Source organism: Psychrobacter sp. 16-MNA-CIBAN-0192, from assembly GCF_040309565.1.
Lineage (GTDB): Bacteria > Pseudomonadota > Gammaproteobacteria > Pseudomonadales > Moraxellaceae > Psychrobacter.
The window spans coordinates 1-115343 of sequence record NZ_JBEOOX010000006.1; the positions used below are offsets into that span (position 1 = coordinate 1).

The 115343-nt window shown below is 41.6% G+C and carries 107 protein-coding genes, 1 tRNA gene and 4 pseudogenes (1 of these 112 running past the window's edge); 67 read left to right on the top strand and 45 right to left on the bottom strand.

All coding sequences use genetic code 11. The features are described from left to right. Positions 1 to 596 precede the first annotated feature (596 nt). A complete protein-coding gene (locus AAEY78_RS06820; RefSeq protein WP_352338600.1) occupies positions 597 to 881 on the bottom strand; it encodes a helix-turn-helix domain-containing protein in 285 nt (94 codons plus the stop codon). A gap of 325 nt (positions 882 to 1206) precedes the next feature. Between AAEY78_RS06820 and rluF the strand changes: the two genes are divergently transcribed. From rluF to AAEY78_RS06860, 8 genes and pseudogenes are all read left to right on the top strand, one after another. Continuing rightward, positions 1207 to 2202, top strand: coding sequence for a 23S rRNA pseudouridine(2604) synthase RluF (rluF, locus tag AAEY78_RS06825; RefSeq protein WP_352338414.1), 996 nt, complete (start codon positions 1207 to 1209; stop codon positions 2200 to 2202). 97 nt (positions 2203 to 2299) lie between these two features. Further along, complete coding sequence (locus AAEY78_RS06830) at positions 2300 to 2638, top strand: IS630 transposase-related protein (RefSeq protein WP_352338416.1); 339 nt, start codon at positions 2300 to 2302, stop codon at positions 2636 to 2638. Between the two features lie 40 nt (positions 2639 to 2678). Beyond that, positions 2679 to 2957 carry a transposase gene (locus tag AAEY78_RS06835; RefSeq protein ID WP_352338418.1) on the top strand — a complete coding sequence of 93 codons (279 nt, stop codon included), beginning with the start codon at positions 2679 to 2681 and terminating at the stop codon, positions 2955 to 2957. 349 nt (positions 2958 to 3306) lie between these two features. Continuing rightward, positions 3307 to 4185 (top strand): beta-1,6-N-acetylglucosaminyltransferase, encoded by an 879-nt coding sequence (locus tag AAEY78_RS06840; RefSeq protein ID WP_352338420.1) that lies wholly within the window; start codon positions 3307 to 3309, stop codon positions 4183 to 4185. A gap of 131 nt (positions 4186 to 4316) precedes the next feature. Beyond that, positions 4317 to 4409 carry a helix-turn-helix domain-containing protein gene (locus AAEY78_RS15305; protein WP_502943704.1) on the top strand — a complete coding sequence of 31 codons (93 nt, stop codon included), beginning with the start codon at positions 4317 to 4319 and terminating at the stop codon, positions 4407 to 4409. A gap of 44 nt (positions 4410 to 4453) precedes the next feature. Further along, on the top strand, positions 4454 to 4792 hold the full coding sequence (locus tag AAEY78_RS06850; RefSeq protein WP_352338424.1) for an IS630 transposase-related protein: 339 nt from the start codon (positions 4454 to 4456) through the stop codon (positions 4790 to 4792). A 52-nt stretch (positions 4793 to 4844) separates the two neighbouring features. Beyond that, positions 4845 to 5291: pseudogene (locus AAEY78_RS06855) on the top strand (transposase). Between the two features lie 13 nt (positions 5292 to 5304). Continuing rightward, the gene (locus tag AAEY78_RS06860) at positions 5305 to 5454 is read left to right on the top strand and encodes an IS630 transposase-related protein (protein WP_352338601.1); all 150 of its coding nucleotides are present in this window, start codon (positions 5305 to 5307) and stop codon (positions 5452 to 5454) included. A gap of 43 nt (positions 5455 to 5497) precedes the next feature. Here AAEY78_RS06860 and AAEY78_RS06865 read toward each other — a convergent pair. Beyond that, positions 5498 to 5976 (bottom strand): annotated as a pseudogene (locus tag AAEY78_RS06865) (IS3 family transposase); the annotation flags it as partial. 58 nt (positions 5977 to 6034) lie between these two features. Here AAEY78_RS06865 and AAEY78_RS06870 point away from each other — a divergent pair. The 5 genes and pseudogenes from AAEY78_RS06870 to AAEY78_RS06890 all read left to right on the top strand — a co-directional run bounded on the left by AAEY78_RS06870 (position 6035) and on the right by AAEY78_RS06890 (position 8550). Continuing rightward, positions 6035 to 6298, top strand: coding sequence for a transposase (locus tag AAEY78_RS06870; protein ID WP_352338426.1), 264 nt, complete (start codon positions 6035 to 6037; stop codon positions 6296 to 6298). A gap of 79 nt (positions 6299 to 6377) precedes the next feature. Beyond that, a complete protein-coding gene (locus AAEY78_RS06875) occupies positions 6378 to 6536 on the top strand; it encodes a hypothetical protein (protein ID WP_352338428.1) in 159 nt (52 codons plus the stop codon). Positions 6537 to 6748: 212 nt separating this feature from the next. After that, a pseudogene (locus tag AAEY78_RS06880) lies at positions 6749 to 6955 on the top strand (IS3 family transposase); the annotation flags it as partial. An 82-nt stretch (positions 6956 to 7037) separates the two neighbouring features. Next, positions 7038 to 7325 carry a hypothetical protein gene (locus AAEY78_RS06885; RefSeq protein WP_352338430.1) on the top strand — a complete coding sequence of 96 codons (288 nt, stop codon included), beginning with the start codon at positions 7038 to 7040 and terminating at the stop codon, positions 7323 to 7325. A 62-nt stretch (positions 7326 to 7387) separates the two neighbouring features. Then, positions 7388 to 8550 (top strand): annotated as a pseudogene (locus AAEY78_RS06890) (IS3 family transposase). A gap of 182 nt (positions 8551 to 8732) precedes the next feature. Here the strand turns inward: AAEY78_RS06890 and AAEY78_RS06895 are convergent. Continuing rightward, positions 8733 to 9107 (bottom strand): DUF3817 domain-containing protein, encoded by a 375-nt coding sequence (locus AAEY78_RS06895; RefSeq protein ID WP_352338432.1) that lies wholly within the window; start codon positions 9105 to 9107, stop codon positions 8733 to 8735. Positions 9108 to 9433: 326 nt separating this feature from the next. On the opposite strand from AAEY78_RS06895, the gene AAEY78_RS06900 reads away from it, so the two are divergent. Both AAEY78_RS06900 and AAEY78_RS06905 read left to right on the top strand, forming a co-directional pair. Further along, on the top strand, positions 9434 to 10360 hold the full coding sequence (locus tag AAEY78_RS06900; protein ID WP_352338433.1) for a bestrophin family protein: 927 nt from the start codon (positions 9434 to 9436) through the stop codon (positions 10358 to 10360). Positions 10361 to 10755: 395 nt separating this feature from the next. After that, positions 10756 to 11040 (top strand): hypothetical protein, encoded by a 285-nt coding sequence (locus AAEY78_RS06905; protein WP_352338435.1) that lies wholly within the window; start codon positions 10756 to 10758, stop codon positions 11038 to 11040. 163 nt (positions 11041 to 11203) lie between these two features. Here the strand turns inward: AAEY78_RS06905 and AAEY78_RS06910 are convergent, their stop codons facing one another. Continuing rightward, a complete protein-coding gene (locus tag AAEY78_RS06910) occupies positions 11204 to 11683 on the bottom strand; it encodes a nucleoside deaminase (RefSeq protein WP_352338436.1) in 480 nt (159 codons plus the stop codon). Between the two features lie 556 nt (positions 11684 to 12239). Beyond that, positions 12240 to 12623, bottom strand: a complete 384-nt coding sequence (locus AAEY78_RS06915; RefSeq protein WP_352338438.1) for a TehB family protein — start codon at positions 12621 to 12623, stop codon at positions 12240 to 12242. 242 nt (positions 12624 to 12865) lie between these two features. Here AAEY78_RS06915 and AAEY78_RS06920 point away from each other — a divergent pair, with 242 nt between their 5' ends. The 10 genes from AAEY78_RS06920 to AAEY78_RS06965 all read left to right on the top strand — a co-directional run bounded on the left by AAEY78_RS06920 (position 12866) and on the right by AAEY78_RS06965 (position 20643). Next, the gene (locus tag AAEY78_RS06920) at positions 12866 to 14155 is read left to right on the top strand and encodes a molybdopterin molybdotransferase MoeA (protein ID WP_352338440.1); all 1290 of its coding nucleotides are present in this window, start codon (positions 12866 to 12868) and stop codon (positions 14153 to 14155) included. Positions 14156 to 14376: 221 nt separating this feature from the next. Continuing rightward, complete coding sequence (gene moaA, locus AAEY78_RS06925; RefSeq protein WP_352338442.1) at positions 14377 to 15441, top strand: GTP 3',8-cyclase MoaA; 1065 nt, start codon at positions 14377 to 14379, stop codon at positions 15439 to 15441. A 65-nt stretch (positions 15442 to 15506) separates the two neighbouring features. After that, the gene (moaB, locus tag AAEY78_RS06930; RefSeq protein WP_352338444.1) at positions 15507 to 16037 is read left to right on the top strand and encodes a molybdenum cofactor biosynthesis protein B; all 531 of its coding nucleotides are present in this window, start codon (positions 15507 to 15509) and stop codon (positions 16035 to 16037) included. Further along, positions 15997 to 16740, top strand: coding sequence for a molybdenum cofactor guanylyltransferase (gene mobA, locus AAEY78_RS06935; RefSeq protein WP_352338446.1), 744 nt, complete (start codon positions 15997 to 15999; stop codon positions 16738 to 16740). Before moaB ends, mobA begins: the two co-directional genes overlap by 41 nt. Positions 16741 to 16774: 34 nt before the next feature. Continuing rightward, positions 16775 to 17305 (top strand): cyclic pyranopterin monophosphate synthase MoaC, encoded by a 531-nt coding sequence (gene moaC, locus AAEY78_RS06940; protein WP_352338448.1) that lies wholly within the window; start codon positions 16775 to 16777, stop codon positions 17303 to 17305. A 39-nt stretch (positions 17306 to 17344) separates the two neighbouring features. Then, a complete protein-coding gene (locus AAEY78_RS06945) occupies positions 17345 to 17620 on the top strand; it encodes a MoaD/ThiS family protein (protein ID WP_352338450.1) in 276 nt (91 codons plus the stop codon). A gap of 2 nt (positions 17621 to 17622) precedes the next feature. Continuing rightward, a complete protein-coding gene (locus tag AAEY78_RS06950; RefSeq protein WP_352338452.1) occupies positions 17623 to 18162 on the top strand; it encodes a molybdopterin synthase catalytic subunit in 540 nt (179 codons plus the stop codon). Positions 18163 to 18215: 53 nt separating this feature from the next. Then, positions 18216 to 19124 (top strand): molybdate ABC transporter substrate-binding protein, encoded by a 909-nt coding sequence (modA, locus tag AAEY78_RS06955; RefSeq protein WP_352338454.1) that lies wholly within the window; start codon positions 18216 to 18218, stop codon positions 19122 to 19124. Positions 19125 to 19178: 54 nt separating this feature from the next. Next, complete coding sequence (modB, locus tag AAEY78_RS06960; protein ID WP_352338455.1) at positions 19179 to 19877, top strand: molybdate ABC transporter permease subunit; 699 nt, start codon at positions 19179 to 19181, stop codon at positions 19875 to 19877. 88 nt (positions 19878 to 19965) lie between these two features. Next, entirely contained in the window at positions 19966 to 20643 is a 678-nt protein-coding gene (locus AAEY78_RS06965; RefSeq protein ID WP_352338457.1) for a DUF421 domain-containing protein, read from the top strand. Between the two features lie 62 nt (positions 20644 to 20705). Here AAEY78_RS06965 and AAEY78_RS06970 read toward each other — a convergent pair whose 3' ends face one another. Then, complete coding sequence (locus AAEY78_RS06970) at positions 20706 to 21572, bottom strand: LysR family transcriptional regulator (protein WP_352338458.1); 867 nt, start codon at positions 21570 to 21572, stop codon at positions 20706 to 20708. A gap of 301 nt (positions 21573 to 21873) precedes the next feature. Here AAEY78_RS06970 and AAEY78_RS06975 point away from each other — a divergent pair, with 301 nt between their 5' ends. After that, entirely contained in the window at positions 21874 to 22989 is a 1116-nt protein-coding gene (locus AAEY78_RS06975) for an S-(hydroxymethyl)glutathione dehydrogenase/class III alcohol dehydrogenase (RefSeq protein WP_502943705.1), read from the top strand. A gap of 99 nt (positions 22990 to 23088) precedes the next feature. On the opposite strand, the gene AAEY78_RS06980 is transcribed toward AAEY78_RS06975, so the two are convergent. After that, positions 23089 to 23337, bottom strand: a complete 249-nt coding sequence (locus AAEY78_RS06980; RefSeq protein ID WP_352338461.1) for a DUF2164 domain-containing protein — start codon at positions 23335 to 23337, stop codon at positions 23089 to 23091. A 130-nt stretch (positions 23338 to 23467) separates the two neighbouring features. On the opposite strand from AAEY78_RS06980, the gene AAEY78_RS06985 reads away from it, so the two are divergent. Together AAEY78_RS06985 and AAEY78_RS06990 are read left to right on the top strand one after the other, a co-directional pair. After that, positions 23468 to 23854, top strand: a complete 387-nt coding sequence (locus tag AAEY78_RS06985) for a tautomerase family protein (RefSeq protein WP_352338462.1) — start codon at positions 23468 to 23470, stop codon at positions 23852 to 23854. Between the two features lie 61 nt (positions 23855 to 23915). Continuing rightward, positions 23916 to 24527, top strand: coding sequence for a GNAT family N-acetyltransferase (locus AAEY78_RS06990; RefSeq protein WP_352338464.1), 612 nt, complete (start codon positions 23916 to 23918; stop codon positions 24525 to 24527). 34 nt (positions 24528 to 24561) lie between these two features. On the opposite strand, the gene AAEY78_RS06995 is transcribed toward AAEY78_RS06990, so the two are convergent. The 5 genes from AAEY78_RS06995 to AAEY78_RS07015 form a co-directional block, all read right to left on the bottom strand. Then, positions 24562 to 25176, bottom strand: a complete 615-nt coding sequence (locus AAEY78_RS06995; RefSeq protein WP_352338466.1) for a hypothetical protein — start codon at positions 25174 to 25176, stop codon at positions 24562 to 24564. A 68-nt stretch (positions 25177 to 25244) separates the two neighbouring features. Continuing rightward, entirely contained in the window at positions 25245 to 25892 is a 648-nt protein-coding gene (locus AAEY78_RS07000) for a hypothetical protein (RefSeq protein WP_352338467.1), read from the bottom strand. A 134-nt stretch (positions 25893 to 26026) separates the two neighbouring features. Then, the gene (locus tag AAEY78_RS07005) at positions 26027 to 26776 is read right to left on the bottom strand and encodes a PhnD/SsuA/transferrin family substrate-binding protein (protein WP_352338469.1); all 750 of its coding nucleotides are present in this window, start codon (positions 26774 to 26776) and stop codon (positions 26027 to 26029) included. Positions 26777 to 26779: 3 nt separating this feature from the next. Beyond that, positions 26780 to 27274: a PAS domain-containing protein gene (locus tag AAEY78_RS07010; protein WP_352338471.1), complete on the bottom strand. Its 495-nt coding sequence runs from the start codon at positions 27272 to 27274 to the stop codon at positions 26780 to 26782. Between the two features lie 143 nt (positions 27275 to 27417). Further along, entirely contained in the window at positions 27418 to 27780 is a 363-nt protein-coding gene (locus tag AAEY78_RS07015) for a roadblock/LC7 domain-containing protein (RefSeq protein WP_352338472.1), read from the bottom strand. Between the two features lie 653 nt (positions 27781 to 28433). On the opposite strand from AAEY78_RS07015, the gene gdhA reads away from it, so the two are divergent. The 4 genes from gdhA to AAEY78_RS07035 all read left to right on the top strand — a co-directional run bounded on the left by gdhA (position 28434) and on the right by AAEY78_RS07035 (position 32735). Further along, complete coding sequence (gene gdhA, locus AAEY78_RS07020; protein ID WP_352338474.1) at positions 28434 to 29780, top strand: NADP-specific glutamate dehydrogenase; 1347 nt, start codon at positions 28434 to 28436, stop codon at positions 29778 to 29780. 567 nt (positions 29781 to 30347) lie between these two features. Next, positions 30348 to 31178 carry an amino acid ABC transporter substrate-binding protein gene (locus tag AAEY78_RS07025; RefSeq protein ID WP_352338476.1) on the top strand — a complete coding sequence of 277 codons (831 nt, stop codon included), beginning with the start codon at positions 30348 to 30350 and terminating at the stop codon, positions 31176 to 31178. Then, on the top strand, positions 31178 to 31915 hold the full coding sequence (locus tag AAEY78_RS07030; protein WP_352338478.1) for an amino acid ABC transporter permease: 738 nt from the start codon (positions 31178 to 31180) through the stop codon (positions 31913 to 31915). Before AAEY78_RS07025 ends, AAEY78_RS07030 begins: the two co-directional genes overlap by 1 nt. Positions 31916 to 31991: 76 nt before the next feature. Further along, positions 31992 to 32735 (top strand): amino acid ABC transporter ATP-binding protein, encoded by a 744-nt coding sequence (locus AAEY78_RS07035; RefSeq protein ID WP_352338480.1) that lies wholly within the window; start codon positions 31992 to 31994, stop codon positions 32733 to 32735. An 84-nt stretch (positions 32736 to 32819) separates the two neighbouring features. Here AAEY78_RS07035 and AAEY78_RS07040 read toward each other — a convergent pair whose 3' ends face one another. From AAEY78_RS07040 to uraD, 9 genes are all read right to left on the bottom strand, one after another. Further along, positions 32820 to 33470, bottom strand: coding sequence for an anthranilate synthase component II (locus AAEY78_RS07040; RefSeq protein ID WP_352338481.1), 651 nt, complete (start codon positions 33468 to 33470; stop codon positions 32820 to 32822). 63 nt (positions 33471 to 33533) lie between these two features. Continuing rightward, positions 33534 to 34952 carry an anthranilate synthase component I family protein gene (locus AAEY78_RS07045; protein ID WP_352338483.1) on the bottom strand — a complete coding sequence of 473 codons (1419 nt, stop codon included), beginning with the start codon at positions 34950 to 34952 and terminating at the stop codon, positions 33534 to 33536. Between the two features lie 69 nt (positions 34953 to 35021). Then, on the bottom strand, positions 35022 to 35300 hold the full coding sequence (locus AAEY78_RS07050; protein ID WP_352338485.1) for a Trp family transcriptional regulator: 279 nt from the start codon (positions 35298 to 35300) through the stop codon (positions 35022 to 35024). A 171-nt stretch (positions 35301 to 35471) separates the two neighbouring features. Next, entirely contained in the window at positions 35472 to 36032 is a 561-nt protein-coding gene (locus AAEY78_RS07055; protein ID WP_352338487.1) for an ureidoglycolate lyase, read from the bottom strand. Positions 36033 to 36414: 382 nt separating this feature from the next. After that, complete coding sequence (gene puuE, locus AAEY78_RS07060; protein ID WP_352338489.1) at positions 36415 to 37395, bottom strand: allantoinase PuuE; 981 nt, start codon at positions 37393 to 37395, stop codon at positions 36415 to 36417. A 209-nt stretch (positions 37396 to 37604) separates the two neighbouring features. Then, a complete protein-coding gene (locus AAEY78_RS07065; RefSeq protein WP_352338491.1) occupies positions 37605 to 39095 on the bottom strand; it encodes an NCS1 family nucleobase:cation symporter-1 in 1491 nt (496 codons plus the stop codon). A gap of 305 nt (positions 39096 to 39400) precedes the next feature. Then, positions 39401 to 40639 carry a urate hydroxylase PuuD gene (locus AAEY78_RS07070; protein WP_352338493.1) on the bottom strand — a complete coding sequence of 413 codons (1239 nt, stop codon included), beginning with the start codon at positions 40637 to 40639 and terminating at the stop codon, positions 39401 to 39403. A 373-nt stretch (positions 40640 to 41012) separates the two neighbouring features. Further along, positions 41013 to 41381: a hydroxyisourate hydrolase gene (uraH, locus tag AAEY78_RS07075; RefSeq protein WP_352338495.1), complete on the bottom strand. Its 369-nt coding sequence runs from the start codon at positions 41379 to 41381 to the stop codon at positions 41013 to 41015. 143 nt (positions 41382 to 41524) lie between these two features. Continuing rightward, on the bottom strand, positions 41525 to 42046 hold the full coding sequence (gene uraD / locus AAEY78_RS07080) for a 2-oxo-4-hydroxy-4-carboxy-5-ureidoimidazoline decarboxylase (protein ID WP_352338496.1): 522 nt from the start codon (positions 42044 to 42046) through the stop codon (positions 41525 to 41527). A gap of 377 nt (positions 42047 to 42423) precedes the next feature. On the opposite strand from uraD, the gene AAEY78_RS07085 reads away from it, so the two are divergent. After that, entirely contained in the window at positions 42424 to 43098 is a 675-nt protein-coding gene (locus tag AAEY78_RS07085) for a TetR/AcrR family transcriptional regulator (RefSeq protein ID WP_352338497.1), read from the top strand. 191 nt (positions 43099 to 43289) lie between these two features. On the opposite strand, the gene AAEY78_RS07090 is transcribed toward AAEY78_RS07085, so the two are convergent. Further along, a complete protein-coding gene (locus AAEY78_RS07090) occupies positions 43290 to 44693 on the bottom strand; it encodes a uracil-xanthine permease family protein (protein WP_352338498.1) in 1404 nt (467 codons plus the stop codon). Positions 44694 to 45371: 678 nt separating this feature from the next. Here AAEY78_RS07090 and AAEY78_RS07095 point away from each other — a divergent pair. Further along, positions 45372 to 47423: a TonB-dependent receptor domain-containing protein gene (locus AAEY78_RS07095; protein WP_352338499.1), complete on the top strand. Its 2052-nt coding sequence runs from the start codon at positions 45372 to 45374 to the stop codon at positions 47421 to 47423. Positions 47424 to 47659: 236 nt separating this feature from the next. Continuing rightward, complete coding sequence (locus AAEY78_RS07100; RefSeq protein ID WP_502943701.1) at positions 47660 to 48898, top strand: PepSY-associated TM helix domain-containing protein; 1239 nt, start codon at positions 47660 to 47662, stop codon at positions 48896 to 48898. A 22-nt stretch (positions 48899 to 48920) separates the two neighbouring features. Here AAEY78_RS07100 and AAEY78_RS07105 read toward each other — a convergent pair whose 3' ends face one another. The 4 genes from AAEY78_RS07105 to AAEY78_RS07120 form a co-directional block, all read right to left on the bottom strand. After that, the gene (locus tag AAEY78_RS07105; RefSeq protein WP_352338502.1) at positions 48921 to 49691 is read right to left on the bottom strand and encodes an iron ABC transporter ATP-binding protein; all 771 of its coding nucleotides are present in this window, start codon (positions 49689 to 49691) and stop codon (positions 48921 to 48923) included. Between the two features lie 43 nt (positions 49692 to 49734). Next, positions 49735 to 50799, bottom strand: a complete 1065-nt coding sequence (locus tag AAEY78_RS07110) for an iron chelate uptake ABC transporter family permease subunit (RefSeq protein WP_352338503.1) — start codon at positions 50797 to 50799, stop codon at positions 49735 to 49737. Between the two features lie 77 nt (positions 50800 to 50876). Next, positions 50877 to 52013: an ABC transporter permease gene (locus AAEY78_RS07115; RefSeq protein WP_352338505.1), complete on the bottom strand. Its 1137-nt coding sequence runs from the start codon at positions 52011 to 52013 to the stop codon at positions 50877 to 50879. Between the two features lie 79 nt (positions 52014 to 52092). Next, entirely contained in the window at positions 52093 to 53142 is a 1050-nt protein-coding gene (locus tag AAEY78_RS07120; protein ID WP_352338507.1) for a siderophore ABC transporter substrate-binding protein, read from the bottom strand. 447 nt (positions 53143 to 53589) lie between these two features. On the opposite strand from AAEY78_RS07120, the gene AAEY78_RS07125 reads away from it, so the two are divergent. From AAEY78_RS07125 to AAEY78_RS07135, 3 genes are all read left to right on the top strand, one after another. After that, entirely contained in the window at positions 53590 to 54726 is a 1137-nt protein-coding gene (locus AAEY78_RS07125) for a TonB family protein (RefSeq protein WP_352338508.1), read from the top strand. 87 nt (positions 54727 to 54813) lie between these two features. Then, entirely contained in the window at positions 54814 to 55548 is a 735-nt protein-coding gene (locus AAEY78_RS07130; protein ID WP_502943703.1) for a MotA/TolQ/ExbB proton channel family protein, read from the top strand. Positions 55549 to 55599: 51 nt separating this feature from the next. Beyond that, complete coding sequence (locus AAEY78_RS07135) at positions 55600 to 56001, top strand: ExbD/TolR family protein (protein ID WP_352338510.1); 402 nt, start codon at positions 55600 to 55602, stop codon at positions 55999 to 56001. Positions 56002 to 56305: 304 nt separating this feature from the next. Here the strand turns inward: AAEY78_RS07135 and AAEY78_RS07140 are convergent, their stop codons facing one another. Next, positions 56306 to 56833 carry a DUF2799 domain-containing protein gene (locus AAEY78_RS07140; RefSeq protein ID WP_352338512.1) on the bottom strand — a complete coding sequence of 176 codons (528 nt, stop codon included), beginning with the start codon at positions 56831 to 56833 and terminating at the stop codon, positions 56306 to 56308. A 292-nt stretch (positions 56834 to 57125) separates the two neighbouring features. On the opposite strand from AAEY78_RS07140, the gene AAEY78_RS07145 reads away from it, so the two are divergent. Next, positions 57126 to 57662, top strand: coding sequence for a hypothetical protein (locus AAEY78_RS07145; RefSeq protein WP_352338514.1), 537 nt, complete (start codon positions 57126 to 57128; stop codon positions 57660 to 57662). A gap of 425 nt (positions 57663 to 58087) precedes the next feature. After that, positions 58088 to 60751, top strand: coding sequence for a type I DNA topoisomerase (gene topA / locus AAEY78_RS07150; RefSeq protein ID WP_352338515.1), 2664 nt, complete (start codon positions 58088 to 58090; stop codon positions 60749 to 60751). Positions 60752 to 60850: 99 nt separating this feature from the next. On the opposite strand, the gene AAEY78_RS07155 is transcribed toward topA, so the two are convergent. Continuing rightward, positions 60851 to 61408, bottom strand: coding sequence for a superoxide dismutase family protein (locus tag AAEY78_RS07155; RefSeq protein ID WP_352338517.1), 558 nt, complete (start codon positions 61406 to 61408; stop codon positions 60851 to 60853). Positions 61409 to 61683: 275 nt separating this feature from the next. Between AAEY78_RS07155 and AAEY78_RS07160 the strand changes: the two genes are divergently transcribed. Beyond that, entirely contained in the window at positions 61684 to 62118 is a 435-nt protein-coding gene (locus AAEY78_RS07160) for a hypothetical protein (protein WP_352338519.1), read from the top strand. A gap of 98 nt (positions 62119 to 62216) precedes the next feature. Here AAEY78_RS07160 and AAEY78_RS07165 read toward each other — a convergent pair whose 3' ends face one another. Continuing rightward, positions 62217 to 63320: an META domain-containing protein gene (locus AAEY78_RS07165; protein ID WP_352338521.1), complete on the bottom strand. Its 1104-nt coding sequence runs from the start codon at positions 63318 to 63320 to the stop codon at positions 62217 to 62219. A 138-nt stretch (positions 63321 to 63458) separates the two neighbouring features. Continuing rightward, entirely contained in the window at positions 63459 to 65987 is a 2529-nt protein-coding gene (lon, locus tag AAEY78_RS07170; RefSeq protein WP_352338522.1) for an endopeptidase La, read from the bottom strand. Positions 65988 to 66283: 296 nt separating this feature from the next. Here lon and AAEY78_RS07175 point away from each other — a divergent pair, with 296 nt between their 5' ends. After that, entirely contained in the window at positions 66284 to 67645 is a 1362-nt protein-coding gene (locus AAEY78_RS07175; RefSeq protein ID WP_352338524.1) for a Na+/H+ antiporter family protein, read from the top strand. Between the two features lie 93 nt (positions 67646 to 67738). Here AAEY78_RS07175 and AAEY78_RS07180 read toward each other — a convergent pair whose 3' ends face one another. Both AAEY78_RS07180 and AAEY78_RS07185 read right to left on the bottom strand, forming a co-directional pair. Continuing rightward, on the bottom strand, positions 67739 to 67972 hold the full coding sequence (locus tag AAEY78_RS07180; RefSeq protein WP_352338526.1) for a hypothetical protein: 234 nt from the start codon (positions 67970 to 67972) through the stop codon (positions 67739 to 67741). Further along, on the bottom strand, positions 67972 to 68664 hold the full coding sequence (locus AAEY78_RS07185; protein WP_352338528.1) for a 5-formyltetrahydrofolate cyclo-ligase: 693 nt from the start codon (positions 68662 to 68664) through the stop codon (positions 67972 to 67974). The genes AAEY78_RS07180 and AAEY78_RS07185 overlap by 1 nt, the downstream gene beginning before the upstream one ends. A 242-nt stretch (positions 68665 to 68906) precedes the next feature. On the opposite strand from AAEY78_RS07185, the gene fumC reads away from it, so the two are divergent. Then, the gene (gene fumC / locus AAEY78_RS07190; protein ID WP_352338530.1) at positions 68907 to 70310 is read left to right on the top strand and encodes a class II fumarate hydratase; all 1404 of its coding nucleotides are present in this window, start codon (positions 68907 to 68909) and stop codon (positions 70308 to 70310) included. 190 nt (positions 70311 to 70500) lie between these two features. Beyond that, the gene (locus AAEY78_RS07195) at positions 70501 to 71133 is read left to right on the top strand and encodes a hypothetical protein (protein ID WP_352338532.1); all 633 of its coding nucleotides are present in this window, start codon (positions 70501 to 70503) and stop codon (positions 71131 to 71133) included. Positions 71134 to 71195: 62 nt separating this feature from the next. Here the strand turns inward: AAEY78_RS07195 and AAEY78_RS07200 are convergent, their stop codons facing one another. The 5 genes from AAEY78_RS07200 to AAEY78_RS07220 form a co-directional block, all read right to left on the bottom strand. After that, a complete protein-coding gene (locus AAEY78_RS07200) occupies positions 71196 to 72002 on the bottom strand; it encodes a MipA/OmpV family protein (protein ID WP_352338534.1) in 807 nt (268 codons plus the stop codon). Positions 72003 to 72052: 50 nt separating this feature from the next. Then, entirely contained in the window at positions 72053 to 72943 is an 891-nt protein-coding gene (locus AAEY78_RS07205) for a rhomboid family intramembrane serine protease (RefSeq protein WP_352338536.1), read from the bottom strand. A gap of 63 nt (positions 72944 to 73006) precedes the next feature. Beyond that, positions 73007 to 74215, bottom strand: a complete 1209-nt coding sequence (locus AAEY78_RS07210) for an alpha-hydroxy acid oxidase (protein ID WP_352338537.1) — start codon at positions 74213 to 74215, stop codon at positions 73007 to 73009. 155 nt (positions 74216 to 74370) lie between these two features. Further along, positions 74371 to 76152: an L-lactate permease gene (locus tag AAEY78_RS07215; RefSeq protein ID WP_352338538.1), complete on the bottom strand. Its 1782-nt coding sequence runs from the start codon at positions 76150 to 76152 to the stop codon at positions 74371 to 74373. 384 nt (positions 76153 to 76536) lie between these two features. After that, positions 76537 to 76893: a glutaredoxin family protein gene (locus tag AAEY78_RS07220; RefSeq protein ID WP_352338539.1), complete on the bottom strand. Its 357-nt coding sequence runs from the start codon at positions 76891 to 76893 to the stop codon at positions 76537 to 76539. A 275-nt stretch (positions 76894 to 77168) separates the two neighbouring features. Between AAEY78_RS07220 and mtgA the strand changes: the two genes are divergently transcribed. The 5 genes from mtgA (at position 77169) to AAEY78_RS07245 (ending at position 82399) form a co-directional block, all read left to right on the top strand. Then, positions 77169 to 77846 carry a monofunctional biosynthetic peptidoglycan transglycosylase gene (gene mtgA / locus AAEY78_RS07225; protein ID WP_352338541.1) on the top strand — a complete coding sequence of 226 codons (678 nt, stop codon included), beginning with the start codon at positions 77169 to 77171 and terminating at the stop codon, positions 77844 to 77846. A gap of 737 nt (positions 77847 to 78583) precedes the next feature. Beyond that, positions 78584 to 80737, top strand: a complete 2154-nt coding sequence (gene ppk1 / locus AAEY78_RS07230; protein ID WP_502943706.1) for a polyphosphate kinase 1 — start codon at positions 78584 to 78586, stop codon at positions 80735 to 80737. 407 nt (positions 80738 to 81144) lie between these two features. Further along, positions 81145 to 81342: a hypothetical protein gene (locus tag AAEY78_RS07235; RefSeq protein WP_352338543.1), complete on the top strand. Its 198-nt coding sequence runs from the start codon at positions 81145 to 81147 to the stop codon at positions 81340 to 81342. A 62-nt stretch (positions 81343 to 81404) separates the two neighbouring features. After that, positions 81405 to 81701: a hypothetical protein gene (locus AAEY78_RS07240; RefSeq protein WP_352338544.1), complete on the top strand. Its 297-nt coding sequence runs from the start codon at positions 81405 to 81407 to the stop codon at positions 81699 to 81701. Between the two features lie 143 nt (positions 81702 to 81844). Continuing rightward, positions 81845 to 82399 carry a hypothetical protein gene (locus tag AAEY78_RS07245; protein ID WP_352338545.1) on the top strand — a complete coding sequence of 185 codons (555 nt, stop codon included), beginning with the start codon at positions 81845 to 81847 and terminating at the stop codon, positions 82397 to 82399. Positions 82400 to 82614: 215 nt separating this feature from the next. Here the strand turns inward: AAEY78_RS07245 and AAEY78_RS07250 are convergent, their stop codons facing one another. Then, positions 82615 to 83328, bottom strand: coding sequence for a MiaE family protein (locus AAEY78_RS07250; RefSeq protein ID WP_352338547.1), 714 nt, complete (start codon positions 83326 to 83328; stop codon positions 82615 to 82617). A 493-nt stretch (positions 83329 to 83821) separates the two neighbouring features. Between AAEY78_RS07250 and AAEY78_RS07255 the strand changes: the two genes are divergently transcribed. From AAEY78_RS07255 to AAEY78_RS07310, 12 genes are all read left to right on the top strand, one after another. Further along, positions 83822 to 86020: a malate synthase G gene (locus tag AAEY78_RS07255; protein WP_352338549.1), complete on the top strand. Its 2199-nt coding sequence runs from the start codon at positions 83822 to 83824 to the stop codon at positions 86018 to 86020. A 519-nt stretch (positions 86021 to 86539) separates the two neighbouring features. Further along, the gene (locus AAEY78_RS07260; protein ID WP_352338551.1) at positions 86540 to 87586 is read left to right on the top strand and encodes a porin; all 1047 of its coding nucleotides are present in this window, start codon (positions 86540 to 86542) and stop codon (positions 87584 to 87586) included. Between the two features lie 449 nt (positions 87587 to 88035). Further along, the gene (locus AAEY78_RS07265) at positions 88036 to 89211 is read left to right on the top strand and encodes a porin (protein ID WP_352338553.1); all 1176 of its coding nucleotides are present in this window, start codon (positions 88036 to 88038) and stop codon (positions 89209 to 89211) included. A gap of 276 nt (positions 89212 to 89487) precedes the next feature. Beyond that, positions 89488 to 91122: a CTP synthase gene (gene pyrG, locus AAEY78_RS07270; RefSeq protein ID WP_352338555.1), complete on the top strand. Its 1635-nt coding sequence runs from the start codon at positions 89488 to 89490 to the stop codon at positions 91120 to 91122. 209 nt (positions 91123 to 91331) lie between these two features. Then, positions 91332 to 92210 carry a 3-deoxy-8-phosphooctulonate synthase gene (gene kdsA / locus AAEY78_RS07275; RefSeq protein WP_352338557.1) on the top strand — a complete coding sequence of 293 codons (879 nt, stop codon included), beginning with the start codon at positions 91332 to 91334 and terminating at the stop codon, positions 92208 to 92210. A 76-nt stretch (positions 92211 to 92286) separates the two neighbouring features. After that, complete coding sequence (locus AAEY78_RS07280; RefSeq protein WP_352338559.1) at positions 92287 to 92541, top strand: heavy-metal-associated domain-containing protein; 255 nt, start codon at positions 92287 to 92289, stop codon at positions 92539 to 92541. Positions 92542 to 92594: 53 nt separating this feature from the next. Further along, a complete protein-coding gene (locus AAEY78_RS07285) occupies positions 92595 to 92819 on the top strand; it encodes a heavy-metal-associated domain-containing protein (RefSeq protein ID WP_352338561.1) in 225 nt (74 codons plus the stop codon). A 297-nt stretch (positions 92820 to 93116) separates the two neighbouring features. Beyond that, a complete protein-coding gene (locus AAEY78_RS07290; protein ID WP_352338562.1) occupies positions 93117 to 95495 on the top strand; it encodes a heavy metal translocating P-type ATPase in 2379 nt (792 codons plus the stop codon). A 244-nt stretch (positions 95496 to 95739) separates the two neighbouring features. Next, positions 95740 to 97056, top strand: a complete 1317-nt coding sequence (eno, locus tag AAEY78_RS07295; protein ID WP_352338564.1) for a phosphopyruvate hydratase — start codon at positions 95740 to 95742, stop codon at positions 97054 to 97056. Between the two features lie 223 nt (positions 97057 to 97279). Then, a complete protein-coding gene (locus AAEY78_RS07300) occupies positions 97280 to 97585 on the top strand; it encodes an FtsB family cell division protein (protein WP_352338566.1) in 306 nt (101 codons plus the stop codon). A 195-nt stretch (positions 97586 to 97780) separates the two neighbouring features. Beyond that, entirely contained in the window at positions 97781 to 98500 is a 720-nt protein-coding gene (ispD, locus tag AAEY78_RS07305) for a 2-C-methyl-D-erythritol 4-phosphate cytidylyltransferase (protein ID WP_352338568.1), read from the top strand. A 325-nt stretch (positions 98501 to 98825) separates the two neighbouring features. Then, complete coding sequence (locus AAEY78_RS07310) at positions 98826 to 99452, top strand: BLUF domain-containing protein (RefSeq protein WP_352338569.1); 627 nt, start codon at positions 98826 to 98828, stop codon at positions 99450 to 99452. A 250-nt stretch (positions 99453 to 99702) separates the two neighbouring features. On the opposite strand, the gene AAEY78_RS07315 is transcribed toward AAEY78_RS07310, so the two are convergent. From AAEY78_RS07315 to pyrC, 3 genes are all read right to left on the bottom strand, one after another. After that, positions 99703 to 99778, bottom strand: a tRNA-Glu gene (locus AAEY78_RS07315). Positions 99779 to 100252: 474 nt separating this feature from the next. After that, positions 100253 to 100918: a ribonuclease T gene (rnt, locus tag AAEY78_RS07320; RefSeq protein WP_352338606.1), complete on the bottom strand. Its 666-nt coding sequence runs from the start codon at positions 100916 to 100918 to the stop codon at positions 100253 to 100255. 307 nt (positions 100919 to 101225) lie between these two features. Beyond that, complete coding sequence (gene pyrC, locus AAEY78_RS07325; RefSeq protein ID WP_352338571.1) at positions 101226 to 102296, bottom strand: dihydroorotase; 1071 nt, start codon at positions 102294 to 102296, stop codon at positions 101226 to 101228. A gap of 330 nt (positions 102297 to 102626) precedes the next feature. Here pyrC and AAEY78_RS07330 point away from each other — a divergent pair, with 330 nt between their 5' ends. The 3 genes from AAEY78_RS07330 to AAEY78_RS07340 all read left to right on the top strand — a co-directional run bounded on the left by AAEY78_RS07330 (position 102627) and on the right by AAEY78_RS07340 (position 105496). Continuing rightward, entirely contained in the window at positions 102627 to 103865 is a 1239-nt protein-coding gene (locus AAEY78_RS07330; RefSeq protein ID WP_352338573.1) for an argininosuccinate synthase, read from the top strand. 218 nt (positions 103866 to 104083) lie between these two features. After that, entirely contained in the window at positions 104084 to 104617 is a 534-nt protein-coding gene (locus AAEY78_RS07335) for a L,D-transpeptidase family protein (RefSeq protein WP_352338575.1), read from the top strand. A 258-nt stretch (positions 104618 to 104875) separates the two neighbouring features. Then, the gene (locus tag AAEY78_RS07340; RefSeq protein WP_352338576.1) at positions 104876 to 105496 is read left to right on the top strand and encodes a nitroreductase family protein; all 621 of its coding nucleotides are present in this window, start codon (positions 104876 to 104878) and stop codon (positions 105494 to 105496) included. Between the two features lie 95 nt (positions 105497 to 105591). Here the strand turns inward: AAEY78_RS07340 and AAEY78_RS07345 are convergent, their stop codons facing one another. Next, on the bottom strand, positions 105592 to 107088 hold the full coding sequence (locus tag AAEY78_RS07345) for a CYTH and CHAD domain-containing protein (RefSeq protein WP_352338578.1): 1497 nt from the start codon (positions 107086 to 107088) through the stop codon (positions 105592 to 105594). A gap of 234 nt (positions 107089 to 107322) precedes the next feature. On the opposite strand from AAEY78_RS07345, the gene AAEY78_RS07350 reads away from it, so the two are divergent. Next, a complete protein-coding gene (locus tag AAEY78_RS07350) occupies positions 107323 to 108510 on the top strand; it encodes a DUF4349 domain-containing protein (protein WP_352338580.1) in 1188 nt (395 codons plus the stop codon). A gap of 173 nt (positions 108511 to 108683) precedes the next feature. Here AAEY78_RS07350 and AAEY78_RS07355 read toward each other — a convergent pair whose 3' ends face one another. Further along, on the bottom strand, positions 108684 to 110270 hold the full coding sequence (locus AAEY78_RS07355; protein ID WP_352338581.1) for an isocitrate lyase: 1587 nt from the start codon (positions 110268 to 110270) through the stop codon (positions 108684 to 108686). A 932-nt stretch (positions 110271 to 111202) separates the two neighbouring features. Here AAEY78_RS07355 and AAEY78_RS07360 point away from each other — a divergent pair. Further along, entirely contained in the window at positions 111203 to 112204 is a 1002-nt protein-coding gene (locus tag AAEY78_RS07360; RefSeq protein ID WP_352338583.1) for a LysR family transcriptional regulator, read from the top strand. A gap of 163 nt (positions 112205 to 112367) precedes the next feature. On the opposite strand, the gene purN is transcribed toward AAEY78_RS07360, so the two are convergent. Then, a complete protein-coding gene (gene purN / locus AAEY78_RS07365; RefSeq protein WP_352338608.1) occupies positions 112368 to 113081 on the bottom strand; it encodes a phosphoribosylglycinamide formyltransferase in 714 nt (237 codons plus the stop codon). 20 nt (positions 113082 to 113101) lie between these two features. Further along, a complete protein-coding gene (purM, locus tag AAEY78_RS07370) occupies positions 113102 to 114163 on the bottom strand; it encodes a phosphoribosylformylglycinamidine cyclo-ligase (protein ID WP_352338585.1) in 1062 nt (353 codons plus the stop codon). Between the two features lie 397 nt (positions 114164 to 114560). On the opposite strand from purM, the gene AAEY78_RS07375 reads away from it, so the two are divergent. Further along, a protein-coding gene (locus AAEY78_RS07375) for an AI-2E family transporter (protein ID WP_352338587.1) crosses the window boundary here: on the top strand, positions 114561 to 115343 show its 5' portion. Its footprint extends 324 nt past the window's final position; 783 of the gene's 1107 nt are visible here — the first part of the coding sequence; its start codon is at positions 114561 to 114563; its stop codon lies beyond the right edge, outside the window.

Below are 115343 nucleotides of genomic sequence, written 5' to 3' on the forward strand. Positions count from 1 at the left end.
TCGGGGGTATAGTTTCGTGTTTTCATTGTCGTATTCTCTCAGAAAGTTGAGCCTCCGACAATACCGGGGCGGTTCAATCTTCTGTAAAAATGATAAATGTATAGTAGCTTTATATTTATTATCTGCTCTCTACCATACTATAATTATTTTTTTTGGTGAAAAATACATGTGCAATACTATAGGTTAGCGTCAGTGATAGGAGAGGGAACACTAATAGTTTTTATGCCTATATCGTGCCATTAAAGTGTGGACTTGTTCGTTATTTAAGCACTTACCTTCAACCGTAATGGTTCTCATAATCTCTAAAATGACCGAATACGGTTGTGCTTCTATATTTGAATCAAATCCTAATGTAGATAACTAACTCAGTCAGCAACCTTGCAATATTTGCACACGACTGACTAGTAGCAGTAGTTTTTTATCTGAGCATTACTACTTTGTCTAATTTGGGTCCTCATGAATATAAACGAGTGTTATGTTTCAAATTTTGCTTAATGACATGGTAGAGGTTAACCTTTCGGCTCATACTTTGCGTCATGCCCTCACAACTTGCCACGGTTTCAGCGAATGTCTTGCTGGTATAATGGGTTCCTTAATCAGAGTGAAACAGCCCCCCAATTAGCTGTAAGCGCGTCTGATATGCCATCTGGAGCGCTTTTTTTATCAGCTTTTAGCCCCATCTGCGCCATGAGCTTCCCCGCCATATAGCGAGTGAGCTTTATATTATGTTCATTCATTAGTATGGCAACAATGCTGCGAGCCCCTGCTGCGCGCTTTGAGTCGTTAAATATTTGGCGGACTAATGCTTTGATTTTGACAGTTTCAAGGCTAATTGGCTTGGGGTGCTTCCATAATAATAGCTGCTTTTCATTACGCCAAATAGCTTACACAGAAGGCTTTTACTGAGCTGTTTGTTTTGCTCTGGAAGCTGGATTATCAGTGATAGCCGGATGTTCGAGCATATTTACGTACACCGATTGTGTATCAATAAGAGAAGAATACATGTCCGATAAATTCGTTAGTACAAATAGTATCTCTCTTTCGACGCCCTGCTAATTTGTACGACCTTTCTAGGTTTTTACTTATCTGTGCTGAAATGGGCACTGAATCTCCTATATAATGTGAGCCATCTCGTTGTTCATAATCCATTCAATTTAGGCTTTGTCTTAGCAAGGAAAGCTTTTTATTAGGTAAAAACGGCACTTTATGTTTAACACTTCTTCAACTCGTTTAAATAAATACATCAGTGAAAGCGGTATTTGCTCTCGTAGAGACGCTGACCGCTTTATTGAACAAGGCAATGTCTATGTCAATGGCAAGCGTGCTACGGTAGGCGTACAAGTGGTCGCTGGAGATACGGTAAAAGTGAACGGGCAACTCATTGAGCCAAGAGAAGCCGATGACTTTGTTTTTATTGTGTTGAATAAACCAGTCGGTATTGTTAGCACCACGGAAGCTTCAGAGAAAGATAACATCGTTGATTTTGTGAGGCATAGCACACGCATTTTTCCGATTGGTCGTTTGGATAAAGACTCTCAGGGTTTAATATTTTTGACCAGTAATGGTGATCTCGTCAATAAGGTATTGCGGGCTGGTAATAACCATGAAAAAGAATATTTGGTAACGGTGAATAAGCCGATAACAGATAGTTTTATTGAGGGTTTAGCGGGTGGCGTACCAATCCTAGGGAAAATGACGAAAAAGTGTCCGGTTACTAAAGTGGCGCCTACCGTATTTAATATCACACTCGTACAAGGTTTAAACCGTCAAATTCGTCGTATGTGTGAGCATTTTGGTTATGACGTCGTGAAGCTTGAGCGGACGCGGATTATGAATATCAGCCTAAAGGGAACTCCCGTTGGCGATTGGCGCGATTTAACCGAAAAAGAATTGTCCGTTTTACTTAAGTCTATAGAAGAATCTTCTTCACAAGACAGCAATTCGGGCAAGAAATCTAGTAATGTGCTACGAAAAAAACCTCGCTCCAATAACAATAACAATACCGCATCAAAAGCGGCTGCAAACTCAAACGGCGCCGCAAAAGGCAACGCTAAACACTCTAAAGATGGCGCTAGTAAACCAGCGGGTTCTAACGGTAAGAATAGGCGTCCTTTTGGTGATGGCAAGAAATCTGGAGGCAAGGGCAAACCTGCTACGAATGGCAGGCGCCCTGCAAAAGGTCGAGGTTCTAAACGACCTTAGCAACTGTCCAAGTTAATGATGCCACTACCGTTTATATAGTCAATCTTAGATAAAATCGATACAATCCTATTAACAACCGTATTTAATGAAATAAACGATGATCTATTTAATCGACTTTCGCAAACAAGCACTGCTTAGCATTAAAGACGGCATGAACATTCGAGAAGCCGCTAACTTTTATCAGCTTAGTACAAGCTCTATTCATAGCTTAGTTCCTCAAAAAACAAGAAATAAAGCACCGACTAAAATATCAAGTGAAGCCTTATTAAAAGACGTTAAACAACATCCAGACGACTATCTGTACGAGCTAGCTAGGCGCTTCAACTATAGTAAGACCGGCATGTACACTGCTTTAAAGCATCTAGGTATCAGTCAAAAAAAAGACCTTGGAACATCCAAAGGCGTGTCCAATAAAAAGGGCAATATATCAGAGTAAGCTTGATAGCTTTACACAGCAAAGTTATCCCATAGTGTATATGGATGAAAGTGGCTTTGAGGCTGTAACTGTTTTTCCTTATGGCCATGCACCGATTGGAACCCCTTGTATTGATCGCTACAACTGGCAGGTAAAAAAACGTACTAACGTCATCGGTGCTCTGTATGAAAAGATGCTGTTTGCCTTTGATTACTTTGAACAGAATATCAACAGCCACATATTTTATGACTGGTGCAAATACACGTTAATTCTAAATCTTAAAACAAAATGCGTGATCGTTATAGATAATGCTAGATTTCATAAAAATAAGCGTATTTAAAAACTACTCAATAGGCATGGCCATCGTATTTTATGGCTACCACCCTACAGTCCTGATCTTAATCCTGAGTGAGGGTAGAGCAAAGCACTGCTTTGCTCGAGTGAAAGAAGAAATGGGCATAAGCGAACTTCTTACGCCAAGGCTGGATGAAGAACAATCAACCTAAACTGTTTCATGATATGGGCTGTATTTCTTTTATTGTGAACTGACTATAACTTACTACCCAAGTTTCAAACTCTCTCAATTATACTATACTATACTGCTATGAATATTTAACACTCATTAGTGATAAATCATTTTTAGTGTATATTTATTAAAAATAAAACATCCTGTCTATGAGTGTCTCTTTATGAATGTAGTATATGCAATTACATGTCACAAAATAACTAACCCTTTAATACATACGGTGAACTATCTTTCATCTTTCGATGAAAACACTATTTTAATTCATGTCGATAAGAAATCAGAACTTGAAAAATTTTTAGTATTGAAAAAATCAAATGTATATCTTATTCCTAATAGGGTTGAGGTAGCATGGGGCTCTAAATCACAGATTGAATCCACGCTTGAATTAATGGATTTCTCTTTAGGTTTCCAATATGACTTCTTTTTTCTTTTATCAGGAGACGACATACCATTAAAAAATAACTCAGAATTACAACATTTATTAAATAAATTTTCTGATTATAATTTCATAGATTTTGACCCAAAAGCAACATATCAGGATATTGAAGAGAGAATTAAATATGTTTACCCTGATGTATTTTTTCAAAGAGATAATAAGCCATTATCCAAGGTAAAGAGGAGATTATTTAGACTGACACGAGATATTTTTTATAAAAGTGAAAATTTTAAAGAAAATCGCGATATTCTACCTCCTCTGTATAAAGGATCAAACTGGATTGGTTTAAAGTCAGATACTATAAAATACATATTAGATTATAAAAATAATAATCATTGGTTTTTAGAATTATTTCAAACTTCCTTTTGTGGAGATGAGGTTTTTTTTCATACTATAGTTAAAAATAATCCTAAACTTAAAATATTTAATCATATTGACTATCCAGTACCTTCTTTAAGATATATAGATTGGGAGTCAGGACCTGAATATCCAAAAGTATTAGGAGAAGAAGATAAAGCTAACATGGAAGACAGTTGCTGTCTTTTTGCAAGAAAGATAAAGTCAGATGAAAATGAAGATTTCATGAAATTTTTTTTAAAAGACTAAGTCTTATTTCCATATAGTAGAGATTTTATAAAATTGGTACAGTAGTTTTAAAACAAGCGGAAAGTAAAAAAATTATGACTTATTCAGCAGACTTTCGTGCTCAAATGATTAAAAATATCGAAGAACGAGGCATGAGTATCCGTGAGGCTTGTACTTTCTATAATGTTAGCAAAACTACATTACATCGCTGGCTAAAAAACCCAGGTATAGTAGAGTTCAGATAAAACCGATACAATACATAAAAACTAATTAACTATTCCGATAAACCATGACTTATTCAATCGACTATCGTAAACAAGTGCTGTCTAGCATCGATAATGGTCTGGCTGTTAGAGAAGCTGCTGCTTTTTACGAGCTCAGCACGAGTACTATACATAGCTGGAGACAGATTTTAGAGGCTAAGAAAGGGCGATATAAAGCCCCGACTAAAATACCTGATGGCGCTCTGATTCATGATGTTAAAGCTTGTCCTGATGACTATCAGTATGAGCGCGCAAATCGTCTTGGCTGTAGTAAAACCGGCATTCATCATGCCTTAAAACGATTGAACATTAGTCAAAAAAAAGACACTAGAACATCCAAAGGCCTGTCCGATAAAAAGAGCTAAGTATCTCAATTATTTGAGTGATTATGTGATTCAAGGCTATCCCATTGTTTATATGGATGAAAGTGGCTTTGAGCATGAGACCATCAGGCCTTATAGCTATGCACCGATAGGCAAACCTTGTATTGATCGCTACAACTGGCAAGGTAAAAAACGTACCAACGTCATTGGTGCTCTGTACGAAAGAGTAGTATTTGCACTTGATGACTTCGAGAAAAACATCAATTGAGAGGTATTCTATAACTGGTGCAAGTACACGCTAATACCGAGCCTAAAAACCAAATGCTTAATCGTAATGGATAACGCAAGCTTTCATAAACACGTGCAAAAGCTGCTTAATAGACACGGCCATCGCCTTTTATTCTTACCACCCTACAACCCTGACCTAAATCCTATCGAGAAAAAGTGGGCACAAGCTAAATTTCTACGCCAAGGATGGATGGAGAATAATCTGCCTAAGCTATTTTATGATATGGGCTGTATCGATTTTATATTAAACTGACTATATCAAAAAAATTCGGGATAAAGCACCGACTAAAATATCAAGTGAAGCCTTATTAAAAGACGTTAAACAACATCCAGACGACTATCTGTACGAGCTAGCTAGGCGCTTCAACTGTAGTAAGACTGGCATGCACACTGCTTTAAAGCGTATAGGTATCTGACCCCTGCTGTCAAATCCGTACAGTTAAACTTGGGAGATTTTAATTACGCAGCCTGACGATAAAAGTCAAACCACATCTGTCTTGGCTTTTATAGCCCAAATCCTTTTGAATCCTAGTCTGATTATAATTCAATTCAATATATCCAATGATGTCGCTGATGGCTGCAAATCTTGTTTTATAGTCTTGGTGATACACTAGCTTGTTCTCTAATATGCCCCAGAAGCTTTCTATCGGAGCGTTATCAAAGCAGTTGCCTTTAGCACTCATTGAGCCTTTCAACTGATGATGCTTGATGATCTTGTGGTATGCGTGGCTACAGTAATGACTGCCTCTATCAGAATGCACAATCAGCTGTTGGTTGGGTCGTTTATTCTTGATTGCCATATTGAGTGCACGGCATACTAAGTCTGCTGTCATGCGCTCACTTATGGCGTAGCCTACCAACTCTTTGGTGGATAAATCTTTAACGCCTGCGAAGTATAGCCAACCTTCATTTGTCCATATATAAGTGATGTCTGTAATGGCATAATAAACTTGGACAGCTGCTAAGAGGTTGTACTAACCCAAAGAGAAAAACAGTATGACCACCAAACGCAACCAATACACCCGAGAATTCAAATTAGAAGCCATAAGCTTAGTCACTGATCACAAGCGCAAAATACCCGATGTGGCAATTTCGCTGGGTATTGGTAAATCCACCTTACAGAAATGGCTGAGTCAGTACCGTCAAGAAATGACTGACCAAGCACCTAAAGTCGGCAATGCCTTAACGGATGAACAGCGCAAGCTTCAAGAGCTGCGTAAACAGGTTAGGCGACTGACTATGGAGCGCGCGACATACTAAAAAAGGCTTCTGCTCTGCTGGCATTGTACAGCCTGAACGGCTATCGTTGATAAGAAATTTGGCAGAGCAAGACAAACAGATGAGTAAAAGCTTTTTGTGCAAGCTATTTGGCGTGATGAAAAGCAGTTACTACTATGACATGCAGCCCAAGCCCATCAGCCTTGAAGCCGTCAAACACAAAGCCTTAATACACCAAATATTTAACGACTCAAAGCGCTCAGCATTGCAGCCATACTAATGAATGAACACAACATCAAGCTAAACCGTTATATGGTAGGTAAAATTATGGTGCAGATGGCATATCAGACGCGCTTACAGCCAATTGGAGTGCTGTTTCACTCTGATCAGGGAACCGATTACTGCAGTGCAAGGTTTGCTGAATCCGTGGCCAGTTGTGAGGTCATTACGCAAATTATGAGCCGAACAGGTAACTGTTAAGACAACGCGTTAACTGAGCGCTTCTTCGGAATCTTTAAAACAGAATGGATGCCAAAAGGTGGTTATGAGAATATTGCTGAGGCTAAAAGTGCCATTGTTGATTATATCTGGCGATATTATCAGATCGTAAGACCGCACCGTTTTAACGATTATTTGTCACCAGCAGATAAAGAAAAACATCACTTTAATCAAAACCTCTTATCAGGTGTCCTAAATTAGTTGACCACTATAAAGAGCTTCCATTGAAGACGAGGGTGTAATCGAAACAGGCAATATGATTCTTTAAGGTAAGGGTAATCGAGTGAGCGTTACTAGTGCTGGATCAAAATTAATCGCTGATAACATCACTGTTGATCCTGATAGTTTTAGCGCTTTAAACCTTAATGATAACGGACATATTAAAGTTAAGAATATTATAAGAAAAGGCTCTTCTAATAGTTTTTCATCACATATTAATTTTAATAATGGCATCTTAGAATTAGCTGCTGATCAATCAGCCCTATTTGATGGCTTCAATACTAAAAATCCAAGAATAGTTTCCATTAACCTTGCTGCCGGTGGTGGAACAATTGACACCAACGTCTTTTGAGCTATGCCGAAGAAACCGTAAAGGTAAACTTGGTAAACTAAGCGTATTAATCGGAGTTTATTATGGTCAAGAAAACAAGAAGCTATAGTACAGAATTTAAAGCCGAAGCCGTTAAGAAGATAGCGGACAATAATGGCAATATCTCAGCGACCGCAAAGCAGCTTGGTATCGCCATGCAGACCTTATCCAATTGGCAGAATAAAGCTAATCAAGGCAAACTTATAGGAACTGAGCAGTATGATCCTGAAGTCATAGCAGTGATGGAAGAGAACAAGCGCCTCAAACGACAGCTTAAAGTAGCTGAAGAGGAACGAGAGATCCTAAAAAAAGCCACAGCGTACTTTGTAAAGCACAGTTAGTCAGGTACACCTTTATAGAAGCCAACCAGCACTTCTTTAGCATCACCACTATGTGCCGCGTGCTAAAGGATAAGCCATCAAGCTATTACGACTGGATAAATCACGATATTAGTGAGCAACAGATACATCGTAACCAGTCTGAGCTACTGTTTAGAGCCGCTCACAGTGAAACTCGTGAGCGCTATGGTGCTAATCGACTGCACGCAAAGCTGATAGAGCAAGAGTACGATATTAGCCTATATATGGTCAGAAGCATTAAAGAAGAACATGGCATCAAATGCCGTCGTCACAAACGCTTTAAAATCACCACGGACTCCAACCACAACAAGCTTGTCTATCCAAACATATTAAATCAGCAATTCGATGCTAAGAGTCTTAATGAATCTTGGGTCAGTGATATTACTTATATATGGACAAATGAAGGTTGGCTATACTTCGCAGGCGTTAAAGATTTATCCACCAAAGAGTTGGTAGGCTACGCCATAAGTGAGCGCATGACAGCAGACTTAGTATGCCGTGCACTCAATATGGCAATCAAGAATAAACGACCCAACCAACAGCTGATTGTGCATTCTGATAGAGGCAGTCAGTACTGTAGCCACGCTTATCACAAGATCATCAAGCAGCATCAGTTTAAAGGCTCAATATGCATGTGGCAACTGCTTTGATAACGCTCCGATAGAAAGCTTCTGGGGCATATTAGAGAACAAGCTAGTGTATCACCAAGACTATAAAACAAGATTTGTAGCCATCAGCGACATCATTGGATATATTGAATTGAATTATAATCAGACTAGGATTCAAAAGGATTTGGGCTATAAAAGCCAAGACAGATGTGGTTTGACTTTTATCGTCAGGCTGCGTAATTAAAATCTCCCAAGTTTAACTGTACGGATTTGACAGCAGGGGTCAGAGAGGTATTAGCATCAGCCTACAAAATTGAGTAATAAAAGGTTTAAAGGCTTGGTTATATTTTTAGAAAGTTTAGAGCAAAGACATTGATAGTGATGCTATTGACAGTGATGCAGCGTTTTCATCTGCTGTGCATCTACTCGTGTGACGTTGCTCGTTTGCTTAAGCGTTTTTTTAACACATGATCGAATATAAAAGGACCAAAGGGGAGGAGCGAGCCGAGTACCCCTGCTGGTATCGCCCAAATCGGCATTTTGATTTTTATGGTTGCACCCATAAGTATGACGATATAGGTGATAAATAATATGCCGTGAGCCATACCGATATATTTCACACCTTCCGGAATGCCCATTAAATACTTTAACGGCATGGCAACACCAAGTAATAATAAAAATGAGGTGCCTTCTAAATAGCCCATAATGGTAAGGTTTTTTAAGATAGCGCTTTGTGATTTTGTCATAGAGGTTATGGGTTTATCATCATATTTTAAAGTTGGCGGGGCTTGTGACATTGTATTGTTCCTTTTATGATTATTAATCAATAACGTAAAAACGGTTTAGTTAGGTCGTATAGGTACGATTCTTTGCTTAAAAAAACGCCAATTTAATGATTGGCTTTTTTTACCCTTCATTTATGCCTACTCATATTCATTTTAATAGCGGTTAATGATATATTGTCTCACTAAAAGCGGTTAGATTTAAAAGTATTCAGTCTGAAAGCGGTTGTTGTTCAGCTTTTAACATCACTTTTTTAAATGCTTTATTTGCATACTGCTTCCCTTTACTTTAGCTAGCACCACGCTCATCGAATCAATGCTATTAACGCTAGGAAGCTCTCATGATAATCCGGCAGACACCGAATGCATTCAAAATACTTTTTACTCTGCGCGGCTCTGTAATCCCTCACATTTATCCCCAAGTTTTATTTATTACCCTACTTAGTACTTTGATATCAGCGGTTCAACATTGGATTCCCAGCTACTTTAGCTCTTATAGTACCGCGCCATTTACTTTGCTGGGCATAGCGTTATCGCTGTTTTTAGGCTTTCGTAACAATGCCAGCTATCAGCGCTGGTGGGAAGCTCGATGTTTATGGGGTCAGTTGGTATTTGATTCGCGGAGCTTAACGCGTCAAGTACTGTCATTTGTAGAGGAGGAAACCGAGAACGGGCGACAGACTCAGCAGCGTATCATTCGACTCAATATTGCTTTTACGCATGCCCTACGCCATAGGCTTCGGAGTACGTCGCCATGGGAAGATATCGATCGCTTTGTGGATGTTGAGTATCATGACAGTATGCGGCAAGCGGGAAACTTACCTGAGTATTTGCTGCGGCTAATGGGCAAGCAGCTCAGTTACTGTCGGCGTCAGCAGTTAACCTCAGATTTGATGATACAAAATATGGATGAACGTTTGACCTCAATGACCATCGTTTTGGCGGCTTGTGAGCGCATTCATGGTACGCCCCTGCCATTTGCGTATATTTTATTGGTGCATCGTACGACTTACCTGTATTGTTTTATGTTGCCTTTTGGCTTAGCAACTTCTTTAGGCTGGGTGACGCCTTTAATCTGTGGCGTTATTGCTTATACTTTTTTCGGTCTCGATGCGCTCAGTGAAGAGATAACCGATCCTTTTGGGATAGCCGCTAATCACTTGCCACTGACCACAATATCGCGCACGATTGAAATTAACCTTTTAGAAGCTCTAGGAGAAGTTGAGATTCCGCCTCACATTATCCCTGTAAAAGGATATTTGCAATAAGCCAGCCTGTAAAAATAAGCGCAGGTGACAATATTATATTAACTAAGGATATTGACAACATTAAGATTGGGGTAGCATGCCAAACACTTATGTGTAACTTATAGATTATTCATCTCAAATGATTATAGTGTACCTATTCAACTCTTTTAATTGTAGTTGCGCTAAGCAGTTGCAAAATAAGTGGCACCTGATACAGTAGAGTGACTAGAGAGCAAATATTCTATTACTTATGCGCTGAGCAGTCATGTTTTAAACAGTAACAAGCAACGTCATCATGATTGTCTCAGTGTTACTCTAATTGCTTTTTTCTAATCAATTAACTGTTAAGTACCATGGCTATAAACACAATAACTGCCATAAAATTTGAGAGTTATTAACGTGAAGGTCAAATAATAATGCAGCCCTTACAACTGACATCTATTCACATTCCCTGCGAGCCAGCATTAGCAGATGAGTTTAAGCGTGTGGTCGAACAGCAAGGTCATAGCATGGCAGTCGTGCTGCAAGAGCTGATGCAAGATTATATCAAACAGGCAAATAACCCATTAGTAGTAGCAGATCAAGAGAAGATAAAAACAGTATTAAAACAAGATGCCGCAACGAGAATGACCCCGTTAACCGATAAAGCCGCAGACGACTTACTACAATTAGCCATTAGAATGGCAGAAAAACACATTTGACTGCAGAGGCGTGTGCATGACGTTATCTATTAAAGCTGGGTCGAAAGCTCAGTCGGTTGTTAATTAACATCAATAAAAAACCCTTATGACTGTCAATAAGGGTTTTTTGTTCTGACAATAAAGAGGTAGCGCTTTCAATTAGACCCTATCTTATGATATTAATTTATACCGCGTCATGTTTTTTTGCATAGGCGTCAAAGGCATCTTTACTGTTCGGATGCGGGTAATTAATAACTTCTGCGCCTTGTTGCCCAAAGTCTTGTTTGAGTTTTTCGTATAGTGGTGCAGTACCCCAACCATAAGCGTCACCTAATTCGTCATCGGCGGCGAAGACGATACGGTCTATTTTTACCTGTAACATGGCAGCCATACACATACCGCATGGTTTGCCGCTGGCGTACATGGTAATTGTGGCGTCGTTTGGCTTACTTAAGGTCTCACCTGCTTGGCGTATGGCCTGCATTTCAGCGTGCGCAGTCGGGTCGTTATGGATATAAGCTTCGTTGACGGCTTCGGTGATAATTTTTTCATTTTGGGTCAAGACTGCGCCAAATGGTTCGCCACCTTTTTCAACGTTCGTAACAGCCAGCTCGATAGATTTTTGAATCATCTCTTTATCAAAATCGGTTAACTTCCCTTGCATAATAACTTCCTTTATAAGTAATGATTTTTTGTTTGGTTTATTGTCTGAAATAATGAGCCAGATTCAACCTATTCACAAGACCTCATAAATTAGTTGCTGCTGAAATTCCTGTAATTATAAGGCGTTAAATAATAATATTGGCTGACGTCATTCGAGCAGAGTATCGCCATTCTGCTGATGCTTGTCAAGACATGTGTTTTGTCTTAGCATGGTTGGTGAGGTGTTCTATGCTGAGGTTTTGCTATGTGCTGATTATCTACGAAAAAGCGCTCACTAATACAATCGCGATGCACTCAAGAATTTTTATGTGATTGCTTGCGTTTCCAATAGCGGTATTACAAATTAGATTGGGTCAAAGAAATACTGCCATCGAAAATCTACAAAATGCAAAAATCAGTGTCAGTAAAATTGAGGACAATGTGCTGAAGAACGGAATGCATGAATTACTGGTTGAAATGACAGCAGAGTAAAGTATGGTCATAATGACAAATAAAAATAAGGCGCTTATTCATTAGAATTAGCGCCTATAAAGCTATTATATAGTGAGTAGTAATAGTTAATCGGCTGGATTATCGAATAGTTTTTCAATCGGCTTAGTGTGAATAGTAGACGCATTAAACAGCGATTTATTACCAGACTCGCCTTCAGTCCAGAAATTAATATTAAACTGCGCATCGTCACTGAGTTCAACTCGATGCCAATACTCTGGTGGGCTGACGGCAAATTGTCCTGCGTTAATAACGATGGTTTTTTCAGGCTCAGTAGCCGCTTCGTCAGCAAATCCGTAAAAGGTAACCGTACCTTGCATAACACAGATTTGTCCGTAGACACCAGCTGCTGTATTGTGATGCGTTAATAGGGCATTAGGTACTTTATCTTTGGTAAAAAAATGCGTAGAACGTTTTATTTTCCAATGGCTTGGGATAATTGTCTGGCTCATGATCGCTCCTCGGTTGATAGCGTTCTTAGTTATTCTTAGTGATTATTTAACCATACTATTCAACAGTACCATAATGAGATGATGGCTGCAGCTTTTTAAGCTGTCATGCTATAACCTATCAACAGCTAATCGCATATGATGTTAATAGTTGATGTGGCAGATACTGTTGTTACTTTCACTATAAAGGTTAGCTGTCACTATCTGATTGACTTTCCCTTAATCACAACAAAGAGTACGCCTTTATGATTTCTCTTGAACAATTGCAGCACGCGGTGGCAGAACGTATTCAGCATTATAATAAAGTTGATTTTCCGGTTGCTGATAGAGCGGTGCAAACGCTTGCGCTGTTAGACAGTCAGCAGCGTATTTTAGCGCAAGATATCATCTCGCCATTTGCAGTACCGAGAAACAATCTATCGGCGATGGATGGGTATGCGTTAGCAGCGGGCAGTACTTTAAATAAAGGCGCTACGATTGAAATAATTGGTGAATCACAAGCGGGCACACCTTTTGCTGGCAGTTTGCAAGCAGGGCAAGGGGTGCGTATTTTTACTGGCGCGGTTGTTCCGAATGCTTGTGATACAGTCATCATGCAAGAAAATACCGACTTTTTAGCGATAAAAGAGACGTTGGTTAAGTCCAAGCCCTACGCTATAACTTTAACGGAAGTAGCAACCATTGATACGCATATTCGCAAACAAGGCGAGGAGATTGAGCAGAACGAGGTGGTTTTAAGCGCAGGCAAACGCTTGAATCCGGCTGATATCAGCTTGCTTGCTAATTTAGGGGTTGCTAATGTTGATGTTTATCAGCCTCTTACGGTTGGTATTTTGGCGACGGGTGATGAGTTGGTGGCTTTAGGTGAGCCGTTGACCAGTTTGGCGCAGATTTATAACTCGAATACGCCCACGCTTAACAGTATGTTAAAAGACTTGCCGATTGTTATTCGTAATTACGGCATTATTCCGGACAATTTAGATGCGACGATTGCCGCTGTGACTGACGCTATGCATGACTGCGATGTGCTGATTTCTACCGCCGGCGTTTCGGTGGGCGATTATGATTTTTTGACCACCGTTATTGAGCAATTAGGGCAAATCAACCATTATAAAGTGGCGATGAAACCAGGTAAACCGTTTGTTTTTGGAGAATTAAATAAAGGTATTGATAAACCAATATTGTACTTTGGCTTACCGGGCAATCCTTTATCGACGGTAGTGGGTGCCTTGCAACTGGTCATTCCGGCGTTGTGGCAGCTTGCAGGCGTAAACAAAAATGACATGCCCATGATGCTCACCGTACAGGCAACGCTAAGTGCCGATATCAAAAAGGCTGCCGGGCGCAAAGACTTTCAGCGCGGTATATTAGTGCAAAATGCTAATGGCTTGTTTACCGTGACTAGTTTATCTAAGCAGCAATCGCATCGCATCAAACAGCTTAGCCAAGCCAATTGCTTGATAGTGCTCGCGCAGGATGCAGGTAATGTGTCAGCTGGCGAGAAAATCATGGTACAGCCATTTCCTTGGTCATAGTTACTAACAACCATAGCTAAAAGTAACAATCACAGCCAAGAGTGACAGCATGCTTTTATAAATAGCAATTAGGCGTTAATAGTAGGATAACGATGTTGCATTATGGTGACCAGAAACGATAGCGCGTGTGCGTCATGGTAAAGTTGTTATAATTAAAAGTGAGCACTCAAAGTTATATTGAACCGCTTTTATTAAATGGCTTTTATAAATGGTAATCTGCTATGACCCATCACGCTAATAAAGCTACTGACGCGATCGAACTTAACGGTGCTATTAAGGCAGACAGTGCTGCCAAGATGGTTGGTCAGCATCAGCCATTAGTGGATGGTTTTTCACGTCAGCTCACGTATCTGCGCTTATCAATTACGGATTTTTGCAATTTCCGCTGTGAGTATTGTTTGCCAAATGGTTATCAAGGCAAGCGTCCTGATGACGAATTAAGCGTGGCTGAAATTGCCACTTTGATACGTGGTTTTGCCCAAGTCGGTACTGAAAAGGTGCGTATTACCGGTGGTGAGCCGTCTATTCGTTGTGATGTGGTTGATATTATTGAAACGATTAAAAATACGGCTGGTATTAAAACAGTAGCAATGACCAGTAACGGCTATAAGCTTGGTAAGCACTTGGCAGCGTGGCAAAATGCGGGGCTTAATCAGCTGAATATCAGTATGGACAGCTTTGATGCGGCGACTTTCTATAAAATGACCGGTTTCGATATGTTGCCGCAACTATTGGCGGATATGGATATATTATTAGAAACGACAGATATTAAGCTAAAAATAAACGGCGTGTTAATGGCAGAATCGGCATTTCAAAATCTGTTAGATGCTATGAGTTATGTTAAGACGCGTCCGGTGATTTATCGTTTTATTGAATTTATGCAAACCAGTGATAATAGTGATTTGTTTTTTGCTCAGCATGCCCAAGCGGATACCATTACCGATTATTTATTGGCGCATGGCTGGCAGAGCAACGCACGCGGGCATGCTGATGGTCCAGCAGTGGAATATAGCCATCCGGATTATTTGGGACGAATTGGTATGATTGCTCCCTATGCCGCGCACTTTTGTGACAACTGTAATCGCTTGCGAGTCAGTAGTTTGGGGAAAGTTCATTTGTGCTTATTTGACCAAAGTAATTACGATATTCGCCATTATTTACGCCAAAATGATGTCAATGGTCTGGTCACGGCACTACGAAGTTTTATGCCCATCAAACCTGAGCACCATCATTTGCATGAGGAAAATAGCGGTATCATGCACAATCTATCTATCATTGGCGGTTAGCGTCGCTTTTGTGTCCTATCTTTTATTAAAAATTTGAACTCTTTTATTTTCGTTAAGGAAAACCCATGTCTAAGCCCATTGCAGCATTTGTTCCGCTTAATATTGCCGTACTGTGCGTGTCCGATAGCCGAACCTTAGATCAAGATACGTCAGGGCAGTATTTAGCAGACAGTTTGACGGCAGCGGGACACCATTTAGCAGACCGTAAAATTATTAGCGATGATATTTATCAGATTCGCGCGGTGATCAGTGGTTGGATTGCTGACCCAAACGTACATGCCGTGATTACCACGGGTGGCACAGGTTTTTTTATTAGAGACAGTATGCCCGAGGCAGTGAGCGTGTTATTTGATAAATCCATTGATGGCTTTGGCGAAATGTTCCGTCTGATTTCAAAAGATGATATCGGTATGTCGACGATTCAATCGCGCGCGGTTGCTGGTATGGCGAACAGTACCGGGATATTCTGCCTACCGGGTTCAACGGGTGCGTGTCGGACTGGTTGGGAAGACATATTAAAAGCTCAGTTCGATAGTCGTACGCGTCCGTGCAATTTTGTACCACATTTTATGCGTGCTAACCCAAGCCATGACTGACCATCCCAATAGCCAAGATAATTCAAGCATTTTAGCAGGGGTAGTTATTTTAGCAGGTGGCGCGTCCAAACGTATGGGCTTCCCTAAAGCTCAACTGACTTTACCAACAAATGAAACTTTACTGGATTACCATGTACGGCATTCTATGCTGTTAAATGTGCCGATTATGATTGCCGATAATGGTCGCGGTTTTATCGTTGATGGTGACTTACTTGCCAGCAATCCTAAGTTGCCCATTTTTCATATTGCTGATTATGGTTTTACAAATGCATCTAAGGTACACGATACTGGCGGTGCTTTAGTAGCCATCGAGTCGGCATTACAAACGTTAGCGCTAAGATCGGTTAAGTCCACCAATTCTACTGCGCTAAAAGCCAAGTCATGGCTACTGGTAATAAGCTGTGATAGTTTAATTCCTGCTAGCGAGCTTTGGCGACATTTGCAGCCTTTTATTGCTCACGCAGCTGATAAATCCGTGATTTGTTTGGCAGACGATGCCCATTTATACCCGCTATTAGGTCTTTATCGATTAAGTATTGAGCCAGAATTGCGGGCGTATATTGACCAAAACGAGCGTAGAGTGATGCGATTTATTGAACCTATTATGCACACGGCACCTATTCCAAAAACATGGCAGCACTTGACCAATTTTAATACGCCTGACGAATTTAAGCGCGTCTGCACAGCGTTATATCAACTATAGATTATGCTGTTAATACAATAATGAGAATTTGCCAATGACTGCTACTGCCAATATTGACCAGAATATGCCTACTGAATTAACGCCTGCTTTATCCCATTTAGATAGTAATGGCGATATCAATATGGTCGATGTGAGTGGCAAAACAGCAACGACTAGAGAAGCACATGCCACCGGTCAGGTACGTTTTCCAGCGACAATTTATGCGCAGATTAAAGCGGCAGATGGCATGACGAAAAAGGGCAGTATCACTCAGACTGCGCATATTGCCGGAATTATGGCGGCAAAACGCACCCATGATTTGATTCCGTTATGTCACCCATTGCCACTGGATAAAATTGGTTTAACCTTTGATTACGATGATAATGCACAGGCGATTATCGTGAATGCTACTGTCAAAGTGACGCATAAAACCGGCGTTGAAATGGAAGCGCTAACGGCAGTGAGCATCGCATGTTTGACAATTTATGATATGACCAAAGCCTTATCGCATGACATTATTATTGATAATATCTATCTTATAACCAAAACAGGTGGTAAGTCTGATTATCACTCGCCTTTAGATTAAGGGTTATTTCATAATAAAAGACAGTGACAGGAGATAAGCATGAACGTTAACGATAAACAAAAGACCATCACAAAAGATATTACGGTTTTATATTTTGCAGATTTAGCAGATGAAGCCAATTGTCATGAAGAAAAAGTCAGTATCTCGCAGTCAACGTCCTTAAATGAACTATACGAACATCTAAATGCACGCCACCATTTTAGTCGTCCACAGTCAGAATTACGAGTAGCGGTAAATGATTACTTTGTTAAATGGACAGAGGATATCAATGATGGCGATAACGTGGTCTTTATTGTTCCTGTAGCAGGTGGTTAACGATGGAAAATAATGCGAATATTATGACTGTAGATGCTACCACGGATGATACTAAGAACGACGTACATAGCCAATCAATGCGCATTAATCGTAGTGTTGATGCGGCATATGCGCTTGCTGAGCGCGATGGCTTTGCTTTATTAGATGTTGCCATTGATGAACGTAAGCTTAGAGAAATGCTTGATAATGACAGCTGCGGGGCGTTTGTAAGCTTCGAGGGGCGAGTACGCAATCATAATAATGCTACCAGTGTCGAGCGCTTAAGCTATTATGGCTATGAAGCATTAGCTATTAATCAAGGTCGGCAGATCATCGAAGAAGCCAAGCAGAAATTCGACATTACCCATGCTGTCGCCATTCACCGTATTGGCGCGTTAGAGATAGGTGATATCGCAGTGTGGATTGGGGTTGTCTCTGCGCATCGTTATCCTGCTTTTGATGCTTGCCGCTGGTTACTAGATACCATTAAAGCGGATATTCCGGTTTGGAAACAAGAGTATTATGAGAATGAACCTGCTAAATGGTTAAGTAATAATGGCTAAACCTTTATATAACTAAAATCCGTCATTAATAAGAATAATAATCAAGGTAGGCTATGAGCAACATGATATTAAGTAGCGGTATTCTGACTACTTTGAGGCAACAGGTAAGCGCATTATTAAAGCCGACGTTAACTGCTGCCTTATCTGCCTGCGCTATTTTTGCATTGTCGGCTTGTAGCCAAGATAAAGGAACAACGACTGAGCAAGGCATTGCTAATAACGACGCTAATAACGACGCTGGGCAAACGGAAACCATACGCATTGCCGCTGCTGCTAATTTAGCAGACGTACTGCCAGATATTATCGAAGGCTATAAAACTGATAATAATTTGCCTAATCAAAATATAGAAGTTAGCTATGCGTCTTCTGGCAAGCTATATGCCCAGATTCAGTCGGGTGCGCCTTATGACATTTTCTTATCTGCCAATCAAGAGTTTCCGGAAAAATGGGTTGCTGAGCGTCCAACAACCGCGACGAATGCTCAGCCTTTTACTTATACTCAAGGACAACTGTCAGTTTATAGTGCTACTAAGCCTATGTCTGGATTGACTCCTACCAGTTTGGTCGAACTATTAACCACTCAAAAAGACAGTAAGATTACCATTGCCAGTCCGGAGCTTGCGCCTTATGGTGCGTCTGCTAAAGTGTATCTACAAACCCAAAATATTTACGATAGCCTCAATAACCAACAGCGCATCATACAAGCGGAAAATATCGGGCAAGCTTTTCAGTATGCACACACCGGCAATGTCGATTACGGTTTTGTTGCCCAGTCGCAAGTCACCGCGATTAAAGCCAAGCCTGAGCAGTTTTATATTTTACCAGTAGATAGCTATCCAGCGATTTTACAAGATGGCGTGGTCATTAGTGATTCTGCTGTGGCAACAGACTTTGCAAGCTACTTACTGTCTCCTGCCGGACAACAGTATTTCGTCAAAGCAGGCTATTTAGAAGTAAGATAATGCACAATAATAGTAATGATGATAGTACGAGCAGTGATGTAATGGACGACTGATATGATGGCTCAAGCATTGATAGCAGACATGTTGACGCCATTTTGGGTCAGTATTAAGCTCGCTGGTATCACTACCTTGTGCTTATTACTACTTGCCACGCCACTTGCATATTGGTTAGCAAAACCCAGTCGCCGCGCTGTGCTGTCTCGTATCAAAATTATATTAATAGGCGTCATTGCGATGCCGTTGGTGCTGCCACCGACCGTTATTGGTTTTTACCTATTATTGCTGCTGAGCCCAACCTCAGCTTTTGGGCAATGGCTGGCGGCACATCATATCAGCCCTTTGATTTTTACCTTTGAAGGGCTGATTATTGGCTCTATCATTTACTCCTTGCCGTTTTATGTGCAGCCAGTTTATGCGCAGTTCTTACGTATTCCCAAAAGCGTGCTGGAAGTGGCGCATCTGCTAGAACCCAATAGTTTTCGGCGCTTTGTCTCCGTAGCGCTACCGCACGCGCGCGTTGGTATTATCTTGGGCAGTCTCATTAGCTTTGCTCATACCATTGGTGAATTTGGTGTGGTATTAATGATTGGCGGTAGTATTTCGGGTGAAACTAAAGTCATCTCAATTGCCATTTACGAGCAGGTAGAAGCGCTGAATTATGATACTGCTCATGTCATGTCAGCCGTTCTAATTGTGTTAGGTATGGTCATGGTGACCCTGATTGCCAGTATCAGTCGCGCAATATCAAAATAGGATAAGAGAATAAGGAAATAGGCGTTATCAATAAAAAAAAGATAACCATAAATATCGATAACGCTCAATAATCATAAGGAAAAATAAGATGGATTTAGGCAGTATTTTTATTCATGACACCACATGGTCTTTTGCTGCTGAAATCGTTATTCGGGTCATCGTGATGTTCTTTATGATTATCATGTTTTTGCGCTTTACTGGCAAACGTGGTGTACGCCAATTGTCTATTTTTGAGTTAACCATCATTTTATCACTTGGCTCCATCGCTGGTGACCCGATGTTTACTAAAGAATTACCACTGATTCAAGCGGTACTGATTATGAGCCTAGTTATTGGGCTATATCGGTTATCTACGTGGCTGATGATGAAATATCAACCGTTTGAAGATTTTTTGGAAGGTAAGTCGCTGTATATTGTCGAAAATGGGCAATTAGTGCTTGAGAAGATTGAAGAAGGGAAAATGTCGCATGATGAGTTTTTTGCTGAAATGCGCCAGCAAGGTATTGAGCATTTAGGTCAAGTTCGGGTCGGCTTATTAGAAACCGACGGCGAGCTTAGCGTCTTATTATTTGCGCCCGAAAAGGTACAGTATGGTTTACCGCTATTCCCTAAATCGTATCAAGCGGTCACTCAAGTACAAGTAGGCGACTGCCATGCGTGCATGTACTGTGGTCAAGTTGCGTCAATCACCCAGCCTGACGAAGCGTGTTCCCGCTGTCACCATAAAGATTGGGCAAGCGCGATAAATAGCCCACTGATTAGATAAATCGAATTATGATAATGGCTGACCTTAATCAATTACGGGCTTAATAAATACTGAATAAGCAGTTAAGATAAATGCGTATGTAAATGGTCAAGTAACAGTCTGATTTTTGGTGACAACTGCCGATTATGAGGATAAATTGCCCAAATACCTTCCTCAATCTCACTATATTTCTCTAACATACTGACCAATGCGCCCGTGTTTAAATGCTTTTGTACATAATAATCAGGCAGCTGGACAATACCTAGACCCTTTAGCGCTGCATCCATTAAGCTATAGCCACTGTTATAGCGTACGCTACCTGTCACCCGTATTTTCTTTTCTTTACCCGCATCTTGAAACTGCCAATAATCCAATGTACCAAGCAGACAGTTATGCTGTTTTAAATCAGTAAGAGTTTGCGGCGCGCCATATTGTTCAATATAAGCAGGCGCAGCGCAGACAAAATTGGTACGGCTGCTGAGCTTTTTTGCCATCATGGTCGAGTCGGGCAGCCTACCAATACGAATCGCCAAATCATAGCCACCATCGATTAAATCCAGCTTTTGATTGCTTAAAAAAGCATTTACTTCGATATCAGGATAGTACTGCATAAAATCATTGACCAGTGGTAACAATTGCTGCTCGCCATAGGTGACAGGCGCGGTCAGCTTAATCTTACCTTGCGGTTTTGATTGTAAGTTGGTTACCGCTTGTTCAGCAATTTCAAGCCCATCCAGTACGGCGCGGCAATGTTGATAAAAAATACGCCCTTCTTCAGTAAGTGACACCTTACGCGTCGTTCGATATAGCAGCTTTACCTTGAGGCGTTTTTCTAATGCACCAACTTGACGGCTCACTTGCGCGGTCGAGATACCTAGTTGCTTTGCTGCTTGAGTAAAGCTCTCATGTTCGGCGACATACACAAATTCGCTAATACCTTCCCACTGCATGATTATTACCCTCGTGTAAGAGTCATTTGCAAAGTGAGTATATTATCATTACTCTATACATACTATAAAATAGTCTCATTACTTTAGAAGTTATGGTACAAAAGAAGTTGTGATATAAACGTTTTAATATAAAGGCGTTTTTCTATATCAATGCGCTGGCTATTCTTCCCATATACAAACTCTCAAAACTTGAATTTGCAAAACCGTAATTCTGAAAACTTTAACGCTCAAAACGCTAACCCTCAAAATATTAACACTTAAAAATTACTTAAAAATAAGGATTGTTATGTCAGATAAATTTATCAAATCTAAAGCCGCCATTGCTTGGGGTCCCAATCAGCCACTAACGATTGAAGAAGTGGACGTCATGCTACCGCGCAAAGGCGAAGTGTTGGTCAAAATTGTCGCCAGTGGTGTGTGCCATACGGACGCTTTTACCTTATCTGGTGAAGACCCAGAAGGCGTGTTTCCAACCATTTTAGGTCATGAAGGCGGTGGTATCGTAGAGCAAATCGGCGAGGGCGTGACCAGCGTCCAAGTGGGCGACCATGTGATTCCGCTATACACCGCAGAATGTGGCGAATGTAAATTTTGTCTGTCTGGCAAAACCAATCTCTGCTCAGCAGTACGCGAGACACAAGGTAAAGGCTTAATGCCTGATGGTACCACGCGTTTCTATAAAGACGGTCAGCCAATTTATCATTATATGGGCTGCTCAACCTTCTCTGAATATACCGTATTGCCAGAGATTTCATTAGCCAAAGTGAATAAAGCAGCGCCATTGGAAGAAGTTTGCTTATTAGGTTGCGGCGTTACCACTGGTATGGGCGCGGTCATGAATACCGCCAAAGTCGAAGAAGGCGCGACGGTTGCTATCTTCGGTATGGGCGGTATTGGACTGTCAGCGGTTATCGGTGCTGAGATGGCAAAAGCCAGCCGCATCATTGCCATTGATATTAACGAAAGTAAATTTGAGCTGGCAAGAAAATTGGGCGCAACTGATTGCATCAATCCAAAAGATTATGACAAGCCCATTCAAGATGTCATCGTTGAGATGACGGATGGCGGTGTTGATTACTCGTTTGAGTGTATTGGTAATGTTGATGTTATGCGCTCAGCGCTTGAGTGCTGTCATAAAGGCTGGGGCGAGTCGGTCATCATCGGGGTTGCAGGCGCGGGTAAAGAAATCTCAACCCGTCCATTCCAGCTGGTTACTGGTCGCGTCTGGCGTGGCTCTGCTTTTGGCGGCGTCAAAGGTCGCACGGAACTGCCAGGCTACGTTGAGCGTTATTTAGCTGGCGAAATTCCACTGCAAGACTTTATCACGCATACCATGTCGCTAGAGGACATTAACGAAGCGTTTGACTTGATGCATGAAGGCAAAAGTATTCGTACCGTTATTCATTTCGACAAATAAAAGTAGCACGGTTTTATTGATAAATAGTCATAAAAAATGCTGTCCTTGATAGGGCAGCATTTTGCGTTATAAGCGATTTGTCTTTTAGTGCTTAAATAATCAATCCTTTTTAAAACTGTGCATATCTTCTAATATCCCTGTCAATCTATCGTATAACCACGGCTCCATATCATCAACCACTTGGTTGTATAAATGCGGTCCTATGGTTTCGATAATAAAATCTAGTAAAAATTTAGCGGGTAGATTACCAATATCAACATCGAATTCTGTTGTCATATAATCTCTAAGCTGGTCTAAAACAACTGTCTCAACATCATCCGATAGCTTAATGAGCGTATCTTTACTCATATCTATGCTCCAATAAAAGTCTTATAAAAGATGCTCATTATGTGTCATCTTATAAATTTTAACTGTGATAGGCGAGTGTATCATCGTTGTTTGCTATTATGATAAATTTGCATGGATGAGAGGTTTTATTATGATTGTGATTTACGGTATTAAGGAGATGTTGAATCCTATTAAATCCCAGCTATCTGAGGTGATTCATAGTTGTATGGAGTCAGTATTGGGATTGCCTGAAGATAAGCGTGCTCAGCGTTTTATTCCGTTAGAGACGGATGATTTTTATTATCCTGAAGGCAGAACAGCCGCTTATACTGTTATCGAAATTAACATGATGCAAGGTCGTACAGTCGCCACCCAAAAGGCGTTAATTAAAGCGTTGTTCCAACAGATTGAGCTTAAAATAGGCATACCACCGATAGATATCGAAATTACCATAAAAGAGCAGCCCGCGCATTGCTGGGGCTTTCGTGGTATGACGGGTGATGAAGTACAAGATTTGAGCTATAAGGTTAATGTGTAGAATATAATTTGAATAAAAGTGGATGTTTTAAGTCTTATTACTATTTAAAAGATTAAATACTATGAACGTACAAACATTAGAAACCAAACGCCTTTATTTGCGTCAATGGCAGCCAAGTGACTTGGCTATTTTTGCTGAGATGAATGCTGATCCAGAGGTCATGCGATATTTCCCCAAGCTATTATCAGCTACCGTGAGTGACATTATTGCCAATAAATGCCAGCAGCTGATTAAAGATAACGGCTGGGGATTTTGGGCGGTCAGTGTTAAAGGTAATTTAGATAAAGGAGTTGTAGAAAATTGCGATACCTATATCGGGTTTGTGGGTTTGAATCAGACACATGCTGACATGGCTTTTGCGCCTTGCGTTGAGATGGCTTGGCGGTTGCACAAGAATTATTGGGGACAGGGCTATGCGACTGAAGCGGCACAAGCTGCTTTAAAATTTGCTTTTGAAAAATTAAATCTTACGGAGGTCGTTGCATTCACCGCGGTCATCAATAAACCCTCGCAACTGCTTATGCAGCGTATCGGTATGATAAATACGCAAGATAACTTTTATCATCCTGCGCTTGAGCCAAATCATCCGCTTGCTGAGCAGGTATTGTATAATCTGACTCAGCAGCAGTGGCAAAAACTAGCGGTCAAACCGCGAGTATTTCTTAAAAAATAGCGTTGGTAATCTAACTTTTAAACTGGCTTTCAAACTAACTCTCAAACTTAAGACCTGACGTTTTAATGCCCCAAATTAATTCAACAAAAGCACGATTATTGGTTAGCGGCTCACCATCAATAATCAGCGCATAACCGTCGTTATCAATCCATAAGAATACAAAACTGGTTTCAGGAATTAATAAATCCACTTGTTGGAAAAATGAGATAGCACGGCTCCCAACTGACCAACCACGCTGTTTTTGCCGTAGCATAAAGCCTGAAAAGTCAGCTGCTGCCACGCTCAGCATGTCCGCTTCTTCTTGACTATAGCCAATCCGCGCCAAACAAAATCCGTCATCAGAGGCAATTGCCGCGCGGCGCTTGCCGGATAAACTTGCCACCACATACGGTAAAAACTGATCAAGCGGTAAGTTCGGTGCCGGTAAAAAAGTCGATAATTTCTCAATAAAGCCTTGCTCGACAAAACCATCGAGCCACAGCTCAGGATATTCTTCTAACCATGTCGCCACCAGCATGGTCTCTTTATGGGATAGCAAAGCTTGTAATGCCAGTTGCATCGCCGTCGGCGCCTGCTGTGAAAACGCCTCAAATACGCCAGCAGGGGTGAGAGTAATATAGGTTTTATCAGCATGATCAAAAACGGACATAGAAGCGACCTTGTTAAAATCTAAAAAAGAACGAGAGTGGTGACCAGTATTAGCAAGCCATCTTAATATTATTGGGCTTCAGGCGTAGTAAGTTCATCAGCGTTAACCGCCGTTTGTTCTAAGCGCTGCTGGCAGTCATTCCAACGCTCATCGAATAACCAGTCCCTTTTTCCTAAACGAAACCAAACAATAGAGAAGGCAAGGCGGTCATTACACGCCAAACAATGGGCAAAAAACTCATTTTCAAGTTGCTCAATAATTTGCCAGTTGTGGCTATCACGCGCATCCATCAGCTCATTGGTAATATTTTTGGCGACTTCCTTAGCATCATCACTACTGATACGTAAACTATGCGTATCCACATTGAGTGATGGGGTTACAAGGACGCTCCAGCGGGTCGCAAAAATACTGCTATGCTTAATATAATCAAGCTTATTAATACAATTGTGAAAGGCTTGCTCAGTTTGAGGGTGCAAACGTCCTTGAATCTTTGTGAAGATATCGGCGATATCATAAGAAATATCGTACCAGCAGCCATAAAAAAAGTCTGCTACTGCCCCCTGTAGCGGTTCTTTTTCAGTCAATAATAAAGCGGCATTAATGCGCTGCTCGTGGTAATAGCGATTGTTTGGTACCACAAATACTTTGCGGGAAAAATAGCGGAAAGCTTTGCGGGCGGCAAGCTCATTTTCATCGGTGGCAGATATATCGACCATAACGCTATCCTTTACTGTTTAATTAACGGCTTAATTAATAGCTATCTAGCTACGATTAAGCCATTATCTTCACCGATTGATACATTTTAATGGATACCTAAAGGCGGCTTATTTTTACCGTTATCCGTCATCTACTAATCAAGCAACGTTTCCATCAAATCGAGCATAAATTCAGCATCTTCCTCACTCATCGCCTCAAAGCCTTTCGGCATTCCAAGCTCAGCTAGGGCTTCTTGACCGTCCGTATCCTCATGCAGATTTAAAATAGCATCCATCAAGATATCGGTATCTGTAAAATCTTCTTTGACCAGTAATACATGGCTGATATCGGCAATATCACTTTCAATCAACACCGTCAGCTGAGATTTGGTCAATCGAGAGAAGCTATGGAAAATCTCCGATAAGAAAAAAGCGACTTGTGCTTCGCCTTTCATGACTTGTCGCGCTGCCGCTTGATACGTCTCTGTCACTGTCCAGTGCAAATCATCTTCTGCCAAATCAACCGCTTCTAACAAGCGCAACCCAATCAGCTTGACATCGCGATTGTTGGCCATTGCCACCGTTGCGCCATTAGGAATATCCTCTAAGCTATTAATAGCACTACTAGAGGCGGCGGTAATGACCATCTCATCGGATTTACCGATAGGGCGCGCCAGTGCCCGATAGCCTTGCTCACGAATCAAAAAAGCAGCATCAAAAGGATTGGCATAAATGATTTGAATATCGCCTTGAGCCACCAGTGCTTCTTGCTCAGTATAAGACGCGGGCATATTTAAGTGCATATTCAGATTGGCACGCTTTTGAATTAAAAGGTTAAGCATATGCCAGCCTGCAAAGCGCTCAGGCGAAAAATCAGGGGCAATTAACATATTGTGTGTTGTCATAATTTACCCTTCCTCATTCTGTTTCATTGCGGCATATTGGGCAATGGCAGCATCGATTTTGCTGCGTGATGGCTTGCGGCGTACTGAAGTGAAACCTACAGTTTCGCCGTGGCGCACATTGGGCACAACCGTCGCATAGACCCAGTAATGGCTACCGTCTTTACACAAGTTTTTGACATAACCATGCCACTTTTGTCCGGATTTAGCCGTCTGCCATAAGTCCTTATAAGCACCGCTTGGCATATCAGGATGGCGCAAAATGTAGTGCGGTTTACCAATCAGCTCATCAATTTCATAGCCACTAATTTCTACAAACGCGTCGTTCACATGCGTGAGAGTACCGTCTAAATCTGTCCGTGACACGATAAGTTTACCGTCAGGATAAGGGCGCTCAATGCCTGAATCATAAACAGCGCGCGAGGTTCCATCGTGATACGTTAACGTGATTTGCTCAGCAGGCATATCAGGCTTTTGAGCATCAGAAAGTGGAGAACCCATGATAATCTCCTTTATTGATTGTAATAATTATAATGAATTGATGGATATAATAACCAATGCGATATCCCATCAGTTAAAAGCAATCTTATAGAGCTATATATTATTTCTAAGCATTATTAATGTAGCAGCGCTTATAGAAATACTTAAATAAGTTTAGCCAGTGCTTCTGAAGCACGTTTAATATCTAAAAAAACCAGTCCCAGCTTAGCATTGGGCTTAGTCATGATGGTCAGTACTGCCTCATCGCCTGATGACGTCATAATAACCGAACCCGTTTCGCCTTGAATCATAATGCGATCAATACTTCCACGCGCCAACTCGCGACCTGCGCGGTCACCAAGAGACAATAGGGCGGCTGACATGGCACCGACTCTGTCTTCATCAACCCCCATCGGTAGGGCAGACGCTATCATCAAACCATCGGTTGAGATAAGAGCTGACGCTTCAACATCTACGGAGGAGTTGTTTAAGTCTTCTAAGATTTGTTGGAATGACTCTGTACGCATATATTTCTCTATCGCTGATTGTTAAATGGATACAAACTATCTATTGATAATTCTTAAAAATCGGGTCTGCTCAAAAGGTCTAGTATAAAACCTTGTTGCGTATATTGATATGATATTATCAGAAAATTTAATAAAATTATGTTGAATAAACCAATTAAACTAAAAATGGGAGTTATTGACTCTGTGGTATAATCCTCTTCGGCATAGGATAAAATTTTGTTAATCACAATCAAAATCCTTGGTTAACGACGCCGCTTAGATGTCTAGTTCACACTATTTTTTTTAAAACTATTGACTTTTTCGGTCAGAACTGTAAATTAAATAGGCAGAGTCAAGTCCCATTCATAAGACACCTTTCACATACCAGTCATATCATGACTCACTATTTTGTCATGTTCTCATCTATCTATAAATTGTAGCCTAGGTGGTGGTCTATAGTGACCTATTCATAACTATGGACGCTCGTATCGTGTGCCCGTCTAGGGGTTAATCGTTTGGCTTACATTCAAGTCACTCGTCACAGATTCTGTATCAGACCAACATTTGGCTGTTTAATACTGCACCGGTATTTGTCATATTGTAGTATATTGTCTTGCGATATGACCCGGATGTTATTCAGTACACCCACCTCGTTCCATAGTTAAGGAAGATATATGAGTATCAGTGACGCCATCAAAAAAATTGAAGCCCAATATGCGCATCAACCCGAATTCATTCAAGCTGTTAAAGAAGTTGCCATCACCATTAAGCCGTTGTATGACGCCCATCCTGAATATGAAACCCTAAAAATATTTGAACGTTTGGCAGAGCCTGATCGCACGGTTTGTTTCCGTATTAACTGGGAAAACGATAAAGGTGAGATTCAAATCAACCGTGGTTGGCGTGTCCAGTTTAATAATGCCTTAGGTCCTTATAAAGGTGGTTTAAGATTTCATCCAACTGTGACGGAATCAGTACTGAAGTTCTTAGGTTTTGAGCAAATCTTTAAAAACGCTTTGACTGGTCTACCGATTGGTGGTGGTAAAGGTGGTTCTGACTTTGACCCTAAAGGTAAGTCAGACTCTGAGATTCGTCGTTTTTGCTACGCCTTTATGCGTGAGCTGCATCACTATGTAAATAAAGACATCGACGTACCCGCTGGTGATATCGGTGTTGGTGGTCGTGAAGTGAGCTACATGTATGCGATGTATAAAAACCTAACGCGTGAGTCGACTGGTGTGATTACGGGTAAAGGCGTTGGTTTCGGTGGTAGCTTGATGCGTACAGAAGCCACCGGTTATGGTGCCGTATACTTCTTAGAAAATATGCTAGCTGCGCAAAACGAAGACATTAAAGGCAAAAAAGTATTGGTATCAGGCGCAGGTAACGTATCATTACATGCCGCTGAAAAAGTACATATGCTGGGTGGTATCGTCTTAACCGTATCTGACTCACAAGGTACCTTATACGATGAGCAAGGTCTCAATCAAGAAAAAATTGATTGGCTCAAAACTCAAAAAGAGCAAAGCAAACCGCTTGCTGACTATGTTGCTGTGTTCGGTGGCGAATGGCTTGCTGGTCAAAAACCTTGGAATATAAAAGCAGATATCGCTATTCCATCAGCGACACAGAATGAAGTGGATGAAGACGCTGCCAAGTTATTGGTAGATAACGGCGTAAAATATATCGTTGAAGGCGCGAACATGCCATTGACAGCCGAAGCTATTGACCATATTCGTCTACATCATGTGCATTATGCGCCGGGTAAAGCGGCGAATGCAGGCGGCGTTGCCGTCTCTGCGCTTGAGATGTCACAGAATTCTGTACGTCAATATCAAAGCTTTGAAGAAGTTGATAATCGCTTAAAAGGAATCATGAAAAACATCCATGATAGCGCTGCTGAAGCGTCAGAGAAATATGGTCAGACCGAAAATGGTTATATCGACTATATGGCAGGCGCTAATATCGTTGGCTTTAAACGAGTTGCCGATGCCTTAGTTGCTTATGGTATCTTAAACTAAGCAGTGTAAGTTGCTATTAAAAGCTGATTGCTAAGTGATACCGCGTTTATTCATTGATCCATTAATGATAAGCGCGGTATTTTTTTCATTTAAAAAAGTAGGATAGCTGAAATAGCATAATTTGATAATGCTTCAAGCCCCAATCGTGACATTCATCATTGGTTCTTTTTGTTTGCGCACTGTTTTTTAAAGCTATTTTGTAAGTACTGTTTTTTTGATATAAAGTCAGTAAATGCTATTATTCATAACTTGCTCACTGTTTTTGTACCAATTTTAAATGCCAATTGCGTTACTATGCTACATTATCGTAGCAGTCTTACATTAATCTTGGACGTTTACGTTTTTAATTAGCTTCGAAATTAACTGGCTAGCAATGCAAGTTAAGCATTGAAAAATATCTTCTGTAACCTCAAATCGAGCAACCCAAGGTTAATGTACAACGCAATGCTCAAACAATAATAACAATCATCATTTAAAGAAAACAAACGCTTATATGGTATGGTTTACACTGGATTACTAAGCTGATCTGTATCTTACTTCTTTTTTTCATATATTTAAGGATACCTTATGAAACGTCGCGCTTTATTAACGCTTGCTGCCAGTACGATATTGCTAGCTGCTTGTAGCCAATCGAATACAAATGATGCTGATAAGACGGCTAAAGCGGCAGATGGTGGCTCTGAGCTGCTGCAGCGTATCAATAGTGGCGGTACCATAAATGTAGGTACTGAGGGCACGTATCCTCCGTTCACTTATCATGATGAGAGCGGCAAGCTCACCGGCTATGATGTTGAAGTAACACGTGCCGTTGCCGATAAAATGGGCGTAAAGGTAGAATTTAAAGAAACTCAGTGGGATGCGATGCTGGCAGGTTTGGATTCTAAACGCTTTGATATGGTTGCAAATCAGGTGAGCCTAACCACGCCTGAGCGTATGGCAAAGTATGATAAGGCGACCGCTTATAGCTGGTCAGGTGCGGTGGTGTTAGCGCCGACTGAGGACAGTCGTTATAGCTCGTGGGATGCGCTGAAAGGTTTGCGCACTGCCCAATCACTGAGTAGTAACTATGGTGAGTTGGCAGAGCGGTATCAAGCAGAAATCGTGCCTGTTGATGGCATGGCGCAAGCAGTGCAATTGGTGAAGCAAGACCGTGCTGACTTTACCATGAATGATAATTTAGCAGTATTGGATTATCTGAAGAAATTTCCGAATAGCGGGCTTGAGATTAAACTGGTTGCGCCAGCCAGTGAGCTACGCGGTTCGGGCTTGATATTGCGTAAAGGTGATGACGCAGTCGTGGCAAAGATAGATGAAGCGATGGCAGCATTACAAGCCGATGGTACGTTGACCAAACTTAGCCAAGAGTTCTTTGGTGCTAACATAAGCAAACAAAACTAATGCTTGTATCTATAATGTCAGTATTTGCTGATCTATTAGCCTTATTACCGTTTATGACGCCCGAGCGGGCGCATATCGTTATCACCTCGTTTTGGCCGATGCTAAAAGGCGGTATCTATTATTCGATACCGCTGGCATTGATATCTTTTGCGATAGGTATGACGATAGCGCTGAGCGTGGCGCTGATACGTATTGTGCCACGCGCAAGCTTATGGCATAAAATCGTCTATCGTCTTGCGCGTATTTACGTATCTGCCATTCGTGGTACACCGATGCTGGTGCAGCTATTTATTATTTTTTATGGTTTTCCGAGTATTGGTGTCAAGTTAGATCCGTTCCCGTCTGCTATTATTGCATTTTCGCTTAATATTGGTGCTTATGCGTCAGAGACGGTACGCGCCTCGATTTTATCAATTCCAAAAGGGCAGTGGGAAGCCGGCGCAACGGTGGGTCTTACTTATTTGCAAACATTTCACCATGTTATTTTGCCACAAGCGTTACGCGTATCGGTGCCGCCTTTGTCCAATACGTTCATTAGCTTGGTTAAAGACACCTCTTTAGCGTCTTTGGTTCTAGTCACTGAGCTGTTTAAACAGGCGCAGATTATTACAGCGCGTAATTATGAATTCATGTTGGTCTATACTGAAGCGGCGATTATTTATTGGGGTATTTGTCTATTTTTAACCTTTATTCAAGGCAAGCTTGAGACGCGTTTAGACCGTTATATTGCCAAATAATTGATAAATAACTGATGAATAATTGATTAGTAACTGGCAGCATATCATTAATAATACCCGCATAACAGGAAAGTCTATGATTCACATCACTAATATTCATAAAGCTTTTGGTGGCAATCAAGTGCTTAAAGGCATCGATTTGACCATTCGTAAAGGCAATGTGGTGGTGATATTGGGACCATCCGGCTCAGGAAAAACGACCTTTTTACGTTGTATTAATGCGCTTGAGATTCCAGATCAAGGGCAGATTGTTTTTGATGATGGCAGTTTGACCGTGGATTTTGCCAATAAACCGAATAAGAAAACCTTACTGGCATTACAACGTAAGTCAGGTATGGTGTTTCAATCTTATAATTTATTTCCGCATAAAACAGCGCTTGAAAATTTAACTTTAGGTCCAACTGTAGTGCAAGGAAAATCAAAAGCTGACAGCCGTGCAAATGCGCTAGCCCTGCTGGAAAAAGTAGGATTATCTGATAAAGCGGATTTATATCCGTTTCAGTTATCGGGCGGTCAGCAGCAGCGTATTGGTATTGCGCGCGCGCTTGCCATTGAGCCATCGCTATTATTATTTGATGAGCCGACCTCTGCACTTGATCCAGAGTTGGTACAAGATGTGCTAGCAACGATGAAGCAGCTGGCATCAGAAGGTTGGACGATGGTGGTGGTCACCCACGAGATTAACTTTGCTCGTGACGTTGCCGATCATGTGGTGTTGATTGAAGATGGGCATGTGGTTGAAGAGGGCAGCGCTGAGCAGATGTTTGAGCTGTCGACGCATCCACGGACGCAGGCATTTTTACAGCGGATTGAAAGTTAATAAAGTTAATACACAGAAGAAAAAAGGCTGGCTTGCTATCAAGTCAGCCTTTTTTATATGTTTTTTATTATTTTTAGAACTGCTTTATGACACTTGTAATAAAAAGTTAGTCAGTAATCGCTTAGCCCCTTCGGTTGCAAATGACTCCGGATGAAACTGTACCCCTTGAATCGGATAATCACTATGACGCAAGCCCATAATCTCATCACCTGCTTGCGCCGCATCTGTCAAACTTAAATGGCGATGATCGGCATTGGCAACGACGGAAGTAACGGTTAAGCATGTAGGTAGCTTATCTTTTGCGACCATCAATGAGTGGTAACGCATAACTTCAAGCGCTTGTGGCAGACCATGATACACACCTTTGCCATCATGACGTATCGCTGAAACTTTGCCATGCATCGGAATACTGGCGCGAACCACTTGTCCACCAAACACCTGCGCAATACCTTGCATCCCTAAGCAAACGCCCAATAAGGGTATCGTTTTACCCAGTACGGCAATCACCTCTGCGCAAATCCCAAAATAGGCTGGATCATCAGGCGCACCCGGACCTGGTGAGATGATGATGCGATCAGGATTCATCGCTCGTACCTCATCAAGCGTTATCTCATTATTACGCTTTACGATGACGCTGCCTGCTCCTTTATCATCTATCGTCTGCAATATCTCGCCTACATACTGATAGAGATTAAAGGTAAATGAGTCGTAGTTATCAATAATTAAAACATTCATCAGCAATCCAATTTTTAAAAATACTGTTTATAAGCACCATACCTATTCATAATCGCCACGATTTTAAGGCTGAGTAAAGCTATCCAATACGACTCTCATTGCCGATAGTTTGCGCTGAATTTCTAAATATTCATCGGCTGGATTAGAATCGTAGACATTACCGCCGCAAGTTTGCGCATAGGCAGAGTCGCCATTGATAAATAAACTGCGAATCGGAATGGCAAAAATGCAGTCGCCGTTAAAGTTAAACGAGCCCAGCGCTCCGCCATAGGCACCGCGACCATCAGGTTCCAACTCATTAATAACCTTGATTGCCTCAATTTTTGGTGCGCCAGACAAGGTTCCGGCAGGAAAGTTACTGGCAAGGGCGCTAAACATATCTTCATTCGGATGCAAGATACCGACAATTTCAGAGGAGATATGTTGGACATGCGAGTAGCGTTTGATATCCATTAAGCTGCGTACTTTAACGGTACCAAATCTTGCCACGCGACCAATATCATTACGATGCAAATCTACCAACATATTATGCTCAGCGATTTCTTTAGCATCATTTAATAACGCACGTGCCAATTGACGATCTTCCACCTCATCAGCGCCGCGTCTAGCAGTACCGGCAAGCGGATAAGTTTCCATCTCACCTTGGCGCAAGCGAAATAACAGCTCAGGAGAGGCACCAATAATGCGCTGTTGCCCAAACTTCATAAAATACATGTGCGGTGAAGGATTGACCATACGCAGTTTTTCATAAATGGGCATGTGCGCGCCGCTAATTTGATAGCGCGACTTAAAGCCAACCTCACATTGAAAAATACGCCCGGCGGTAATATGTTCCTTTACCTGAATGACTGCATCTGCATGTGCGGCTTGACTCATGCTATCGCCTAAAAATGTCACCGTAGGCGGCTCATAGGTCGGAATTGGTGCATTAAGTAAAGCTTTAATGTGCTCAATGCGATTGCTTTGCTTGTCTGTCTCATAATAAAAATAGAAGATTTCGCCGGTCATTTTATCCAGCGTTAATCCATCTAAATAGACGCCAAATTTAAATGGTTCAAAGTCAGCGCTAGGCTTCGCATTTACGCTGGGCTCAAAAAAATTGACACTGTCATAACCCAAATAACCAACCAAGCCACCCGTTTGGTCACGCGCAATGACATGCTGTGGCGTGATTTCTCGTAGTAGCTGGTAAGGATTATCCGTTTCATAACAGCGGGCTGTAGCAGTTTTATTATCTGTAATGGCAAGCGTCTTACTGTCGAGTGCGCTAATGGTCAGTATTGGATCAAAGCCAATCGCATGATGGCGTGAAATATGGCTTTCATCACCCAATGATTCGAGCAAATAACAGGTATCAAATGCTGCCTCAATACGTTTAAATAGGGTGAAAAAATCAATATCTTCTGTCAGTTTAATACGTTGCGGTTTACTAGGTATTTCGATAGGTGCAGGCTTAAGCTGAGACGGTATAGGAGCAGTCATGATAGGTTCCAAAATAAGACAAATATGTATCAGAAAAAATAAAAATTATAGAATTAAGCTATTTATTATTTAGGGATTAATTTTTTGATGCGTTGCTAAAAGAGCGCTCACATCATGTGCTTGCATTGCTTTTGCACCGCGAGAAACTGTGGCAATACCAACACCTAATTGTTCAGATATTTCCCGATGGGTCACGCCTTGCGCTAATAAATCAAAAATACGAATACGATTGGCAATATCATGCTGCTCTTTGGTAGTGAGTAACGCGTTTAAAGCCAGTTCAATGTCATGGTTATTATCGCAGTTTGCTAAATGGGTTAACAGAATTTGATAAGCGTTGTCATTCATAAAAAGCCTGTTAACAAATAAAATAATAAAGAGTAGCAAGTTTCTTGTTTCAGTATACTAGTACGATAGTACATGAAAGACAAGATATTTATTATTAAAAGTTTATCGATTATCAGGCATAAAAAAGCCAGCTAATTTACATTAGCTGGCTTTAACAATCACTAATAACTACTAAACAGCATTAGCCTTTGCTCTATTTGACTTAGCTTCTTCAGTAGAGACATCAACGCAAACTTCCCAATCATCAATCTCAAATTCATGGCAGTTGTTACCCTCACCATTGATACGATCGACCACTAAGAAATCACAATCCGCTTTTAGCGCCAGTAGCGGATGATGCCAAACATTGGCATCATACTGTACACCTTGATACGAACGGGCATAAAAAACTTTTAAATCATCTGCTGATATTGGTGGCTCGCCAGCTTTTGCTACCACGACTATATAGTCTGTGCTATTCATAGAAAAGAAGGCTTGGCTACCAAACGGATGGTATTCCATAACCGATAACGTAATAGGGCAGTCACGTCTTTTGGTACGGAATATGCTGAAGCCAACTTCACCGCCGTCATTTTGAACTTTTGATATAGAGTCATGGCGACAGGCAAAGCCACGATTGATATCCCAGCTGTTTTCAGGACATTTTTCTTGATCATCATAAGGCTCAATCACTGAGCCATAAGGAGCAAAAGCAGCTTTGGTTAAAGGTTGAGCAATTATTGTGGTTTTCATTAATTCACCTATATATTAGTTAGCAATATTATTTATTGAGTTGACCTAATAACTTAGTAATTTAGTCACTTATTAAGTTACAGTCCATCAGTGATCAATAAAGATATCGCATTTTTATTTATGAGCTTTTTCTAGCGCTTCACGATGGTTACAGTCGGGAAGAAAGTTAGGCAGTTTATCCGTAATTTGTTGTTCATACTATTAAACGATTAGGTCCAGTATTGCCGATATTTACTTACTTGAGTTAAGTAAATATCGAATACAAGATATAGTTTTTGAACAATTGAATTACTGAGAAATAAACTTTCTTGAACGTATCGTCAGTTGGTCTACGTGATTGTTATTACGTATGTACTTATTGATATGATGATACGTCTTATGGTTACATCCAGTTTGCAGTGTTATCGGCAGTGGCTGGATGATTTTCATACCAGTGCTTAGCGATTTCATCGCGGCGGCAAACCCAAACGTCAGGCTTACTGGTGATGTACTTTAGGAATTGTTTTAATGCGGTGATACGACCAGCACGACCGATAATACGGCAATGTAAACCGATTGTTAGCATTTTTGGCGTTTCTGCGCCTTCTTCATATAAGGTATCGAAGCTGTCTTTTAGATATTGATAAAAAGGTTCAGCATTGGTAAATCCTGGGCTTGAAGAAAAACGCATATCGTTAGTTTCAAGGGTATAAGGAATAACTAAGTGTGGCTTACGGATTATACTACTGCCGTCTTCTACTTTGACATCAAGCCAGTACGGAAGTTCATCAGCATAAGAGTCTGAGTCATAAAGATAACCACCTTGCTCAGCGACCAATTCACGCGTGTTAGGGCTATCGCGACCAGTGTACCAACCTAAAGGCTGCTTGCCTAGCATTTGCTCAAAAATTTCAGTAGCGCGGCGAACATGCTCACGTTCTGTTTCACGGTACATGTTTTGATAGGTAATCCAGCGCAAACTATGGCTGGCAACTTCATGACCATCTTCTAACACACGCTCGATAATATGCGGTGTTTTTTCAGCAGCGGTGGCACAGGTGAAAGTAGTAATTGGCAAGCCGTATTCTTTAAACACGTCAAGCACGCGCCAAACGCCTACACGACTGCCGTATTCAAAAGCGGACTCAATAGACTGGTGACGATTGAGAAATTCTGGTGTGCCCAATACATCAGATAAAAAGCGCTCAGATTGACCATCACCGTGGATAACGCTGTTTTCTGCGCCTTCTTCAATATTTAGCACGAACTGCACCGCAATTTTTGCGCCGCCCGGCCAGTTTGCTTTCGGTGGGTTGTCGCCATAGCCTTTTAGGTCGCGAGGGTAGGCGTCCTGATCAAAGTCACTGGTAATCTTCTGCGTCATTGTGTTTTATCCTTAGTGAAAATAGAGCAATATATTTACTCAAGACTTAATAATCATATGAATATCATATGATGGTTTAGCAGCAATGTTATAAATTAAAAAGTTGTAAACTAAAAGCGGTAACTGATATAGGCATGGTAGTCAGCACCGAAATTATAGTGCTGACCTATTTTAGTGAATATTATTTATTCTATCGTTTTACATTTATTTTATCGTTTTACTATGGCATCTGCTGACACTGCATAAGGGCGCATGAGGAGCCAATAAACAATACCCCCAATTGCCGCACCCATTAGAAAGCCATAACCTTCAAGCTTAGTAAGTACAGGCACCAATATAGTTGCAATAGAGAATATAGCACCTACTGCAAAGGCAATCAAACCTCGAATATTCCACCCTTTATAATAGTAGTAGGCACCAGTAGGTTTATCAGAAAACAAATCGTTCATATCGATATGCTGGCGTTTAATAAGGTAGTAATCGACTACCAAAATACCAAAGAAAGGCGCAATAACCGCTCCAATAGCATTTACAAAGCCAACAATACCTATTTTACTAATAAAGGATAACCAAAGACCGCCAACAAAAAATGCAATAATCGCAGTGATTAAGCCACCTTTACGAAAGCTAATATGCTTAGGAAATAGATTGGCTAAGTCATAAGCAGGTGGTATAAAGTTTGCCACCATATTGATACCAACGGTTGCTGCAAAGAAGGTAAGTGCAGCGATAATCGTTAAAGGCAGTGCATCAACGCGTTCTACGATATCAGAAGGGTTGGTTAACGCTTCTCCAAATATAACGAGTGTACCTGCGGTGATGACAAGCGCAATGAATGAGAAGAAGAACATATTAACGGGTAAGCCAATTAAATTACCCAACTTCATATCACGTTCACTACGTAAAAAGCGTGAAAAGTCACCAAAGTTAATCACTACTGCTGCAAAATAAGCGACCATTGTTCCAACAATTGCTGTAAATGCTTGGAACTGATTACCATCGTAATCACTATTATTGGTAAAAATAGAGCTGATAGCTGGCAATAATTGGGAGCCTGACTGATACCATATCATGCCCATCAGTACAACCATCACCACATAAACCAAAGGTCCTGCCCAGTTTAAGAAATGCTTAATAGGTTCAATACCTGCCCAAAACAGCATGATTTGAAACAGCCAAACAATAATAAAGGCAATCCAAGCGGTACTGTTTAACCCTAGTAACGTGGCATCAGAACCACCAATAATTAGGGTTAATAAAATGGCAACGGCTGTTGAGGCAAAATAAGTCTGCACGCCATACCAAAAAATGCCAATAATTGCTCGTAGTACCGCTGGTAAGTTTGCACCATTAACGCCAAGGCTTGCGCGAATTAGAACTGGAAAAGGTATGCCATATTTGACACTTGGTTTACCCGTTAGGTTGACCATGAGCATCACAATAAAGCCAGCACATATAATGGCTGCCATGACCCACCAACCACTTAAGCCATAACTTAAAAATAATGAGGCAGCGAGTGTATAGCCGAATAAGCTTTGGATGTCATTTGACCAGACGTTAAATATAGAAAACCAGCCCCAAGTACGTTCATTTGGCGGTAATGGTGCCAAATCTTCGTTATATAGTCTTGAGTGTTTGATAGTAGAGTCGAGTTGACTGTGGTCGTATATAGCTGGATCTTGTTGCCGCTTATTAGACATCTGTATTTCCTTTTATCAGATGACAGCCACAATTAAGCCTGCTTTTACTTTATGTCTATATCATGATTTGGTCAAGACAATTTTTTATTTAATATAGATAAAGAATTATAATATATAGAGTATCGTTAGCTCAGAGGTAATAGTTTTTATATAAGCTAAATTGTTGATAGTATTAATTTTTAATTAAATATTAGGGATTTGATAACAGCGAGATAAATAGAGTGAATATAGCGGATATTGCTAGCCGATAATGAACCAGCTAGCAAACTCTATACGATGATTTTAATGCTATAGAACCGATTTGACTATAAAGCTGACGTATATGCTAGAACTTGCGCACGCTCTTCGTCAGTCATTTTAGTAATGTTACCAAGTGGCATGTAGCTGGTTTGTAACGATGTTACGATTTTAGCTTTATGCGTTTTTAAGTCTGCTGGCGTCGCTAAGATAACACCCAGTGGTGGCGCATTGAAACCTGCTTGTGTTGGCTGTGCAGCATGACAAGTAGAGCAACGTTCTTGAACAATTGCCATAACCGCATCATCACCTGAGGCAGTAACAGGAACAGCGCCTGCTGCTGTATCAGTGGTTGTTTCGCTAGTAACTGGAGCAACAGGAGCTGCTTCAATAGGAGCAGGGCGCATCCAGAAGATTAATGCAAGAGTAGCAATGGCAGGAACGATTAAATATCCTGGTTTATTGCGACCCAAATGTTTTTCATTGAAGAAATGACGAGCAGTTGCTGTAATAATACCTACGAATACCAATACCAACCAACCGTGTGCATGTGAATACATCATTGGATAGTGATTACTAATCATGATAAAAATTAACGGTAGGGTAAAGTAGTTGTTCATTACCGAACGGTTTCTAGCCATTAATGCTAAAGCGGCTACATCTGGACCTGGTTTTTCGCCTTTACGAACACAATCTACCAACGCACGCTGAGCTGGCATAATACCGAAGAATACGTTACCTGCCATGATTGTACCTAAGATGGCACCAACATGGATAAATGAGGCACGGTCACTAAACAGCTGATAAGAACCCCAAGTGGCAATAACCATTAATACAAAGATAGTGATACTAAAAACCAGTTTGTTTTTGCCGATATGGCTACGAACAATCAGTTCATAAATAAGGTAGCTGCCGAACAAGAAGGCTAAACTGACAGCAATTGCTTCCATATTACTAAAAGCAACTTTGGTTGGATCTACTAAATAAGCAGTCGCATTGGCATAATAGACGATAGCTAGCATCGCCATACCAGTTAACCACGTGGTATAAGCTTCCCATTTGAACCAATGCAGTGTTTTTGGCATTTCTTCAGGTTCAAGTTTATATTTGGCAATTTCATAGAAACCACCACCGTGAACAGCCCATAAGTCACCTGAAATGCCTTTTTTAGCTTTCCATTCCGGCGGCTTCTGCAAGCTCATGTCGAGCCATACGAAGTAAAATGATGCGCCAATCCATGCGACACCAGCGATGACGTGGAACCAGCGGAAGAAGAGGTTTAACCAATCGAGATAATATGCGCCCATGTAGCAAGTGTCCTTTTATATTGCTCTGTCTTAGTAAGTGGTAACGGCGGCGGCGCATCATCTTGGTATAACAAACTAGTGATACCAAGATGATGAGACAAGTAAAGGCAGTGCCGGCTTTGATATCCGATGTTCGACTCTATCAATACCATCCGTAGGCGTGGCGAGAATCAAACGACTTTATATCGTTAAGCAATTCAATGCTCATATCAATTGATTAAAATATCAGTCGATTAAGACAATGAATCAAACTACTAGAGTTAGCGATTTGTGATGTATTTACAGATTTAAAGATAATACGGGTATTAAATACTTTTATTCAAAGTGCCTATCCAGTAAATGCACCAGATAGGCGGCATGACTTAAAAGTGACTTACGAACCGCGATAAGTGCCATAGCCGTGTGCGCTAAGTAATAACGGTACATGGTAATGAGTCGCATCGCTTACCACAAAGTCGATCACAACTTGTGGATAAAACGCGGTTAGTTTTTGCGCGTCAAAATAGGATTGAGTATCAAAGGTCAAAGTATAACGACCATTGTTTAAGTTGCACTCAGCGCTATCAACAGCAGCATCAAACTTCCAGCCATCTGGCGTTACACGACCATCGTTATTGGTAGTGCCATTAGCAAGTAGAGTAGCTTCGCCAGTGTCTGAAACGCGATGTAAAGTAACTGCGATATCAGCAGCAGGTTTGCCTAAATGAGTGTCTAGGATATGTGATGAAAGGGTGGCTGACATAATGCTTCCTTATTATAAGTGAAATTCCGTTAGGGTGATACAAATTACTAAATAGTTTTTATATATGTTTTAGATAAATTATTTAACTAAAACATATAGATAGGACTTAATTTCTAATAACTATTTAAGAGAGACCAAATAGCTTAAGCAAGACCGAATAGCTTTTGAATACGTAAGCGCGTGATTTTATTTTGCTCAGCGGATGCATTTGCAAGCTCAGTGGTACGGTCATTTGGTAGACGCGCCAATAATAGATCAAGCATTTGCTGAGCGCTTTTACCCGTTGCAAAAACGATAAAGATAAAACCAAATTTATCAAGATAGTCTTGATTGCCTTGAGCCAGTGCTTCAAGCACTTGGTCTTCAGCTTCAGCAGCGCCTGATTGCTCATGTGCTGCGCTGTCTTGCGTATTGCGATATTTTTCTTTTAGCGAGTCAACGTTACCGATTTGTGGATGACCGTCAAAGGCTTCAATTAAATTGGCTTCGCTGGCTTGTACGTCGTTCCAAACAGTATCGCTGGCAGCAAGCATGGCATCAATATCAGCAAAAGGACGAGCACTGGCAAGTTTCTGTGCCCAGTTGCTGCTAGTGCAGCAGGTTAACAGTTTTGCTGTGGCATCTTCTTGAGAAAGGTTGTTAAATTCTGACAGGGTGAAACTCATGATGACATCCTTTTCTTGTAATAGTGAAGCCCGATAGTCTAACAGGCAACGATGATATAACAATCCCTTTATACAACTTGAGTGACATCGCTCAATAGGGCAAACCAATATTACGCTATACTTATATCTTTTTTTAAAAAATTAGACATAAGTAAGTTAAATTTGTAATAAACGATAGGAATCGGCTATTAAAATGATACTAATTAAAACGTAATTGGTTTATATTGTCTATTGTGCTAAAACCTGACCAAATGGTCAACTATTTTATGAAAAATATTTCTCTTTGTGGTGTTATCTTCCCTAAAATGTGGCATTTATCCTTAATGATAACCGGAAGATAGCGTTTTTTTTATCAAAATTGCCGTATGGCCTAAGTTATGACCATTATGACTCAACATAATCAGAAAAATAATACAGGTGCATCGGACGCGCCTTCTCATCGCAGTCAGCAAGATATTCGGGCACGTAATCAGGCGCTGATTTTGACGGCAGCTGAAGAGGAGTTTGTCCTCAAAAGCTACCAAGGTGCGACCATGCAAGGTATCGCTGATCGTGCTGGTTTGCCAAAAGCCAACATACATTACTATTTTAAAAATAAGAAAAATCTATATAAAGTGGTGCTACGCTCGATTATTCAAGAGTGGAACGAGGGCTTGGTGACCATGACGGTCGATAGCGACCCCAAAACTGTCATTGAAAAGTTCGTTCGTACCAAGCTGCATCAAGCCTTTGCTCATCCCAATCGCCATAAACTGTTTGCTGTTGAAGTCATCAGTGGTGCGCCGCATTTGCATGATTTTATGTCGACCATCATGCATGACTGGGCGCTCGATAAAGTACAAGTTATGAAGCAGTGGCATCAGCAAGGCAAAATTTCGGTCGCTGACCCATTACAATTATTAATTTTGATTTGGGCAACTACCCAGCGTTATGCTGAATTTGAAACGGAAATCATCGGATTAATGGGTAAAAAAGCATACGATCACGAAGATGAGTCGCGCGCGGCTGAATTTTTAGTCCCATTTATCTTGCGCGGTTGTGGCATTGATTAAGGGTAATAAGCCCATTTGCCATCATAGTTATATGCAAAAATAATGTCTCGTTTATAAAGCGCCTAGCTGCTAAAAAATTTACCGCCTTGTCATCTAGATAACGAAGGCGGTAAATTTTTTAGCGTAACAGACCAGCTTCTCTTCAAGCATTTTCTGAGCGCTGAACTACGCTGTATCAAAGTTAAAGATTATTATGATGCTTTTTTAAGTAAATCCACGTCATCATCTGACTGTTCTGTCGTATCATATTCACTGCCATAATTTTTGGGCAATATCATATCAAGCGTAATAGCGATGATACCTGATACAGTGACCGCTGAGCCAAAAATATTGCGGAAAAACTGTGGAGTCTGAGCGAATACATCAGGGACAAAAGCAACACCCATCGCCAAACCTAAAGAGGTAGCGATGATTAAGATATTACGATGCGTAAAGTCGACTGTTGATAAAATGCGGATACCAGCTGTTGCTACCGTTGCAAACATGAGCAAGGTTACACCGCCAACCACAGGTTTTGGCAATTGGGTAAAGATAGCGCCAAGAATTGGAAACATCCCCATGGTAAATAAGATTGCTGCCACATAGAATCCCACATAACGACTAGCGATGCCGGTCATTTGAATCACGCCATTATTTTGGCTAAATGTCGTTACTGGGAAAGTATTAAATACTGCTGCAATCAACGAGTTGACACCGTCACCCAATACGCCGCCTTTAATACGCTTCTCATAAACAGGTCCTTTAATCGGCTCGCCTGAAATCATTGAAGTGGCGGTTAAATCGCCTGAGGTTTCGATACTGGTGATAATATACATAAAGGCAATAGGAATAAAGGCTTGCCAATCAAAACCAAAGCCGAACTTAAAAGGAACAGGTACGGTAAATACAGTTGCGTTTGCCACTAATGAGAAATCAATACGCCCCATAAACGTGGCGGCAATCAAGCCTAGCATCAGACCAATAAAAATGGCGCTGGAGCGAATCACTTTATGACTCACCATACTAATCAGCACCACACTAACCAGTACCCCGCCGCCCAGTAGTAGATTTTGCATACTACCAAAATCTTCAGCGCCCACTCCGCCTGCCAAGTCGGTCAGACCTACTTTGGTTAATGACAAACCAATGGTGACGATAACGCAACCGGTCACGATAGGGCTCATTAATGACTTAAGTCTGGTGATAAATTGACTTAAGAAAATCTCAACAAAGGCACCAAGGAAAGAGACCCCAAAGATAACGGAGAGAATCTCCTCTGGACTACCGCCTCTATTTTTGACCACAAAACCTGCCGCTAGTACCGCCGCTAAAAAGCCAAAGCTGGTACCTTGTAGCGCCATTAAGCCTGAGCCTACTGGACCGACTTTACGTGTTTGAATAAAGGTGGCAACCCCTGATACCATCAGCGACATACTGATAAGGTAGGGGATATGCTCGCCCAAACCTAAGGCACCGCCAATGATTAAGGAGGGCGTAATAATACCAACAAAAGCGGCAAGTACGTGCTGTACTGCGCCTAGAAATGCTTTTGCAGGAGCAGGACGGTCATGCAAACCGTACAGCAAATCTGGATTTCCTCGAGTTTCTTCACTCATCATAACTTCCTTGTTAAGTCACTGTTCAATTTGGTCTTAATGGATAACTCAAAACAAACGCCATACAGCACTATCTATATCGTAAAATTTATCTCATTACCCAAATGAGTGTTTCATTATGATTTTCAGGGGGCATGGTGATAAAAATACAGGGATAAAAATAGTATGTTGTAATTTACCATGCATTGCTTCTTAAAACCTGACTAATTAGTCAAATGATTATTAAGAGTATAAGAAATTGGCAAGAAAACAAAGGTGAGATAACAAGGTTTTTGAAAATTTTGCTAAAAAGTAGAATAAAGTGGCGCTGCGCTATTATTCATACCTGTCTATTTATGAGTCTGAATGGTTGCCTTCAAAGTGAGCGTTATAGCTTATCCGCAGATTATTTATTTGTATTTCATACAAAATGCAATTTTCTTGCGTAACAATATTGCTAAATTATATTCAATTCGTTATTATGCTTCTTTTTTTAATGCAAACTATTATCATTTGTATTCGCAATACCGTTTGTATTTAACAGTTATGTACGCTTAAGAATACGGATTGATAATAACTGGGCTGGGCAAGAACAGAGCCACATGCAGCGTCTGTGCTATATCGCCTCAGTTTCAGCATACAACAGATAATAGAATGCAGAATCCTTGGATTTTTACAATCAAATAAAGTGAGTCGGTTATGCGTGGAGCGAAATTTTCTAGTCAATTAACGGTTTTATCCGTAGGGATAGCGGCAGTGATGTGCGCACAGTTAGCAAGTGCAGAAGTAACGCCCAGTACCTCATTGCAGACCATTACGGTAACGGCTAACAGTTCTGCGCGACAAAAAGCGCAAGAAGGTTCTGTTTACATAGAGGATTATACGCCAGCGCAGCAAGCCAGCCATTTGAGCGACTTTTTAAATGTCGTACCCGGAGTCACGGTAGGCGGTACCTCAGCGGTCAATCAACGTATTCGTATTCGTGGTCTTGAAGACAGCAATCTAAAAGTAACCATTGACGGTGCGCGTCAAGAGGGTAAACTTTTTTATCATATGGGTGATTTGACCCTCGATCCTGACTTGCTCAAGCAAGCGGATGTTGCGGTCGGTAATAACTCAGTGACACTAGGCAATGATGCGTTAGGCGGTGCCGTGGCTTTTAAAACCGTTGATGCGGCTGATTTGCTAAAACCGGGTCAAAAAATCGGTGCGAAATTACACGCAGGTTATGCCAGCAATAATGATGAGCTGCTAACCTCAGCCACGGTGTTTGCAGCGCCAACCGATAATATTGATTTATTGGCTTATTATGGCAAGCGTGATACCAATTCTGGTGAGGACGGCAATGGTCGTGAGTTATTTGAAGACAGTAAAAGTGAAAATATCTTATTAAAAGCAGGTGCTTATATTGCTAATGATCATCATATTGGTGCAAGCTTTAGCCGTACTGAAAAGAAAGGTATTTTCCCATTCCGTCCAGACTTTCCTAGCCGTAATGATGCGCCAATTCCGCAACAGGTGAAGCGCGATACTTATGGTATTGATTATAAATTCAATCCTAGCAATCCACTGATTGATATAGATACCAATGTGTATCAGACCAAAACCCGTATTTTGCGCGATTCTGAGTATCTGACAAAACCAGGTTTTGATTTTGACGCTCAAGTTAAAACGACCGGTGCAAAAATACAAAATACCAGTGTTATCGATACCAACATCGGTACGCACAAACTGATATCAGGTGTTGAGCATTACAAGAAAGAGTCTGAGATGGAACGCGATTTCATCAAAAAAGGCTCAGATGAAGCAACAAATACCTCTGTGTATCTAGAAGACCAATGGAAAAATGGCAAGCTCACTTTAACACCTGGTGTGCGTTATGACCGTTATAAGTCGCCTGAGTTTATCGCTGGTGGCAAAACGTATGATAATGTCGTCGGCGCACTTGCCGCAAGCTATGAGATTGCACCATTAACGCAAGTATTTGCCAGCTACACGCAGTTATTTAATGGTCCTGATTTAAGCCAAGCAATTTTTAATTCAGGCGGTGACAACACCTATGTTAATAATGACTTAAAAGCAGAAGAGGGGTCTAATGCTGAAGTAGGTATCGTCAAGACCTTGCGTGACCTTACGGTAGCGGGTGATGTACTGCAACTAAGCGGTAAATACTTCGAAACCGATATCGAAAACTATATCGAATTTGTGAGATCAGGTGGTACAAGACCGGGCTTAAACTGTGGAAACGGACAGCCAGTTGGCACTTGTCAAGGCGCGGTAAATAAAGATGAAGATTATAAAATCAAAGGTGTCGAGCTTGCTGCTGATTATAAAATGAATGATTTCAGTATGGGGTTAAGCTATTCGCGCGCACGTAGCAAAGGTGAAAACACAGGCTACAGCATTCCCTCAGTGACCGGAAGCAGCTCAGAATCAGGCGATAAGTATATGGTCAATCTGGCTTATAGCCCAACAGAGACCACAGATATCGGCTGGCGCAGTACGTATGTCGCGTCAGTGATGCCAAATACTGCCGCAAATGATATTAAAAAACCAAGCTATAACGTCCATGATGTCTTTATGAACTACTCACCAAAACAAGTTGAAGGACTAAAAGCGACGGTCGGTGTTTATAATATTTTTGATGAAGCCTATGCTAGCCATTCATCTCGTCTAAATCCGATTGATGATGTTGCCACTGACTTTGAAAAAGGTCGTAATATCAAAGCGTCATTAACCTATCAGTTCTAAATTTATACTGATCATGCGTAAAAAATGAGTGTTAGAAAAGCCAGCTTTCTATAGAGGAGAGCTGGCTTTTTTTAATATCAAAACCTCTTTTTTAAACCGTTTTATGCGTTATAAAAGTAAAAGCATTCAGCGCCAACCTAATACTTAACTCCTAAACTTATAAAGAATAATAATCAATGATATCATTTAATCCACGCCAAATTTGCCTATGGATTCACCGTTATACTGGACTTGTGATGGCTGCTTTTTTAATTATGGCGGGTATTACTGGCGCACTATTAGCATTTCACGATGAGCTAGACGCAGTATTTAATCAGCGTTTGGCGGTTGTTGAGCCAGCGCAGACACCGCCATTATCCATTGCTACCCTGCATGACAAAATAATTAGCCATTATCCAGAATATGGTTTTACAACCATGCCCTTGGCAATTGAGCCTGACCGCGCCGTCGTCTTTACAGTTGATAAATATAAAGACGATGTAAAGATTGACCCTGCGCCCTTATTCCAAGAGGTTTATATCAACCCTTATACGGCGGATATTATTGGCGCGCGCGATAAAGACGAGTGGGCATGGCGCAATACCATGTGGAAAGTGTTTTGGTTGCATCGTGAACTGTTGCTTGATGATATCGGCAGGCTGGTACTAGGTATTATTACATTGGTGTGGACGATGAATTGTTTTATTGGTTTTTATTTAACCTTTCCAAGATCGGTCAAAAAGAATCAGGTATCGCGCCAAGAGCCTGCTAAAAAACGAGCGTCTTTATTAAAACGTTGGCTACCCGCATGGAAAATCCGCCGTAAAACCAATACCTTTAAGCTCAATTATGATGTGCATCATGCCTTTGGCTTATGGTTGTGGCTGATGCTATTCGTGATTGCTTGGTCAAGTGTGGGTTTTAATTTGCAGCAAGTGTATAAGCCAGTGATGCAAGCGGTGGTCGGGCTTGACGATAAAGCAGGCAACAACGGCAAAGCATATAAATTAAATGAAGCAAAAAAATATGGCGTATCAGTTAGCAACGAAACAAGTACAGCTGATGTTGTTAATAAAGCCAATAGTATTGAGTATCTTAGTAAGCAGGCAAATATTGTCGCGCAACAAAACGGCTTAACTGTGCAGCAGTTATTAGGTATTCGCTGGGTTGAGGAAGACCAGCAATGGCAGATGCGCTTTAAAACCAACAAGGATATCGGAAAAAAAGGTGGTGCATCATCAATTACCGTCAATGCAGGAGATGGCAGTGTCGAGCGCGTGAATTTTGCTTATCAAAATGCGTCATTTGGTAATAAAGTCGACCAGTGGTTATCTACCTTGCACATGGGACATATCAGTCAAGGCGCAGGTCATCTGGCGTATCAAATCTTCTTAGCATTGGTTGGTTTAGCGGTTGCCGTTTTGTCTGGTACGGGCGTGTATTTATGGTGGAAAGGTCGGCAGCAACGCTTAAAATACTTGCGCAAGCTGAGATAGTTTAAATGTGAATTTATCAAAATTAAACTGTATCGATAATCACCGGACGACCTTGATGGTTGAGTACAGTCACATCAACGTTGTATAGTTCCTTCATCGTCTCTTGGGTAATGACATCAACCGGACGACCAATGGCTTGCACTTGACCGTCTTTCATTGTCACTACGGTATCAGCAAACTGCGCGGCTTGATTGATATCGTGCAGGACAATGACCACGGTTTTTTGCTGAGTGTGACTTAACTCTCGTAGCTCACGCATCAAGCGCCCAGAATGATACATATCGAGATTATTTAGCGGCTCATCGAGCAATAAATAGGGCGTATCTTGGCAAACAATCATCGCAATCAGCACCCGTTGACGCTGTCCACCAGAGAGCGCAGATAAAAAACGCTCGGCTAACGGTTGTAGCTCAAAGCGTTCGATAATCTCTATAACCTTTTGCTGATCGTTGGCCGTTGGGCGTCCTTGATGATAAGGATAGCGCCCAAACATTAGCAATTCATGTACCCGCAGCCTACCTTGCACTTGATTGTCTTGACTGAGCATGGCTACCGTCGTCGCAAGCGTTCGCGCATCACAGCTGACGATATCACGTTCCTCATTACCTGCACCAAAACTCACTTGTCCGCTTTGTAACGGTTGCAAACGTGCCATCACCGAAAATAATGTCGATTTACCCGCACCGTTGGGACCAATTAAGGCGATGACTTGTGAAGGTGGCAGCGACAAATTAATATCATGCAAAATCTGCTGTTTGCCAATATGATGCGATACGCCATTTATTTTTATCATAATTATTCTTATTGTTCTCTAAATGTGTAATAAATTCTAAGTCTTAACGGCGTTGGCTCATAAATATCAACGCTAAAAATACCAAGCCACCTGCCAGTTCAATAACGACCGATAACACGCCAGCCATTCCTAATACTTGCTCGAATAGCGTCTGCCCTAACACCAAACAAATCATCGCTACCAAGCTAACCAATATTAAGCGTTCGCTATGATACATATGACGCGCCATGCGGTTGGTCAAAGCACAGACCAATAAACCAAAAAAGGTCACTGGACCGACTAATGCCGTAGCTGTCGCTACCAAGACCGCGATGACGGTTAATAATCCAAATGCCAAGCGCTGATAATGAATACCGAGATTAATCGCTTGCGCCTTACCCAACATGAGCACATCACATTGATAACGCCATCGCCAAATAAATAGCGCACTTATCACACAAATAAACAGGCTAATACCTAAAAGTTGCGGATTGACGGTATTAAATTGCGCGTAACTTGCCGATTGCACCACTACAAAATCATCCGGATTAATCAGCCGCGCAATCAATGCCGATAAGCTGCGAAACAACACCCCAAAAATTACCCCTACCAATATCAGCCGCGTTAAATCCTGACTGCTTTTGGAAAATAGTAATTTAAACAGCAGCAACGACGCACCAAACATTAAGACAATTTCAAGTGAAAATTTAGCAATCGGATTAAGACTGGTAAAGCTAATCGCACCCAAAAAGAATACCAATACGCTTTGCAACAACACATAAAGCGAGTCAAAGCCTAATAACGATGGCGTTAAAATAGGATTGTGCGTTAAAGTTTGAAAGAGAAGGGTAGAGACGCCAATGGCATAACCGACTACCATCAGCGCCAGCAATTTTTTACCGCGTAATGGCAGTGCAAAATCCCAATGACCATGGACATTAACGGTTAAAAATAAAATGGTAGAGATTAATAAAACAAGTGTAGCGACGGACTTAGGATGTTGACTTATTAATAACCATAGCCGTGCCCAGAATCTTGCTAATGGGCTCAGGCTGCCGGCAGTACTCTTAGCAGTACTATTAATAGTAGAATCGGTCGTTTGACTAGACGAGGCAGAAGGTAAAAACATATGCTAATCTTATAAAAGAGAATGGCAAATAAAACAGTAACCGTTTAGACAAAAACAACTTAAGCGATGGCGCTCGCTTAGGATTCAGCAGGCGCACGTAATAATAGCCATAAAAACACTACCGTACCGACCACACCGAAGACGGTCGCTACCGGAATCTCGAACGGATAGCGAATAGAGCGCCCGATAATATCGCAAAGCAATACTGCTGATGCACCAAGCAAGGCGACCGCTGGCAAGCTGCGTCTAAGCTTATCACCCATAATACGACTGACGATATTCGGCACGACCAAACCAATAAATGGAATCACCCCAACCGTGACCACGACCACCGCACTCATCATGGCGACCATGCTAACGCCAATCCATGTCACATGACGCTTACTGATACCCAAGTTCAAGGCAATATTATCGCCCAAACCAATGATAGTCAGCTTATCGGCAATAATATAAGCAATAACACACAGCCCACCGGTCAACCATAGCAGCTCATAGCGCCCTGCTAACACACTTGAGAAGTCGCCAAATTGCCAAACGCTCAGCATCTGTAACGTTTCCGTTTGATAAGCAATAAAGGTGGTAATAGCATCAATAATGCCGCCAAATACAATGCCAATCAGCGGAATCATCAAAAAATCAGTCGGTGGAATACGATGAATAAGCAGCATAAACAGCATCATGCCAAACACCGCTGCAATGGTTGCCACACTCATCTTTATTATCAAGGCGCTTGCCGGAAAGAAGAGACTGACTACCAATAAGCCAAGGGCAGCGCTTTGAGTCGCGCCTACCATGGACGGTTCAACGAAGCGGTTTTTGAGTACGACTTGAATAATCATCCCAGCTACCGCCATGGCAATACCGGTTAAAATGATGGCAAGCGTTCGTGGTAAGCGACTAACCAACATTAATGAGCTGTCAGAATTGGTGCTATGAGTGATAAGACTATGAAAAATCCCTGACCACGAAAAGTCAGCAACGCCAATCGATAAACTTAATAGCACCAAAAGCCCCATGACAACAAAGCTTGCGGTATTGATGAACCAAGGTGGTATTTTGGCATGGCGTGATTTAGAGTTTAAATGCCCATTTACCTTTTGCTGCCATCGTGATGGTGAAGAAGATGATGGTGCAGAAGATATGGATTGAGCACTATTAACTTTATCATTATTAATGTTATCAATATTAGTGGCGTGATTAGAAAATAACGACATAACGGCTGCTAACTTATGGCTGGCGAAAAGGGTAGACGCAAGAATGATCACTTACGTCTATTTTTCAACGAATAAAAAATTACTTCGCTTGGCTAAATGCTGTTTTAATCGCGGTCAAATCTTGCATCCATTGATAATAACCGCCAAATGCTAAATAAGAATCTGGGCTTAAATAGACCACCTGAGATTTTTTCCAAGCGGTGGTTTGGGCGACTAATGGATTGTCCAAGACGACTTTTGCACCTGCGCTTTCTTCACCGATAGCAGCGCTACGGTCAATCACAAACAGCCAATCAGGATTGGTTTTTTGCAGGTATTCAAAGGATACTGGCTGACCATGCTTGGCATCTTCAATCTTGCTATCCACCATTGGCACACCAAGGACGGTATGCACAAAGCCAAAGCGCGACTTATCACCATAGACGGACAGTTTATTGCCGTTGACCATGACGACCAAACCATTACCTTTATTTTTGGTTAAAGATTTGGTTTCATCAATAAGACCGTCGATATCTTGCTGCAGCTTTAACGCTTCATCACTTTTGCCAAATAGCGCGCCCAAATCATGCAGGCGCTGTTTGCTAGATTCATAGATATTGGCAGTATCAATACTCATATCGAGCGTCGGAGCGATGCTAGAGAGCGCATTATATTTCTCTGCCATACGCGAGCCAATTAAAATAGCTTGCGGTTGCATGGCGTTTAGGGCTTCAAGGTCTGGCTCAAATACCGTGCCGACTTCTTTGGGGTCGGGCTGAGTTTTTGCTTGTAAATTATTTAAATGTAGACCACTTGGCTTACCATCGACAGCCACATTCAGCGCTGCCAAATCCTGCAATAAGGTCATGTCATAGACCACAATCGGCGCCGGATTAATCGGCAAGCTCACCTTACCTTTAACCGTATCTATATCAATGCTCGTTACCGATACGGCATCATTATTAGCCACATTTGATGTCGCATCTGCCGTTTTATTTTGCTTTTTTGTATCATCCTGTGCAGAATCCTGTGCAGGTGAACAGCCCGCCACACTAATGCTGGCAAGCAACACTGCGGTCATTGTGGTTAATAAAGGACGCTTAAAAATTACAGCGTTTGCAGAAAGGGTCGCGAAGCTATTGGTAAACATAAAACACTCGGTAGTAGACAAATAGTTACCAGTACGTATTTAACACACTGGTGACGTATAAAAAGAAAAAGAGCCTGTTTAGCGCTCTATATAGAAGGCTAAAACACTGCTCAGGTATTAAATTATGGCGTTTATTATTAATTTACCTAAAGGATGTAATGGTATAGAAGCAATAAACTCAGATAATCATATAGGAAAATAAGCGTTTTATCAATGATAATGATAACGATTGTTATTAACAATACGGATTTTATAATACAAATAAAGGTAACTATTGAGGATTAAATAACAGTTAAACCTATAACTAATAAGCCGTCCGACAATAAAATAAACATAGATAATAGCGAGATTCATTAAAGCCAATAATCAGTAAATTATTTTATTGATAATAATTATCGTTTGTATTACTATTATGCCACTTTGAATTTGGTCAATAATTAGGGTGTTATGGGTTCAACGGATTTTAAGACAGCACCACGCAATCTGACACTCATAGCACTCAGTGCTGTAGTTGGGTTACATGTACTTGCGGCAATGGCGCTAGTGACGATGACACCATCAACACCTGTGATTAAAGAGCAGGACATACCGCCTATTGAAATTCAGATGGTGAATCTGCCTATTGCTACACTTAAGCCTGAACTTATTGAGCAAGAAATAACAGTTGAGCCAGTTCCAGTTGAGCCAACAAAACCAGTGATTGACAAAAAACCAATCAATAAACCTATTCCAAAAAATGAGCCTAAAAAGTCAGAAGAAAAGCGGGTAGAGAAGCCAGCGCTGCCGCCCGAACCTAAAATCACACCAGAAGCTAAGCCAATCACAAAAGAGCTGCCACCAGAATCGGCTACTCATATAGAAGACATTAAAATAGAAAAAGCTGAGATAGCCACTACTGAGCCTGAACCAGTTATAACACTACAACCAAAACATATTATTGAAGATAAAGTGGTGACTGAAACGCGAGTAGAAAAAGAAGACCGTCCGATTATTGATAATAGCGCAGCGCAGACATTAGCAGAACAACAGCGTCAGATAGAAGTCATTAAGCAAGCAAAGCGGGCAGCTGAACAAGCAGCAATACGTGATACGCAACAAGCCGCCGAAAAAGCAGCACAAGAAAATGTCCAAGCAGCCAAACGTGCAGCAGCCGATCAAGAAGCGAAAGCAAAAGCAGATGCTAAAGCCAAGGCACGAGTAGAGACAGAGGCAAGAGAAAAAACAGTGGCGAGAGAAAAGTCAAAAGCGGACGTAGAAGCAAAAACAAAGGCAGAAGCCGCCAGTAATACTCCCATGAATTTTAGTGCCAGCAATGCCAATTGGTCATCAAAGCCAAACTTTAGCTTTCCTGATCGTGCCTCACGTAGTGCAAGCTCAGGCGATACCTTTAATCTTGTATTGCTGCTGCGGGTAAATAAGCAAGGCGGAATTGATAGCGTCAGTTTGGCTCAATCTTCTGGCAACGCCATATTAGACAGAGAAGCACTGCGTCAAGTACGTTCGGGCAAATTTAGACCTTTTATGAACAATGGCGTACCGGTGGTAGGGAATGTCACGCTGCCCGTTAGTTATGCTGTTCCTTGATAAGTTTGCATTCCTACAACACTAATTATAAAAATCCATTATTTATCGTGTCATCATAAAGTCAACAGCGCAAGTCGCAGCGGGTTTATGTCATTACACCATTTATTATCTATTGAGGAGTCTGCTATGGACTTTATGAGCTATTGGCAATACAGCGATATGGTGACCAAAAGCCTATTTTTTATACTCTTGGCACTTTCAGTCCTCTCTTGGGTGACCGGTATCCTTCGGGTGATTCAAAGTCGAAAAATGACCATGCAAGTTGCTGACGACTTAAGCCAGCAGCTGCAAAATAAAAGCCAGGCAATGTCAGAGCTTGATGCAACAGGACGCCGCTTGGTTACAGAGCAAGCCCTACTACAACATATCGGACGTTATCGTTATAACAGCGAGCGCGGTTTGCCTATTTTAGGGACAACTGCTGCTATTGCGCCATTTATCGGCTTATTTGGTACGGTATGGGGGATTTTTCACGCGCTGCATAATATTGGCGTCAGTGGTCAAGCTGGACTGGGTCAAGTGGCAGGACCAGTAGGTGAGGCGCTGATTATGACAGGGCTTGGCATTGCAGTTGCGATTCCAGCGGTGGTGTTTTATAACCTTGCCGTGCGTATTAACCGTCGTGTGTTGTATCAAGCTAACGATCGCGCTCATGAACTATTGGCACAATCTGCCCAGCTTAGCAGTAATCAATCAGCAGCAGGTGAACATACACCCGCGCTTAAATCACAAGTAGCAAAAAATATGGCAGCGACCAGTGCGACTAAACAGCCAACTAATAATGAAAGTACTGAATATCCTAAGTCAGTAACTTTACCCTAGTAAAGCTATTAAAACCAATGACACACGATTAAGAATATTATTGAGAGCGCTATGGCATTTCAGTTAGGAGATGATGACGTCCAAGGTATGAATGAGATGAACCTCATTCCGCTGATTGATGTCATGCTGGTATTGATGATTATCTTTTTATTGACCGCTACCGTGCTGAATCCCACGGTGCCGCTCGATTTACCCAAGACCAGTGCAGTCATCAATGAGCAACCTCCAGAAGTGATTCAAATCAGCATTGATAAAGATGCTGGAATCTTTTGGGATAGCGACCCTATTAGCATAGAAGAGTTGGACGCGCGCCTACAACAGCAAAGCGCTACAGGCAAAGACCCTGCCATTCAATTGCGTGCGGATAAAGACAGTAAATATGACACCGTCGCGCAAGTTTTAGCATCGGCAAGCCAAGCAGGATTGAGTAAAATTGCCTTTGTGAATGAATAAGCATTAATAAAGAATAAGCTAAACAAGCAGGCATCGTTATTTTGGTCACATAACTTGGTCACATAACTTGGTCAGATAAGTAACTGGGCAATATAAATAATGCCAGCAATAAGTAAGAAAATAAGCAGAATAATAATAAGAACAACGACAATAATAAGTCTTACCTCAAACCTCGCAGAAATAGCACTGCGAGGTTTTCTTTTTTATACGGTATTAAACTCCTGCAAAGTATCCACTGAAATACTGCACAAAAATAAGCTGAGCTTTATAATGAAGCTAATAAAGCTGTAGCTAAAAATTATCACTACCAGCCATAGCCTAAGGGGCGATAAGGATAGCCAAAGCGTCCAGAACCATAACCAAACGGCGATGGTGAATAATAGGGCGAACGTAAGTTATCGAGGTCACGTTGACGGATATAATAATAGCGCCCTTGTGAATAGGCCTCTTCTAACTTTTTAATACCGCTTAAGGGGCAAACAGGTTGCCAGTCATAACCTTCGCGACCCAGCTTATAAGCATTTAATTCGGTGCAATATTTTTTGAGCCCTTGCTGGCGACCTTGCTCCCAAACGATACGATTGGGCATTGCCCCAACGACACTGGCACAGCTATTAATATAGTGACCAAAGTAATCTCCTGAGCGACCCCGCAGCCCGTCGACATAACCCACTTCTTGCCAATTGCTGGCTTGGCACTGCTGCGGAGTTAGGCTTTGAGTTGTGGCACACCCTGATAATACCAATAGCGCCGCACCCATTAGTAAGAGTACGGTCAGAGGTTTAAAGATAGATAACAAAGGCAGATGCGGTGTTTTTATAATATTAGTCATAATAAACCTGCGCGCGTTTAAAATTATGGTTTATCATAGCATTTTTTATAATCAGTAACATTTGATATCTTGTTATTGAATTTAACTTAAATACGCTTAAACAGTTGATATTGCAGGTTAAATTATTAATACTGAGTTAAGGGTTTAAGTGGATATATATATGATCATTAAACTACCTACCTTGATTTATAAAGGTATATACCTATTTAAGTCTTGTTGATACGACCGACTAGACGCTAGCCGTCGTGAACCACTCTGTTAGTAAACTCTTCAGTAAAAAGGCTATATTGTCATGGGATTATGGATTGCCATTGCCATTGTACTATTTGTATTTGGGAGTATGATGGCGCTCAAACCGAGCGGTATCGACCAGCGCTTGGACAGGCTACGCATGACGGCGCGTCGGCTGGGACTCAATCCAAAGCTGGTGGCTTGTCCTGATTGGGTTAGAGGTCGTGACAATGAATACGGTCGCGGTATGCTGGGGCAATACGGCTTGGTGCTGGATAATGTGCAGATGCCGCACAGTCGTTATCAGGCAATCGAGGGACAATGGCGTCCAGATGTCAGTGACAAGGACAGCAATCAAATCACTAGCAATCAGAACGCGCCTGCAAGCTTTTATTTGGATAAAGTACCGCTGGCATTACCGCCATCGATTGAACCATTTGTCAAAGCGCTATTGATTAAAGCCAATAGCATTGTGATTTATTGGGAGGATATCGCCTATGTGCGTCCAGCGACCAATCCTAATTATAAATCGTTTGAGATTGAGCCAGATTTATTGGTACTAAAAGCACAGTTAGAGCAATGGGCGCTGCAAATGTAGGCAAGTTCACGCAGTCATGCTAACAGTGGAAGTCCTAATATCAGTAGCGCTAATGATTCTTTTACTACTAATAGTTCTACTCATGATAGCAATGGTATCAATAATAAAATGCTTAATAAAAGATAGTTTTTGGTAGTTATTTTAATGTGCATGTATACGTCTTATATAGGCTCCTTGGTATCTAATTATTGCCCGCTATTTTTATTTACGGTTGACATCTCAACTCTTAGCAGTGTAACGTCTTAACAAGTTTATCGCTCATTGACCATTTTTAGTTATGCTTTAACCTATTTTTATAGTCAAATTTTAAAAGCCGCGACCCTGATAATAATTTAATAAGCACAAAATACAGGGTGAGCTGCTCCTTTTTATTACCTTTAATTTAATTCATTTATTTTAACTCATTTATTTTGGTGTCGTCTCACATGGCAAAAACCACAAGTACAAAAAAAGCAGCATCTACAGCTGATTCGGCTGACAATAGCGCCAAAGGCAAATCATTGGTGATTGTTGAATCACCGGCTAAAGCAAAAACAATTAATAAATATTTGGGCAATGATTTTATCGTGCGCTCAAGTATTGGGCATGTGCGCGACTTGCCAGTAGGTGCCAGTAAAGGCGCTAAAAAAGCACCCACTAAAAAAGATGAGAGCTTAACTAAAGAAGAGAAGACGCAGCAAGCGCTGGTACGACGTATGGGCGTAGACCCTGAACATGGGTGGGCTGCCACTTATGAAGTGTTGCCAAACAAAACCAAAGTGATTAAAGAGTTAAAGGCGCTTGCTAAAGACGCCGATAAAATCTATCTGGCAACGGATATGGACAGAGAAGGGGAAGCCATCGCTTGGCATTTGAAAGAAGTGATTGGCGGTGCTGATAGCAAATATGAGCGCGTGGTATTTAATGAGATTACCAAAACTGCCATTCAAAATGCCTTTAAACAACCCTCAAAGCTTGATATCGACCGCGTCAATGCTCAGCAAGCGCGGCGCTTTTTAGACCGTGTGGTTGGCTTTATGGTATCGCCACTATTATGGCAAAAAGTTGCTCGTGGACTCTCCGCAGGTCGTGTGCAGTCGGTAGCGATGCGTTTGGTCGTTGAGCGTGAACATGAAATTCGCGCCTTTATTCCTGAAGAATACTGGCAGATTTTTGCAGATACTCATATCGCCACGGATAAAAAAGGCGCAGAGCAAACGCCCATCCGGCTAGAAGCCACCAAACAAGATGGCAAACCGTTGAAGTTGGTGAATAAAGAACAGACCGATAAAGTATTAGAAGTACTAAATACTGCAAGTTATATTGTCAAAGAACGTGAAGAAAAACCGACGCAATCAAAACCAAGCGCGCCCTTTATTACTTCGACATTGCAACAAGCCGCCAGTACGCGTTTGGGTTTTTCAGTGAAAAAGACCATGATTTTGGCGCAGCGTCTGTATGAAGCTGGTCATATTACTTATATGCGTACCGACTCGACTTTCCTATCAGGCGATGCGCTCAATGCCGTGCGTGGATATGTAGAAGACAATTACGGTGCAAAATATATACCTGAAAAGCCTAATTTTTATGGCAATAAACAAGGTGCACAAGAGGCACATGAAGCGATTCGTCCCTCTGATGTCAATGTGAAGTCGACTCAGCTAACCAGTGTTGAGCGTGATGCCAGTCGTTTGTATGAGTTAATCTGGCGTCAGTTTGTGGCTTGTCAGATGACTCCAGCGAAATATCTATCAGTGAATTTATTTGTAGCAGCAGATGACGTTGAGCTAAAAGCACGCGGTCGTACGATGGTTTTTGATGGCTATACTAGAGTGCTATCGCCTGCCAAAATGGACGATACTTTACTGCCTGATGTCAAAAAAGGCGACGAGCTGATTTTAGATAAGCTTGATCCCAGTCAGCATTTTACCAAGCCTGCACCGCGCTTTACCGAAGCAAGTTTGGTCAAAGAGCTTGAGAAAAAAGGTATTGGTCGTCCCTCGACGTATGCGTCTATTATCTCAACCATTCAAGATCGCGGCTATGTAAAGCTTGAAAACAAGCGTCTGTTTGCTGAAAAAATGGGTGATATCGTCACGGATAGATTGACGGCAAGTTTTCCGGATTTAATGGATTATACCTTTACTGCTGCGTTAGAAGACAAGCTCGATCACGTGGCGGAAGGCGAACAAGACTGGAAAGATGTCTTAGATAATTTCTATGATGACTTTAAGGTCAAGCTTGAGCGCGCGAAAGACAAAGACGGCATGCGCCCAAATGACCCAACCGATGTACCAGATGTCCATTGCGACTTGTGTGATCGTCCGATGCAGTTACGTACGGGTTCAACAGGGGTATTCTTAGGCTGTACTGGCTATAACTTGCCACCAAAAGAGCGCTGTAAAGGCACGAAAAACCTCATGCCAGTTGAAGCTTTTGCCAATCTTGATGACCCAGAAGGCGAGGATGAAACCGCTGAAGTCAAAGATTTGATGGAGAAAAAACGCTGTCCGAAATGTAGCACGGCAATGAATGGCTATATCGTTGATGGCGGGTTAAAACTGCATGTTTGTGGTAACAATCCAGATTGTGACGGTTATGTGTTAGAAGAAGGCAAGTTTGAAGTACCGGGTTCGGATTCTCCCACCATCGATTGCAATAAGTGCGATGGGCAAATGGAGCTAAAGACCGGACGTTTTGGTCCTTATTTTGCGTGTCAGCAGTGTGACAATACCCGTAAAGTGCTCAAAACGGGTGAAGCGGCACCACCGCGAATGGATCCAATTCATCTTCCAGAATTAAAATCAGTTAAGCACGAAGACTATTTTATTTTACGTGAAGGTGCAGCGGGTATGTTCTTAGCCGCTTCTAAATTTCCAAAGATTCGTGAGACGCGTCCACCTAAGCTTGCCGAGCTGCGGGAGATTAAAGATAAAATGGAAGAGAAGTTCCAGTATTTATTTGCAGGACCTGATGAAGATCCAGAAGGTAACCCAACTATTCTGCGTTGGTCACGCAAGAAAAAAGAGCAATATATTGGCTCAGAGAAAAACGGTAAAGCCACGCGTTGGGGCGTATACTGGCGTAATGGCGAATGGGTAGAAGAGTAATCTTATCCATCGCTTAATCCATAATAAGCACTCAATAAAAAACCTCTTAGCGTCTAAGAGGTTTTTTTATATCATAAATATTTTTAAAGAGAGAATCTATTAAATCTTTTCAATGATACCGCAAGCAATACGGTCACCTGATGCACCCGCTGGCTGGCTCATATAATCATCTGCACCGCCATGCACGATAAATGCCAAACGGTTGACGCTATATTTACCAGTGTCAGCAGCTGAGATTTTTTTATTCACATAGTTAATGGTAGCAATACCCTCACTATTTGCCGTTAGATTCGGTAAGTCACCAGCATGACCATTCATATTATCAGGGTGCGCGTGCGGCTTATTATCAGGATTAAAGTGACCTCCTGCGCCTTTGCCCATCATATCGCAGCTTCCGGTTTCATGAATATGCAGAGCAACGGTCTGACCGGGCGTCAAATTCATCAATTTACCATAGACTTGTACCCCGCCATCAACAGGGCGCAAAAACATTTGACCGACCTCCGTTTTTTTGGCATCAGTGGTTTTAAGGGTCGATTTTAGGACTGGCTGACCGCTTTGATTATCTGTTTTTATTTGTCCATTTGTACTTTGGCAACCTGTTACTGCTAAAGCAGAACCACATAATAGAGCACTTGCAAGCATCAATTTATTCATTATTATCTCCATTTATATTTAAGAGTATCAGACATTTATCATTTCTTCCTAGATCTTAATTAGTATAGCGAAGCACGCAGTTTAGATATCCATTAGTAGCGCAACAAAGCGTTACTATATGTAAGCTGCCGCTAACATAAAGACTCATGGCAATCACAGAAGATTAAGATGAGCTAACGAAATGAAATGGTAAATATGGTAGTAGTACGGCAAAATAGATTTTTTATAACAACAATATTTAATAATAACTAAGTTAATAATAATTGGGAGTGATCATGAAATACTTGTTTAAATTAGCAGGTTCTACTGCATTGGTGTTCGGCATGTTAGGGGCTGGAACTGTCACCGTGCAAGCGGCAACGCAGACAGCAACGAAAGCAGCAAATATTGAATATAGTGCTGACTGCGGTATGAAAGAATTGCGTATGGATAAAGGTCGCTATGACATTAATCGTGCCGGTGCAGTGAAGGGTAGCAGTTACTGCGAATACTACTTTTACGCTAAAAAAGGGCAGAAGGTAAGCGCCACTTTAATTGGTAACGATGATTTATACCCTATATTGTATAGTAGCAATTTACCAGATTTAAGCACGCAAACAGTCACCCTTGATAAAACGGGTAAGCATACCATTCGAGTGCTACAGCCACGCAATCAAGCGCGTGACAGCAATACGCCCAAGCCGTATTATCTGACGGTCACGATTAAGTAAGATTTTTTTCATAAGATTTATGGATAGTTAAAGCACAGTCAATATGAATAAAAAAGCCAAGCATTTATTGCTCGGCTTTTTTGCGTTTTAAATTTGAACTAACGCTGTGGTTTTTCTTCATTTTGCCAAATTAAGGTTTCGCCTGATTCCATCGTTTGCAATAGGTTGTAACGTGGAAACTCGGTTTGGTTTTTTGATTCCAGTTTTTTTGATTCTAGCTTTTTGGCTTGTAAGTTTAACGTGAGATTACTGCTACTATCCTGCATTAACTTAAATAGAGCGGTCTCAATGCGATTGCCTGTTTCGCCGCAGCCCATTACGGTACTGACGATGATGCCAACTTTAAAGCTATTATCGCTTAGTAAGAAATAAGGCGCACGAGAGCCATTACAACCCGAGCTAAAAGATGCATAGTGACTGTCAGGCCAACTCTCAAAGCTCGCTGAAATAGGGTGATCAGGATGATAAAAGTTGCCCAAAGGTTTTCTAATTAATTGACCTTTATCATCACGGTAGTTGTTAACGGCGCTGACCAGTTGCCAATCGTACTGTTCCAATAGCTCGTTAGTAATGGCTAATCCGGTAGGAGCCGATAGTGACTTTGCTAAACCGGTAAAGATTAAGCGATTGCCATCTTCTATATTAAGCGCCAAGCGTTTAGGAGCGGATTGCGTATCAATAGGCATTGTTTTTAAGATTGGCAATAACTCAAAATTAAGTCTAATAGGAATGTTTTTGGCAATTAAAGTTTGGATGTTGTTAACATCTTTAATGGCAGTATTATTGTTAGGGTTATTGTCATCGTTACAAGTCGTTGGAACTTTACCAAGGTGAGAATAATAAGGGTAAGGTGGCGCGGACATCGAATGAAAATCCATCCTATACTGATCACAGCTTTGGTAAAGGCTAATGGAACTGGGTTCTACTTGTAAAGTAATCGGCACAAAATCTGCGATATTGATAGTGTCACCGTTTTGATTGATCACTTGTGTTAATTGCCAGTCATAATGAGCTGACCATTGCATAACTTGCGATTTTTTTACTGTCGTCTCATCTGTAATTTTAGAGTTATTTTGAATAGGGGTTGTATTGATGATGGCAGCGGTCAGCTGAGCCTTTGCAACAGAAGTGGATTGACAGCCTATTAGACCTATTGAAAACGATACAACTGAACATACGTATAGAGCTGAATGGTCTAACATTATAGTTATTACCAAATAAACATTTGTCTAAAATATAGCATGATATTTTAATAAGATTGTTGCTTATTATTACCAAAAAAAAGCCGCCTATCATAGTGATAAGCGGCTTTTATAATGCTAACTATAACAATCATTTAATTAATTATGCAGCGCTTGACCTTTGGTTTTATCGACCGTCACTTTGGCAGGTTTAAGCGGTTTTGGCATACTGACCAATGCCACTTTTAAGATTTCATCAATTGTCGCAACAGGTTGAATGGTCAAGCCTTCTTTGACGTTATCAGGGATATCGGCTAAATCGCGTTCATTGGTATCTGGAATCAACACGTGCTTGATACCGCCGCGATGTGCCGCAAGTAGCTTTTCTTTAAGACCGCCAATGCGCAGGATTTTACCACGTAAGGTAATCTCTCCAGTCATGGCAATATCTGGACGGATAGCAATACCAGTTAATGCCGAAACCAGTGCTGTCGTTAGCGCGCCACCTGCCGATGGACCGTCTTTAGGTGTGGCACCTTCTGGCATATGGACATGAACATCGGTGGTTTTAAAGGTTTCGTAGTCGATGCCTAAGCTATCACCACGCGCTCGAACCACACTCATTGCAGCGCGAATGGATTCTTTCATCACGTCACCTAACGAGCCAGTAAAGATAAGCTCGCCTTTACCTTTCATGGCAACGGCTTCAATGGTAAGTAGCTCGCCGCCAACTTGCGTCCAAGCAAGACCAGTAATACGACCAATCTCTGGCTCTTCTTCAGCTAGACCATAGTCGTATTGATGGACACCAAGATAGTCATCAATATTAGTATCGTCAACCACGATGAGCTTACGCTCGTCTTTTTTCGGTGCACGCGCGCCATTGGTCTCAACCGCGCCGCGAACCACTTTACGGCAGATTTTATTGACTTCACGTTCGAGATTACGCACGCCAGCTTCACGCGTGTAACTGCGCACAATGCTGTGCAATGCTGCTTCAACAATCTCAATCTCGCCTTCTTTTAGACCATTATTCTTAATGGCTTTTGGCACGAGATATTTTTTGGCGATACTCACTTTTTCATCTTCGGTATAGCCTGGCAAGCGAATGACTTCCATACGGTCAAGTAGGGCAGCCGGAATGTCCATACTGTTGGCAGTACAGATAAACATAACTTGCGATAAGTCCAAATCCATATCTAGATAATGGTCGTTAAAGCTATGATTTTGTGACGGGTCAAGTACTTCTAATAAGGCTGATGCCGGATCACCACGGAAGTCTTGCGCCATTTTATCAATTTCATCTAACAAAAATAGCGGGTTTTTGACTTCGGCTTTAGATAGTGATTGCACGATTTTACCCGGCATCGCACCGATATATGTACGGCGATGACCACGAATTTCGGCTTCATCACGCACGCCGCCCAGCGCCATACGGATAAACTTACGACCTGTCGCGCGCGCAATAGATTCGCCTAATGACGTTTTACCCACACCTGGAGGACCAACAAGACAAAGAATAGGACCACGGAGTTTTTTGACGCGTGATTGTACGGCTAAGTATTCTAAGATGCGGTCTTTCACATCCTGCAAGCCATAATGGTCTTCATCCAAGATGGTTTTGGCTTTATCTAAATTGATAGAAACTTTGGTCGTTGCATTCCACGGCGTGTCTAAAATCCACTCAATATAAGTGCGCACGACTGACGACTCAGAGGACGCAGGCGGCATCATCTTGAGCTTTTTCATTTCTTGTTCAGCTTTTTTGCGCACATCTTCTGGCAAGTCCGCTTCATCTAAGCGTTGTTCCAGCTCACTAATATCGTCATCACTATCAAATGCGCCGTCATTCATATCTGACAGCTCATTTTTAATGGCTTTCATCTTCTCATTTAAGAAGTATTCGCGCTGATTGTCTTCCATCTGCTGACGAACCGCGTCTTGAATGTCTTGCTCAATATTTTGCTCAGCGCTTTGTTTGACCAAATATTCGGTCAAGGTGTTGATATGCGCTTTGAGATCATCTTTTTCTAAAAATGACTGTTTAACGTCCAAATCCATTGATACGCGGGTTGAGATAAAATACACCAACTCAAGCAAGTCGTCGATACGCTTCGCAACTCGCGTTAACTCGCGCGCATTACGCAAACGGGCATCGGCATAACTTTCAAATAAGCCAGTTAACGCTTTAATGGTGTTTTTTTGCTGGCTGTTATCCATTGCGACATCAAGGTCAGCACGCTCAAACTTTGCCATCAACACGTCATCATGGTCTTCTAGCGCATCGACGCGCGCGCGGTATTGACCTTCGATAAGCACTTTAATACAGTTCTCATCGCTATCATGCGGCATGGTGCTTACGATGCGGCAAACGGTGCCGTATTGATATAAGTTGTCTTGGTCAATATCTTCAGTAAGCGAATCTTTTTGCGCCACAACCAGTACTTTATCGCCATATTCGGCTTGTGCCAATTCAACCGCTTTCACCGATGGCGCACGACCAACGAATAATGCAATTTGCATATGCGGATAAACGACAACATCACGTAGCGCCAGTAACGGCAAATAGGTTTCAGGTTTATCGCTCTCTGTGGTCAAAGTATCATTTTCTTCGACTGTTGATTCATTTTCTGTCTCAACGTCAGTGTTGATGTCAATGTTGTCTTTATCAATATTATAGTCAGTCATATTTTCTAGTTCCTTATTAACCAGACTTGCAAAGTCAAGTTGGTAGCTCATGTTTAAATAAATGGTGCCCCTGATAAAAATTGCAAGGCTCGTCATTCAACAGGGTTAAAAATATTGGCGATTGACTGCCTGTTTGTTAGGTTGTGCGCGTAGGTTTTGAGGTAAAAATCAGGTAAACTGGCGCGTCTTTATCATGGGCAACACTATTCTCAACAATTAGCACGCGTGTTTAAGACCGCAAAGTTAGAAAACGGGTTAACACTAAGTAATAAATCACAGAGTAAAAAGGGAAAAATATGACCATCAATGCGGTGCTACTGGCAGTCGTCATCATGCTAGGGCTGTCACTGGCGCGGGTACACGTGGTACTCAGCTTACTGATTGGGGCAATTGCTGGCGGTTTAATAGCAGGCATGGGCTTGACGGATACGTTGACTGCCTTTCAAGATGGTATCAAAAATGGTGCACAGATTGCGCTGTCTTATGCGTTACTTGGGGCATTTGCCGTCGCGATTGCGCATTCAGGCTTGCCACAGTCGTTGGCAGGGGCAGTGATTAAGCGTATTGATGCGGGCGGTACAGGCGGCATGATTAAGTATATGCTGTTTGCTGGTTTGGTGATGATGAGCTGCTTTAGCCAAAATTTAATCCCGATTCATATTGCCTTTATTCCGCTACTTGTACCGCCATTGTTATTGGCATTTAACCGGATGCATATTGATAGACGGCTGATTGCGTGTTTGATTACCTTTGGGTTGGTGACCACGTATATGTTCATCCCTTATGGGTTTGGCGATATTTATCTCAACCAAATCATGCTAAAAAATGTCGGCGAAGCGGGCATTGATGTCAGTAATATCTCTGTCACTAAAGCTATGGCAATTCCGGCGTTAGGGATGGTGGTCGGACTATTAACTGCGATATTTATCAGTTATCGCAAGCCACGTCATTATGCGCAGTTGGCAATGGATAAAGCGGCACATGATGAGGCGTTGGAGAACGATGCGTTAAGTAAAACTGCCGCTCGCGCCCAAGCGCAAACTAAGCGCAAAACATTGGTTGCCATTGCGGCGATTGTAATTGCCTTTGTCGTGCAGATGTATACCGACTCATTATTGCTCGGCTCGATGTTTGGCTTTGGTGTGTTTATGGCAACGGGCGTGGTTAAGTGGCGTGACGCCGATACGGTCTTTAATGACGGTATCAAGCTGATGGCGATGATTGGTTTTATTATGATTACTGCGCAAGGTTTCGCTGAAGTCATGAAAGCAACCGACCAAATTCAACCCTTAGTGGATGGGGCGACGGCTGTTTTTGGCGGTAATAAAGCGATGGCAGCCTTTGTTATGCTGTTACTGGGTTTAATTGTGACAATGGGCATCGGCTCATCATTCTCGACCATTCCCATTTTGGCAGCGATTTATGTGCCGCTGTGTATTTCGCTCGGCTTTTCGCCATTGGCTACGGTTGCGATTGTCGGTACGGCTGGCGCGCTTGGCGATGCCGGTTCGCCTGCCTCTGATTCTACGTTGGGACCGACTTCTGGTCTAAACGTCGACGGGCAGCATGACCATATTAAGGACAGTGTGATACCAACCTTTCTCCATTACAACATTCCGTTATTAATATTTGGTTGGATTGCGGCAATGGTGCTTTAATAAAATAAGTGCTTTAAACGCTAAGATAGAATTTCAAATTGCTGTAAAAGGCGAGTATAGCTTATATCTATACTCACCTTTTTATTCTATAAATTATTTATCAAAGTCTTCAATGGCAGCATTGACGCTGCTCAAAAATGCATCACTTTGCGCCAATAGTTCAATTAAGCGTTGTTCATTAACCACTTTTGCCAATTCCTCAGGGCTAAAAGCCTGTTCTTGACTGTAATACAGCATTTCTGTGATATCGGTTTTCTCTAACGTTTGCAAATGCTGCTCAACATATTCGGCGCTAGATTTCATATCTTGCCTTTTTGTATTACTCATCAAAACCACCTCAAGCCACTGGGCGTAATCAATCCATCAAGCGGTACATCCCACGGATGCCTTGCCAGTTGTTCCACCACTTGAAAATCGTAACACCAGCCGATTTTAAGCGGTTTTTTATTGCCAGAACGATAGCTCTTGCCCAGCGTTCTATCATAAAAGCCGCCGCCCATACCCATACGGTTGCCGTGTTTATCAATGGCGGTAAGTGGACAGATAATAACGTCTAACTCCGCTGCCCACAGCAATCTGCGGTGATGGTTTTGCTTCATACCCAAGTTGTGAATACGAGTGGGAATATTCAGTAATTTATTCTGATAAGTCGGTACAAACCGCAAGCGTTTATCATGCTGACTGAGCGAGCCTACGACAGGCAAGTACGGTCGATAGTTAAGACGCTGACACCAGTCTAATAGCGGCTGAGTTGGTAGCTCGCCAAAACCATCATAATATAAGCCAATACGCGCATGGGCAGGCAAGCGATGTTGTAGCTTACTGAGATGCAAACTGGCAGCACGGGCAAAGTGTTGGCGTTGATTAGCAGTCAACGCTCGGCGCTGGCGGGTAAAATGGCGTCTGGGTGGATTGCTGATAACGGATTGCGACTGAGCCTTTTTATCCTCACAAGGTAAGATATTAATATTAGCGATATCGGCATTAGCAATATCACAAGTGCTAAGAGTGGTTATCATGTTTTGGTGACCTTTTTAATGTAAGCCATAATTTTAATAAATTCGTTTTTTACTATGAATAAAGGTCATTAGTGAGAAAGATTCTATTATTATATTTGTAAATACGTCATCACAACCTTGATTCGTCCTTGAGATATTTGTGATAAGTCGTGCTATTATATTGTAAATGACACGCACCGTTAGTCAGATGAGCCACGCTTTAGGCTCTTTTTTCTCGCAATCAATCATCAAAGAGGACAGTTATGTCGACACAGAATCAGGCAACTCGTACCGAAAAAGATACCATGGGCAATGTGGAAGTTCCAGTAGATGCCTATTGGGGCGCGCAAACTCAGCGTAGCCGCGAAAACTTTAAGATTGGTGGCGAAACTCTGCCGCGTCCAATGATTGAAGCGATGGCAATGGTCAAAAAAGCCGCTGCGATTACCAACGCCAGCCTTGAGCGTATTGATACTGACAAACGCGACTTGATCATCCAAGCGGCTGATGAAGTTATTAACGGTGGCTTAACGGACCAATTTCCATTAGTCGTATGGCAGACCGGTTCTGGCACCCAGTCAAACATGAATATGAACGAAGTATTGGCAAATCGTGCTAATGAAATTGCTGGCAATGCACGTGGTAGCTATCAGCCAATTCATCCAAATGACCATGTAAATCATGCACAATCAACCAATGACAGCTTCCCAACCGCCATTCGTGTCGCTGCTGCACGTCAAATTAATAGCTTACTGATTCCTGCTATCAATGCCTTGCGCGCTACTTTAGATAGTAAAGCAAAAGAATTTGATAGTATCGTTAAAATCGGTCGTACCCATTTGCAAGATGCCACGCCTTTGACTTTAGGTCAAGAGTTTAGCGGTTATGTCAGCCAGCTTGATCATTCATTGGTGCGTATTGATAATGCATTACAAGGGTTGTATGAGTTGCCACTTGGCGGCACTGCGGTTGGTACGGGTCTTAATGCGCATCCTGATTATGCGGTAAAAGCGGCTGAGCAATTAGCCACGCTAACGGGTCTGCCATTTGTAACCTCACCGAATAAGTTTGAAGCGCTTGCCGCTCGTGATGCTGAAGTATTTGCTTCTGGCGCATTAAAAACATTAGCGGGCAGCTTAAATAAAATCGCTAACGACATTCGCTGGTTATCATCAGGTCCACGCTGCGGTATTGGCGAGATTACCATTCCTGAAAATGAACCAGGCTCGTCTATCATGCCGGGTAAAGTGAACCCAACCCAGTCAGAAGCCATGACTATGGTGGTTGCGCAAGTGATGGGTAACGATACCACCATCAATATGGCTGGCGCGTCTGGTAACTTTGAGTTAAACGTCTTTAAACCGGTTATCGCTTATAACTTACTCCAATCTATTAAACTGTTGGGCGATGCGTGCAATAGCTTTAATGAAAATTGTGCGGTTGGTATCGAGCCAGTAAAAGACAAAATTGATTACTTCCTACATAACTCATTGATGCTCGTGACTGCATTAAACCGTCATGTTGGTTATGAAAATGCGGCGAAAATTGCCAAAACGGCTTATAAAGAAGACAAAACGCTGAAGCAAGTTGCGGTTGAATTGGAGCTATTGACCGAAGCTCAGTTTGATGAGTGGGTAACGCCTGAAGATATGGTGCATCCTTCTTAATTTAGACTATTATCTTAAGTAAAAAAAGACCTTGTCATGTAATGTGGCAAGGTCTTTTTTGTATGGCTTAAAGTTTAAATAGAGATTGCCTGAAGTATAACTTTAGGCAATCAATCTGCTCCTATTGCGCTAGAATATACTTTATATTTATTGAACTTTATTGAAATATTTAATTATAAGGAGAGTAAATGTGAAAGAATATTTTGAAGATTGGAAAAACTCGGATTTACATAAGGGTAAATTATTTATAACAGATGGCATTATTGATGAAGATTTTTGGCTGAAATCTGAGGTCAAAGTACTCTTTTTACTTAAAGAAGCATATGACTCAAAGAGAGTAGAGGGATCATGGGATTTAACGAAACTTATTTGCCGTAAAAAGGTTTCTGGTAGAACGCTCAAACCTATGGCGCAATGGGCATACGGTGTACATAATATAATGAAAAATTATGAAATTGCTCCTTATAAGGGAGATGGAGTAGATGTTGAAAAGGCTTTGTTGTCGTCAGCTATTATTAATCTAAAGAAAAGCAGTGGAAAAAGTGCATCGAGTAGTACAAACTTATCAGCGTATGTAGATGAAGACTGGCATTTAATACATAAACAAATTAGGGATATCAAACCTGAAATAGTTATATGTGGAAATACTTGGTCTTTAATAAAACAAAAAATGTCATACGAAAAAATTTCTGATAGGAGTTATTTGTCTGAAGATATTCTTTATATTGACTATTGGCACCCTGCGAACAGAGCTCCTAGTGTTATGAATTATTATTCCATATGTGCATTAGTTCAATTAGCTTTGAATAAACTAAATAATTGAATAGGTATAATAAAAAAGCCAAGCAAGACGCCCAGCTTTTTATATTAAATCTCTAAAGTTTTTTAAAATTTATACAGCAACCCAACCACCGTATTTGAATCAATGCGCGAATCCACCATTGGGCTATCATGTTGCTCATTTGAGAGATAGTCTAAGGTTTGGCTGGCAAATCCTGCCCATTTATCATTAATATCATAGTTGGCACTAACGCTTACGTAAGGATTAAAGCTTTGGCTTGGGCTATAGGCTGCAACGCCTGTACGTGCTGATTCTGTATTGCTCACACCATAATAATAATCGTTATAGCTTTCGTCATGCCATTCAACGCCCACGCTTGGATAGACGGTTAATTTATCTTTGGTGAATTTGGCAAGGTAGGTTAAGCGCGCTAAATTACCATCATTACGCCCTAAGATATCAGTGGCAAATTGCCCACGGAAGCCACCAATTGGCGTACGATGCAGATACGTGACACCAGCAGCAGCCGACGCTTTACGTTTATCAAGACCTGATAGGGCGCCATTGGCATCCTCTGGATCGAACTCATTACCCGCAAGTTGAGCGTAGGCAGACAGCTGATTGGTGCCATCATTAATGAGGTAAGCGCCCGCTTGAGCACCGCGCGCGTAGAATTTATTATTATCATAAAACACGCTTGGCAACACGCGCACGTCGCTGCCATCGACATCATAAGCTGAGTTGGTAATGACAACGTTGGCACCAACGCTTAACTCTGCATCTTGGTCAGCAGGTAGGTTTTTAAAAGGTGCCGCATTTGCCATGCCAGCGGTGCTCAATAATGCCATTACTGTTACGGCACTTAGCAAAATGCGCGTATTAAATGTTGATACTTTTGAGGTAGTAGACATAATTGGGTCTCATAAAGGGGTAGAGGGGAATTGGAGGGAATGACGGAGTATTATTGTCCAGCTGCTAACGCGCGTAATATTTGAATATGAATGTCTTGCCACCACAGAAAAAAACCAATTGAGATAACCAGCATCACAAGCCATGGCAGCAGTTGCCAAATCATAGCAGGCTTCGGCGTCAAATGAGGATTATTTTGCCTATCAAAAGACGGCTGAGTGTTAATATTGCCATCAGCTGAATATTGAATATAATCCGTTTGATAGGGCGATATAGACGCTTGCTGAGCACTCATGCGCTGACGATGGACAATACCGATAGCCAAGGCAATGACCAAACCCGTTACTGCACCGCCAATATGTCCAGCATTATCAATTCCCGGCACTGCAAAGCCATAAACTAAATTAATACCCATTATCAGCACTAAGCTTCTAAGATTGAGCACCATACCGTTGACGGATATTTTAAACAGTGCCGCGATCAATAGCGCCGCCCCGATACCCATAATGCCGCCAGATGCACCCGCTGAAATATCAGGAAGGATGCTACCATCTAATATGCCGAGTAGTCTGTTATCTTCTAAAATAGCTTGCCACATTATATGGTTGTTTAATAAGTTGCCGCCAATAGCAGCCAGTAAAAACAGCGCCAAAAATTTACTGGAGCCAAACATGGGCTCTGCAATTTGACCAAAAAAGTACATGGCAAAGCAATTAAATAATAAATGCATCAAACCAATGTGCAAAAATGCACTACTTACCAAGCGCCAAGGCTCAAAACCCATAGTAAAGGGCAGTGCATTTGCGCCCCATTTGAGCAGCGCTTCTGTCGATGGATTATTGGCATCCATACCAGACAATACTTGTAAGATATATAAGCCAATAAAGCAGACCAATAATAGGGTCGTGACTGGGGCAGTTTTAAAAAGCTGTTGAATCGTCATAAAGCTGGGTTTTCATTAAAAATGATGGGTAGAGTATAAAGGGTATGACTACCATAAAGAAAGCTACCAGCGCATTGGCGCGACATAAGGCAGCGCTGTTTTAAGGTATTCATACGTACCTTTAACCAAAATATTATCGCGCACTTGGTTGATGTCCGTATGACCACAAAACGCCATGGTAATATCGCATTCATTGTAAATCAGCTCAAGGGCACGGCGCACGCCATCTTCGCCATAAGCGCCAAGACCGTATAAAAATGCGCGCCCAATCATCGTACCGTTGGCACCCAATGCCATGGCTTTAAGCACATCTTGACCAGAGCGAATACCACTATCAAGCCAAATCTCAATCTGACTGTTCTCAGCGCGCACCGCTTGTACGATATCGCTCAATGCTGCAATAGACGAGGGCGCACCATCTAACTGACGACCACCGTGGTTAGAGACGACCAAGGCATCTGCGCCACTACGCGCTGCTAACACGGCGTCTTCAGGCTCCATGATGCCTTTGATAATAAGTTTCCCGCCCCACATATCTTTAATGCGTGCCACATCATCCCAGCTTAGTCCGGGGTCAAATTGCTCAGCCGTCCATGCGGATAACGATGATAGGTCTTCAACATTTTTAGCATGACCGACGATATTGCCAAAAGTACGGCGTTTAGTACCAAGCATATTCATGCACCATTCAGGCTTGGTCATCAAGTTTAATATGTTAGCAAGGGTAGGTTTTGGTGGCGCGGATAGACCATTTTTAATGTCTTTATGACGTTGCCCTAACACTTGTAAGTCAGCGGTTAAGATTAATGCTGAGCAATTGGCGGCTTTAGCACGGCGGATAAGATTTGCCATAAATTCTTGATCACGCATCACATAAAGTTGAAACCAAAACGGTGCACTGGTATTCTCTGCCACATCTTCAATAGAGCAAATACTCATCGTCGATAATGAAAACGGCACACCGAACTTTTCAGCCGCACGTGCTGCATGAATTTCACCATCCGCCCACATCATCCCAGTAAAACCTGTTGGCGCTATAGCAACGGGCATTTTTACTGGCGAGCCAAGCATATCTGTAGCAAGTGAACGCCCTTCCATATTGACCAGTACCCGTTGGCGCAGCTTAATGCGGTCAAAGTCTGTTTCGTTATTACGGTACGTGGTCTGCGTCCATGATCCTGAATCGACATAATCATAAAACATACGCGGAATTTTGCGCTGTGCCACACGGCGTAGGTCTTCAATTTCGGTAATTTTGCTCAAATCTTTCATGAAATTTCCCTTAGTAACTTTCTTAGTAGCTTTCTAGCAAACTAACTAGAAAGCTGACGCCAGTATCAAGGATACGATAGCGTCAGCTTAAATACGATTGATGAGTTACGGTTGATTCGTTTACATGACTTATCTTTGTGGTTTAACTTTCTAGTTTAAACATCAGCTTTATTTACCAGTGAAGGCGGTGTTTTTTTACTAGTGAGTGCCATAATTCCAAAAAACGCGATTGGCCAAATCACTGCCAAAATCCACCACCACATTTGTCCAAAAATAATTCCCATGCCAATCAATCCTGCTTGAATGACATAGTAGGTCATTGCTAGCAAGGTTTTGCGAATGACATAGCCTTCTTTGTCCATCATGCCAACCACCGCACAGGCTGCAACCACGTTGTGCACCGCAATCATATTACCAGCGGCACCGCCCACTGCTTGTAAGGCGACCACTTGCGCGGCAAGGTTGCTATCGAAGCCAATTTGGTTTGCTGTTGACCACTGGAAGTAAGAGAACATCATATTACTAACGGTGTTAGAGCCCGCGATAAATGCGCCCATCGCCCCAATCCAAGGGGACACCAATGGCCATGCATTTTGGAAGGCGTCGGCTGCACTTTCAGCAAGCAGAATAGGCATTGCAGGCAAACTATTAGCCACTTCCGCAGCTGAGCCTGAGTTGATAAATACTTGTACCATCGGCACAGAAAACAGCAGAGCAGGTGCAGCGGCAACCATCGTTCTGGCAGAATTGGTCCAACTGCGCTTTACTGCGCGACCATTCATTTTAAATAATAAAATACAAATTAACGAGGTAATAATCAGAATCGTACCCGGAGAATAGGCAAGCTGTACCTTACTTGAGATAGTCGTCCCAAACAAATTGCTAAACTCCACTGTGGTTAAATTACCCGTTAAAAAGGCTTTTAGCGGGGCAATGACGCGAGTCAAGATTAGTAGACCGATCACAATCAAATAAGGTGAGAATGCTCGAACTAATGAGAATTTTGGTGCAACAGTATCATCAAACTTTTCTTCAGTAAGCGTACCTAGCCAATCTTTATCCCAGCTGGCGCGTGGTGGAAAATCAAAGATTTCTTTTGGCATTAAAAAACCACGTTTTGCCGCTGGTAATACAATCATCAGTCCAATAAAACCACCAACCAATGACGGGAATTCAGGACCCAAATATTTAGCCACTAAAAAGTATGGAATGGTAAAGCTTAGACCCGCAAAAATCGCAAACGGCCAAACTTTTAGCCCTTCAACAAAGGAGCGTTTTGCACCAAAGAATCGAGTTAAGAAACCACTTAGAATCAGCGGAATTAGGAAGCCAACGAGGGCATGAATTAGACCAATATTACCGGTGATTTGTAGCAGATAATTTTCTGCCGTTAGAGGCGCAATGGCTTGAGTGATGTCTTGTTTATCACTAATACCCGTCCAAACGCCAAGTAATACGGGCGTACCTACTGCGCCGAAGGATACTGGTGTTGATTGGATAATCAGTACTGCCATCACGCATGCCATGGCTGGGAATCCCAATGCCAATAACAAAGGCGCACCGATAGCAGAAGGCGTTCCAAATCCTGACGAACCTTCAACCATAGAACAAAATAACCACGCCACAATAATCGCTTGAATCCGCCTATCGGGGGAGATATCCATAAATCCTTTACGGATAGCGACAATCGCACCACCTTCTTTTAGGGTGTTGAGCAATAAAATCGCGGCAAAAACAATAAATAATAGCGTTAAAGCAACGATAATACCGTTTACTGTGGCTGCTGCGACTTGCGCGCCGCTGGCTTGCCAGACAAATAATGCTAACAATGCCGTCACTACATAGGCAGCACTCATTGAATATTTTGCTGGTAGCCGCATGATGACCAACAGTACCAGAACGACTAAAATGGGCGCTAAGGCCAAAAAAGTATACATTATTTACAATCCTTGTTAATAAATGTCATTTAAAGAGGAACAGTTAAATCGTAAAGCATTTTTTGTTATTAAGACTTACTAAGTGCCTGTTTTTATAAGCGTTTATAATTAGATAAACTTTATCGTTAAATCCTTCCTAAAAAATTACTCTTTTATCCTGCCTTTTATCCTGCCTTTTATCTCGGAGTCAAGTCATTCACCTGAGAGTTGAACATAACAAATGTCTGAAAAATATACCAGTCATTAATGAAAAAGTGCACATATTTATACAGTCGCTCAGATGGATAGTCTCTTAGGTGCACATAATTGCGTAAGGTCGCTGTGGCATCTTATAACCCTGTTAGATATAGGTTAAAAACCCGCTAAAAATCGCAGTCCTTATACTTAAACCAACTGCTGCAAATCTAGGATTGAAAACGGATAATTTAAACGTTGGTTGTGCGTGATAAGCACAGGAATGGTCGTGGCAAATGTCATCATTAATGGCTCATCAAAATCGGCAATATCAACCAGTTGGTAAGAGATAGGATAGACAGCTTGCAATTGTCGTAAAATCTCTTCAGCTTGGTCGCATAAACGGCAGCCAGACGTGCCGAGCAATAGCCAGTCATGTTGGTAATGATTGCCAACGCTATCAGTATCGCAATTAGCTAGTGCATTGATAATTGTTGCTCGTAACGACTTGATATTCTGTCTATTATTCTTATCTGCATTTAGGTCTGAGCTTATATTTGGACTCATATTGGTACTCGTTCTGTGGTCTAGGAATGCTCTTAGCTGTTATCACTAGGATTGCTTTTGTTGCTAGGATTAGCTGCATTGGGATTATTTGCTATCATAAAGAAAGCGGGCAATTAATGACAGCGATTGTAAGATTAGGTAAGATAGCCTGCCGTTGACGCTTATAACCCATATGCCGCTATCTATTATAAGTAGCATGTTATAAATAGCGGTGCTTTCTTACTTTTAGCTGATTTTTACATGACTTAGCCTTCAACCACTCGGATATTGCACGCATGACAAGTATTGGCAAATTATTCAAACGACTGTTATTGGTAGCATTATTGCTGATAGTCGCCTTTCATGTGTTGGTCGCAGGCTTACTATTGATGTGGAAGACGCAGCCGATTAACAACAGCATGTTTATGCTAAGTCATAGGATAACAGGCGGTAGTGTCACCCAGCAGTGGGCGGATTATGATGCGATAGCCAAGTCCGCCAAGCAAGCAGCAATTGTTAGCGAAGATTCTAAATTTAGTCAACATAATGGCTTTGATTTAGATGGTATTGAAGCGGCACGTAAAAAAAATGAGGCATCTGGTAGTACGTCCGCAGGCGGCTCGACCATCACCCAGCAATTGGCAAAAAATCTATTTTTAACCTCCCATCGCTCTTATACGCGTAAAGTTGAAGAAGCGGTCATTACGGTAATGATTGAAACATTATGGGACAAACAGCGCATTTTAGCCGCGTATTTAAACGTCGCAGAATTTGGCGAAGGTATTTATGGTATTGATGCCGCCGCACACCATTATTTTAATAAATCGGCTGCTACACTTAATCGCGATGAATCAGCGTTACTCATTGCCATGCTCCCCAACCCAAAGTATTACGGCAAAAATAAGGGCGATAAACGTCTGCGGAATAAGCAACGCATTATCAAAAGACGTATGAACAACGCGGTATTACCATAATCACTCTCAGGTTTATTAAAATTGTTTTCATTTAATCAACGACAAAGCTGGCAGTTAGGTCTAAAATAGATAAAATCTTAAAAATCTATTGAATAAAAGTAATTTTTTGAAAAGATTGCCAGTGCCGAGTTTGGTAGTACCGTTACAATAAATAGGGGAGTAGTTGCATGACCAGCGTAAACGATAATCGCAGTGACAATATAGTAAATAAGCAGAACATAAAAGAGAACGTGCTAGAAAATAGTAAAATAAAGAGTAGCCCAGCCGAAGAAAATAGCAACGGTAGCGATAAAAATAGTACAGCAGTAAGTAATATTGCAATCGACATTGATAAGAATATCGTTAAGAACATTGATACAGAGATTGATAAAACAAGCAGTATTGAAAAATCCAGCATCGATATACCTAATGATGTACCTAGCATTAGTAAGCCACTTCAAATTGATGATAAACCGCTAGCCACGAAACAACCTGCTCCCAGCACACCAGCAAAACCAAAAGCTGTTAGAAAGCCCAGAACGACCACGAAAAAACCTGCATCATCAGCTAAAGCGCCTAGTACTGCTACTAAGTCTGCTCCGCAAAAGACTGCTAAACCTGTAATCAGCACCACACCTATAACCAACATCACAAGCAAATCAGCAATGACTACCACAACCACAGCATTGACGACGGCATTAACCACGATCTCGTCAAAACCTAGCTCAAAAATATCGCTACCTGCTGTTTCAAAATCATTGGCATTGACGACAACAGATAAAATTGCGACGGCAAATAATTTAACCAAGATTGCATGGCAGCGCCTAGAAGACGGCACTTATTCTCCAAACAGTTATATTCATCGTGACTTGTCATTACTGGGCTTTCATCTGCGTGTTTTAGCGCAAGCAGCAAGTCCGCGCCATCCTTTATTAGAGCGCCTGTTTTTCTTGATTATCTTCTCCTCCAATATGGATGAGTTTTTTGAGATTCGCGTGGCTGGTATCATGCAAAAGTTAAGCTTAGGCAACGTTGCGGACACCCCGCACGGTATGCGCCCAAGTGAGGTGCTCGATGAAATCTCAGCGATTACACATAAGGCAATTGCAGAGCAGTACCGTATCTTAAATGAAGATATTTTGCCGGCATTAGCAGAACAAGACATTCGTTATCTTAAGCGTGACGAGCTGAATGCTGCGCAATCAGCATGGATGAAGCGCTATTTTATTGAGCAAGTGTCGCCAGTACTAACGCCAATTAGTATTGATCCTGCGCATCCTTTCCCAAGACTGGTGAATAAGAGCCTGAACTTTATCGCCACACTAGAAGGCAAAGACGCCTTTGGTCGTGATATTAATTTGGCAATCGTACCCGCGCCGCGCAGCTTACCGCGTGTCATTCGTCTGCCAGATGAGTTGACTGGCGGCAAAGAGCATCACGTTATGCTCTCAGCCATTATTCATGAGCATATCGGTGAATTATTCCCCGGCATGAATGTGACGGGTTGTCATCAATTTAGACTGACCCGTAATGCGGATTTAGATTTAGCCGATGATGTTGATGATATTGCCAAAGCCCTTGAGGGCGAGCTTGAAAACCGTCGTTTTGGTGATAAAGTGCGTTTAGAGGTGACTACCGATTGCCCAACGCCGATTAGTGACTATCTACTAAATGAGTTTGAGCTGCATAATAACCAGCTGTACCGTGTCAATGGACCGGTCAACTTAACGCGCCTATTGTTTGACTTTAATTTGCCAGACTTGCGTTATCAGCCCTTTACGCGAATTGTGCCAAAAGCCTTCCGCCGTGATATTGATAAGTTGGATAAAACCACCAGCATGTTTGCAGCCATGCGTAAAGGCGATGTATTGGTGCATCATCCTTTTGATTCCTTTACGCCTGTGGTCAACTTATTGTGGCAAGCAGCAAATGACCCTAAAGTCTTAGCCATCAAACAAACCCTTTACCGCTCTGGCACCAACTCTGAGATTGTCAAAGCGCTAGCAGCAGCGGCGCGTAATGGTAAAGAAGTTACCGCTGTGATTGAGCTACGTGCACGCTTCGATGAAGCGTCTAACCTCGCCGTTGCTAACTTCTTACAAGAAGCAGGCGCGGTTGTGGTATACGGTATTGTTGGCTATAAAACCCATGCCAAATTGATGCTGATTGTACGCCGTGAAGACGACCGTATTCGCCGCTACGTCCATTTAGGCACTGGTAACTATCACGCCGCTAATGCAAAAGTATATACTGACTATGGCTTATTCACAGCTGACACGGATATCTCAGAAGACGTCCATAAAATCTTCCAAGAACTGACCGGAATGGGCAAACCTGCCAATCTCAAAAAGTTGCTGCATGCACCATTTACCTTGCATGATAAGCTCATCAGCTTTATTGAAGATGAAATTGCCCATGCCAAGGCTGGCAAGCACGCTCATATTATCCTTAAAGTCAATGCACTCACCGAGCGCCGCTTGATTGACAAGCTGTATGATGCCTCGCAAGCTGGCGTTAAGGTCGAGCTTATTTTGCGCTCTATCTGCTGTTTGCGCCCGCAGGTCAAAGGTTTATCAGAAAATATTACCGTGCGCTCGGTGATTGGACGCTTTTTAGAACATACCCGCGTGTATTATTTTTATAATAATGGTGATGAACGCATGTATTGTGCCAGTGCCGATGCCATGGATCGTAACCTGTTTCACCGCGTCGAAGTTGCCTTCCCGATTGAAGATAAAGGCTTGTTTAAACAAATTTATCATGATGGCTTGCTCAACTACCTAAAAGACAATACCCAATCATGGGCATTAGATGGTAAAGGCGATTGGCAACAAAATAAACCAGCGGTTAATGAGCCGGTGCATATTGCTCAAGACTATTTGTTAAAAGTCATTAACCGAGTGGGCGAATAACCTATTCGCTCATCAAGATAGTAAAATATCTAACAGTTAATACTAAAAATAATATAAGAAAAGCCTTCACTGTTTTTTACGATTAATCTGTGTTCATAACTTATCAGCCAAGCTTGGAGTATCATCTAGGCTTGGTTTTTTTATGCCTAAAATTTGTTTCTCATTATTTCTCCCTACAAATAAAACCATAAATTTTGATTACAAACTGTGTTTCAACCTCACACATACTCACATATTGATACCTGAGTACACTAGTGTAGAGGGAAACGATATCCCTATAATCTATGTTAGGTAACGATTAACAGAGTAATTTTTTTAAACTAAGACATTCAAATAGACAAGATGTTCAAATAGAGTAGTGACAATAAAGATTAATAATAACAACAATCGAAATAAGGAACAGATTAATGAGCACTACTAATAGCACTAGCAATAACGATACCTCAGATATTAAGCAAGCGGCTGACAATATTAATGTAAAGAAAATAGAAGAAAACTTGCAGGATAGTGGGCAAGATAAGAAAGTCATTGAAGAGCCAGTAGCATTAACCGAAGAACAAAAGACGCCGTTTATTGATGAAGAAGTTCGCACTGATAACTCGTGATAACGAGACAGTTCATTAGCAGTAAATAAGGCACTATAAAAAATTATTCATAAGGATATGTCATGACTACCCCAGTAAATAAAACAACACAAACGGTGCAACCAATCATCAATGAAAAGACATTGAATAACGAAGAAGCCGTACCGGTTAAAGATCCAGCAGCGCTTGCCCCTGACAACCCCAAAGATAGCTATGAAGGGCGTAAGAATGACCCAGATATTGATGGACCTCAGCAAAAATCTCAAGAGACTGATGAAATCTATGTCGACCCCCGTAAAGAAGAAAATTTACCGGATGGTGGCAAGAATGTAGGCGAGTTAAATGCGTATGATTTAAGCCAAAAAGGCAATCAAATATAATTAAGAAATGCAATTGATATTTTGAGTTGTAAACTGATTTGAATAACAATATTTAAATATAAATGTCTAAATATTAATGATGCTGTATAAGTTTTTGTTGAAAATATTGCGTCTTTACTTTCATTACTCTTAAGGATGATATTATGCAAACTAAAGATCCTGCTTTAACCAAAACACTTATTGTGGATGGTAAAGATAAAACAGACCATCTACATACTGGTGAACATCATCACGTGACTCCTGAACTTATTCATGACGATCTCCATCACAAGGGTACTGAGACACTTCAAGAGACGGTGATAGGTACGTTATATACTAGTGATCATATCTTTGATGACGTAATTCATGAGCATGACGGACATCTGCATGGACAATACGATAGCGCTGTACCTCACGATGAGTCTATCCATCATGGCGACCACAGAGTCCAACGCGCGCTTGATGAGCATAAAAATACTGCTACTTTCCAAGAAACAGTGGTAGGTTCAGGACATATCCCTGAAGATCATATAGATGAGGGTGATATCTTAGCGCGCTATCCTGATCGTCGTGATCAAGAAGGCAACGCTTTTGATGACGGTATTAATGAACATAGTGTCCGTAGTGAGGTACCGAAAAGTGAAAGCATCAATGATATGAACCGCTATGCCACCATTGATAATGCGCAAACTCGGGTGCTCAATCCTGATGAAAAGTAATTATTCTTTTAGTAAAGTAGCGGTTATATAGAATAGTCGTTATATTAAGAGTTATTCTTAAGCTTATTTCAGATATAAAGCTCATATCTACAAGGTATGCTTGATAGCTCTATAAAAATAGCTTTATAAAAAAAGCACGCTACCCCTGATATATAATTTATCAGCGCTAGCGTGCTTTTTTGCGATGCCTGTTAATGTCGCTTTAAATACTGCGTCTAAACAGGTTCGCCACTATGAAATCTCAATTCAGTATCCGGACTTGAGATTAATTCAGCTTCAACGGCTTTAAAAAATGCCACCCGCTCATCAATATTTTCCGCAGATAAGGATTGAGCTAACGCCAGATAGTCTTCAAAATGACGGCTTTCAGACTTCAATAAATAGCGATAGTATTTTGCAAGACGCGCATCATCAATCATTTCTGCCAAAGCAGAAAAACGCTCACAGGAGCGCGCTTCAATAAATGCACCGATAATTAACACATCTATCATCGCAGCAGGCTCATGGGTGCGCTTGTGCTTTAGCATGCCTTTAGCATAACGTCCTGCGCTCAGATATACCCACGCTTGACCACGCTCCTTCATGATGCCAAGCACTTGCTCATAATGCAGCATCTCTTCGCGAACCAGCTGTGCCAGCTTAGCTTGCAGCTCATAAGAAAACTCATAGCGAAACATCATATTCATCGCTGTTCCTGCCGCCTTTTTTTCGCAATTGGCATGATCTTGAAGAATCATTGGCACGTTATTAAGGGCAGCAGTAATCCAGCCTTGAGACGTTCTACTGCCCAAAAAATTATAAATAGGCGTGAGGTCGACTTTTATAGGCGTACGCAGCTGACTGATATCTACGCTATCTTCTGGTTGCAACTCGATTTCTAAAGCTATTTCTGAAACTGGTTCTGAACCAATGGACGGACAGGTAGTCATAATCTTATAAGCCTATATTAAAAATTATCAGGTGAGGTGTGAAGTCAATCTATTCAATCGTCATTTCTATAATTGTTATTTTTTATTTTGGTAAACAGTGGTTGCTACAAGGGTAATTCTAAATAAAATGATAAAAACATAATAAGGGATAATATTTAATTATAAATAACCCCAGTAATGATTACTTACAGTTTAGTTTTACTCGGTAGTCACCTTGTAAGATAACCAACATTATACTGCTAAAGCTATACTCTTCCTAAAGTATCATTATTATAAAACCCCATTATTTATCTTGTGAATGCCTTTTCCTTGTTTATTTCATTATTTGATAGTAGGATATATTTTATTTATGATACGTTTTGTCTTACTATTGATTATCACCTAATTATTTCTTGATGGTTACTAAGTATTATTAGGTATTAAAAATAGCTCAGCTTATCAAGCATCGTTACACCACTCGTATTACCCTTCACGAACCGATAAGGACACCACTATGAGCCAGGCTTCTCACACCAATCGTATCCAAAAAGGCATTCTCGCTATCGACCCTCTGATGTATGACTTTATTGAAAATGAAGTGCTGCCAACGGTCGGCGTCGATTCAGAGAGTTATTGGACGGGTTTTGAGAAGGTCGTCAAGGAATTGACTCCGCGCAATAAAGCGTTACTGGCAACTCGTGATGAACTACAAGCGAAAATAGATCAATGGCATCTAGATCATCCTGCCAAAAATGGTGAGATTGATTATCCTGTTTATAAGCAGTTTTTAAAAGATATCGGTTATTTGCTGCCAGAAGGTGAGGCATTTTCAGTCAGCACTGGCATCGTCGATAAAGAAATCACCGATATTGCAGGACCGCAACTGGTTGTACCGGTAAAGAATGCTCGTTATGCGCTTAATGCGACTAACGCGCGTTGGGGTAGTTTATACGATGCGCTTTATGGTACAGATGTTATCAGTGAAGATAATGGTCAAGAGACCACGCGCTCTTACAATCCAAAACGTGGTGCCGCTGTCGTAGCCTACGCAAAAAACTTCTTAGATGAACATTTCACCTTAGTTTCAGGTTCATATAGTGATGTCACTGATTTTGATGTGATAGACAGTAAGCTTGTCTTAACTCAAGGCGAGAGCACGACCACGCTACAAGACCCTAGCAAATTTGCTGGCTATGTTGGTGATACAAACCGCCCAACCGGTATATTATTAAAAAATAATAACTTATACGTTGAGATTCAAATCGATGCCAATCATCCTATCGGTAAAGATGATCCGGCATTTATTAAAGATGTCTTACTTGAGTCCGCCATTAGCGTGATTCAAGATTGCGAAGATTCTGTCGCGGCTGTTGATGCCGATGGTAAGGTTAAAGTCTATCGCAACTGGCTTGGTCTTATGAATGGCACATTGGCAGAAAGTTTCGAGAAAAATGGCAAAGTGCAAACGCGAACGCAAAATCCAGACCGCGCATATATCACTCCAGAGGGTAACAAGCTGGTTTTGCGCGGTCGCGCGCTATTGCAGATTCGCAACGTGGGTCATCTGATGCAAAATCCATCTATTCTCGTTGATTTAGGCGATGGGCAGGAAGAGATTTTTGAAGGCATCATGGACGCGCTAATGACGCCGCTTATGGCATTAAATGATATTAAAGGCAAAACCGAGCGACCAAATTCGCTTACCGGCTCTATGTATATTGTTAAGCCAAAAATGCATAGCCCTGATGAGGTTAAATTCGCGAATGACTTATTTAATGCCTCTGAAGATGTCCTAGGGTTACCTCGTCATACGATTAAAATGGGTATTATGGATGAAGAACGCCGCATGACGGTGAATCTAAAAGAAGCCATTCGCCAAGCTCGCGAGCGCGTTATTTTTATCAATACTGGTTTTTTAGATCGTACCGGTGATGAGATACACACTAGTATGAACGCAGGCGCTTTTGTACGCAAAATTAAGATGAAAGAGCAAGTGTGGATACCTGCTTATGAGCAATGGAACGTGGATATTGGACTAGAGGTAGGTTTGCAAGGTCATGCGCAGATTGGTAAAGGCATGTGGGCGCGTCCTGATGATATGAAAGAGATGATGGAGGTCAAAATTGCCCATCCACAGGCTGGTGCAAATACAGCATGGGTACCATCGCCGACGGGAGCAACGTTGCACAGTATTCATTATCATATGGTCGATGTCGCAGAAGTGCAAAGTCGTATCAAATCTCGCAAACGTGCCAGTATCGACGATATCTTAACCATTCCATTGGCTAAAGACCCAGATTGGACAGCAGAAGAAGTACAAAACGAGATTGAGAATAATGCGCAGGGTATTTTGGGTTATGTTGTCCGCTGGGTAGACCAAGGTATTGGCTGCTCAACCGTACCCGATCTCAATAATGTTGGGCTGATGGAAGACCGGGCAACCTTACGTATCTCAAGTCAACATATTACCAACTGGTTACTGCATGGCATCGTTACTAAAGAGCAAGTTATGAAAACGATGAAGCGTATGGCAAAAGTCGTGGATGAGCAAAATGCCAATGACTCAAACTATACGCCAATGGCACCTGATTTTGAATACTCTATTGCCTTTAAAGCGGCGTGTGATTTGGTTTTTAAAGGTCGCGAGCAGCCAAATGGTTATACTGAGCCGTTACTCCATCATGCCCGCCGCGCACTAAAAGGCAGCTTATAAGATAAAGCACTTATAAGATATAAATGGGTCCTATACCGTATTCATTTTAACCTATCATAAACCAGTAATGACTGTTTTGAAACAGCGGTAAAGCCACTATTCGCTTCGGCGGGTAGGGGTGTTTTTTTGAGCTTTTACTTGCGCATTCTCTAATTTCGCAAGTAGGTTTTGACAAGATAAAAGTGCAATTTTTAGGACGGATATGACGCCACAGCTCTAAAAAAGTGTTGCAAATTATGTCAAAGTTGTTATCCTAGTGGTTGAAGTATGAGTTTGGTAACGGATGTTACACTTTAGAGCGATAAGGACTTAAGTTTACACAATAGTTACATTATTAATGGAAACTATGTAAGTAAAGGTTTTTTCATCTTATGGTAATAGCACTTCGCCACACTTGTTGCTGACTGATTTCGGTAGCCAGTTACACATTATATCTTTGAGGATTTGTGACGATACCATTATGGGTGTTGGCTAATTAAAGTCCGCCCATTACTAACATTGTAAAGTGGAGATATCCCCATGAAAAAATTACTTCTAGCTACAGCAGTTGCTGCTCTATCTGTATCTGCAGCGCAAGCCGCCCCAACATTCTACGGTAAAGCCTTCGTAGCAGCTGACTATGTCAATGCTGAGTTTGATGGTCCTGCTGGCAATATGTATGATGAAGATACACTAGAGATTAACTCTCATTCTTCACGCCTAGGTCTAAAAGGCTCTGAAGCTCTATCTGCTAATACTGATGTTATTTATCGCTTAGAGTATGGTATAAGCGTTGACGGTGATAGTAATGGTTTTAAAAACCGTGATACGTATCTTGGTGTAAACAATAAGCAGTTTGGTGAATTCCGTGTTGGTAAAAACCAATCAAGCTTAGCTCGTATTGATAACGTTGTAGTAAATGAAGGTTATTGGGATAATCTAGGTCAGACTCAAAATGAGAAGGAAGTTGTTTCAGCATTAAACATGGCTGATAGTAACCGTATCTCAAGCTCAGTCATTTGGACTGCTCCTAAATATAACAATTTACCATTAGAAATTTCTGCAATGTACAGCTCTGACGATGCCAATGGTAATGACAACTCAGGTTTTGGTGTAGCAGCTCTGTTTGATCAAGGTACTGGTTTCACTGCAGGTCTAGCTTATGATAAAGATCAAAACATTATCGGCGATATTATCCGTGGTACTGCTACTGTTGATTTAGGTAAGTTTATTTCAGCTCCAGTAAAACTCGGTGCACTATATCAAGTAGCTGATTATGATGGCGGCCAGTCAAAAGAAAAAGGCTTAGTGGTTAGTGCGCAAATGCCTTTAACTAACTTTGCCCGTCCAGCATCTGTATATGCCCAGTATAACAATACATCTAACCTGAATGGTTTTGATAACTCTGATTCAGATCAAATCGTTGTTGGCGGCAAATATTTCTATAAAGACAATATCATTGCTCATGCCTATGCTGGTATGAATAAAGCTGACAATGTTCGAGCTTATGAATTAGGCGCTCCTGGTATGGTAGTAGGCGACGCAGAAGTATTAGTAGTTGGTACTGGTTTAGAATACAAATTCTAATATCTATATAAAAAGATATTAAGATTTGACTAAGAAACTCATCCTTCGGGGTGAGTTTTTTATTTTCTTCAATAATTCATAGCAATAAAATCATTTAAAATTTGGCTTTTTATCAATCTTAATATTAGCCTCCCTGTAGAGATATCAAATTAATTTGTTACAGTATTTTAAAAACGTTATGGAAATTGTTATAATTGTCAATAAGGTATGAGTTTGGTAATCTTGAATGTGCTCATAAAGTGCATTTATAAGGATTCATATTTAATCAACCATTGATCGATAGTATGTCATCTAGACGTCATAGTTATTTGTCATAATAATGCTTATCAAAGCCGATAGCTTGCGTTTCCCAATTCCCTCAAGTATCGGACGCCTTTTCATAATATTTTTGCCTACAATCAAGTGCTAAAGTTAGCTCCTTAATAACATATTAACATTGAGACCTGCCCATGAAAAAATTACTATTAACCTCAGCCATTGCTGCTTTAACCATATCAGCTGCGCATGCTAAGCCAGAGTTTTATGGTAAAGTTTTCGTCACTGCTGATTATATTAATTCTGAAGCTGATGTGAATAACCGTCTTGCTGCCAATGAGCGTGTGGAGGCACTCGATAAATACGATGAAAATACAGTGGAGATTAACTCTCATTCTTCACGCTTGGGGCTTAAAGGTTCAGAGGCAATGACTGCCAATACCGATATTATCTATAAATTAGAATATGGTTTAAGTGTTGATGGCGATAAGAGTGACTTTAAAAGTCGTGATACTTATTTAGGTATAGCAAATAAGAAATTAGGCGAGTTCCGTGTGGGTCGTAACTCATCAGTACTTGGTAATGTGAATAACGTCACATTGACGGAAGGCTATTGGGATAATCTTGGCGATAGTAAGCTAAAAAGTGAAAACGAGCTACGTGCGCTGAATATGCTGGACGATTCTCGTCAAAATAACTCAGTGGTTTGGATTGCGCCTAAATACAATGAGCTACCGTTAGAGCTTGCGCTACAGTATGCGGCAAACGAGAGCTTTGATGACAGTAATAATGGCTTTGGTGCGTCACTCATGTTTGATAAAGGCACTGGCTTTACTGCTGGTCTTGCCTATAGTAAAGATATGGACACCAATGGCGATATTACCATGCTGGATTTGACGGATCCAAAAAAGAAAAATAAGATGAATTATGGCGGTGATGTTATTCGCGCTACCGCTAGTGCTGATTTGAGCAAGTACATCGCGGCACCGGTCACGATGGGTGTGATGTATCAACAAGCAGACTATGACTTTGCAGGCTCTGAAAAAGAGAAAGGTTTGGTCGTCAGTGGCGAGATGGGACTAACCAGTTTTGCTAAGCCTGCTTCTGTCTACCTTCAGTACAATAAAACGGACAATCTAAACGGCTTTAGCGATTCTAACTCGGATCAAATCGCGCTTGGCGGTAAATACAAGTTTAAGAAAAATATCATTGGTCATGCCTATGTCGGTCAAAACTCAGCTGATTATGCCGCTGTTGGCAAAGTAAATAAAATTAACGGCGAAGGTAAAGAGAAACTTGAACGTTACGACATCATTCGCTCTGATATTAATGTGTTTGCAGTCGGTGGTGGTTTAGAATATAAGTTCTAATGTATTACTAAAAAATTAATGATTAATTTTGATGAATGATTTTGATGAATGATTTTGTCCATTAATTTCAATTATCATTTTTAACGATTATTATAGAAATGATACGAAAAAACTCATCCTTCAGGGTGAGTTTTTTGCGATTACCTTTTAAATGTTTGGTAAGACAGCTTACGTAAATACTAAAACCTAAGAGTTTGAAAGAGTTTGTGCTTTTGCCCTATATTTTGTGGCGTATTTTTAGTAAAATCCTTCTTTACCAATTACCGATAGAGTGCTATGACCAAGTTTATATTTGTGACCGGTGGGGTAGTGTCCTCACTAGGAAAAGGTATTACTGCCGCTTCTCTTGCTGCAATCCTTGAAGCCCGTGGTGTGAGCGTGACCATGACCAAAATGGATCCGTATATCAACGTCGATCCGGGTACGATGAGTCCATTTCAGCACGGTGAAGTATTCGTCACTGAGGATGGCGCGGAGACGGATTTAGATTTGGGCTATTACGAGCGCTTTTTGCGCCACTCAAAAATGAGTAAGAGTAATAACTTTACCAGTGGTCGCATTTATCAAAACGTGCTGAATAAAGAGCGCCGCGGTGAATATTTGGGCGGTACGGTGCAGGTTATTCCGCATATTACTGATGAGATTAAAAGCAAAATCATTGCCAGTGGCGTGGGTTATGATGTTGCAATTATTGAAATTGGCGGTACGGTCGGTGACATCGAGTCATTACCGTTCATGGAAGCGGTACGCCAAATGCAAGTAGAGCTAGGTCGCAACAAAGCGATGCTCATGCATTTAACCCTCGTTCCTTATATTGCCAGTGCCGGTGAAACCAAAACCAAGCCGACACAACATTCAGTAAAAGAGCTGCGTTCTATTGGTCTACAGCCAGATATTTTGATTTGTCGCTCAGAGCATGAAATCTCTCCAGATAATCGCCGCAAAATCTCGTTATTTACCAACGTTGAAGAGCGTGCGGTCATCATGTGTGAAGATGCGAAAAGTATTTATCAGATTCCACGCACACTGTATGAGCAAGATTTGGATGATTTGATCTGTGAGCGTTTCGGACTTGATGTACCTGAAGCAGATTTAAGTGATTGGGATAAAGTGGTTGAAGCCCAGCTGAATCCAGAATCTACGGTAACTGTAGCGATGGTTGGTAAATACGTTGAGTTGCCTGATGCTTACAAGTCTATCAATGAAGCTTTGCTCCATGCGGGTATTACTCACAAAGCGGCGGTCAAGATTGATTATATCGATGCCGAGCGTTTAGAAGATGATGATAGCTTGCTTGCACGCTTGAATGATGCCGATGCTATCTTAGTTCCCGGTGGTTTCGGTGAGCGCGGCACGATGGGTAAAATGAAAGCCATAACTTATGCCCGTGAGAATAAAGTTCCGTATTTAGGTATCTGTCTGGGTATGCAACTGGCGGTGATTGAATACGCGCGTAATGTGCTCAATATCGATGCCAATTCATCTGAATTTGACCGTAAAACCGCTGAGCCGATTATTGGTTTGATTACAGAATGGTTAGATGAGCGCGGTGAGTTGCAAATCCGTAGTGACGATTCTGATCTAGGCGGCACCATGCGTTTGGGCGCACAGCAAGCCGAATTGGTTGCCGGAAGTAAACTTGCGCAGATTTATGGCGCAACCAACATTACTGAGCGTCATCGCCATCGTTATGAGATGAACAATCGCTATATTGAGCCATTAGAACAAGCAGGCATGACCATCTCAGGTTATTCAGCCAAGCAGCATTTAGTGGAAGCGGTCGAGTTGGCTGACCATCCTTGGTTTGTTGCGGTTCAGTTCCATCCGGAATTCACCAGCTCGCCACGTGGCGGTCATCCCTTATTTAATAGCTTTGTTAAAGCGGCAAAAAATTATAGCGCCAGCAGGTAATATTGAGCTATTGACTGCTTAAAGCTAAACGCTACGTTGCGATAAAAAGACCAGTCTTCGGATTGGTCTTTTTTTATCGTTCATATCTTAAATTATTTAAAAAATGGAATCTCGATTATCGCTTAGTTACGTGGAGGCACTTTTTTTTAGGCTGCTATCAGTTACAATATACGGAAGACAATTGATAATAAGAAAGAGGGCAATACTTTATGGATAATTTAATCACCGTGCAGTCACATATTCAGCTGCAAACACCTATTAATGAGCGTGCTATCAATATTGGTAATGACCAACCTTTTGTATTGTTTGGCGGTATGAATGTCTTAGAATCAAAAGAACTGGCATTTGAGATTGCTGAGCAATATATTGATATCTGCCAACGTTTAGGTATCGGCTATGTATTTAAAGCCAGCTTTGATAAAGCGAATCGTTCAAGTTTGACCTCGTTTCGCGGTCCTGGTTTAGAAAAAGGCATCGATTGGCTGGGACAAATTAAAGAAAAATATAATGTCCCAATTATTACCGACGTTCATGAACCGTATCAAGCGGCACCCGTTGCTGAAGTTGCCGATATTATTCAATTGCCAGCATTTTTATCGAGACAGACAGATTTGGTAGAAGCAATGGCAAAGACGGGCGCGATTATTAATATTAAAAAAGCCCAGTTCTTAGCGCCACATGAGATGCGCCATATCATGAATAAATGCCTTGAAGCGGGTAATGACAAGCTGATTTTATGCGAGCGTGGTAGCGCCTTTGGTTATAATAATCTGGTCGTTGATATGCTAGGTTTTGATACCATGAAGCAGATGAATGTGCCAGTATTTTTTGACGTGACGCACAGTTTGCAACAACCGGGTGCGCGTAGTGACAGTGCTGGCGGTCGTCGCGAGCAGATTACTACCCTTGCACGTGCAGGCATGGCAACAGGGTTAGCAGGATTATTTTTAGAAGCACATCCAAGTCCTGAAACAGCAAAATGTGATGGACCTTGTGCATTACGCATGAGCCAGTTAGAACCCTTTTTACAGCAAATAAAGCAGATTGATGATTTGGTAAAAGGTTTTGAGATATTAGATACGCAGTAGAAGTTAGCGCAGAGAATTAGGGGTTGATACTTACATATTGGTACTCATATATTGATACTCGTCAAAGGAGACTAGGATGGCAATTCAGTTGGCACAAGTTAGTATTGAAAATATCGATGATGCTGAAGGGTTAGAGAGCGTGATGACTGCGCTCAAAAACATTACCGGGGTCATTGCAATTGAGCTAGACCCTGCAAATGATGTTGCTATCGTGCGCTATGAAGATACCGATACCAGTATTCATGCGCTAACAGCAGCCATTAGTATGGTAGATTATGTGACTCAGCCGTTTCCAATTGATTCACCACAGAATCCCGATTATCATGGCTAAATACTGACTGATTATTCATATAATAAACTAATACTAGTAACGAGGAGATGATGATGACAGAGCAAACACGAGTTCTTAACATTGATGGTATGACCTGCGGTGGCTGTGTTGCCAGCATTTATAGTGCAACGGCTGATATTGATGGGCTATTGACTATGAGTATTGAGCTTGCGGACAATCAAGCGGCTATTAGCTATGATGATAGCAAAACTGATGCTGAAACCATCGCTGCAGCGATTGAAGATGCTGGCTTTGATGTCACTATTGCGCAAGCGTAATTTGTATTTTCGTTAAAAAAACCAGCTATATAAGCTGGTTTTTTAATGGTTTATTTTAATCAAGAGTCATTATCTTATTGTGCGATTTTATAAGTGAATATCCGTTATAAGATAGGTTTTTACTATAATAGGTCTCGTTTTAACGAAGATTGACTTAAAAAGATTAGGTTTACTTGAAAAATGAGCCCTTAGCCTAATCTTGACAGATAATTGATGTATTTTTTCATAAGGTAGCGCACTATACCGCGCCTCTCTATGTATTTTTATTTTTCGACTTTGCTATAACGAGTTTTATTTATGAATGATTCTAGCCGCACTGACAGCAACCAAAGCAGTGACCAAATCAGCGATCAGCCTTATGCCGTAAAGACGAATATTCAGGCGCAGACGCAATTGCAACCGCAGCGTGCGCATTTGCAATTGGCGATTGAAGGTATGACGTGTCAGGCGTGTGCATCGAGGATCGAAAAGGTGTTGCATAAAAAGCCTGCTCTGTATGAGGCGAGCGTTAACTTCGCTGGGGAGACAGCGAACATTGATTATGACCCAACCCAAACCACGCCCGACGAGATTACTGCTTGGGTCAATAAAACTGGTTTTGTGGCGAATATGCAAGCAGCGGACGAATTGTTTGCGCAAAATAATGAAGCGCCTAGTAAAAATTTGCCTTGGCGATTGATTGCCATATGGATATGTTTGCTGCCGTTTTTAGTGGGCATGGCAGGCATGCTGACAGGTTTTGGTATGGCGTGGATGCCACCGGTTTGGATACAGTTTGTCTTAGCAACGATTGTTCAGTTTGGCTTGGCATTACCTTTTTATAAAAGCGCATGGGCGTCTATCAAAGGTGGTTTGGCTAATATGGACGTGCTGGTTGTCCTTGGCACGGTGACTATTTGGGCATATTCAACTTATATTTGGCTCGCGCATGGCGATAGCAGCATGGGTAATATGTTGCAAGATACTGCGCATCATGGTCCTGAAGTTTATTTTGAAGCTGGAGTAATGGTCATTGCCTTTGTGCGCACGGGCAAATATTTAGAAGAGCGTACCAAAAAGCACAGCTTAAACAGTATCGATTTACTCTTGTCTTTAACCCCTGATACGGTAGAGCAGCAGCAGCCAAATGGAGACTTTCATAATGTGGCGCTGAGCGATGTGCAAGTGGGTGATATTTTGCGTGCTAAGCAAGGCAGTCGCGTTGCCACAGACGGTATGGTCATTGATGGTTCGGGCTACTGTATAGAAAGTCATCTGACGGGCGAATCTATACCGCTGAAAAAAGAAGAGGGCAGTGAGCTGCTGGCAGGAGCGTTGGTTGATAATGGCAGCTTGTTATACCGAGTTCGTGCCAAAGGTCGAGATACCAAGCTTGGCGATATGGTACAAGCGCTTAGCGATGCCCAAGGTTCCAAAGCCAATTTGGCGCGACTGGCTGATAAAGTTACCGCGATATTTGTGCCCGTAGTGGTAACGATTGCCTTGATAACTTTTGCATTAACGTGGTGGTTCACAGGCATGGTAGATACGGCATTAATGCATGCAGTGTCTGTATTGGTTATCGCTTGCCCATGCGCGCTTGGCTTAGCCACGCCGGCAGCGATTATGGCAGGTATGGGCGTGGCAGCTCGGCACGGCGTTTGGTTTAAAGACGCGCAAAGCTTAGAGGCAGCCGGTGATATTGATACGGTGGTATTGGACAAAACAGGAACGCTGACCATTGGCAAACCAACCATTGTCGATCAGGTCATGGTGGATGGCTCAATAGCCGTTAATGAAGTGCTACAGCTGGCTGCCAGTGTCGAGGTCCATGCCAGTCATCCCTTAGCGACTGCTTTGGTGCAGGCAGCAAGTTATCGTAAGTTATCGTTATTACCCGTCACGGATATCAGCGTGATTCAGGGCGCTGGGATTCAAGCAACGATTGATGGTCTTGGGGTGATAAAAGTTGGTTCAGCAGAATTTGCTAATTTAACCTTACCAAAATTAATGCCTAAAGTCTGGAAAGTTGCCAGTACCGTGGCTGTGAGTATTAATGATGAGCCGCTAGGCGCTTTTGCCTTAGCTGATGATTTAAAAGCTGATACGCCGCAAGCAATTGCAGCGCTACAAGACGCTGGCATGCATGTGATTTTGATGAGTGGTGATAAGCAATCAGTGGTTGATCATATCGCTACACAGTTGGGCATTCAAGCCGCTTATGGCAGCATGAGCCCACGTGATAAAGCCACTCGTATTGCCAAATTACAAACCGCAGGGCATAAAGTGGCAATGGCAGGTGATGGGGTTAATGATGCCCCAGCGATGGCAACAGCGGATGCCAGTTTTGCCATGTTTGAAGGGACAGATATTGCTCAGCATAGTGCTTCAGCGCGATTAATGGGCGAGTCGCTCATGCATATTGATGCGGCACAAAAAATCGCTCAAGCGACGGTACGCAATATTAAACAAAATCTATTTTTTGCCTTTATTTATAATTGTCTGGGTATTCCGCTGGCAGCGTTTGGCTTTTTGAATCCAATGATTGCCGCAGCAGCAATGGCGTTAAGTTCCATCTCTGTATTGATGAATGCCCTGCGCTTGACCCAATTTACCACTGCAGTTGAAGGTCATGATGCTGAAGCGATGACTGAAGCGACGACCGAAGTAATGACTGAATCTGATGCTCATAAATAAGCAGCGATTGATAGCTGATTAAAGGCAGCATAGTGTGGATGAAGATGGGCGATGTTTTAGTGAATTTATGCTATGATGCCAAACATTGTCAGCAAGTATAATCATAAAACGAATTTGCTTTATTATTGACGATATCATTCGGATAAATAGACATTTTTGCTCATGAATTGCTGATTACGTTTTTATGCTACTGCCCCTTTTTTATCCCATAAACCTGGCATGACCAAAGGAATTAACAGACATTATGTACGCTGAAGAAACCACAAACGTCACTCAAATTAAAGACATTCGCGCCCGTGAGATTTTAGACTCGCGCGGTAACCCAACGATCGAAGCCGATGTTATTTTAGCTGACGGCACCATTGGTCGTGCAGTCGCTCCTAGTGGCGCCTCAACTGGCTCACGTGAAGCACTTGAGTTACGTGACGGTGATCAAGCCCGTTATATGGGTAAAGGCGTCAAAAAAGCAGTTGCTAATGTGAATAGCGAAATTCGCACTGCATTGATGAACACCGATGTTACTGAACAGCAGCGTCTTGATGATGCCATGATTGCTCTTGACGGTACCGAAAATAAAGACAATCTTGGTGCTAATGCTATATTAGCTGTTTCGCTTGCTGCCGCAAAAGCTGCCTCAAAATCACAAGGTTTGCCACTGTATCAATACATCGCTGACTTGCGTAACCAGACGTCACTCACCATGCCTGTACCAATGATGAACATTATCAATGGTGGCGAGCATGCGGATAATACCGTTGATATCCAAGAATTTATGATTGAGCCGGTTGGTTTTAGCAGCTTTTCAGAAGCGCTTCGTGCCGGAACCGAGATTTTCCATAGCTTAAAATCAGTACTAAAATCACAAGGTCTGAATACTGCGGTCGGTGATGAAGGTGGCTTTGCCCCTAACTTACGTAGTAATGAAGAAGCCATTACCGTTATCATGCAAGCCATTGAACAAGTTGGCTATAAGGCTGGCGAAGACATTCATTTAGCCCTAGATTGCGCCGCTAGTGAGTTCTATAAAGATGGTAAATATGTATTGGCAGGTGAAGGTAACAAATCTTTTGATAGCCAAGGGTTTTCAGACTATTTAGTCGGTCTTGCTCGTCAATATCCAATTATTTCTATTGAAGACGGTCTTGATGAATCAGATTGGGAAGGTTGGGCATATTTGACTCAGCAGCTTGGTGATAAAGTACAGCTGGTTGGTGATGATTTATTTGTGACCAATCCAACTATTTTACAGCAAGGTATTGATCAGCATATTGCCAATGCTATTTTGATTAAATTTAACCAAATTGGCACACTGTCAGAAACCCTAGATGCCATTTATTTGGCGAAAAAGAATGGCTATGCAACAGTCATCTCGCATCGTTCAGGCGAAACTGAAGATACGTTTATTGCTGATTTAGCTGTTGGTACGGCTGCTGGTCAAATAAAAACTGGCTCACTATGTCGCTCTGATCGCGTTGCAAAATATAATCAATTGCTGCGTATCGAACAGCAAGTGCGCGCCAGTTACCGTGGACGCGAAGAGTTTATCGGTCTACGTGGCTAAGCGCTTTTATTAGTCGGGTTTTAGACAATCTTAAGCTATCGGGTAATAGTTACGCGATGGCTTAAGATATAATTAATGATAAGTTTTCGATAAACAGACTGCTTTACCGTATATTTTCTAATGATGAGAATATACTATAAAGCTCGTTTTATATAGGTCGGGTGAGCTGGGTCAGTATCACCTTTTTTTATCTTTATTTTTTAGTATGCGACGTCATTGTGATATGAAATATTTTAGTCAGCTTATGTTATTTGCTTTAGCCATAGTCGTACTATTAGGATTACAGTACCAATATTGGTGGGGTGAAAACGGTCGTTTTGCGCACAATGAATTGCTGACTGAAATTGATACGCAGCAACGCTTAAACGGCAGTCAGCTTGCTGAAAATGATTTATTGCGTACAGACGTCAATGATTTAAAGAATGGTTTAGAAGCGGTAGAAGAGCATGCACGTTTAGACTTAGGGCTAATTAAGCCGAACGAAACTTTTGTGCAAGTGTCTACAGCGCCTAGCCTACAAAGTCAGTAAGTTCAAGTCAGTAAAATTAAGTATAAAGTGCTTTTAGCTCTTCTTATTTAATATTCTTGATTGATATCTATTGGGTTTATCGTCCCTTTTTTATTATCGTACTAATATCCCTTCCGCAATTATTAATATTAATTATGCCATTCAAGCATTATTTTTCTTATAACTGATAATCCTTTTGAACGATGACCTAGATGTATGAATACTTCTCCTAAAGTACATGCAATGATTGTAGCTGCCGGTCGTGGTAGCCGTTTTGGTGCGTCTATTGCTAAGCAATATGTGGTGATACAAGGGCAAACGCTTTTGCAGCATAGCGTTGCTCGATTGGCAGACAGCATTTACATTGATCAATGTCTCTTGGTAATTGCAGCAGATGATGATATCGCGCAGGCGTTAGACTTTGCTTTGCCTATTCACTATGCCACGGGCGGCGCTGAACGTTGGCAATCCGTGCTGGCAGGTTTAGAGGCTATTACTGCTACAGGCGCGAACGATGCTGATTTGGTGCTTATTCACGATGCGGCGCGACCAGCAGTACCTTGCCATGATATTGAAGCAGTAATAGCAGCAGCCATGCTGGAGACGTACGGCGCAATTTTAGCGACGCCCGTAGCTGATACCTTGAAGCGCTCTCAGCCTAGAATCGATAAAGACGGAAACGATACTGCTTCTTATGTTGAGCGAACGGTTGATCGTAGTCATATGTGGCAAGCGCAAACGCCGCAAGTCTTTCGTGTCAGTCAATTACGTAAGGTTCTGGCATACGTTGCTACTCATAACCTACCCATTACTGATGAAGCCAGCGCTTTTGAATACCTAAATCTGCCTATTCGCTTGGTCACTGGCAGCCGTCAAAATATCAAGCTCACATACCCTGATGATGCAACCATGTTAGCTGCCATTCTTAATATCTAACTCCATTATCCAACTTTTATAATAAGCTCATCTCTTGTAAATAAGAGAATGCCCTCATAGATATCTTTTTCCCTTTCTTAGCATATAAATGATGCAAGTAATCAACACTTTCATTAGTTTACAAAAGGCATTGTTGTCTTATCGTAATTGTTTGCTATGTTGACTAAACTAACCTATGATGTAACTAAGTTAATACAATAATTATAATTGTAAGATACAACGATAATGTGCATAGCCAATTAGTAACTGATGGCATTGCTATTATTTTTTGATAGTTAGCAGACGACTTGATGATTCAAGTTGGCATTAAATAAGGAGAGGCTGGTTGTCAACCTTTACTGATACTGACATCACTGCATCAGAAGTGGTAGATCTCTACCAATTCATCTATATAAGCCGTATCACCTCTACAGGCTTATCAGGCGCTAGTACGCTCAATAATATTGCCGAAACGTCCATCAAAAATAATAAAATAAACGATATTACTGGCATTCTTTGTTACGGTAATGGTTACTTTTTTCAGTATGTTGAAGGCACAGAACAAGCATTAACCAACTTAAAAAACCAGTTATTAATGGATGAGCGGCATAAAGATTTGCAAATGTTAGAGTTTGCAGAAATAAAAGCACGTCGTTTTCAAAACTGGGCATTACGCTCGATTGTGCTTGAACAATGGCTATTTAAAGATCCAAACTTGACTGCTTTATTGCCCTTTAAACCATATACATGGAAAGACGAAGATAGCAGCAAGTTTTTAAACTCATTACAGCAATATTATAATAGCCAACTCAAAGAAGAAGAGGTCGATATGCAACCTATTAAATATAATGCGCTAGGTGTTACGCTATCTAAAGTAGTCGGTCAACATCAGGCATTTTTTTTAATTCAGACCGTGCTTGGCACGCTGATTGTATTGGCTTTACTCTGGTTTATGCTCGCTGATAAATTTTAGTTAGTGGCGAACTATCTTTATAATATAGAGTATTTAAAAGTCAGCACGTTGCTGGCTTTTTTTGTATCTTATGATTCATAGTGATAGTACTTGTTAAGGGTTGGTATCGCTCATTTGTGTTTATAAGAGATGGGTTAAAAAGGGTCATATATAGCAAGAATGTATAAATACTCTAAACATAAAAAAACTCTCAAAACCTAAAAGGCTTTGAGAGTCTTGAAAATATCATCAATGATAATATTTTAATATATGGCGTCCCCACGGGGGTTCGAACCCCGGTTACCGCCGTGAAAGGGCAGTGTCCTAGGCCACTAGACGATGGGGACTAGTGATACTTCAACGCTTTCACTGTTATGCTGAAGTGGTGCACATTTTAATGGCAATCGTGAAAGGTGTCAACCTTTTTTTAGCGCCTTTTTGCATTTAATTGCCTTTGGCGTCTTTTTGCCGTCAAATACTTCTTTTTAATCGCGCGCTTTGGGTGCAAATCATTATTTTTTAGATGGTGACGAATCCACAGTGACGTACATGCACTAATGGTTAGAGCAAGAAGCATATATCCAAAAATTGTACCCCACAATATATGATGCGGTTCCATAATAACGTCTTCCTTGACAAGCTGCTTGTCATTGCAGAGTAAGCAACTATGGTATCGCTACCAATAGCTTACCTAGTTATTGATTATATTCATTGACTGTGATAGCCATAAAAATGAACTGACTATTAACACTGGTTATTAATAGTCAGTATTCATCTAGTATAGAAGCAACATAGGATAAAGCTATTGGGCTATTGTTTCGTTATTGTGCTGTCTGGTCTGCAGTTGTACTATCATTTGCTTCAGCGGCTAGCAGTAAAGCGTTCGGCATCATAGGGTAATGATTGAGAATATGGCAAAAAAGCTCGGCTGTTTTTTGCGTATCATATAGCGCCGAGTGAGCATTATTGCCGTCAAATTCTAGACCAGCCGCCTTACAAGCGCGGGCAAGCACGGTTTGCCCAAACGCTAGCGCGGATAAAGTTACGGTGTCAAAAACAGAAAATTGATGAAATGGGTTATGGCTTTTACTATTGGTGCGCAGGACGGCTGCATTTAAAAAATTTAAGTCAAAATGGGCATTGTGACCGATTAGCACACATTGACGGCAGTCTTCTTGCTTGCGGACTTCTTTTAAACCTTTAAATATACGTCGCAGTGCGGTTTTTTCTTCTTCAGCAATCGCTTTGCGCATCGGATTATTAGGGTCGATACCGGTAAAAGCTAGGGCACTTGGCTCTAAATTGGCACCTTTAAAAGGTTCGATATGAGCGTTGAGCGCGTTACCCGGATAAAATACGCCATGCTCATCTAATAAGATGGGTATACAAGCAATCTCTAGAAGTGCGTCAGTATTTGCGTTGAAGCCAGCCGTTTCGACATCGACGACTACAGGTAAGAACTTACGAAAGCGTTCTTTAAGACTCATTGGTGCTGCTTCTACTGCTATTTCTGTGGAGGTCTCTGCTGTTTTATCTTCAGGAGCATTAGAATAAGTGTCCATAATAGCGCTCGTCGTCAACGTACTGTCGGCTTGTCGATTGGCTACGTGAGATTCTGAAATATCAGTCTGCAAATCAGTATTAGTTTGATTCTTCATATAAGGTTAAATCGCTTTTATCGGTCGTACGGATATATTAAAGTTTAACGAGCACCCGAGGATATAAGAAAATATGGCTTATCATCGGGCGCAATAAGCGGTTCTGCACGCTGTAACAAAATGCTTTAACGAAGTTTTAGGCTTTAATAGACCAGGGTAACGTTTCACCTGCCATTAATGGCGTGAGGGTTGAGCCATTAAAGTAAGGATAATGTGTCGGTATTTGCATTGGGGTATTAATTAGGGTCACGGTATTAGTATTAACTGGCAGCCCATAAAATTCTGCACCAAAACGACTGGTAAAGCCTTCTAATTTATCAAGCTTGCCAATACTGTCAAAGGCAGTGGCATATAACGGTAGCGCGGTTGGGGAACTATAGCAGCCAGCACAGCCACAAGCGGCTTCTTTTTTATCTGTGGCATGCGGTGCAGAGTCCGTACCTAAGAAGAATTTAGGACTGCCACTAGTCGCCACTGCCAATAGGGCTTGCTGATGGGTAGCACGTTTTAAAATAGGTAAGCAATACATATGCGGCTTGATACCACCCAATAGCATGTCATTGCGATTGAGCATCATATGCTGTGGGGTGATGGTTGCGCCAATTTGGCTGCCTTGTGCCAATACAAAGTCGGCTGCATCGCTGGTAGTAATATGCTCAAGGACGATTTTAAGGCTGGGGAAACTCTTTACAATTTTTCCTAACACTTCATCCAAAAAGCGTTTTTCACGGTCAAAAATATCAACGTGAGCGTGAGTCACTTCGCCATGAAGCAGTAAAGGTAAATTATATTTTTCCATTGCTGCAAAAACGTCGGCACAAGCAAGAATGTCAGTTACGCCATCGGCTGAATTGGTGGTAGCGCCTGCAGGATATAACTTAACCGCTTGTACGATACCTGACTTTGCGGCGATTTCGATATCTTGAACCGAAGTATGATCAGTCATGTATAAAGTCATGCGCGGATCAAAAGTCGCTTTGCGAGCGGCATTAATATCACTATCAGCAAGATGCTGCATAATGCGCTCACGATAGGCGCGGGCGTCGTCAGCATTTTTAACAGGTGGTACTAAATTTGGCATGCAGATAACGCGGTTAAAACTGGTCGCGGCATGTGGTACTGTGGTTGCCAAAGCAGCACCATCACGTAAATGAATATGCCAGTCGTCTGGCTGGAGAATGGTTAACTCTTTAATCGGCTGGGTCATAGGAATCACGATGCTCTAATAAGTGAAATGGTCAGATATAAAAGGCGGGGAAAAGGGTTATAAGGGTTTTATAATGATAGCATTTAGTCAGCTGTTATAATAACAGATTTGCCCACTCGACTGAATGTGCGTCCAGAAAGGGGGCTGCAAACATAAGATAAACTTTAAATAAATAGCAACGTCATACCGTGGTTGCACTTTTGCCCATCCTAAATATGATGTACACTGAGTAGACACACTACCTTTTGTCTGATTCTTGCGAGTTATTACTTCTTCGTATTATTTTTCTGCATTATTTCTACACTTACCAGCCCTTATCAGGAGTTTTTCATGGCTAAACTAGATCCAAAAAATATCAATAAAATCGTCTTGGCATATTCTGGCGGTTTGGATACCTCCATTATCGCTAAGTGGTTACAAGATACTTATGACGCTGAAGTGATTACCTTCACCGCTGATATCGGTCAAGGCGAAGAGGTCGAGCCGGCACGTGCCAAAGCACAAGCCATGGGTATCAAAGACATTTATATTGAAGATTTGCGTGAAGAATTTGCACGCGATTATGTGTTCCCCATGTTCCGTGCCAATGCTATTTATGAAGGCGAGTATTTATTAGGCACGTCTATTGCGCGTCCTTTAATTGCTAAGCGCCTGGTTGAAATTGCCGCCGAGCATGGCGCTGACGCTATCAGTCATGGCGCAACTGGTAAAGGTAATGACCAAGTACGTTTTGAGCTGGGTGCTGTTGCCTTATCACCTGATGTAGTAACCATTGCCCCTTGGCGTGAGTGGGATTTATCGAGCCGTGAAAGCTTGATGGAATATGCCAAAGAACATAATATCGCCATTGATTATGCGGGTAGTAAGAAAAAATCACCGTATTCAATGGATGCCAATCTACTGCATATCTCTTATGAAGGCGGTATCCTAGAAGATCCGTACGCTGAAGCAGAAGATGATATGTGGCGCTGGTCAGTTAGCCCAGAAGAAGCGCCTGACGAAGCACAATATTTAGAATTGGAATATGAAAAAGGAGATATCGTTGCGATTGATGGTGAAAAACTTAAGCCATTTGAAGTAATGATTAAATTGAACGAAATCGGCGGTAAGCATGGCATTGGTCGCTTAGACATTGTGGAAAATCGTTATGTTGGTATGAAGTCACGTGGTTGCTATGAGACGCCAGCAGGTACAATTATGCTCAAAGCGCATCGCGGTATTGAATCATTAACGCTTGACCGTGAAGCCGCGCATCTCAAAGATGAGCTGATGCCACGTTATGCTAAAATCATTTATAACGGCTATTGGTTCAGCCCTGAGCGTCTGATGTTACAGGCATTGATTGACAAATCACAAGAATATGTCAATGGTACGGTTCGCGTGAAATTGTATAAAGGCGCAGTTAGTGTGGTTGGACGTAAATCGGACGATTCATTGTTTGATGAAAAAATCGCCACCTTTGAAGATGATGCTGGTGCATATGATCAAAAAGATGCGGAAGGTTTCATTCGCCTAAACGGTCTACGTTTGGCTATCGAAGCCAGCCGTGGTCGTGATTTGTCTAAATAAGCTTTTATCAATTATTTTAGGCAATTAGCTTTAGACGATTGTTTCTAGTAAATTGGTTATAAATAAAAAACAGAGATGTGATGTCTCTGTTTTTTTTGCTTTGTAATGATTCTATTTTTAATTGCTATAAATGTAGGATTAGCGCCTAATGACCAAAATTATCATCCCATTTATTATCATAAAAAAACTTAATAATAAATAAAAAAGGACAACGTTTAATGATAAATAATAGCAGTAAAAACTGTATAAAAGATGATGATTTGCGCTTAATCGTTAACATCGAAAAGCAAATACTAAGCGTTTATCAGAATGATAAAGAGATAGCTCACTATGATATTTCAACCGCCAAAAATGGTGTCGGTAGTCAGCAAGACAGTGGCTGTACACCGCTTGGCGAACATGTTATCGCTGAAAAAATAGGTGGCGACTACTCTATTAATGCTGTATTTATAGGGCGAGTGCCAACCGGAGAAATATATAGCGAGATACTAGGAAAACAATACCCTGAGCGCGATTGGATACTCAGTCGTATCTTATGGCTGGCAGGTTTAGAAGAAGGTATCAATAAAGGCAGTAACGAACAAGGCAGCTGTGATACCTATCAGCGCTATATTTATATTCATGGTACACCTGATAGTGAACCTATGCATATGCCACGCTCGCACGGCTGTATACGCATGCGCAATCAAGATATTATTAAATTGTTTGAGCAGGTTAAAGAGGGTACGGCTGTAAACATTATAGCTTGCTAAGATGGAGATAATAATACGTTAATGAGGTAATTAAGCCTTAAGAATAAGTTAAAAAAGGTGATATTACAATTTCATTAATAAAAAATACTTAATAAAACTAATTATAATTTAAGAGAATAGTTACAATAAGGTTTGAGCTGAGGATAGCTGTTTTTGATAAATGTATTTATTTAGCTTTATCTTTGAGCTATATATTTAATGTTTGCCTTGAAAGCTCAACGTAGTAATCAATAATTTTAATTAGCAAGGACAATAATAATGACCACAGAAAACTTAGTCACTTTACAACAAGCCTTTGATACTCGTCGCACTATTTACGCTTTAGGCAATGAGCTACCCGTTATGCCACAAGCGATTATCCATATTGCCGAGCGTGTTTTGCTACATACACCGTCTGCCTTTAATTCGCAATCCTCACGGTTGATTGTATTATTTGGCGAGCAACATCGACAGCTGTGGGACATTACTGAAGCTAAATTGCGCCAAGAGATGGGTAATGGCGATTTCTCTAGTAGCAAGAAAAAGATGGACAGCTTTCGTGCTGCAGCAGGAACAGTATTATTTTTTGAAGATAATGAGGTGATCAAATCATTACAAGATAAGTTTCCGTTATACGCTCATCACTTCCCGACTTGGGCGCAACAAACCTCAGCTATGCATCAGTATGCGCTCTGGACAGAGCTGCGCACGTTAGAAGTGGGTGCTAGCCTACAACACTACAATCCTTTAATTGATAATGATGTGGCAACAGCCTTTAACGTTCCTGATAACTGGGATTTAATTGCCCAAATGCCCTTCGGTAATATCTTAGAGCCAGCCGGCAAAAAAACCTATCAGCCCCTTAATGAGCGTATGCGCGTCCTTGGTCTTGAGAGCTAATGCTCAAAAAATAGCTATAAAATATTAAAATCTCTATAAAAAAGACAGCTCATCATATGGGCTGTCTTTTTTATAGAGATTTTTATTAAAAACCATCACCAAAATATCGGGCATTCATGCAAACGATGTAGATGCTTTTGCCAGCGCTGCTGTTGCTCTGGTAATGTTGCAGCAAGCCAACCTGCACCATATAATGCTTCCGGATTGGTTACTGATTTTTGCTGATAGCGCTGTTGGTAGTTGAGTTGCTGTTGATACATCTCCAGTGACTTTTGTGCTTTAGCTAAGTGCTTCATCCAACGTTTGCTTGCCTTTCTTGGATACAAGGGAGCAGCGAACTCAGCAATATAACGTACCTCAGTTAATTGCTGATGGATATCACCACTATTATCTTGTTCACTTTGCAATAAATTAGCCTGTTTTTTTGCTAAAATCTTGGATAGCTTATCTATCGCAAGTTTATCGGCTTGCGGCTCAGCAGATGTATGACTCATCACAAATTCAATCAATTCTAATAAAGTTAATTGAAAATCATTGGTACATATTGCATCACTAGGTGCTAGCTTAATCTGTGCAATATCTGTGCTCCAATCTAGAGACGGCGCGCCTTGCTGTTCCAGTAATGTCTCAATATCTGTGATCATATAGGCTGTGCTAATGTACTCATCAAGTGCTGTTGTCGTCTGTTTAATAATACCCAGCCATTCATTATTTAACTGCTCTGAAAATTTGCCAAAAGTTTGTAGTGCAGTAGATAGGCGGGAGAGACCATGAGCAAGTTGTATAGCATGATGGATATCTTTACTGCCATCGGCAATTGCACTGCTGTTCGGTAATATTTGCAGTAGACAATTATGTACGACAGCACGTATAAATTCAGGCAGGTTACTTTTTTTATTAACCTGTAATAGAGTCAAGTCTGCCTCAACCGCTGGACTATAAGCTTGCTTATTAATCAGTAAGCCGCCGCGCTCCGCTTTGGTAACTGTTGATAGGCACAGCTTATAGCGTTTGCACCATGTCTTTGCGGTTGCAAATAAAAAGTCAAGCTCACCTGCTATCAGCTCAAACTCGATTTCTTGAATGGCTTGACGCTGAGTGTCATCGCAACCATGAATAATTGCTCCGTAATCATACGCCATCTCTATACTATTAATATGCTCGCCACTATCGTCTTCTAGCATTCGCGTCGTACGCTGCACATCCGTAACATATCGCCGAGTTAAATTTTTTGCCAGTTTTTTTAATTTAAAATCTGCTAAAGCAGGGGCGATAGCCGTATCCTTATAAAGTGTCAAATCAGGCAGCAAGTTATTATCAGCCAGCATTGCTTGCACATGGTCGGTATCAAGAACGGTGTTGTGCTCCAAGCGCGCTGCTATGCCGTCGCCACCTGCTTTAATCGTCTGTACCCATGTTGCGCCCTCTTGACGTATGCGTAAGCCAATGCCAGCTGCTGCCAGTTCCTGCTTTTGCGTATCAAAATAATGAGCCATCATTGGTGTGGTCTGTGAGGACTTGATATTGACTTGTCGCATCAATCCTTTGAGCCGGTCTTGCGGCACTAAAAACTTCAGTTCTATTTCTTGCATGATGGTTCCCTGTCGTTTTGAATAATGGCGGTGGCGAATACGGCTATTGCTCTGAGTTTACCATCCTATGGGAGCAATTAGATAATGACAAGTCGATTATTAACAGCATTTATCTTTTACTATATCGATAAATGTCGGGTATGGCGATATACTAAGTAGCGATATACTAAACCATTATGCTCAGCAATCCTGTCAACCCTATCCGCCGCATTGATTATGCAGGAACTATAAACCATGACCTTACCATCGAACCAGTATCCACAAAGTGATATTTATAATAATAACGGCTTTGCTACCATAAATACTCAAATCCGTGCGCGCCCTCTGCTCAGCAGTAGCTTAGCATTGGCATTGCTTGTTGTTACTGGCTGTAATAATAGCTCGCAATACGATAACAGCAGTAATGAGGAAGTTGCTTATCAGGAGAGCACACAAGCCGCTGAGGATATGGGCGGTGCTGAAGCAGTCGTAAATGCGGCAGGTGAGGACAGCGCTGAGCAAAATGATGTGCTCACGGTCGAAAGTCTAGGTGGCAATAGCGCGCAAAGCTTAGACACTCAAGTAACAGGGGTTGAGATTGCAGGCAAAACCTTACTGGTGAATGTTAATGCTGATTTTAAAGTTGCGGATGTGGTCAAAAGTAGCAGTGCTATTGAAAAAATGACTCAACAGCAAGGAGGCTATGTTGCGCTGAGCGACATTAATAATAACGAAACCGATCGTCGCACTTTTGCCAAGGGCGCACAAAATATCACACTTATCACCTATGAGCGCCAAGCAAATATGACGGTGCGTATTCCTAAGGTCAACGTCAAAACGTTTTTACAGCAAATACAAGCACAGGTAGCATTTTTAAATGACCAATCGTTTAGCGCACAAGATGTAACCCTTGATATTTACCGTGAACAATTAGCCGCCAAACTCAACAATGATATGGCAGTAGAGCTTGAGCAAGAGCGGCTAAAAAGTAAAAATAATAAAGATCAAAACAGTAATGTAGATGCTATCACCGCAACCTATGCCGCACGTCAGCAGCAAGAGTATGCCAAGCTTGAGCAAATGGATATCGAGGATAAAGTCAAATATAGCACCATTACGCTATCCTTCAGTCAGCCTGCCAGTAGCTATAAGGAAATCACACAGAATATTGAACTATTAATAGACGCTGAAGCGCCAAGTTTTACTGAGCAAGCTAGTGAAGCGTTTAAAACGGGTTGGGAAATTCTCAAAAAAGTCGTTATTAGCTTGATTGTATTATGGTGGTTATTGATCGTGATTGGTGTTTTTTACCTATTATATCGTTTGATAAAAATCGCTTATTGCAAGCTTTTACCTGCCAAGTCAATGCAGAAAAACAAGTCACATAACCATACTAAGGTATCAGAACCTACGCGTAAAACGGATGATACACATCAGAATTAAGTCTGAAAATATTTAATAGAAATAAATGCAGAAATAGCCATTAGTAATAAAACTAATAAAACCAAAAAAATGAATAATAAAGTAACAGCCATAAAAAACCGCCCTACATTGTGTAGGGCGGTTTTTTAATATAAGCATTCACTGGTTAGTGCATGCTTATAGGAGGATAAAACCTATTTGAACTGATCCATAGTGTTTTTGCCACCACCAGCTTTTAGAGCGTTGTCACCTGAGAAGATCTCTTTATGATCATCACCGATGTCAGAACCAGCCATAGCTTGGTGCTTAACTGCTTCAACACCTGCACGGATCTCTTTACGTTGTACGCCAGCAACATAAGCAAGCATACCGTCTTCACCGAAGTAACCTTTAGACAGCTCATTCATCTCTAGAGCGGCAGTGTGGTACGTAGGTAGAGTGATTAGATGATGGAATACACCTGCTTCACGTGCTGCGTCTCTTTGGAAACTCTTCGCTAACGCATCAGCTGCAGTGTTTAGTTCTGTATCGTCGTAATCGCCGCTCATTAAGTTATCTTTGTCATATGCAGAGATATCTTTACCTTCTTTTTCCCATGCAGCGATAACTTGCTTACGGAAGTTCAACGTCCAGTTGAAAGATGGGCTATTGTTATAGACCAATTTCGCTTGCGGCTGCTCTTCTTTAATACGATCAACCATCATTTTGATGTGTTCAACGTTAGGAGTAGGTGTTTCGATCCATAGTAGATCAGCACCATTTTCTAATGCAGTTACACAGTCAAGAACAACACGATCAATATTAGTCTCTTCACGGAACTGATATAAACCGTTTGGTAAACGCTTAGGACGAACTAGTTTACCGTCATGCTTAAGTAAGCTGTCATTTTCGTTAGCAGTTTCAAGCGTTACTTCTTCCATTTCGATGAAATCGATATATTTAGAAGCCAAATCGCCAGGTTCGTTTGATACTGGGATTTTTTGCGTTAGTGATGCGCCCTCACTATCAGTACGAGCAACGATAACGCCGTCGTCAACACCTAGCTCTAAGAATGCATAACGGATAGCGTTAAGCTTTGAGATATAGTCTTCATGCGGTACAGTAACTTTACCAGCTTGGTGACCACATTGCTTAGCGTCAGATACTTGGTTTTCGATCTGTAGAGCACAAGCACCAGCTTCGATAAGTTTCTTAGCGAATAGGTAAGTGGCTTCTTCGTTACCAAAACCTGCATCGATATCAGCAATGATTGGCACAACATGCGACTCGAAGTTTTCGATTTTTTCTTGAATAGCTTTAGTGTCTTGACCCGCTTCTTCAGCAGCGTTTAGCTCACGGAAGTAATCGTTTAGTACTTTAGCATCCGCTTGACGTAAGAAAGTGTAGATTTCTTCGATAAGATCAGATACAGCCGTTTTTTCATGCATAGATTGGTCAGGTAATGGACCAAATTCTGAACGAAGGGCAGCTACCATCCAACCTGATAAGTAGATGTATTTTTTAGAAGTAGTACCGAAGTGTTTTTTGTTCGCATACATAGTTTGCTGAGCGATAAAACCATGCCAAGCACCTAATGATTGCGTGTACTTAGAGGTGTCTTGATCGTACTCTGCCATGTCTTCGCGCATGATTTTTGCAGTATATTTTGCAATATCTAAACCAGTTTTAAAACGGTTTTGTACCATCATACGGGCAGCATCAGTTTCGCTAATGCTATTCCAGTTGCCGTATTTTTGCTTTAATTCACGAATATGATCGATTGCAGATGTATAAGTTGACATCTAGACTTCTCCTTGGTGGGGTATTAAAGATTGAGCACAAAAAATAAAATAATGGACATGATCATAACAGAGTTGCAGAGCGTTACTAAAACGTGCAGGAATTACGATTACATCGATGTACTGATATTTAATGTTTGCTTTAGTGGCTAAGAAAGTATTGAAGTTCGATCCATAAACTACAAACCGCAATGAATCATCACTCTTAGCCGTACATACCCTAAACAAACCGATGAAAAAATACAAGGGTTTTAAATAAGGTAAGCAGTAAAAATAGAAACATTTTGTGTTACTAATATTGACGCTACTTAAGATTTGAGTGCTATTGATAAGCTCACAGGGGATCTAAAGACAACGGTCGACAACTTTATGGTGCGCCGCGATAAGATAGTCACGAGCAGTGTGCCTACTTATCAGTAGATAATGATACAATAACCTATAACATATGAAAAGGCTAATATTAAGCTTAGCCAATATTATCACCAATCAGTCATTGACCTAGTGCTCTTATTTAGCGCGGTATGATTATAACATAGAGAAGATGAAAATAGTTAGACGGTTATACTGATGACTATGAATTACCTACCAGCCTTACTTATTTTATAAGCTTTATATAAACATAGCATATCTGAATAAGATGTCACTGGTTATCGATATAGCTTTATGGCTCTTATGATACTCGCTATATCTCTGATGTTAAGATTTATCTAATTTATGACGTTCATCTTTAGTATTTCAGTAGCTTATAAGTCAAGAAAACAAAGGCATTACAACGGAAATCACAAGCCATAAAGAGATAGACATGATTACTAAATCATTATAAATAGGCTAATTGATAAGGTACATAGTCAGACTGTTGGTATTTATAAACCGTATTAATGGATGGAAATATCAATATTGTAGAGGCGTTTATTTTTAAGTAAAGAGACAGACATATGAATTTGCAGCGGGTTGATTTAAATTTATTGGTACATTTAGATGTGCTGCTACGAGAAAAAAACGTCACGCGCGCCGCTGAGCAATTGGGCATTACTCAGCCTGCCATGAGTAATATTTTGCGCCGTTTACGTAAGTTATTTAATGACCCTTTATTGGTACGCTCATCAGAAGGGATGACGCCGACAGAGCGTGCGCTTGAATTGCAGCCACGTATTCGTGAAGTACTCGCTGATCTGACTCAGGTACTTGAGCCACGCACTGAGTTTCGTCCTTATAGTACCTCACGCGTGTTTCGGATTATGACCTCAGATTATGCTGAAGCAACACTCGTTCCCAAGTTAGTCAAGGCACTCCGTTCGGAGGCACCTAACGTTATTCTGGACTTTTTAACGCCATCTGATGTTTCTTACCGTGATATGGAACAAGGGCGCGTTGACTTGGCGATTAATCGCTTTAATGAGATTCCGCAAAGTTTTCATCAGGTTTTAGTTTGGCGCGATACCTTTAGCTGTTTGCTATCGGCAGACAGTCCATATGCCAACCGTTTTAATCTCAAAAATTACCTAAAAGGTCAACACGTTTGGGTATCCAAAACCGGTATGGGTGTCGGCTTTGGGGTGAATCCTGAGAAATCTGGTGGGTTAGGGTCAATCGATCAGGCGCTAAAGCGCTTGGGACAAAAGCGGCAAATTAGCGTCTTTACGCGTCATTATCAGATGCCTGCGATGCTAGCTGCCAATAAAGATTTAATTGCAACATTGCCGACGCGCGTAGCGCGCATGCAGGCAACCAATGACAGTATTATTATGAAAGAGCCACCGTTTTTTATTCCAGAGTTTGAGCTGACAATGGCATGGTCGCCTTTGTTACAGCATCATCCAGCGCATCGTTGGTTACGTCAGCTGATTATGCATGTTGCGCGGCAAGTGGTGGCAGATGAAGAAGACGAGCAAAAACAGCAGGAAAAAGACATTCCAGTAAATAATCAATTTTTCTAATAACTTGTTTGTTCATTTAATTGCTTCAAAAATAGCATATAAAAAAGCCCAGTTTTGCGCATAGCAGGACTGGGCTTTTTTATAACGTTAATTAATATTTAACTCATAACATTGGCTTACGATTGAACAGCAGGTATAACTTATTTAATCGACGCCTCATACTTTAAGAGTTGATAAATAATTGCAAGGGCAAGGTAGGCAAGTAAGTTGCCTTAGCAACGTTTTGCTCATTAACATTTAGCGATATTACGCCATTGGTAAGTAACAAAATCGTCCATGGCAACAGCTTATGCTCAAGCTTTTGCACCCGTGCCTGTAAGCTGTCAGCGGTATCTTTAGCACTAACGGGTAACATGGCTTGGGTTAATACTTGTCCAGCATCCAGCTCAGCAGTCACTAAGTGGACGCTACAGCCATGATAGCGCGCACCCGCTTGAATAGCGCGTTGATGCGTCTGCATCCCTTTATATACAGGGAGTAGCGAGGGATGCAAATTAATCATCGGAGCAGGCGCATTATCAATAAAATCAGCACTCAATACACGCATAAAGCCAGCAAGGACAATAAGGTCAGGCTGCCATGTGGCAAACTGGGCACTGGCATGGGTCTCAAAGGTTCTGATCGCCATGCGCTTGCCACTAGCTGTATGAGACAATACGGCAACGTCAATACCTGCCTGCTGGGCGCGAGTAATGGCATAAGCGTCCTCACGGTTGCTGATAACGCCAACGATATCAATCGGTAGCGCCCCAGCTTGCATCGCATCTATCAATACCTGTAAATTACTGCCACTGCCTGACACCATGACCACAACGCGTAACGACTTGCGCTGCTGTTGGTGTATGGCTGCTTCTTGAGGCGTTGCTTGTTGACTCATTGTTTCTTGATGCACGGACATTAGCGATATACCACCGCTTCTGCTTTGTCACTAGTCGCGCGGCTAACCATTTCGCCGATTGCCCAAGCCTTCTCGCCTGCATCATTTAGAGTTTGAATCGCTGCAGCTGCTTGCTCTTTAGGAACAACAATAACAAAGCCTACACCGCAGTTAAAGGTACGATACATCTCACTTTGAGCAATATTACCTTGAGTTTGTAGCCATGTGAATAGCTCGGAGAACTGCCAGCTGCTGGTATCAATGCTAGCGGCTAAATGTTCAGGAAGGACGCGAGGTAGATTATCGGTTAAACCACCACCCGTAATATGCGACATGGCATGCAGATTTTGATTGCCCAAGCTATCTTGCAATGCTTTAATGGCTTTGACGTAAATACGGGTTGGTGCCATCAGTGCATCTTGAATCGGCTGACCGTCTAGCTGTTCAGTGCTATTAGTCACATCAATGCCGCTGACCTCAATGACCTTACGAACTAATGAGTAACCATTAGAATGCGCGCCACTTGAAGCCAGTGCAATCAGTACATCGCCTTCTGCGACATTTTCACCTGTGATGACCTCTGCTTCTTCAACCACGCCCACACAAAATCCAGCTAAGTCGTAATCATCATCTTGATACATGCCTGGCATCTCAGCCGTTTCGCCACCAATCAAGGCGCAATTTGCCAATTTACAACCATCGCCAATACCAGTGACGACCGTCGCTGCAACGTCTACATCAAGCTTACCCGTTGCATAATAATCTAAAAAGAATAATGGCTCAGCACCACAAACCAGCAAATCATTAACGCACATTGCAACTAAGTCAATACCAATGGTATCGTGACGATTTAGCTGTAAAGCTAACTTTAACTTTGTACCAACGCCATCTGTACCAGAAACCAAAAGTGGAGAAGTGTAGCCAGTTGGGATACGACATAGCGCGCCGAAACCGCCAAGCCCGCCCACTACTTCAGGACGAGAAGTGGCTTTTGCCACCGACTTGATGCGCTGAACCAACGCGTCGCCAGCATCGATATCAACACCAGCGTCTTTGTAGCTTAAAGAAGGCTTGTCACTCATGGTCATCTCACAGTTAAGGGTGGTAAAGTAAAGGAATTGCACTAAACAGATATAATTTGACTGTAGTGCGTGCATTATACCCAAAAATAGCCTGCACTCGCAAAACAACTTAGGAATATTCGCCTTATTCGCAATGAATGTTAGACAAATTTGTCCAAAGTATTTTTATCAAGTGAAATAAAATCAACAAGTAGCTGCAAAAACACTTAGGATGTTATCTTGAAAAATAAGCGATAATAAGCGGTTAAGCAACAAAAAATCACTGCTTTTTTTATCGACTCTGCGATAATGATGCGTTTACCATACCTGATTGCCAACATAGCTTTGGTCAAACTGTTGATGGTCATCATACTATCTATTTTCTATCACCATTTGCTTACTTGTAGGATTGTCACTCATGATCAGCCAACCGATAGATCCTTTTTTTCGACGTTTGTTTATCGTCGTTGCTATTGTTATTGCGCTGGTGATGCTGCGCCTGATGTGGCCAGTGATTATTCCCTTTTTCTGCGCTTTTATCCTTGCCTACTTATTCAACCCGTTGGTCAAGGCATTGTCAAAATATGTACGGCGCTGGATAGCGATTCTTGTGGTTTATGCTGCCATTACTATTGGCATGACGGTATTGTTATGGTGGTTAATACCGACATTGTGGCGACAACTGCAAGCCGCATGGGAATATTTACCGCAAATTTTAAGCTGGTATAATGATGTGGCGCGCGAGTGGTTTGTCAATCATATGCGTATTCGCTTGCCTGAGCTTGAGTCTAAAGGTGTCTCTGAAACGTTTGTCGGCTATATGCAAACCCATTATAAATTTGAAGATGCCAGCAGTTTAATGAGTCAAGTGTTAGCCTCGGGCATGAGCTTTATTAATAGTGCCGGTCTAATCGTGCTGGTGCCTATTTTGACCTTTTATTTCCTATTTAACTGGGACAAGCGTCTGCACGGTTGGAAAATGGCCATTCCTACTGCTTATAGCAAAAAGGTGGTCAGCATTGCTCATGAATGTGATCGCGCATTAATGGCATTTATCAAGGGTCAGCTACTTGTGATGGTGTTGCTCGGCGTTATTTATGCAGTACAGTTACAGCTGATTGGGCTTGAGCTTGGGCTTATTATTGGTATGGCAGCAGGTATTGCCAGCTTTGTGCCTTATTTAGGGTTTGGGCTTGGATTT

Coding starts and splice junctions, on each gene's coding strand:
- rluF (WP_352338414.1), top strand. CDS start 1,207: ATGTTTAACACTTCTTCAACTCGTTTAAATAAATACATCAGTGAAAGC.
- AAEY78_RS06830 (WP_352338416.1), top strand. CDS start 2,300: ATGATCTATTTAATCGACTTTCGCAAACAAGCACTGCTTAGCATTAAA.
- AAEY78_RS06835 (WP_352338418.1), top strand. CDS start 2,679: ATGGATGAAAGTGGCTTTGAGGCTGTAACTGTTTTTCCTTATGGCCAT.
- AAEY78_RS06840 (WP_352338420.1), top strand. CDS start 3,307: ATGAATGTAGTATATGCAATTACATGTCACAAAATAACTAACCCTTTA.
- AAEY78_RS15305 (WP_502943704.1), top strand. CDS start 4,317: ATGAGTATCCGTGAGGCTTGTACTTTCTATAATGTTAGCAAAACTACA.
- AAEY78_RS06850 (WP_352338424.1), top strand. CDS start 4,454: ATGACTTATTCAATCGACTATCGTAAACAAGTGCTGTCTAGCATCGAT.
- AAEY78_RS06870 (WP_352338426.1), top strand. CDS start 6,035: ATGACCACCAAACGCAACCAATACACCCGAGAATTCAAATTAGAAGCC.
- AAEY78_RS06875 (WP_352338428.1), top strand. CDS start 6,378: ATGAGTAAAAGCTTTTTGTGCAAGCTATTTGGCGTGATGAAAAGCAGT.
- AAEY78_RS06895 (WP_352338432.1), bottom strand. CDS start 9,107: ATGTCACAAGCCCCGCCAACTTTAAAATATGATGATAAACCCATAACC.
- AAEY78_RS06900 (WP_352338433.1), top strand. CDS start 9,434: ATGATAATCCGGCAGACACCGAATGCATTCAAAATACTTTTTACTCTG.
- AAEY78_RS06905 (WP_352338435.1), top strand. CDS start 10,756: ATGCAGCCCTTACAACTGACATCTATTCACATTCCCTGCGAGCCAGCA.
- AAEY78_RS06910 (WP_352338436.1), bottom strand. CDS start 11,683: ATGCAAGGGAAGTTAACCGATTTTGATAAAGAGATGATTCAAAAATCT.
- AAEY78_RS06915 (WP_352338438.1), bottom strand. CDS start 12,623: ATGAGCCAGACAATTATCCCAAGCCATTGGAAAATAAAACGTTCTACG.
- AAEY78_RS06920 (WP_352338440.1), top strand. CDS start 12,866: ATGATTTCTCTTGAACAATTGCAGCACGCGGTGGCAGAACGTATTCAG.
- moaA (WP_352338442.1), top strand. CDS start 14,377: ATGACCCATCACGCTAATAAAGCTACTGACGCGATCGAACTTAACGGT.
- moaB (WP_352338444.1), top strand. CDS start 15,507: ATGTCTAAGCCCATTGCAGCATTTGTTCCGCTTAATATTGCCGTACTG.
- moaC (WP_352338448.1), top strand. CDS start 16,775: ATGACTGCTACTGCCAATATTGACCAGAATATGCCTACTGAATTAACG.
- AAEY78_RS06945 (WP_352338450.1), top strand. CDS start 17,345: ATGAACGTTAACGATAAACAAAAGACCATCACAAAAGATATTACGGTT.
- AAEY78_RS06950 (WP_352338452.1), top strand. CDS start 17,623: ATGGAAAATAATGCGAATATTATGACTGTAGATGCTACCACGGATGAT.
- modA (WP_352338454.1), top strand. CDS start 18,216: ATGAGCAACATGATATTAAGTAGCGGTATTCTGACTACTTTGAGGCAA.
- modB (WP_352338455.1), top strand. CDS start 19,179: ATGATGGCTCAAGCATTGATAGCAGACATGTTGACGCCATTTTGGGTC.
- AAEY78_RS06965 (WP_352338457.1), top strand. CDS start 19,966: ATGGATTTAGGCAGTATTTTTATTCATGACACCACATGGTCTTTTGCT.
- AAEY78_RS06970 (WP_352338458.1), bottom strand. CDS start 21,572: ATGCAGTGGGAAGGTATTAGCGAATTTGTGTATGTCGCCGAACATGAG.
- AAEY78_RS06980 (WP_352338461.1), bottom strand. CDS start 23,337: ATGAGTAAAGATACGCTCATTAAGCTATCGGATGATGTTGAGACAGTT.
- AAEY78_RS06985 (WP_352338462.1), top strand. CDS start 23,468: ATGATTGTGATTTACGGTATTAAGGAGATGTTGAATCCTATTAAATCC.
- AAEY78_RS06990 (WP_352338464.1), top strand. CDS start 23,916: ATGAACGTACAAACATTAGAAACCAAACGCCTTTATTTGCGTCAATGG.
- AAEY78_RS06995 (WP_352338466.1), bottom strand. CDS start 25,176: ATGTCCGTTTTTGATCATGCTGATAAAACCTATATTACTCTCACCCCT.
- AAEY78_RS07000 (WP_352338467.1), bottom strand. CDS start 25,892: ATGGTCGATATATCTGCCACCGATGAAAATGAGCTTGCCGCCCGCAAA.
- AAEY78_RS07005 (WP_352338469.1), bottom strand. CDS start 26,776: ATGACAACACACAATATGTTAATTGCCCCTGATTTTTCGCCTGAGCGC.
- AAEY78_RS07010 (WP_352338471.1), bottom strand. CDS start 27,274: ATGGGTTCTCCACTTTCTGATGCTCAAAAGCCTGATATGCCTGCTGAG.
- AAEY78_RS07015 (WP_352338472.1), bottom strand. CDS start 27,780: ATGCGTACAGAGTCATTCCAACAAATCTTAGAAGACTTAAACAACTCC.
- gdhA (WP_352338474.1), top strand. CDS start 28,434: ATGAGTATCAGTGACGCCATCAAAAAAATTGAAGCCCAATATGCGCAT.
- AAEY78_RS07025 (WP_352338476.1), top strand. CDS start 30,348: ATGAAACGTCGCGCTTTATTAACGCTTGCTGCCAGTACGATATTGCTA.
- AAEY78_RS07030 (WP_352338478.1), top strand. CDS start 31,178: ATGCTTGTATCTATAATGTCAGTATTTGCTGATCTATTAGCCTTATTA.
- AAEY78_RS07035 (WP_352338480.1), top strand. CDS start 31,992: ATGATTCACATCACTAATATTCATAAAGCTTTTGGTGGCAATCAAGTG.
- AAEY78_RS07040 (WP_352338481.1), bottom strand. CDS start 33,470: ATGAATGTTTTAATTATTGATAACTACGACTCATTTACCTTTAATCTC.
- AAEY78_RS07045 (WP_352338483.1), bottom strand. CDS start 34,952: ATGACTGCTCCTATACCGTCTCAGCTTAAGCCTGCACCTATCGAAATA.
- AAEY78_RS07050 (WP_352338485.1), bottom strand. CDS start 35,300: ATGAATGACAACGCTTATCAAATTCTGTTAACCCATTTAGCAAACTGC.
- AAEY78_RS07055 (WP_352338487.1), bottom strand. CDS start 36,032: ATGAAAACCACAATAATTGCTCAACCTTTAACCAAAGCTGCTTTTGCT.
- puuE (WP_352338489.1), bottom strand. CDS start 37,395: ATGACGCAGAAGATTACCAGTGACTTTGATCAGGACGCCTACCCTCGC.
- AAEY78_RS07065 (WP_352338491.1), bottom strand. CDS start 39,095: ATGTCTAATAAGCGGCAACAAGATCCAGCTATATACGACCACAGTCAA.
- AAEY78_RS07070 (WP_352338493.1), bottom strand. CDS start 40,639: ATGGGCGCATATTATCTCGATTGGTTAAACCTCTTCTTCCGCTGGTTC.
- uraH (WP_352338495.1), bottom strand. CDS start 41,381: ATGTCAGCCACCCTTTCATCACATATCCTAGACACTCATTTAGGCAAA.
- uraD (WP_352338496.1), bottom strand. CDS start 42,046: ATGAGTTTCACCCTGTCAGAATTTAACAACCTTTCTCAAGAAGATGCC.
- AAEY78_RS07085 (WP_352338497.1), top strand. CDS start 42,424: ATGACCATTATGACTCAACATAATCAGAAAAATAATACAGGTGCATCG.
- AAEY78_RS07090 (WP_352338498.1), bottom strand. CDS start 44,693: ATGAGTGAAGAAACTCGAGGAAATCCAGATTTGCTGTACGGTTTGCAT.
- AAEY78_RS07095 (WP_352338499.1), top strand. CDS start 45,372: ATGCGTGGAGCGAAATTTTCTAGTCAATTAACGGTTTTATCCGTAGGG.
- AAEY78_RS07100 (WP_502943701.1), top strand. CDS start 47,660: ATGGCTGCTTTTTTAATTATGGCGGGTATTACTGGCGCACTATTAGCA.
- AAEY78_RS07105 (WP_352338502.1), bottom strand. CDS start 49,691: ATGATAAAAATAAATGGCGTATCGCATCATATTGGCAAACAGCAGATT.
- AAEY78_RS07110 (WP_352338503.1), bottom strand. CDS start 50,799: ATGTTTTTACCTTCTGCCTCGTCTAGTCAAACGACCGATTCTACTATT.
- AAEY78_RS07115 (WP_352338505.1), bottom strand. CDS start 52,013: ATGTCGTTATTTTCTAATCACGCCACTAATATTGATAACATTAATAAT.
- AAEY78_RS07120 (WP_352338507.1), bottom strand. CDS start 53,142: ATGTTTACCAATAGCTTCGCGACCCTTTCTGCAAACGCTGTAATTTTT.
- AAEY78_RS07125 (WP_352338508.1), top strand. CDS start 53,590: ATGGGTTCAACGGATTTTAAGACAGCACCACGCAATCTGACACTCATA.
- AAEY78_RS07130 (WP_502943703.1), top strand. CDS start 54,814: ATGTCATTACACCATTTATTATCTATTGAGGAGTCTGCTATGGACTTT.
- AAEY78_RS07135 (WP_352338510.1), top strand. CDS start 55,600: ATGGCATTTCAGTTAGGAGATGATGACGTCCAAGGTATGAATGAGATG.
- AAEY78_RS07140 (WP_352338512.1), bottom strand. CDS start 56,833: ATGACTAATATTATAAAAACACCGCATCTGCCTTTGTTATCTATCTTT.
- AAEY78_RS07145 (WP_352338514.1), top strand. CDS start 57,126: ATGGGATTATGGATTGCCATTGCCATTGTACTATTTGTATTTGGGAGT.
- topA (WP_352338515.1), top strand. CDS start 58,088: ATGGCAAAAACCACAAGTACAAAAAAAGCAGCATCTACAGCTGATTCG.
- AAEY78_RS07155 (WP_352338517.1), bottom strand. CDS start 61,408: ATGAATAAATTGATGCTTGCAAGTGCTCTATTATGTGGTTCTGCTTTA.
- AAEY78_RS07160 (WP_352338519.1), top strand. CDS start 61,684: ATGAAATACTTGTTTAAATTAGCAGGTTCTACTGCATTGGTGTTCGGC.
- AAEY78_RS07165 (WP_352338521.1), bottom strand. CDS start 63,320: ATGTTAGACCATTCAGCTCTATACGTATGTTCAGTTGTATCGTTTTCA.
- lon (WP_352338522.1), bottom strand. CDS start 65,987: ATGACTGACTATAATATTGATAAAGACAACATTGACATCAACACTGAC.
- AAEY78_RS07175 (WP_352338524.1), top strand. CDS start 66,284: ATGACCATCAATGCGGTGCTACTGGCAGTCGTCATCATGCTAGGGCTG.
- AAEY78_RS07180 (WP_352338526.1), bottom strand. CDS start 67,972: ATGAGTAATACAAAAAGGCAAGATATGAAATCTAGCGCCGAATATGTT.
- AAEY78_RS07185 (WP_352338528.1), bottom strand. CDS start 68,664: ATGATAACCACTCTTAGCACTTGTGATATTGCTAATGCCGATATCGCT.
- fumC (WP_352338530.1), top strand. CDS start 68,907: ATGTCGACACAGAATCAGGCAACTCGTACCGAAAAAGATACCATGGGC.
- AAEY78_RS07200 (WP_352338534.1), bottom strand. CDS start 72,002: ATGTCTACTACCTCAAAAGTATCAACATTTAATACGCGCATTTTGCTA.
- AAEY78_RS07205 (WP_352338536.1), bottom strand. CDS start 72,943: ATGACGATTCAACAGCTTTTTAAAACTGCCCCAGTCACGACCCTATTA.
- AAEY78_RS07210 (WP_352338537.1), bottom strand. CDS start 74,215: ATGAAAGATTTGAGCAAAATTACCGAAATTGAAGACCTACGCCGTGTG.
- AAEY78_RS07215 (WP_352338538.1), bottom strand. CDS start 76,152: ATGTATACTTTTTTGGCCTTAGCGCCCATTTTAGTCGTTCTGGTACTG.
- AAEY78_RS07220 (WP_352338539.1), bottom strand. CDS start 76,893: ATGAGTCCAAATATAAGCTCAGACCTAAATGCAGATAAGAATAATAGA.
- mtgA (WP_352338541.1), top strand. CDS start 77,169: ATGACAAGTATTGGCAAATTATTCAAACGACTGTTATTGGTAGCATTA.
- AAEY78_RS07235 (WP_352338543.1), top strand. CDS start 81,145: ATGAGCACTACTAATAGCACTAGCAATAACGATACCTCAGATATTAAG.
- AAEY78_RS07240 (WP_352338544.1), top strand. CDS start 81,405: ATGACTACCCCAGTAAATAAAACAACACAAACGGTGCAACCAATCATC.
- AAEY78_RS07245 (WP_352338545.1), top strand. CDS start 81,845: ATGCAAACTAAAGATCCTGCTTTAACCAAAACACTTATTGTGGATGGT.
- AAEY78_RS07250 (WP_352338547.1), bottom strand. CDS start 83,328: ATGACTACCTGTCCGTCCATTGGTTCAGAACCAGTTTCAGAAATAGCT.
- AAEY78_RS07255 (WP_352338549.1), top strand. CDS start 83,822: ATGAGCCAGGCTTCTCACACCAATCGTATCCAAAAAGGCATTCTCGCT.
- AAEY78_RS07260 (WP_352338551.1), top strand. CDS start 86,540: ATGAAAAAATTACTTCTAGCTACAGCAGTTGCTGCTCTATCTGTATCT.
- AAEY78_RS07265 (WP_352338553.1), top strand. CDS start 88,036: ATGAAAAAATTACTATTAACCTCAGCCATTGCTGCTTTAACCATATCA.
- pyrG (WP_352338555.1), top strand. CDS start 89,488: ATGACCAAGTTTATATTTGTGACCGGTGGGGTAGTGTCCTCACTAGGA.
- kdsA (WP_352338557.1), top strand. CDS start 91,332: ATGGATAATTTAATCACCGTGCAGTCACATATTCAGCTGCAAACACCT.
- AAEY78_RS07280 (WP_352338559.1), top strand. CDS start 92,287: ATGGCAATTCAGTTGGCACAAGTTAGTATTGAAAATATCGATGATGCT.
- AAEY78_RS07285 (WP_352338561.1), top strand. CDS start 92,595: ATGACAGAGCAAACACGAGTTCTTAACATTGATGGTATGACCTGCGGT.
- AAEY78_RS07290 (WP_352338562.1), top strand. CDS start 93,117: ATGAATGATTCTAGCCGCACTGACAGCAACCAAAGCAGTGACCAAATC.
- eno (WP_352338564.1), top strand. CDS start 95,740: ATGTACGCTGAAGAAACCACAAACGTCACTCAAATTAAAGACATTCGC.
- AAEY78_RS07300 (WP_352338566.1), top strand. CDS start 97,280: ATGAAATATTTTAGTCAGCTTATGTTATTTGCTTTAGCCATAGTCGTA.
- ispD (WP_352338568.1), top strand. CDS start 97,781: ATGAATACTTCTCCTAAAGTACATGCAATGATTGTAGCTGCCGGTCGT.
- rnt (WP_352338606.1), bottom strand. CDS start 100,918: ATGAGTCTTAAAGAACGCTTTCGTAAGTTCTTACCTGTAGTCGTCGAT.
- pyrC (WP_352338571.1), bottom strand. CDS start 102,296: ATGACCCAGCCGATTAAAGAGTTAACCATTCTCCAGCCAGACGACTGG.
- AAEY78_RS07330 (WP_352338573.1), top strand. CDS start 102,627: ATGGCTAAACTAGATCCAAAAAATATCAATAAAATCGTCTTGGCATAT.
- AAEY78_RS07335 (WP_352338575.1), top strand. CDS start 104,084: ATGATAAATAATAGCAGTAAAAACTGTATAAAAGATGATGATTTGCGC.
- AAEY78_RS07340 (WP_352338576.1), top strand. CDS start 104,876: ATGACCACAGAAAACTTAGTCACTTTACAACAAGCCTTTGATACTCGT.
- AAEY78_RS07345 (WP_352338578.1), bottom strand. CDS start 107,088: ATGCAAGAAATAGAACTGAAGTTTTTAGTGCCGCAAGACCGGCTCAAA.
- AAEY78_RS07350 (WP_352338580.1), top strand. CDS start 107,323: ATGACCTTACCATCGAACCAGTATCCACAAAGTGATATTTATAATAAT.
- AAEY78_RS07355 (WP_352338581.1), bottom strand. CDS start 110,270: ATGTCAACTTATACATCTGCAATCGATCATATTCGTGAATTAAAGCAA.
- AAEY78_RS07360 (WP_352338583.1), top strand. CDS start 111,203: ATGAATTTGCAGCGGGTTGATTTAAATTTATTGGTACATTTAGATGTG.
- purN (WP_352338608.1), bottom strand. CDS start 113,081: ATGAGTCAACAAGCAACGCCTCAAGAAGCAGCCATACACCAACAGCAG.
- purM (WP_352338585.1), bottom strand. CDS start 114,163: ATGAGTGACAAGCCTTCTTTAAGCTACAAAGACGCTGGTGTTGATATC.